The organism is Pedococcus sp. P2_A3 (assembly GCF_056405035.1).
Map to the genome: position 1 here is coordinate 55474 of NZ_JBFUCW010000005.1, position 115343 is coordinate 170816.

Annotated in this window: 102 protein-coding genes, 1 pseudogene and 2 riboswitches (2 of these 105 only partly in view); of the genes and pseudogenes, 63 read left to right on the top strand and 40 right to left on the bottom strand. The window is 70.2% G+C overall.

Going from position 1 to position 115343, the window contains the following annotated elements; genetic code table 11:
* Positions 1-371, top strand: partial view of an N-acetyltransferase family protein gene (locus AC1DX8_RS05625; protein ID WP_477628934.1) — the 3' portion only. Its footprint begins 163 nt before the window's first position; only the last 371 of its 534 coding nucleotides appear in the window; the start codon falls outside the window, past its left edge; the stop codon is at positions 369-371.
* A gap of 71 nt (positions 372-442) precedes the next feature.
* On the top strand, positions 443-856 hold the full coding sequence (locus AC1DX8_RS05630; protein WP_477628935.1) for a DUF4259 domain-containing protein: 414 nt from the start codon (positions 443-445) through the stop codon (positions 854-856).
* A gap of 114 nt (positions 857-970) precedes the next feature.
* On the opposite strand, the gene lexA is transcribed toward AC1DX8_RS05630, so the two are convergent.
* Complete coding sequence (gene lexA / locus AC1DX8_RS05635) at positions 971-1696, bottom strand: transcriptional repressor LexA (protein ID WP_057377792.1); 726 nt, start codon at positions 1694-1696, stop codon at positions 971-973.
* 317 nt (positions 1697-2013) lie between these two features.
* On the opposite strand from lexA, the gene AC1DX8_RS05640 reads away from it, so the two are divergent.
* The gene (locus AC1DX8_RS05640) at positions 2014-2412 is read left to right on the top strand and encodes a LysM peptidoglycan-binding domain-containing protein (RefSeq protein ID WP_477628936.1); all 399 of its coding nucleotides are present in this window, start codon (positions 2014-2016) and stop codon (positions 2410-2412) included.
* 46 nt (positions 2413-2458) lie between these two features.
* On the opposite strand, the gene AC1DX8_RS05645 is transcribed toward AC1DX8_RS05640, so the two are convergent.
* Positions 2459-4648 (bottom strand): acyltransferase family protein, encoded by a 2190-nt coding sequence (locus tag AC1DX8_RS05645; protein ID WP_477628937.1) that lies wholly within the window; start codon positions 4646-4648, stop codon positions 2459-2461.
* A gap of 24 nt (positions 4649-4672) precedes the next feature.
* A complete protein-coding gene (locus tag AC1DX8_RS05650) occupies positions 4673-5824 on the bottom strand; it encodes a winged helix DNA-binding domain-containing protein (protein ID WP_477628938.1) in 1152 nt (383 codons plus the stop codon).
* Between the two features lie 47 nt (positions 5825-5871).
* On the opposite strand from AC1DX8_RS05650, the gene AC1DX8_RS05655 reads away from it, so the two are divergent.
* Both AC1DX8_RS05655 and AC1DX8_RS05660 read left to right on the top strand, forming a co-directional pair.
* The gene (locus AC1DX8_RS05655) at positions 5872-6297 is read left to right on the top strand and encodes an SRPBCC family protein (protein ID WP_477628939.1); all 426 of its coding nucleotides are present in this window, start codon (positions 5872-5874) and stop codon (positions 6295-6297) included.
* 24 nt (positions 6298-6321) lie between these two features.
* Positions 6322-6984 (top strand): dihydrofolate reductase family protein, encoded by a 663-nt coding sequence (locus tag AC1DX8_RS05660; protein WP_477628940.1) that lies wholly within the window; start codon positions 6322-6324, stop codon positions 6982-6984.
* A gap of 103 nt (positions 6985-7087) precedes the next feature.
* Here AC1DX8_RS05660 and AC1DX8_RS05665 read toward each other — a convergent pair whose 3' ends face one another.
* The 3 genes from AC1DX8_RS05665 to AC1DX8_RS05675 form a co-directional block, all read right to left on the bottom strand.
* Positions 7088-7690, bottom strand: coding sequence for a GNAT family N-acetyltransferase (locus tag AC1DX8_RS05665; protein WP_477628941.1), 603 nt, complete (start codon positions 7688-7690; stop codon positions 7088-7090).
* A 98-nt stretch (positions 7691-7788) separates the two neighbouring features.
* Positions 7789-9942, bottom strand: a complete 2154-nt coding sequence (locus tag AC1DX8_RS05670) for a hypothetical protein (protein WP_477628942.1) — start codon at positions 9940-9942, stop codon at positions 7789-7791.
* Between the two features lie 164 nt (positions 9943-10106).
* Positions 10107-10868 carry an SDR family NAD(P)-dependent oxidoreductase gene (locus tag AC1DX8_RS05675; protein ID WP_477628943.1) on the bottom strand — a complete coding sequence of 254 codons (762 nt, stop codon included), beginning with the start codon at positions 10866-10868 and terminating at the stop codon, positions 10107-10109.
* A gap of 127 nt (positions 10869-10995) precedes the next feature.
* On the opposite strand from AC1DX8_RS05675, the gene AC1DX8_RS05680 reads away from it, so the two are divergent.
* The 4 genes from AC1DX8_RS05680 to AC1DX8_RS05695 all read left to right on the top strand — a co-directional run bounded on the left by AC1DX8_RS05680 (position 10996) and on the right by AC1DX8_RS05695 (position 18308).
* Complete coding sequence (locus AC1DX8_RS05680) at positions 10996-11721, top strand: ZIP family metal transporter (RefSeq protein WP_477628944.1); 726 nt, start codon at positions 10996-10998, stop codon at positions 11719-11721.
* 103 nt (positions 11722-11824) lie between these two features.
* Positions 11825-13402, top strand: a complete 1578-nt coding sequence (locus AC1DX8_RS05685) for a glycosyltransferase family 2 protein (RefSeq protein ID WP_477628945.1) — start codon at positions 11825-11827, stop codon at positions 13400-13402.
* Positions 13403-13437: 35 nt separating this feature from the next.
* Positions 13438-16434 carry a hypothetical protein gene (locus AC1DX8_RS05690; protein ID WP_477628946.1) on the top strand — a complete coding sequence of 999 codons (2997 nt, stop codon included), beginning with the start codon at positions 13438-13440 and terminating at the stop codon, positions 16432-16434.
* Between the two features lie 8 nt (positions 16435-16442).
* Positions 16443-18308, top strand: coding sequence for a hypothetical protein (locus tag AC1DX8_RS05695; RefSeq protein WP_477628947.1), 1866 nt, complete (start codon positions 16443-16445; stop codon positions 18306-18308).
* Positions 18309-18368: 60 nt separating this feature from the next.
* On the opposite strand, the gene AC1DX8_RS05700 is transcribed toward AC1DX8_RS05695, so the two are convergent.
* Positions 18369-19478, bottom strand: a complete 1110-nt coding sequence (locus AC1DX8_RS05700; RefSeq protein WP_477628948.1) for a hypothetical protein — start codon at positions 19476-19478, stop codon at positions 18369-18371.
* Between the two features lie 659 nt (positions 19479-20137).
* On the opposite strand from AC1DX8_RS05700, the gene nrdR reads away from it, so the two are divergent.
* Both nrdR and AC1DX8_RS05710 read left to right on the top strand, forming a co-directional pair.
* Positions 20138-20662 (top strand): transcriptional regulator NrdR, encoded by a 525-nt coding sequence (nrdR, locus tag AC1DX8_RS05705; protein ID WP_477628949.1) that lies wholly within the window; start codon positions 20138-20140, stop codon positions 20660-20662.
* A gap of 117 nt (positions 20663-20779) precedes the next feature.
* A complete protein-coding gene (locus AC1DX8_RS05710; RefSeq protein WP_477628950.1) occupies positions 20780-23719 on the top strand; it encodes a vitamin B12-dependent ribonucleotide reductase in 2940 nt (979 codons plus the stop codon).
* A 226-nt stretch (positions 23720-23945) separates the two neighbouring features.
* On the opposite strand, the gene AC1DX8_RS05715 is transcribed toward AC1DX8_RS05710, so the two are convergent.
* Positions 23946-24206, bottom strand: coding sequence for a carboxypeptidase-like regulatory domain-containing protein (locus AC1DX8_RS05715; RefSeq protein WP_477628951.1), 261 nt, complete (start codon positions 24204-24206; stop codon positions 23946-23948).
* A 514-nt stretch (positions 24207-24720) separates the two neighbouring features.
* On the opposite strand from AC1DX8_RS05715, the gene AC1DX8_RS05720 reads away from it, so the two are divergent.
* On the top strand, positions 24721-25602 hold the full coding sequence (locus tag AC1DX8_RS05720) for a nuclease-related domain-containing protein (RefSeq protein ID WP_477628952.1): 882 nt from the start codon (positions 24721-24723) through the stop codon (positions 25600-25602).
* 260 nt (positions 25603-25862) lie between these two features.
* Here the strand turns inward: AC1DX8_RS05720 and AC1DX8_RS05725 are convergent, their stop codons facing one another.
* From AC1DX8_RS05725 to AC1DX8_RS05745, 5 genes and pseudogenes are all read right to left on the bottom strand, one after another.
* A complete protein-coding gene (locus tag AC1DX8_RS05725) occupies positions 25863-26816 on the bottom strand; it encodes a hypothetical protein (RefSeq protein WP_477628953.1) in 954 nt (317 codons plus the stop codon).
* 159 nt (positions 26817-26975) lie between these two features.
* Entirely contained in the window at positions 26976-27623 is a 648-nt protein-coding gene (locus AC1DX8_RS05730) for a hypothetical protein (protein WP_477628954.1), read from the bottom strand.
* Positions 27624-28106: 483 nt separating this feature from the next.
* A pseudogene (locus tag AC1DX8_RS05735) lies at positions 28107-31199 on the bottom strand (DEAD/DEAH box helicase).
* 193 nt (positions 31200-31392) lie between these two features.
* Positions 31393-31941: a hypothetical protein gene (locus tag AC1DX8_RS05740; protein WP_477628955.1), complete on the bottom strand. Its 549-nt coding sequence runs from the start codon at positions 31939-31941 to the stop codon at positions 31393-31395.
* Positions 31942-32046: 105 nt separating this feature from the next.
* Positions 32047-34314, bottom strand: coding sequence for an FG-GAP-like repeat-containing protein (locus AC1DX8_RS05745; RefSeq protein WP_477628956.1), 2268 nt, complete (start codon positions 34312-34314; stop codon positions 32047-32049).
* A 416-nt stretch (positions 34315-34730) separates the two neighbouring features.
* Between AC1DX8_RS05745 and AC1DX8_RS05750 the strand changes: the two genes are divergently transcribed.
* Entirely contained in the window at positions 34731-35411 is a 681-nt protein-coding gene (locus AC1DX8_RS05750; RefSeq protein WP_477628957.1) for an Ltp family lipoprotein, read from the top strand.
* Between the two features lie 138 nt (positions 35412-35549).
* Here the strand turns inward: AC1DX8_RS05750 and AC1DX8_RS05755 are convergent, their stop codons facing one another.
* Positions 35550-36290 carry a DUF5995 family protein gene (locus AC1DX8_RS05755; RefSeq protein WP_477628958.1) on the bottom strand — a complete coding sequence of 247 codons (741 nt, stop codon included), beginning with the start codon at positions 36288-36290 and terminating at the stop codon, positions 35550-35552.
* Positions 36291-36394: 104 nt separating this feature from the next.
* Between AC1DX8_RS05755 and AC1DX8_RS05760 the strand changes: the two genes are divergently transcribed.
* From AC1DX8_RS05760 to AC1DX8_RS05770, 3 genes are all read left to right on the top strand, one after another.
* Positions 36395-37006 carry a hypothetical protein gene (locus AC1DX8_RS05760; protein ID WP_477628959.1) on the top strand — a complete coding sequence of 204 codons (612 nt, stop codon included), beginning with the start codon at positions 36395-36397 and terminating at the stop codon, positions 37004-37006.
* Positions 37003-37839: a hypothetical protein gene (locus tag AC1DX8_RS05765; RefSeq protein WP_477628960.1), complete on the top strand. Its 837-nt coding sequence runs from the start codon at positions 37003-37005 to the stop codon at positions 37837-37839. The genes AC1DX8_RS05760 and AC1DX8_RS05765 overlap by 4 nt, the downstream gene beginning before the upstream one ends.
* A 156-nt stretch (positions 37840-37995) precedes the next feature.
* Entirely contained in the window at positions 37996-40140 is a 2145-nt protein-coding gene (locus AC1DX8_RS05770; RefSeq protein ID WP_477628961.1) for an MMPL family transporter, read from the top strand.
* 25 nt (positions 40141-40165) lie between these two features.
* On the opposite strand, the gene AC1DX8_RS05775 is transcribed toward AC1DX8_RS05770, so the two are convergent.
* Positions 40166-41056, bottom strand: coding sequence for a S1C family serine protease (locus tag AC1DX8_RS05775; RefSeq protein ID WP_477628962.1), 891 nt, complete (start codon positions 41054-41056; stop codon positions 40166-40168).
* An 80-nt stretch (positions 41057-41136) separates the two neighbouring features.
* Entirely contained in the window at positions 41137-41721 is a 585-nt protein-coding gene (locus AC1DX8_RS05780) for a hypothetical protein (protein WP_477628963.1), read from the bottom strand.
* Between the two features lie 240 nt (positions 41722-41961).
* On the opposite strand from AC1DX8_RS05780, the gene AC1DX8_RS05785 reads away from it, so the two are divergent.
* Positions 41962-42972: an aldo/keto reductase family protein gene (locus AC1DX8_RS05785; RefSeq protein ID WP_477628964.1), complete on the top strand. Its 1011-nt coding sequence runs from the start codon at positions 41962-41964 to the stop codon at positions 42970-42972.
* 126 nt (positions 42973-43098) lie between these two features.
* On the opposite strand, the gene AC1DX8_RS05790 is transcribed toward AC1DX8_RS05785, so the two are convergent.
* Together AC1DX8_RS05790 and AC1DX8_RS05795 are read right to left on the bottom strand one after the other, a co-directional pair.
* Positions 43099-43827 (bottom strand): response regulator, encoded by a 729-nt coding sequence (locus AC1DX8_RS05790; protein ID WP_477628965.1) that lies wholly within the window; start codon positions 43825-43827, stop codon positions 43099-43101.
* Entirely contained in the window at positions 43824-44972 is a 1149-nt protein-coding gene (locus AC1DX8_RS05795) for a sensor histidine kinase (RefSeq protein WP_477628966.1), read from the bottom strand. Before AC1DX8_RS05795 ends, AC1DX8_RS05790 begins: the two co-directional genes overlap by 4 nt.
* A 175-nt stretch (positions 44973-45147) precedes the next feature.
* On the opposite strand from AC1DX8_RS05795, the gene AC1DX8_RS05800 reads away from it, so the two are divergent.
* From AC1DX8_RS05800 to AC1DX8_RS05810, 3 genes are all read left to right on the top strand, one after another.
* Entirely contained in the window at positions 45148-45789 is a 642-nt protein-coding gene (locus AC1DX8_RS05800; protein WP_477628967.1) for a hypothetical protein, read from the top strand.
* A gap of 304 nt (positions 45790-46093) precedes the next feature.
* Positions 46094-47464, top strand: a complete 1371-nt coding sequence (locus AC1DX8_RS05805; protein WP_477628968.1) for an HNH endonuclease signature motif containing protein — start codon at positions 46094-46096, stop codon at positions 47462-47464.
* A 303-nt stretch (positions 47465-47767) separates the two neighbouring features.
* On the top strand, positions 47768-48268 hold the full coding sequence (locus tag AC1DX8_RS05810) for an excalibur calcium-binding domain-containing protein (RefSeq protein ID WP_477628969.1): 501 nt from the start codon (positions 47768-47770) through the stop codon (positions 48266-48268).
* On the opposite strand, the gene sigJ is transcribed toward AC1DX8_RS05810, so the two are convergent.
* The 3 genes from sigJ to AC1DX8_RS05825 all read right to left on the bottom strand — a co-directional run bounded on the left by sigJ (position 48217) and on the right by AC1DX8_RS05825 (position 50594).
* Positions 48217-49206, bottom strand: a complete 990-nt coding sequence (gene sigJ / locus AC1DX8_RS05815; protein ID WP_477628970.1) for an RNA polymerase sigma factor SigJ — start codon at positions 49204-49206, stop codon at positions 48217-48219. The genes AC1DX8_RS05810 and sigJ overlap by 52 nt on opposite strands.
* The gene (locus AC1DX8_RS05820) at positions 49203-50156 is read right to left on the bottom strand and encodes an NAD-dependent epimerase/dehydratase family protein (protein WP_477628971.1); all 954 of its coding nucleotides are present in this window, start codon (positions 50154-50156) and stop codon (positions 49203-49205) included. Before AC1DX8_RS05820 ends, sigJ begins: the two co-directional genes overlap by 4 nt.
* A gap of 90 nt (positions 50157-50246) precedes the next feature.
* Positions 50247-50594, bottom strand: coding sequence for a MerR family transcriptional regulator (locus AC1DX8_RS05825; protein WP_477628972.1), 348 nt, complete (start codon positions 50592-50594; stop codon positions 50247-50249).
* Between the two features lie 162 nt (positions 50595-50756).
* On the opposite strand from AC1DX8_RS05825, the gene AC1DX8_RS05830 reads away from it, so the two are divergent.
* On the top strand, positions 50757-51179 hold the full coding sequence (locus tag AC1DX8_RS05830) for an Hsp20/alpha crystallin family protein (protein ID WP_477628973.1): 423 nt from the start codon (positions 50757-50759) through the stop codon (positions 51177-51179).
* 340 nt (positions 51180-51519) lie between these two features.
* Here the strand turns inward: AC1DX8_RS05830 and AC1DX8_RS05835 are convergent, their stop codons facing one another.
* Positions 51520-52872 (bottom strand): MFS transporter, encoded by a 1353-nt coding sequence (locus AC1DX8_RS05835; protein ID WP_477628974.1) that lies wholly within the window; start codon positions 52870-52872, stop codon positions 51520-51522.
* A 178-nt stretch (positions 52873-53050) separates the two neighbouring features.
* On the opposite strand from AC1DX8_RS05835, the gene AC1DX8_RS05840 reads away from it, so the two are divergent.
* The 3 genes from AC1DX8_RS05840 to AC1DX8_RS05850 all read left to right on the top strand — a co-directional run bounded on the left by AC1DX8_RS05840 (position 53051) and on the right by AC1DX8_RS05850 (position 54939).
* Complete coding sequence (locus AC1DX8_RS05840) at positions 53051-53926, top strand: LysR substrate-binding domain-containing protein (protein WP_477629056.1); 876 nt, start codon at positions 53051-53053, stop codon at positions 53924-53926.
* Between the two features lie 188 nt (positions 53927-54114).
* Positions 54115-54552 (top strand): SRPBCC family protein, encoded by a 438-nt coding sequence (locus AC1DX8_RS05845; RefSeq protein WP_477628975.1) that lies wholly within the window; start codon positions 54115-54117, stop codon positions 54550-54552.
* A gap of 108 nt (positions 54553-54660) precedes the next feature.
* Positions 54661-54939 (top strand): hypothetical protein, encoded by a 279-nt coding sequence (locus AC1DX8_RS05850; RefSeq protein ID WP_477628976.1) that lies wholly within the window; start codon positions 54661-54663, stop codon positions 54937-54939.
* A gap of 42 nt (positions 54940-54981) precedes the next feature.
* Here the strand turns inward: AC1DX8_RS05850 and AC1DX8_RS05855 are convergent, their stop codons facing one another.
* The 3 genes from AC1DX8_RS05855 to AC1DX8_RS05865 form a co-directional block, all read right to left on the bottom strand.
* Positions 54982-56049 (bottom strand): hypothetical protein, encoded by a 1068-nt coding sequence (locus AC1DX8_RS05855; protein WP_477628977.1) that lies wholly within the window; start codon positions 56047-56049, stop codon positions 54982-54984.
* 118 nt (positions 56050-56167) lie between these two features.
* Positions 56168-56500, bottom strand: a complete 333-nt coding sequence (locus AC1DX8_RS05860) for a TfoX/Sxy family protein (protein WP_477628978.1) — start codon at positions 56498-56500, stop codon at positions 56168-56170.
* A 68-nt stretch (positions 56501-56568) separates the two neighbouring features.
* Positions 56569-56889 carry a hypothetical protein gene (locus AC1DX8_RS05865; protein ID WP_477629060.1) on the bottom strand — a complete coding sequence of 107 codons (321 nt, stop codon included), beginning with the start codon at positions 56887-56889 and terminating at the stop codon, positions 56569-56571.
* Between AC1DX8_RS05865 and AC1DX8_RS05870 the strand changes: the two genes are divergently transcribed.
* The 3 genes from AC1DX8_RS05870 to AC1DX8_RS05880 all read left to right on the top strand — a co-directional run bounded on the left by AC1DX8_RS05870 (position 56828) and on the right by AC1DX8_RS05880 (position 58741).
* A complete protein-coding gene (locus AC1DX8_RS05870) occupies positions 56828-57232 on the top strand; it encodes a DUF6318 family protein (protein ID WP_477629057.1) in 405 nt (134 codons plus the stop codon). The genes AC1DX8_RS05865 and AC1DX8_RS05870 overlap by 62 nt on opposite strands.
* Positions 57233-57642: 410 nt before the next feature.
* On the top strand, positions 57643-58110 hold the full coding sequence (locus AC1DX8_RS05875; RefSeq protein ID WP_477628979.1) for a hypothetical protein: 468 nt from the start codon (positions 57643-57645) through the stop codon (positions 58108-58110).
* A gap of 61 nt (positions 58111-58171) precedes the next feature.
* Positions 58172-58741 carry a DUF6318 family protein gene (locus AC1DX8_RS05880; protein ID WP_477628980.1) on the top strand — a complete coding sequence of 190 codons (570 nt, stop codon included), beginning with the start codon at positions 58172-58174 and terminating at the stop codon, positions 58739-58741.
* Between the two features lie 48 nt (positions 58742-58789).
* Here AC1DX8_RS05880 and AC1DX8_RS05885 read toward each other — a convergent pair whose 3' ends face one another.
* Positions 58790-59020, bottom strand: a complete 231-nt coding sequence (locus AC1DX8_RS05885) for a hypothetical protein (RefSeq protein ID WP_477628981.1) — start codon at positions 59018-59020, stop codon at positions 58790-58792.
* A 153-nt stretch (positions 59021-59173) separates the two neighbouring features.
* On the bottom strand, positions 59174-59473 hold the full coding sequence (locus tag AC1DX8_RS05890; protein WP_477628982.1) for a hypothetical protein: 300 nt from the start codon (positions 59471-59473) through the stop codon (positions 59174-59176).
* 80 nt (positions 59474-59553) lie between these two features.
* Between AC1DX8_RS05890 and AC1DX8_RS05895 the strand changes: the two genes are divergently transcribed.
* From AC1DX8_RS05895 to AC1DX8_RS05905, 3 genes are all read left to right on the top strand, one after another.
* Positions 59554-60474 carry a GNAT family N-acetyltransferase gene (locus AC1DX8_RS05895; protein ID WP_477628983.1) on the top strand — a complete coding sequence of 307 codons (921 nt, stop codon included), beginning with the start codon at positions 59554-59556 and terminating at the stop codon, positions 60472-60474.
* 38 nt (positions 60475-60512) lie between these two features.
* A complete protein-coding gene (locus tag AC1DX8_RS05900) occupies positions 60513-60941 on the top strand; it encodes a hypothetical protein (RefSeq protein ID WP_477628984.1) in 429 nt (142 codons plus the stop codon).
* 61 nt (positions 60942-61002) lie between these two features.
* Complete coding sequence (locus tag AC1DX8_RS05905) at positions 61003-61206, top strand: DUF4177 domain-containing protein (protein ID WP_477628985.1); 204 nt, start codon at positions 61003-61005, stop codon at positions 61204-61206.
* Between the two features lie 33 nt (positions 61207-61239).
* Here the strand turns inward: AC1DX8_RS05905 and AC1DX8_RS05910 are convergent, their stop codons facing one another.
* Positions 61240-62055, bottom strand: a complete 816-nt coding sequence (locus AC1DX8_RS05910; RefSeq protein ID WP_477628986.1) for a TetR/AcrR family transcriptional regulator — start codon at positions 62053-62055, stop codon at positions 61240-61242.
* A 168-nt stretch (positions 62056-62223) separates the two neighbouring features.
* On the opposite strand from AC1DX8_RS05910, the gene AC1DX8_RS05915 reads away from it, so the two are divergent.
* From AC1DX8_RS05915 to AC1DX8_RS05935, 5 genes are all read left to right on the top strand, one after another.
* The gene (locus AC1DX8_RS05915; RefSeq protein WP_477628987.1) at positions 62224-64461 is read left to right on the top strand and encodes an MMPL family transporter; all 2238 of its coding nucleotides are present in this window, start codon (positions 62224-62226) and stop codon (positions 64459-64461) included.
* A gap of 222 nt (positions 64462-64683) precedes the next feature.
* Positions 64684-66234 (top strand): RNA polymerase sigma factor, encoded by a 1551-nt coding sequence (locus AC1DX8_RS05920; RefSeq protein WP_477628988.1) that lies wholly within the window; start codon positions 64684-64686, stop codon positions 66232-66234.
* Positions 66235-66585: 351 nt separating this feature from the next.
* Complete coding sequence (locus AC1DX8_RS05925) at positions 66586-66984, top strand: hypothetical protein (protein ID WP_477628989.1); 399 nt, start codon at positions 66586-66588, stop codon at positions 66982-66984.
* A 78-nt stretch (positions 66985-67062) separates the two neighbouring features.
* Positions 67063-67428 carry a hypothetical protein gene (locus AC1DX8_RS05930; protein WP_477628990.1) on the top strand — a complete coding sequence of 122 codons (366 nt, stop codon included), beginning with the start codon at positions 67063-67065 and terminating at the stop codon, positions 67426-67428.
* Positions 67421-67879: a hypothetical protein gene (locus AC1DX8_RS05935; RefSeq protein ID WP_477628991.1), complete on the top strand. Its 459-nt coding sequence runs from the start codon at positions 67421-67423 to the stop codon at positions 67877-67879. Before AC1DX8_RS05930 ends, AC1DX8_RS05935 begins: the two co-directional genes overlap by 8 nt.
* On the opposite strand, the gene AC1DX8_RS05940 is transcribed toward AC1DX8_RS05935, so the two are convergent.
* Positions 67876-68313, bottom strand: coding sequence for a nitroreductase family deazaflavin-dependent oxidoreductase (locus AC1DX8_RS05940; RefSeq protein WP_477628992.1), 438 nt, complete (start codon positions 68311-68313; stop codon positions 67876-67878). The two genes, AC1DX8_RS05935 and AC1DX8_RS05940, sit on opposite strands and share 4 nt — an antisense overlap.
* 111 nt (positions 68314-68424) lie before the next feature.
* On the opposite strand from AC1DX8_RS05940, the gene AC1DX8_RS05945 reads away from it, so the two are divergent.
* From AC1DX8_RS05945 to hrpA, 5 genes are all read left to right on the top strand, one after another.
* The gene (locus AC1DX8_RS05945) at positions 68425-68718 is read left to right on the top strand and encodes a hypothetical protein (RefSeq protein WP_477628993.1); all 294 of its coding nucleotides are present in this window, start codon (positions 68425-68427) and stop codon (positions 68716-68718) included.
* Between the two features lie 40 nt (positions 68719-68758).
* Complete coding sequence (locus AC1DX8_RS05950) at positions 68759-69172, top strand: hypothetical protein (protein WP_477628994.1); 414 nt, start codon at positions 68759-68761, stop codon at positions 69170-69172.
* Between the two features lie 81 nt (positions 69173-69253).
* Positions 69254-70003 carry a hypothetical protein gene (locus tag AC1DX8_RS05955; protein ID WP_477628995.1) on the top strand — a complete coding sequence of 250 codons (750 nt, stop codon included), beginning with the start codon at positions 69254-69256 and terminating at the stop codon, positions 70001-70003.
* A gap of 47 nt (positions 70004-70050) precedes the next feature.
* Positions 70051-70164, top strand: a riboswitch (SAM riboswitch).
* Positions 70165-70316: 152 nt separating this feature from the next.
* Positions 70317-71636 carry a bifunctional o-acetylhomoserine/o-acetylserine sulfhydrylase gene (locus AC1DX8_RS05960; protein ID WP_477628996.1) on the top strand — a complete coding sequence of 440 codons (1320 nt, stop codon included), beginning with the start codon at positions 70317-70319 and terminating at the stop codon, positions 71634-71636.
* 41 nt (positions 71637-71677) lie between these two features.
* Complete coding sequence (hrpA, locus tag AC1DX8_RS05965) at positions 71678-75706, top strand: ATP-dependent RNA helicase HrpA (protein ID WP_477628997.1); 4029 nt, start codon at positions 71678-71680, stop codon at positions 75704-75706.
* Between the two features lie 72 nt (positions 75707-75778).
* Here the strand turns inward: hrpA and AC1DX8_RS05970 are convergent, their stop codons facing one another.
* Complete coding sequence (locus AC1DX8_RS05970; protein ID WP_477628998.1) at positions 75779-77332, bottom strand: MFS transporter; 1554 nt, start codon at positions 77330-77332, stop codon at positions 75779-75781.
* A gap of 54 nt (positions 77333-77386) precedes the next feature.
* Positions 77387-78031, bottom strand: a complete 645-nt coding sequence (locus AC1DX8_RS05975; RefSeq protein ID WP_477628999.1) for a TetR-like C-terminal domain-containing protein — start codon at positions 78029-78031, stop codon at positions 77387-77389.
* A 289-nt stretch (positions 78032-78320) separates the two neighbouring features.
* Here AC1DX8_RS05975 and AC1DX8_RS05980 point away from each other — a divergent pair, with 289 nt between their 5' ends.
* Entirely contained in the window at positions 78321-79256 is a 936-nt protein-coding gene (locus AC1DX8_RS05980) for a PAC2 family protein (protein WP_477629000.1), read from the top strand.
* A gap of 176 nt (positions 79257-79432) precedes the next feature.
* Here AC1DX8_RS05980 and AC1DX8_RS05985 read toward each other — a convergent pair whose 3' ends face one another.
* Together AC1DX8_RS05985 and AC1DX8_RS05990 are read right to left on the bottom strand one after the other, a co-directional pair.
* Positions 79433-80233, bottom strand: coding sequence for a DUF1206 domain-containing protein (locus AC1DX8_RS05985; protein WP_477629001.1), 801 nt, complete (start codon positions 80231-80233; stop codon positions 79433-79435).
* Between the two features lie 46 nt (positions 80234-80279).
* Positions 80280-82067: a DNA polymerase gene (locus AC1DX8_RS05990; RefSeq protein ID WP_477629002.1), complete on the bottom strand. Its 1788-nt coding sequence runs from the start codon at positions 82065-82067 to the stop codon at positions 80280-80282.
* 157 nt (positions 82068-82224) lie between these two features.
* Here AC1DX8_RS05990 and AC1DX8_RS05995 point away from each other — a divergent pair, with 157 nt between their 5' ends.
* Complete coding sequence (locus AC1DX8_RS05995) at positions 82225-83787, top strand: S8 family peptidase (protein WP_477629003.1); 1563 nt, start codon at positions 82225-82227, stop codon at positions 83785-83787.
* 144 nt (positions 83788-83931) lie between these two features.
* Here the strand turns inward: AC1DX8_RS05995 and AC1DX8_RS06000 are convergent, their stop codons facing one another.
* Complete coding sequence (locus AC1DX8_RS06000) at positions 83932-84366, bottom strand: SufE family protein (RefSeq protein ID WP_477629058.1); 435 nt, start codon at positions 84364-84366, stop codon at positions 83932-83934.
* Between the two features lie 46 nt (positions 84367-84412).
* Entirely contained in the window at positions 84413-85309 is an 897-nt protein-coding gene (locus tag AC1DX8_RS06005) for a sulfurtransferase (protein ID WP_477629004.1), read from the bottom strand.
* Positions 85310-85431: 122 nt separating this feature from the next.
* Between AC1DX8_RS06005 and AC1DX8_RS06010 the strand changes: the two genes are divergently transcribed.
* From AC1DX8_RS06010 to AC1DX8_RS06035, 6 genes are all read left to right on the top strand, one after another.
* On the top strand, positions 85432-86148 hold the full coding sequence (locus AC1DX8_RS06010) for an EcsC family protein (RefSeq protein WP_477629005.1): 717 nt from the start codon (positions 85432-85434) through the stop codon (positions 86146-86148).
* Between the two features lie 94 nt (positions 86149-86242).
* The gene (locus tag AC1DX8_RS06015) at positions 86243-86608 is read left to right on the top strand and encodes a YkvA family protein (protein WP_477629006.1); all 366 of its coding nucleotides are present in this window, start codon (positions 86243-86245) and stop codon (positions 86606-86608) included.
* A 209-nt stretch (positions 86609-86817) separates the two neighbouring features.
* Complete coding sequence (locus AC1DX8_RS06020) at positions 86818-87963, top strand: DUF4192 domain-containing protein (RefSeq protein ID WP_477629007.1); 1146 nt, start codon at positions 86818-86820, stop codon at positions 87961-87963.
* A gap of 123 nt (positions 87964-88086) precedes the next feature.
* Positions 88087-88197: riboswitch (SAM riboswitch) on the top strand.
* A 17-nt stretch (positions 88198-88214) separates the two neighbouring features.
* Complete coding sequence (gene metX, locus AC1DX8_RS06025; protein WP_477629008.1) at positions 88215-89351, top strand: homoserine O-acetyltransferase MetX; 1137 nt, start codon at positions 88215-88217, stop codon at positions 89349-89351.
* A gap of 188 nt (positions 89352-89539) precedes the next feature.
* Positions 89540-89941, top strand: coding sequence for a universal stress protein (locus AC1DX8_RS06030; RefSeq protein ID WP_477629009.1), 402 nt, complete (start codon positions 89540-89542; stop codon positions 89939-89941).
* A 238-nt stretch (positions 89942-90179) separates the two neighbouring features.
* Entirely contained in the window at positions 90180-91853 is a 1674-nt protein-coding gene (locus AC1DX8_RS06035) for an RNA polymerase sigma factor (RefSeq protein WP_477629010.1), read from the top strand.
* Between the two features lie 86 nt (positions 91854-91939).
* Here AC1DX8_RS06035 and AC1DX8_RS06040 read toward each other — a convergent pair whose 3' ends face one another.
* The 4 genes from AC1DX8_RS06040 to AC1DX8_RS06055 all read right to left on the bottom strand — a co-directional run bounded on the left by AC1DX8_RS06040 (position 91940) and on the right by AC1DX8_RS06055 (position 97438).
* On the bottom strand, positions 91940-92425 hold the full coding sequence (locus tag AC1DX8_RS06040; RefSeq protein ID WP_477629011.1) for a hypothetical protein: 486 nt from the start codon (positions 92423-92425) through the stop codon (positions 91940-91942).
* 379 nt (positions 92426-92804) lie between these two features.
* Positions 92805-95192: a transglutaminase TgpA family protein gene (locus tag AC1DX8_RS06045; protein WP_477629012.1), complete on the bottom strand. Its 2388-nt coding sequence runs from the start codon at positions 95190-95192 to the stop codon at positions 92805-92807.
* Complete coding sequence (locus AC1DX8_RS06050; protein ID WP_477629013.1) at positions 95189-96451, bottom strand: DUF58 domain-containing protein; 1263 nt, start codon at positions 96449-96451, stop codon at positions 95189-95191. The genes AC1DX8_RS06045 and AC1DX8_RS06050 overlap by 4 nt, the downstream gene beginning before the upstream one ends.
* Before the next feature lie 9 nt (positions 96452-96460).
* The gene (locus AC1DX8_RS06055; RefSeq protein WP_477629059.1) at positions 96461-97438 is read right to left on the bottom strand and encodes an AAA family ATPase; all 978 of its coding nucleotides are present in this window, start codon (positions 97436-97438) and stop codon (positions 96461-96463) included.
* Positions 97439-97915: 477 nt separating this feature from the next.
* On the opposite strand from AC1DX8_RS06055, the gene mraZ reads away from it, so the two are divergent.
* The 3 genes from mraZ to ftsL all read left to right on the top strand — a co-directional run bounded on the left by mraZ (position 97916) and on the right by ftsL (position 100268).
* Positions 97916-98347 carry a division/cell wall cluster transcriptional repressor MraZ gene (gene mraZ, locus AC1DX8_RS06060; RefSeq protein ID WP_066670674.1) on the top strand — a complete coding sequence of 144 codons (432 nt, stop codon included), beginning with the start codon at positions 97916-97918 and terminating at the stop codon, positions 98345-98347.
* Between the two features lie 266 nt (positions 98348-98613).
* Positions 98614-99606, top strand: coding sequence for a 16S rRNA (cytosine(1402)-N(4))-methyltransferase RsmH (gene rsmH, locus AC1DX8_RS06065; protein WP_477629014.1), 993 nt, complete (start codon positions 98614-98616; stop codon positions 99604-99606).
* Positions 99603-100268 (top strand): cell division protein FtsL, encoded by a 666-nt coding sequence (gene ftsL / locus AC1DX8_RS06070; protein WP_477629015.1) that lies wholly within the window; start codon positions 99603-99605, stop codon positions 100266-100268. Before rsmH ends, ftsL begins: the two co-directional genes overlap by 4 nt.
* Positions 100269-100415: 147 nt before the next feature.
* Here ftsL and AC1DX8_RS06075 read toward each other — a convergent pair whose 3' ends face one another.
* On the bottom strand, positions 100416-100664 hold the full coding sequence (locus tag AC1DX8_RS06075; protein ID WP_477629016.1) for a hypothetical protein: 249 nt from the start codon (positions 100662-100664) through the stop codon (positions 100416-100418).
* Here AC1DX8_RS06075 and AC1DX8_RS06080 point away from each other — a divergent pair.
* From AC1DX8_RS06080 to AC1DX8_RS06135, 12 genes are all read left to right on the top strand, one after another.
* Complete coding sequence (locus AC1DX8_RS06080) at positions 100642-102426, top strand: peptidoglycan D,D-transpeptidase FtsI family protein (protein ID WP_477629017.1); 1785 nt, start codon at positions 100642-100644, stop codon at positions 102424-102426. The genes AC1DX8_RS06075 and AC1DX8_RS06080 overlap by 23 nt on opposite strands.
* 17 nt (positions 102427-102443) lie before the next feature.
* Positions 102444-104081 (top strand): UDP-N-acetylmuramoyl-L-alanyl-D-glutamate--2,6-diaminopimelate ligase, encoded by a 1638-nt coding sequence (locus tag AC1DX8_RS06085; protein WP_477629018.1) that lies wholly within the window; start codon positions 102444-102446, stop codon positions 104079-104081.
* Positions 104078-105628: a UDP-N-acetylmuramoyl-tripeptide--D-alanyl-D-alanine ligase gene (locus tag AC1DX8_RS06090; RefSeq protein WP_477629019.1), complete on the top strand. Its 1551-nt coding sequence runs from the start codon at positions 104078-104080 to the stop codon at positions 105626-105628. The genes AC1DX8_RS06085 and AC1DX8_RS06090 overlap by 4 nt, the downstream gene beginning before the upstream one ends.
* Complete coding sequence (gene mraY, locus AC1DX8_RS06095) at positions 105625-106707, top strand: phospho-N-acetylmuramoyl-pentapeptide-transferase (protein ID WP_477629020.1); 1083 nt, start codon at positions 105625-105627, stop codon at positions 106705-106707. The genes AC1DX8_RS06090 and mraY overlap by 4 nt, the downstream gene beginning before the upstream one ends.
* The gene (gene murD, locus AC1DX8_RS06100; RefSeq protein ID WP_477629021.1) at positions 106704-108185 is read left to right on the top strand and encodes a UDP-N-acetylmuramoyl-L-alanine--D-glutamate ligase; all 1482 of its coding nucleotides are present in this window, start codon (positions 106704-106706) and stop codon (positions 108183-108185) included. Before mraY ends, murD begins: the two co-directional genes overlap by 4 nt.
* A 2-nt stretch (positions 108186-108187) precedes the next feature.
* Positions 108188-109468 carry a putative lipid II flippase FtsW gene (gene ftsW, locus AC1DX8_RS06105; protein ID WP_477629022.1) on the top strand — a complete coding sequence of 427 codons (1281 nt, stop codon included), beginning with the start codon at positions 108188-108190 and terminating at the stop codon, positions 109466-109468.
* Entirely contained in the window at positions 109468-110583 is a 1116-nt protein-coding gene (gene murG, locus AC1DX8_RS06110) for an undecaprenyldiphospho-muramoylpentapeptide beta-N-acetylglucosaminyltransferase (RefSeq protein WP_477629023.1), read from the top strand. Before ftsW ends, murG begins: the two co-directional genes overlap by 1 nt.
* The gene (gene murC, locus AC1DX8_RS06115) at positions 110580-112016 is read left to right on the top strand and encodes a UDP-N-acetylmuramate--L-alanine ligase (protein ID WP_477629024.1); all 1437 of its coding nucleotides are present in this window, start codon (positions 110580-110582) and stop codon (positions 112014-112016) included. The genes murG and murC overlap by 4 nt, the downstream gene beginning before the upstream one ends.
* A complete protein-coding gene (locus AC1DX8_RS06120; protein ID WP_477629025.1) occupies positions 112013-112780 on the top strand; it encodes a cell division protein FtsQ/DivIB in 768 nt (255 codons plus the stop codon). Before murC ends, AC1DX8_RS06120 begins: the two co-directional genes overlap by 4 nt.
* A 417-nt stretch (positions 112781-113197) precedes the next feature.
* A complete protein-coding gene (gene ftsZ, locus AC1DX8_RS06125; protein WP_477629026.1) occupies positions 113198-114451 on the top strand; it encodes a cell division protein FtsZ in 1254 nt (417 codons plus the stop codon).
* A gap of 127 nt (positions 114452-114578) precedes the next feature.
* Positions 114579-115304 (top strand): peptidoglycan editing factor PgeF, encoded by a 726-nt coding sequence (gene pgeF / locus AC1DX8_RS06130; RefSeq protein ID WP_477629027.1) that lies wholly within the window; start codon positions 114579-114581, stop codon positions 115302-115304.
* Positions 115301-115343, top strand: the start of a protein-coding gene (locus AC1DX8_RS06135; RefSeq protein ID WP_477629028.1) for a YggS family pyridoxal phosphate-dependent enzyme. Its footprint extends 665 nt past the window's final position; the window shows 43 of its 708 coding nt (coding positions 1-43); it begins with the start codon at positions 115301-115303; its stop codon lies off the right edge, out of view. Before pgeF ends, AC1DX8_RS06135 begins: the two co-directional genes overlap by 4 nt.

The window sequence follows — 115343 nt, forward strand, 5'->3', positions numbered from 1 at the left end:
CGGCCGTCGGCGACGGCAACATCGTGCTGGTCGCCTGCACGGCGGAGGGCGAGCTGCTCGGCTACGCCTTCTCCGGCCCGTTCCGCCCGCGGCCCGCCTACGCGGGCTCCAAGGAGGTGTCGGTCTACCTCGCGGAGTCGGCGCGTGGTCGCGGGCTCGCCCGCCCCCTGTATGCCGCGCTGCTGGCCCGGCTCGACGCCGCACCCGGGGTGCACACCCAGGTGGCGGTGATCGCGTTGCCGAACGACGCGAGCGTGGCCCTGCACGTGGCGTGCGGGTTCGAACGCGTGGGGATCCTGCGAGAGGTGGGGCACAAGTTCGGTCGTTACGTCGATACGGCGTGGTACCAACGGATGAGCCCGCCGCATTAGGGCTGGCGTGTCGCGCCGCCTCTTGGCACCCTCGGAACTGCACCCCTGTCGCAGGCTGTGGAGGTTCGGAGATGGGCGCCATCGGAGCTGGGCCGTTCGAGAACGACGACGCGCTGGACTTCCTCGACGAGCTCGAGGAAGCGGAGCAGGAGGCGCGACGCACCAAGGTCGAGAAGGCGCTCGTGCGGGTGGTGCGCGCGTCGGGGTACATCGAGGCACCGACCATGTCGGAGGCGGTTGCGGCCGCCGCCGTGGTGGCCGCCTGTGACGACTTCGAGTCCGTGGTCGGGGAGCGGAACGTGCCGCGCTGGCTCGACGAGGACCCCATCGAGGTCGACGAGCGCCTCGAGGAGCTGGCGACCCAGGCCTTGCACCGCGCGCTGAAGTCCGACGACAACGAGCTGTGGGAGCTCTGGGCCGACGGGGATGGCGGGGAGCGGTTCGCCACCAAGGTCACCCACCTGCTCGACGCCCTGGGTGACTGAGCCGACCTGATCCGACCCGGCGCCCCATGCCGGACACGCGCCGGACACGCGTGTGCCGCGGCACGCCCGAGGCGCGCCGCGGCACACGGTGCAGCCGGCACCTGAGGGTCGAGGTCAGATGCGGCGCAACACCGCGGTGACCTTGCCGAGGATGGTGGCGTGGTCTCCGTCGATGGGGTCGAACGCGGCGTTGTGCGGCATCAGCCACACCTTGCCGTCCTTGCGCTTGAAGGTCTTCACGGTGGCCTCGTTGTCGAGCATCGCAGCGACGATGTCACCGTTGTCCGCGCTGGGCTGCTGCCGCACGACGACCCAGTCGCCGTCGCAGATCGCGGCCTCGATCATCGAGTCACCGACGACCTGCAGGAGGAAGAGCTGGCCCTCGCCGACGATCTGGCGGGGGAGCGGGAACACGTCCTCGACGGTCTCCTCGGCCAGGATCGGCACGCCCGCCGCGATGCGACCGAGCACTGGCACGTAGGAGGCCTCCGGCCGCTGGTCGTTGACGCCGGTCTCGTCGTAGGTGGCGGTCTCGTCCTCGACGCTCGCGCCGCCGCGGTAGCCCCGCATGTCGGCGGGGGAGTCGGGAGAGACGACCTCGATGGCCCGCGGCCGGTTGGGGTCACGGCGCAGGAAGCCCTTGCGCTCCAGGGTGGACAGCTGGTGGGCGACGGAGCTGGGGGAGGTGAGCCCCACGGCCTCGCCGATCTCCCGCAGGCTCGGGGGGTAGCCGCGCCGGTCCACCGAGTTGCGGATCACCTCGAGCACCCGCCGCTGCCGGACGGTGAGCCCGTCACCGCGATCGCGGTCGGGCAGTTCCTTGACGTTGTCGTCGCTCATGCCGCTTCCTCACTTGAGCAGGTACAGGGACGGGTGCAGGTGCCGGTGGTGCAGGTGTTGGTGCAGGTCAGGTGCCGTGTGGCGCACGGTCCAGAGGGTGTGACGGGTGCGTTGTCAGTGGCCTCTGATGTGCTTGGGGCATGAACACAGCGTATGGCCTTCGAACGTCTGTGCCAAACATGTGTTCGACGCGTGTCTTGATCCGTTCGAACATGCGTGCTAGAAATCACCTAGGCAGTTGTTCGCACACCCGTTCGACCAACTCGACAGACCACGCGGTTCACGCCGCGCCACTGAACGCCACGATGGAGGACCAGATGAGTGCAGCAGTCGCTTGGGACGTCGCCCCCGCTCCGGTGCGGGTTCCCGTTCGCCCGGCTCGACCGCAGCTGGTCTCGGTCCCCACCGGGGCAGCCGTGGCCGCGCTGCCGACCCGCCCGCTGCGCATCACCCGCACCGGCCGGCTGGCCCTCACCCTCACCGTCGTCGTGGCTGCGGTCGCCCTGGCGGTCGCCCTCTTCTCCGGAGGCGCGTCCGCCACCGTGATCGACCACTCGACCACGGTCCGGTCCGGCCAGACCCTCTCCGAGATCGCGACCCAGCAGCTCCCGCAGCTGTCGATGGCCGAGGCCGTCGCCCAGATCCAGATCGCCAACGACCTGACCGGCAGCGACATCCACGCAGGTCAGACCCTGCTGATCCCCGCGGTGGGGTGACGTCCGCCCAGCGAGTGAGGGTCGGTCCCTCCGTGGGATCCGGTAACTACTTGGGCACCGTGCCGAGCTGGCGCTCGACATAGGGCGCGAGCAGGGTGGCGTACTCGATGCTCAGGTGCGACATGTCGCGGTAGACGATGACGTTGCCGATCCGGCCAAAGCAGTTTTTGGCGTCGCAGAACTGTGGCGTCAGGTCGATCACGGTGACCTTCGGGTTGGCCAAGGACCGTGCCGTCGAGAACTCGAGGTCCTCAGGGAGCGCATCTGCCCGGGGTACTTCGCAGTCGCTCGCGCCGTCACGTGACTGCGCGATGCAGGTGGGGATGTTGCGCCCTCCCGTCGACGGGACGTCGCGGATCACGTGGATCCGCTTCCCGGCGTCGATGAACTGCTTCCAGACCGCCTTGTAACCATCAGGGCCGGGGTCACCCAGGTTGCCGCCCGGAGCGTTCGTCCATGCGTAGTCGCTGCTGAACGAGGTCACGAAGACGTCGGTGATCTGGCGGTTGGCCAACACCTCTCGGGTGGCTGCCCGGTTGAATTCCTCGCAGGCCAGCTGACGGTCGTCCGCCGTTTCCTTGGCGAGCACCCGTCGGGCCGTGGTCGCGGGGCAGGACCCCTTCGTCGCCGCGATGACGTCCCACCCCAGTTGCTTGCCCAGCGCGTCCATCAGCGGGGTGAGCGCGCCGGCATGGGAGTCGCCGAGCAGCGCCACCGTGCGCTGCGGATTCTTCTGTTCGCCGAGGTGGCAGGTCTTGAGCGCCGAGGCGGCCAGCGTTTGCTGGCAGCGGGCGAAGATGTCGTTCTTGAGCTGTTGCGCCACCACCTCCGGCGGCACCACGAGGTCGCCGTCACCCGCGACGCTGCGACACCCGTTCGCAGGGTCCAGCGCCGCCGGCCCGAGGCACGTGGCCCCTGCAGCGAGCTGGGCGTCCGCGGCCGCGGCCGCCGTGGCCTCGCGGTGCTGCAGCTCGGCATTGATGCCAACGGTGGACGTGACCAGGACGAGCATGCCGGCAGCGGCGAAGGCGAAGGCCCGCCAGGGTGCCGCGGCGAGCAGGGGCCGCGTGCGCAGCGGGTCCTCGACGAAGGTCTTGCTGAGCCACGCCAGGACGACCGTGACCGCGAGGAGCGCGAGCTTCTCGTGCCAGTTCAGGCGGTGGCCGGTGGCGTAGGGGGTCAGGACGATCAACGGCCAGTGGATCAGGTAGATCGAGTAGGAGATGTCACCGATGAAGCGTGCGGGTCGCAGCGAGAGCCACCAGCCGGCCGTGCTGGCGGCCCCGCGTCCGGCGAGGATGATCGCGACCGTGCCCAGCACCGGCACGAGGGCGATCCACCCCGGGAAGGCGCTGCGTTCGGTGTAGGCGAACCCCGACGCCACGACGGCGACGACTCCGAGCCACCCGAGCACCTGCGCCTTGCGTCCCGTGATGGCCATCGTGACCAGTCCCGTGATCGCGCCCGCGGCGAACTCCCAGGTGCGGGTGAAGGTGCTCATGTAGGCAAATGGCTGGTCCTGCGCAGTGCTGATCGTCGACCACACGAGCGAGCCTGCCGCCAGCACGGCGAGCCCACCCATGAGGATGCGTCGCTGCTGGTCCGAGGTCGCCGGGGCGCCAGCCGCGCTGCGCCGCCGCACCCACCGCTGCAACGCGAGCAGGCCGACGATGAGCAGCGGCCAGACCGCGTAGAACTGCTCCTCGACCGACAGCGACCAGTAGTGCTGGGCCACGGTCGGGACGTTGTCGAGGGCCATGTAGTCGACCGAGTCGAACGCCAGGGCCCAGTTCTGGACGTAGAGGGCGCTGGCCCCCAGCTGCCGCGCGGAGGGCTGCCACACGGTGGCCGGGGCCCACAGCAGCACGCCGACGGCAGACAGGGCGAGCACGAGCAGCGACGCGGGCAGCAGTCGCCGGATGCGTCGGGCCCAGAAGCGGGTGACCCGCAGGGTGCCGGTCTGCGCGATCTCGCGGTAGATGTGGGAGGTGATGAGGTAGCCGGAGATCACGAAGAACACGTCGACGCCGACGTACCCGCCGCTCAGGCGCAGCGGCCACAGGTGGAAGAGCACTACGAGGCCGACGGCGACAGCACGCAGTCCTTGGATCTCGGGCCGGTAGGCGTCACTCCTGCCCGCGCTGGGAGCAGGCGGGGTGGGTGCTGCGGAGGGCTGGGTCCGGGGGAGGTACTGGGTGGCGCTCGACGACGAAGAGGGCGGCTGGCTCGTGCTCATGTGGGCCACGACTTTAGCAGCGGGTCACCGCTCGGCCCGCCTCGCGCGCCGTGCCGGGTGACCCATCTCACCGGCCCACAGATGGGGCGTTCCCTCGTTCTCGACGTAGGACAGGTCGCGTCCCAGGAAGCCGGCGAGCCGTTGCGCGGCGGCCCGCACCTGCGCTCGCCCCTGCGTCGTGACGCCGGGGGCGAGTCGCGTCTCCACCTCGACCACCTCGGATCGCACCGTCCGCTTCCAGAGCCCGACGTTCTCGGCGTCGAGCACGACCCAGGCCCAGAACGGGTCGGTGTGCGCGGCATACGGGTGGTGGGGCGCGGACGGGAACCTCACCTGCGGATAGCTGAGCACCACCTCGTCATAGGTGGGGAAGAGGTATGCCGCCGGGGCGGCTGGGCTGCGCCGACGCACCTGCGCCGGGTCGAACCAGTGCGGGAGGCCGTCGACCTCCACCTCCTCGAGCTCGTCGCCGATCTCGGCCAACGCGGTCTTGGTGTCGGCGATCGTCAGGGTCGCCCAGCGGGTGAAGTCCTTGATGGTGGTCGGCCCGTGGCCGGCCACGAAGCGCCGGACGAGCTCGACCACGGCCTCCTCGCGGGTGCGCGTCGGGGTCGGCGGCACGACCTCGTCGACGAGTGCGTAGGAGTGGTGCACGCCCTTCATCGGCCCCGAGCAGACCAGACCCCTCAGCTCGGCGACCAGGAGCAGGTGACCGAGCTGCTCACCCGGCTTGATGGGGGAGCGGCGAGTGGTGAACTCGTCGTTGAGCTCGGGTCGGGTGCGAAAGCTCTTGTCGCGCAGCAGCTCGGTCAGCAGGCTCAAGCCGCCATCGAGTCGGCGTGGGTCGTCGAGCCCGAGCTGTCGGTGTCGGCCGGCCATGCCCGACAGCACCCGGCGCGAGGTGAGGTCGAGGATCCAGCGCAGGTCCTCGGGCGCGACGAAGTGCCAGGTCGGGCGCAGGATGTGGGTGCGCAGGAAGGCGCCGGAGTCGAACTCCCGATGCACCGCGGCATACGTGTCCTTGCGGGTGCGCAGCCCCAGCGAGAAGAAGGCGTGGTCGCGCTCCTGGCTCTGCACGCAGGTGAGCAGGCGCACCGCGTCGACGGCCCGCGGCAGGGGAGCGGACGACAGCCGCTGCGTCGCGAGGCGCTGGGCGAGGACGCGGGAGGAGTCCATGCCGTCATCCTCTCGAAGACCGCCGACAGGTGCGCGACCATGGGGAGATGGAGCAGACCACGACCGTCGAGATCGCCGCACCGCCCGAGCGCGTGTGGGAGGTGATGGCCGATGTGGAGCGCTGGTCGGAGTGGACCGACACGGTCACCTGGGTGCGTCGGCTCGACGAGGGGCCCCTGCGGGCCGGCTCGCGGGCGAAGATCAACCAGCCGAAGCTGCCGGAGACGGACTACGTCGTGACCGAGCTCGAGCCGGGGCGAGGGTTCACGTGGGTGGCCACCCGACCCGGGATGCTGACCACCGCGCGGCACACCATCGAGCCCGTGGCGGGAGGCGGCTGCCGGGTGCGGCTGACGGTCGAACAGGCGGGCTGGCTCGGCTCGCTGATGGGGCGGTTCTACCGCGGGCTCACCGACCGCTACCTCGCCACCGAGGCGGCCGGCCTGAAGGCGTGGTGCGAAGGGCACCGATGAGTTCGGTCGGGCCCCAGGGTCGGTATGGCTGACAAGCACGTCACGCACGAGCAAGCCAGCGACGAGGAGGCAGCGATGACCAAGGTGTGCGCGAGCATCACGACATCGGTGGACGGCTACATCACCGGACCTGATGACCGCCCCGGCCAAGGGCTCGGCGAGGGCGGCGAGCGGCTGCACTACTGGGTCTTCGGGGGCCCGTGGTCCTACGCCACCGAGGCACGCTCCGAGCCCGGAGCCGGCCTCGGTGCGGTCGAGCAGGAGTGGATGGACGCCGCCCTCGCGAGGCTCGGCGCCTGCGTCGCGGGCCGGAACATGTATGAGGCGGCCGGCCACTGGGGTGACGAGAACCCGTGGGACGTCCCGACCTTCATCGTCACCCACCGGCCGCAGGAGCAGCCGGAGGGCGACGAGTTCATCTTCGTCGACGGCGTGGTCGAGGCCATCGAACAGGCCAGGGCCGTCGCGGGTGACAAGGACGTCAGCCTGGGTGGCGGCGCAGACATCATCCGCCAGGCGCTGGCCGCCGGACTGGTCGACGAGCTGAGCATCATCGTGGCCCCGGTGATCCTCGGCCGCGGCAAGCTGCTGTTCGAGGGGTTCGACCACGACATCGAGCTCACCCCCAAGGGCGTCCGGCAGTCACCGCTGGCGACCTTCATCGACTACGAGGTCGCCAAGCCCTGACCGCCCACCCGCCCCACTCCTGGCCACCGGTGTGGCACGGGGGTGGGGAAAGCGGCTCCTGTGCGACATCGGTGGCCACGAGTGCGCGGTCGGTGGGCGCTGCCTACCTCAGGTCGCGCCGCATCACGAGCCGCGGCAGCTTGCTGGCCACGGCGTGCGTCGTGCCGACGACCGTGAAGCCGTTCCGCTCGAACATCGCCCGCGTCCCGACGAACGCCATGGTGAGGTCCATCCGCGAGTCACCGGGGTCGACCGGGTGGGCCTCGACGGCGGGCGCGCCGTTCGCCGCGGCATACGCCACGGCTCCGTCGATGAGGTGGGCGGTGACGCCGCGCCTGCGGAAGCCGGACCGCACCACGACGCAGACGATGCTCCAGACCGGCAGGTCGTCGACGGGCCGCATCAGCTTCGACTGCGCGAGCCGGGGGATCTCCGAGCGCGGGCCGATGTTGCACCAGCCGACCGGGTGGCCGTCGAGGTAGGTGACGACGCCGGGCGGGTGCTCGCGCTCGCAGAGGGCCCGCATGGCCCTCTCGCGGGCGTGCGGTCCGGTGCCGCCGAGCTCGGTGATCTCCTTGGCCTGGAGGCGGTGCGACAGGCACCAGCAGTGCGTCGGTCGACGGTTCCTGTTGATGACGTCGGCGAAGTCCTCGAACCGGTCGGGCGTCACCGGGTGCGTCTCCCAGCTCGGCTCAGTGGCGCTCATGGCCCCACCTTGGCAGCCCTTCCGGACACCCGCTGTCCGGTATGCCGCGTGGCCACCTCTCGACGCACCTCGCCACCGCGCCGGTCGCGAGCCTGCCGTCAGCCGACCCGGGCCATCGCCGGGTCGTCGTCACCGCCGTGGGGCTCCTCAGCGCTCGCGTCAGGGCGTGCCACCGACTCGGTGGCGACCGTCTCGCCGGCCACCGTCTCGTCGACGACCGTCTCGTCGACGACCGTCTCGCCGGCACCCGCGTCGTCGTCGCCGACTCCGTCCGCACCCCTGTCGTTGGCGTCCACGTCGCCGGCGCCCACGGGGGACTCGGGCACCCGGCTGGCGGCCGCGACCTTGCGCCGCCTCCGGCGCCGGACCAGCAGCGCCACCCCCGCGCCCAGGAGCAGCACCACGACGATGATGCCGCCGCCGATCCGGGTCGACCAGGTGCTGCGCGACGCGGCCGAGTCGAGCGCCCGGTCTGCCGCCTTGGCGTCACCCTTGACGATGGCCGCGCGGGCGTCCGCCAGCGGCTCGGTGGGACTGAGCACCAGTTGTCCCAACCGCGCGAGGGGGTTGGGGGAGGCATGGTCGTCCCGCAGCTGCACGTACCGTCCGGCTCCCGTGGTGAAAGCCGCGAGCTGGGCGGCGACGGCGGGGTACTCGGCCACCTCGTCGGCCCCTTCGTACGCATGGCGGACCGCATCGACGGAGAGTCCCGATCGGCTTGAGGCCTGTTGTGCCGCAACGGCTTTCGCCGCGAGGTCCCCAGTGCGCGCCAGCTCGCGCTGGGCACTGGTGAAGTCCCAGTCGTACATCGCGGCCCGCACCCCGCGCGGCTGCGCCCACGCACCGTCGGCGCTGTCGTGGGCGGCATACGTGGTGCGGGTCGCGGCGCGCTGGGCGATCGCGGCGGCGTCGTCCTTGCCCACGACCCACTGGGTCATCAGCGCCTTGGTCGAGCGGTTGCCGCCCGCGACCTCGAAGGCGTCGTAGGCCTGCTTCCACGTGGTGGGGTGCGTGGCCACGCTCCGGTCGCCGGGGGTGTCGTAGATGGAGTGGCTCGAGGTGAGCATGCGGACGACGTCGGTCCGCTTCGAGGCGGCGCTGCCGGCCATCAGGAAGTGGACGGCGCGCCACGACGCGGGGTAGCCGTACTCCTCGGCGGCGGTCGCCCTGGACGAGTCGTAGAGCCACGCGTTGAGCTTGAAGGCGCCCTTCTGGGTCGGGCGGACGACGGGGTGGGTGGTGTCCTTGGCCTTGAGCGCCGCGGTGGCCTGGGTGGCCAGCTCCTGGGCGAGGCCCTCGACGAGCCAGCGCTCGTCGAGGTGGTCGGTGTCGGCCCAGGCATGGGCTAGCTCGTGGGCGAGCAGCGAGTGGTCGAGGGTCTCGTTCACCGTGATGCCGGTCTTCGTGTACTGGCCGTCCCAGCCGTACACCTGCGCGCTGTAGTCCTCGGTGATGGTCGTGCCCGCGTCGGGCCAGGGCTGGCCGGTGAGCTTCTCGAGCGCGTGGACCGTCGTGGGCAGCCGGTCGCTGACGAACTTCTCCCAGACCTTGTCGCCGGGGAAGGCCTGCACGGTGAACGTCGCCTTGTCGACGGCGACCTTGCGCGTCGTGGCCTGGGAGATGTCGCGCATCGACAGCCCGGCCGCCAGCCCGCCGCTGCCGCCTCCGGAGATGGTGGCGATGCGGGTGTCACCGTGGGTGACCTCGGTGTAGGTCTCGCCGAGGTCGAGGGTCATCCACCGCGGTGACTCGATGTCGATCGTGGCCTTGCCCGCGTCGCCCGGTGAGTAGGCGTCGATGGCGACGTAGCCCGGGCCGACCCGGCCAGTGGTCTTCGACCGGGGAGGAGCCCCCTTGACGATGTAGGTCACCGTGATGGTGCGCGTCTGCCCGTACAGCAGCTGGCTGGGGAAGGAGATCTCTGCGAACGTGAAGCCGGCGCGGGTCGAGACGTGGGTCGACAGGGTGTCACCCCGCGACGTGGCCTTCAGCCCGGTCGCGCCGTTCGGCAGCCACAGCGCATAGCCGCTCCAGTACGTGTAGCGGCCACCGGAGGACGGCACTTTGTTCGTCACCGTCACGGTCGTCGTCACGCGCACGGGGGCGCCGTCGTCCGAGACGACGTAGCGGGTGTGTCCCTTCTCGGCCAGCCCGCTGTCGGCGGCGGCCGGGGTCGCGCAGACCATTGCCGCGGTGCCGCCGACGACCGCCGATGCGAGCACAGCGGCGCCGACTCTGCCCCCGAGATTCATGCGCGAGATTATGACCCGCGGAGGCGGGGGAGTGGGGCGAAATCAGGCGAACTGACCTCGGGCCGTTGGTCGGTCGCGTGGGCAGCCGTGAAACGGGCCGAGTGAGCGCCAACCCCCCTCTTCGACGCCTGCCATGAGTCGGCTGGCGCTCACTCAGGTCTGGGTCAGCGGGCCAGGTAGCCGCCGTCGATGGGGTAGTAGGTGCCGGTCGCGAACGACGCGCCGTCGCTGGCGAGCCAGGCCACCAGCTCGGCGACCTCCTCGGGCTCGCCGATGCGCTGCAGCGCGTGCTGCGTGGCGAGGAAGTCGAGCACCGACTGGTCGAGGTGCTGGTCGAGCAGGGGAGTCCGGATGAACCCGGGGCCGACCGCGTTGATGCGGATGCCGTCTGCGGCGTGCTCCCACGCGGCAGCCTGGGTCATCCCCACGACGCCGTGCTTGGCCGCCGTGTAGGCGCTCGCCGTCGCGAAGCCGACCGCACCGAGGATCGAGGCCATGTTGATGATCGACCCGCCACGGCCGCCGGCCTTCATGGCGCGGATCGCGGCCCGCTGGGTGAAGAACACACCGTCGAGGTTGATGCCGATCACCTTGTGCCAGGCCTCGTCGGTGTAGTCGCCACTGGCCAGGGCCTCGCCGCCGATGCCGGCGTTGCAGACCGCGACGTTGACGTGCCCGAGGTGGGTGACGGCGTCGTCCATGGCGCGGTCGACCGCTGCCGAGTCGCTGACGTCGACGACGGCGCTGTGCACCTTGCACTCGAAGGCGTCGAGCTCCTTGACGACGACGTCCAGCGCACCCTGGTCGAGGTCCCAGATCGAGATGTCGGCTCCCGAGCGCGCGAGGGTGTGGGCGCAGGACCGGCCGATGCCGGAGGCGCCGCCGGTGATGACGGCAACCTTCCCGCCGAGTCCGTAGTTGTTCATGGTGTTCCTTCCTGAGGGTTCCGTGAGGGTGCCTCCACCCTCGGCCGCCCCCAGGCGCGCGAGTAGGGTCCAAGGGCCCGGTATCGCATCGGCGCAGGTCAGCAGTGGTACCGATCAGGAGGCTCACGTGCTCGAGGCAGGGTTCTGGGGGTTCGTCGGTGGGTTCGCGCTGCTCATCGGCGCGGCGGCGGGGATCTGGCTCCCGACGTCGAAGCGCGTCATCGGCTGGGTCATGGCGATCGGCTCCGGCGTGCTGGTCAGCGCGCTCACCTTCGAGCTGGCCGGTGAGGCCTACGACAAGGCCGGGGGAGTCTCGACCGTGCTCGGGCTGCTGGCGGGGTCGGTGGTGTTCTTCCTCGGCGACTGGTGGATCGACAGCCGCGGTGGCCACCGTCGCAAGAGCCCGAGCGGTCCACAGGCGGGGGCGGCTGGGTCCGCGCTCGCGCTCGGCGCGCTGCTCGACGGCATACCGGAGTCTGCGGCGATCGGCGTGAGCACGATCGGCGGTGGAGGTGTGGGCATCGCGGTCGTGGCCGCGGTGTTCCTCTCGAACATCCCCGAGGGTCTGTCGTCGTCGGCAGGGATGCGGTCGGCCGGGCACACCGCCCGCTTCATCATGGGCATGTGGCTGGCGGTCGCGGCAGCCTCGACCGTGGCCGCCGCGCTCGGCCGGGTGCTGCTCGACGGGGCCGACCCGACCGTCGTCGCCACCATCCAGGCGTTCGCCGCCGGCGCCATCCTCACGATGCTCGCCGACACGATGGTGCCCGAGGCCGTGGAGCACGCGGGACGCCTCGTGGGGCTGCTCACCGTGGTCGGGTTCAGCGCCGCGTTCCTGCTCTCCATGGCCTGAGCTCGCCTGCCGGGCCCCGCTGCCCGTCGGTGGGCCGGTTTCCGGCCGTGTGCCTGCGGATGAGGTCAGTGAGTGCCATCCTCGGGGGAGACGATGTCCCGTGGTGACGTGTCCCCGATGGGGGTGGCCGATGCTCGTGGTGCTGCAGGTGGCGTACGTCGCCGCGGGGCTGGTGCTCGTCGCCCACGCGATCCTCCAGGTCGACCTGCTGCGGGCGGCCCGGCGGGCGTCGGTCCGGACACCCGGGTCGGCGAGCCTGCGGGACGCGCCGTTCGTGGTCGTGCAGCTGCCGGTCTTCAACGAGCCCGCGGTCGTCGTGCGGCTGCTCGACGCGGTGGCGGCGATCGACTACCCGCCGGGTCGGTGGCGGGTGCAGGTGCTCGACGACTCCACCGACGAGACGCCGAGCCTCGTGCAGGACTGGCTCACGGAGACCGCGGCGTCGCGGACGGTGCCCGTCGAGCACCTGCGTCGTCCCGATCGTCAGGGCTTCAAGGCGGGAGCGCTGGCGGCAGCCTTGGAGAGGTCCGAGGATGCCGACTTCGTGGCGGTCCTCGACGCGGATTTCGTTCCGGGACAAGACTTCCTGCGCGCCGCCCTCGCTGACGTCACGCCAGAGGTTGCCGTCATCCAAGGCCGGTGGGCCCACCTCAACGCCGATGAGTCATGGGTGACCCGAGCCCAGGCAGCCATGCTGGACAACCACTTCCGCGTGGAGCAGGCCGGCCGGCTGGCGCTCGGTGCCTTCGGTGCGTTCAACGGCTCCGGTGGACTGATCCGGGTCGCGGCGCTCACCGAGGTGGGTGGGTGGAGCTCGGCGTCACTCACCGAGGACTTTGACCTCAGCCTGCGTCTCCAGCTGGCCGGGTGGCGAGTGCGGTATGCCGGCTCGCTCGCCCTTCCCGCCGAGCTGCCGAGCAGCCCGAGCGCGCTGCGCATCCAGCAGCACCGCTGGATGCGCGGGGTCGCGCAGAACACCCGTGGCTTCCTGCCGTCGGTGCTGCGCGCCGGCCAGCCCTGGCGGCAACGAGCGCACGCGCTCGGCCAGGTGGCGGAGACGGCCACCTTCGTGGCGCTCGCGACCGAGGTGGTGCTGGCACCGGTCATGGCCGCGGCGGCCGCACCGGGGTGCTCAGCGGTGGTCGCCGCCAACGTCCCGATGGCCCTCACCTTCGCCTTGCTGGTGCCGGTCTACGGCTACTCGGGCCACGAACCGGGAGAGGGCCCCACGGCCCTGGGGCGGTTGCGGAGGTTCGGCGAGTTCGTCCTCCTCTCGGGGGGACTCACGCTCCACAACGCGGTGGCCGTGGTCGCTGGGTGGCTGCAGGTACCGTCCGGTTTCGAGCGGACGCCCAAGGCCGGCTCGCCGCGGCCCTCGGCGGCCACCGGGCCGGAGCCCTCGCGGTCAGAGCCGGCCGACCAGCCGGGGGTGACGCTTCGGCCAGCAGCGGGGCGACTGCGTCCCCGGACCCTGGCCGAGGCCGGTCTGGGCCTCGTCGTCGTGGCCGGCTGCCTCGGGGTGGTGGTCCGCGAGCCCGGCCACGCGGCATACCTGTGGCCGGTGCTGGCGTGGGCCGCGGGCGCCGGCTCGCTTGCGCTCACTTCCCCCCGGAAGGGTGGAGAACCGGCCCGTCTCATCCATTTGCATCATGCGCGCCCGCGTGGGGTCCAGTCACACTAAACGGAGGCAGACGACCCGTACCAAAGGGGAACGACATGTCGACGCTCTTCAACTTCGTCACCGTCCGCAACCCGCGCACCCCGACCAAGGACGAGATCGGGAGCGGCTTCATCCGCTACGACGAGAACGTCGATGCCACGCTCATGAAAGCCGCGGTCACGGCCCGGGCCAAAGGCAACAGCACGGTGCGCCGGGAGCTGCTGAAGGCCCAGAGCCAGCCCGGGGTGTGGGCGGACGAGTCGGCCATGACCGCCGACCTGCCGGCCCTGACCGCCTTCGCCCACTGGCTCTCGCACCACGCCGACACACTCACGTGGAACCAGCTTGCCAAGCAGCGCAAGGCTTTCGAGGTCGCCGTGGGCACGGAGGTGCTCGCCTCGCTGTGGGACAACCTTGCAGTGCTGACGTATGCCGGGGGGTCACCGGACGTGCGCGAACTCGTCGTCTGGGCGCTGCGCGCCAGCCACCTGCTGGCGTGGGACGGCAAGACCGACGACGACGACCTCGCCCGGCGCATGGCCCTGGCCACCCCGCTCTTCCCGACCGCGTTGCACGGCCCGACGCCCTTGGAGAAGGTCGTCGACGAGGCACCGGAGCCGGGGGCAGGAGACGGCGAGGGTGGCGCGCGCGCAGGAGCCGGGGCTGGCCCGCAGGCCACGGTGCGGTTGCGCAACCTCGAGGACGCCCACGCCGAGCTCACCCGACACCTCGCGGACGCCCGCGACGAGGTGAGGTCGCGCAGCGTCACCCCTCCCTACGTGCCGGTGATCGGGCCCGGCGGGTGCGCCGAGGAGCCACCGCCCGAGTCCCGGGAGCCGGTCGCACCCGAGCGGTTTACCTTGTCGAAGGACCACCTCGACTCGCTGTCGGAGGGCGCCCGTGCGGTGTTCGACGAGCTCGGGATCACGGAGGGTCAGGGGCTGACCGCTGCACTGTCCAAGATCGTCGGCGAGGCCGAGGTGGTGGGCGCGCAGGTCGCCCAGGCCGGCGCCGCAGGACAACGCGTGACGCAGGTCGGGGGCGCGTTCCTGGTGCAGGCGATGACCTCGCGCGACGCCGGGGCGGACCGTGAGACGCGCCAGATGATGGACCAGCGGACGATGCACGCCTACGCCACCTTCTGGGGTGACAAGTACGGCACGAGCGACGCCCCGGAGGACAAGCGCTGTCGGGTGCGCCCGTTGGGGATCGGTGACTTCCGCAGGGTCGAGCAACGGATCTGCTGCAACGTGCCCGGCGAGGTGGCCCACATCGAGAACGTCATGGAGGGCGAGACCAAGGAGCGCACGACCGAGCACAAAACCACCGTCGAGACCTTCACGTCGACCATCTCTGAGGAGGAGCGGACGACCGAGCGCGACAGCCAGACGACCGACCGCTTCGAGATGGAGAAGGAGGTCAACCGCGCGATGGAGGCCGACCTGTCCGTCGACATCGGGGTCAACGTCGCCGCGCAGTACGGGCCGGTGAAGATCACCGCCGACACCAAGTTCGCGACGTCGCTGTCCACCAAGGAGTCCGACAAGCAGGCCACGCGCTACGCCAAAGAGGTCACCGACAAGACGCTGGAGCGGGTCGTCACCAAGGTCCGCGAGGAGCGGTCGACCCGCACCATCGAGGAGTTCACCGAGACCAACCTGCACCGCTTGCAGGCCGTCGACCACCACGTCGTGGGGCTGTACCGCTGGGTGGAGAAGAAGTACGAGGCCAAGGTCGTCAACTACGGCAAGCGGCTGATGTTCGAGTTCCTCGTCCCCGAGCCGGCGGCGTTCCACCTCTACGCCATGACCGAGAACGCCACCGACGCTACCGCCGGGCTGGTCAAGCCGATCGACCCGCGCTCTCAGGACACGGTCGCTGCGTTCAGCCGTCCGCCGATCACGTCGCACAACGACATCACCGAGGCCAACTACGCCTTCTGGGCCGCGACCTACGACGCGGTCGTCGAGCCGCCACCGGCGCTGCGGGTGACGACGAGCAAGTCGTACAGCCGGGCCGACATGGACCAGAACGTGCAGTTCGCCGACTCCAAGACCGACCTGGCGATGCCGGCCGGGTTCGAGGCCGACCGCTTCAACGCGTTCTTCGGGCTGCACTCCGAGACGCACGACGGCGGACCCAACTGGGTCACCATCGCCGTGGGTCGCCAGTCGCGGTTCGCCACGACCGGGGCGGGCTTCAGCGGCTTCCTCAACGGCGAGGACGACGTCGTGCCGGTGACCGTGATGGGCCGGACCCGGATGTACGGCATCAACGTCGAGGTCGAGTGCACGCGCACCGCGCGCTCGGTGGTGCAGTGGCAGCAGAAGACCTACCGCGCCATCCTCGACGGGTATGCCGCGAAGCTGGGTGCGTACAACACCGCCCTCGCGGAGGCGAAGTCGCAGGCGGGCGTCCAGATCCGGGGCAGCAACCCGCTGTTCAACCGGCAGACCGAGAGCGAGGAGCTCGAGAAGGGCTGCCTGCGGCTGCTCACCAGCTGCACCCACCTGCCCTCCGACGCGGTGCAGCCGGGGGAGTTCGGCTACCCCGAGTTCGACTGCTGCCAGGCGCTGCGGGACGGCTCGATCGTGCAGTTCTTCGAGCAGCTCTTCGAGTGGCGGCTGATGACCTACGCCTTCTACCCCTACTTCTGGGGTCGGAAGAAGAACTGGGTCGAGATCTACCACGTGGACGACGTCGACCCGTTGTTCATGTCGTTCCTCAAGGCCGGGTTCGCCCGCGTCGTCGTGCCGGTGCGTCCGGGCTACGAGGGTGCGGCGCTGCGCTACCTCGCCGACGGCACGATCTGGGACGGCGGGAGCGCGCCGGGGATCGACGACCCGATGTACGTGGCCATCGAGAACGACCTCAAGGAGCCGGTCAGCACGGTCGACCCCTCGATCGAGCCGTGGGAGATCACCGTGCCGACCAGCCTGACCGTGCTGCAGTGCGAGTCGGGCTGCGTGCCCGGGACGGGTCTGCCGTGCCCCTGCCAGGACGAGGCTGCCGGCCACGACGGGGACCACGACGACCACGTAGACAATGGCTGACCTGACCGATGGGCGACATCTCGACGCACGCGGAGATCACCGAGCACGTCGCGTCGGAGGCCGCCGCCAGCATCCCGCCGACCGCGATCCCGGTTGACGACTACACCTACGTCGAGCTGGGCAACTTCCTCACCGACGTGTCGCAGTTCCGCGACCCGGTCGCGTTCCACGCGGCGCGCGACAAGGCGCACGCCCGGGCGCTCGCGCAGTCGGGACTGACCGACACCTTCGGGGGCAAGGAGTGGGTGAAGGAGGTCTTCGGCCAGCACTCCGGTCCGGTGCACGGTGCCCTCCCGGAGATGTTCCGGATGCTCATGCAGGCGTTCGCGCACGAGCTGTTCGACGACGACGGCCTGCCCCGCCTGGGCGGTGCCCTCGGGCTGCTGCCCGGTGGGGCGAGGCCGGCCCTCATCCCGGCCCACGGCATACCCCCGGCACGGGTGGACGCTGTGCTGGCCGCGCACTACACGCAGTACTTCCCCCACGAGCACCTCGACTTCCCGCCAACCCGCGACCTGGTGCACCACCGCACGGTGCGAATCTTCATGCGGCAGAGCCGTGGCTTGATCGGCTACCTCGAGTGGTTCCTGCAGTACATCTCGGAGGAGCTGAGCAAGCTCGAGTTCGACTGGGTCACCGCACGGGCCGGGCCGTTCCCGGCAGACCGGCGGCAGGACTTCCTGGTGCGGCTCGGGCACCTGCTGCACCCCGTGGAGGACTACTTCTTCCACAGCAACCTGCTCGAGCTGTGGCAGTGGGCGGACGTGCGGGCGGCGCACCCGTCGGCCGTTCCCACCGTGCCCGCCGACCTGCGGACCCTGGTCGACGACAGCCTGCGCGGCACCGCGCTCAGCCCGTCCTCGGTGCGCTACCGACGGCGCTTCCACCGGCGGATCCGCTACCCGGTCTACGACACCCAGACGGCGCTCTCGCCCTCCACGTCCGACGACGGGACCGCCCTGATCTTCACGGGTGGCTTCGGGCCGACCGACGTGTGGCACACCCTCGGCGGGGCGCTGGAGGCCATCGAGGGCAAGCTCGCGCTGCTGCCCCCGCGCCTCGACCCGCGGACCACCCCGCTCGTGCTGATCCGCCTCCTGCTGAGCCAGACCGCGCGCCGCGACATGGTGAGCAAGAACAACTCCGACGCCCTGTGGCACCAGCACCGCACGCAGCTCCAGGCGGGCGACTACCGCACCGCGGTGGCGAGCTGGGTGAGCAGCGGCCTGCTCTGCCCCCACGCCGGCGCCGAGCTCGACCGGGCGTTCGCCCACGACCTCGCGGTCAGCAACCGGCACTCGGGGTGGGTCTTCGACTTCCCCGGGCCGGGGTCGGTGCTGGTCCTCATGCTCGACGAGATGCAGCGTGAGCGCGACGCCGCCCACGGCGCCGAGACCAGGCTCGACACGTCGTCGACGTCGATGTACGACCTGGCCTCGACCAACGGGTGCACCATCGAGGCGGTCGGCACCCACTCGCTGATGTCGAAGGACTCGCGCGACAAGGAGCCGATGCGGCCCGAGGCGGTGGCCTTCGCCAAGCACGCGTCGGCCAGCGTCGCCAAGCTGATGCTCGACCGGGTCTACTCGACGACGCCCATCACTGAGGGGCTCGACTGGGACACGCTGCTGCGGTTCTACGTGAGGGGCGCGCCCACGTCGCCGATCAGCGGGCCGTGGGAGAGCGAGCTGCTCCAGGGCGTGCACGGCGGCGGCACCTACAGCCAGCCCCACGTGACGGCCGTGTCGCAGCAGCCCCTCTACGGCCTGCTCGGGCCGACCCTCGACCCGGCCAAGCTGGCCGCGAGGCGGGCCGGGCACACCAAGGACGACCTCGAGGCGTACTACCGGACCTTCGAGTCCGACCTGCGCTGACCCCATCACGGGCTGCAGCGATGAAGCCGGGCGTCGACCTGTCTGCCCTCGACTGAACGGCTACGGGTGAAGGCTTCGCTTCGGCAGCCCGAGCGCGTCGCGGATGCGTGCGGCATCGCCGCTGCCCGCATCCTCCGCCGCGCTGTCCGCCGTGGAGGTCTGGTTCCACTCCTCGAAGCTCCGGCTCTGGGAGAGCATGTGGTAGGTGTCGGCAATGACGACGCTCTGCTTCGCCAGGTCAGCGACGTCCTGGGCGACCTCGCGCGGCCATCCCTTGTAGGCACGGAAGTCCTTGGACTCCTTGCTCTGGGCTTTGCTGACCATCTCCGCCTGTTGCTTGAGGGCCGAAAGGGAGGCGCCGGCGTCGATCAGGGCATTGAGCTTGTCGATGGTCTTGTTCCCCGGCCCGACGATCTGGAGGTACTTCGCGCCGGCGGCCTTGTAGTCCTCTACCAGGATGGTGACCTCTTTGGCGGTGGCGGTCGTGGCCGTGTCGGTCTGTGCGGCACTGGCACGGAGATGCCACAGCCCGCCAGGGAGGCCGGATACTTTCGCGGTCGCCACACCAGACTTGGTCACGGCGCCTGCTGGCAGCGGGGTCCAGGTCTGGCCGTCGGTGGACTTCTCGAACGTGACGGCCCCACCGACCGGCGTCAGGGTCGCGGCCACCGTCGTCGCGCCAGTGGTGCGGATGGCGGCGGCTGCTGCCTTAAGCGTGAGTGCGGCTGGGGTGCGGACGGTGACGGCGAGCGGGGCGGACAGAGCCTGCTGGTTGCGTCCGAGGGTGACGGCGGTCGCGCGCACCCATGCCGGTCCTGCCTGAGCCGGCGCCCAGGTCATCGTAAAGTGACCCGCAGCGTCGGTGACGGCGGTGCCGGCGGAGGTGAACGGACCACCCTGCGTGGTGGCCGTCGAGATCAGGACAACTCGGCTGGCTTCGGCCGGGGTCACGGTGCCAGACAGGGGCACCGGCTTGCCGGGAGCAGCGCTGGAGGCGTCCGCGACCAGCTTCACCGCTGAGTCGTGCGGGCTCAGGAACCCAAACCAGCCGCCCGCGCCCAATCCGACGAGGGCAAGGCCGGCTGCGGCGAGGGCCACGACCCGGTTAGGTCGGCGGGCAACCAGCCCTGAGCTCGGCGATACGGGTGCGATGTCCTGCGAGGTGCTCACGGGTGTCCCTTGCAACGGTGGTCAGTGCCGCACGGAACGTAGACCCCGAGCGCGCAGTGCGTGGGCGTTTTGCGGTTTTCGGGCTGTTCGGCCCATGCCGCAAATCGCTGTGATGAGTGGCCTAAATGCATACTGAGCGTGCCCTTCGTGGCTGCTTCGCGCTAGACCGCTGTCGTGCTTGTGGCGCGCTTCCCAGGCGTTGAACACCGGCAGCATGAGCGGCCACTGTTGTCGGTCGAGTCAGTTGGTACGTCATGCCAGGCACGCGTGCGATCGCGCGACCCCGAAGCAATAGGACGCGCGCGGTTAAGGCCTTTCGGGACCCCAGCACCACATGTGGGGGAGCCAAGGTTGGACAAACCCCATATCTGGGCGCCTCTGACGTCACACCAGTCACATGAGTCTCAGTTTCGGCGTGTCGCGCCGCGCCCTCGCAAGCCTCTGACCTGCGGAGATGCAGACTCAGGCAGCAGTTTCGGCGAACCGCTTGCGTCGCAGGTCACAGCGAGGCAGACTATCCCTACATCTAGTGGTTACACCTTTGTAGTTCGTCCACATGTAGTGCACAGGGCGAGGGGGGTTACCCACACGTTGTCCCCAGATCGTCCACAGTCTCGTCCCCAGCAGGGGCCGAGCACGCACCAGGGAGGAGCGCCGTCATGCACTGTCCGTTCTGCCGGCACACCGACTCCCGCGTCATGGACTCACGCACCACCGATGACGGCAGCTCGATCCGCCGGCGTCGCCAGTGCCCCGAGTGCGGGCGCCGCTTCACCACCATCGAGACGGCGAGCCTGACGGTCACGAAGCGCTCCGGCGCGAGCGAGCCGTTCAGTCGCAGCAAGGTCCTCGTCGGGGTCCGCAAGGCCTGCCAGGGCCGCCCGGTCACCGAGGACGACCTCGCCCTCCTGGCCCAGCGGGTCGAGGAGTGCATCCGCCAGCAGGGACAGGCCGAGGTCGACGCCCACGAGGTCGGGCTCGCCATCCTCGGACCCCTGCGCGAGCTCGACGAGGTCGCGTACCTGCGCTTCGCGAGCGTCTACCAGGCGTTCGACAGCCTCGAGGACTTCGAGGGTGCGATCACCTTGCTCCGCGCCGAGCGCGAAGCCACCGGCACCGAGCCTGATCGTCGGCCGGACCACAGTGCCCGACCACAAACCCAGGCCGGTATGCCGCCGGGCTGAGCCCCGCGGCATACCCACCGCCCGCTTCGCAGGGCCACCAGAACGACCGCGGCACTGTCAGTGCCGCACGAGACAATCACCAAGTAGAAACACCAGGGGCTAGGGAGGCCACCAGAAATGACTGAAACCGCAGGGGCACGTGCAGGTGCCCGCAGGACATCCGGCAAGGGTGTCAAGGTTGAGCGGATCTACACCACCCCTGGTGTGCACCCGTACGACGAGGTGACGTGGGAGAAGCGCGACGTCGTCCAGCAGAACTGGAAGACCGGCGAGACGATCTTCGAGCAGCGCGGGGTCGAGTTCCCCGACTTCTGGAGCGTCAACGCCTCCACGATCGTCACGACCAAGTACTTCCGCGGCGCGCTCGGCACCGACAAGCGTGAGACCGGGCTCAAGCAGCTCATCGACCGCGTCGTGCTGACCTACGTCAAGGCGGGCAAGGACCACGGCTACTTCGCGAACGCCGAGGACGCCGAGATCTTCGAGCACGAGCTGACCTACGCCCTGCTGCACCAGGTGTTCAGCTTCAACTCGCCCGTGTGGTTCAACGTCGGCACGTCGAGCCCGCAGCAGGTCAGCGCCTGCTTCATCCTGGCCGTCGACGACTCGATGGACTCGATCCTCAACTGGTACAAGGAAGAGGGCAAGATCTTCCAGGGCGGCTCCGGCGCCGGCCTGAACCTCTCCCGCATCCGCTCCTCCAAGGAGCTGCTGTCCTCCGGTGGCACCGCCTCGGGCCCGGTCTCCTTCATGCGTGGCGCCGACGCGTCCGCGGGGACGATCAAGTCCGGTGGCGCGACCCGTCGTGCGGCCAAGATGGTCGTCCTCGACGTCGACCACCCCGACATCCTCGAGTTCGTCGAGACCAAGGCGCGCGAGGAGGACAAGATCCGCGCGCTGCGTGACGCCGGCTTCGACATGGACCTCGGTGGCAAGGACATCACCTCGGTCCAGTACCAGAACGCCAACAACTCGGTCCGCGTCAGCGACGAGTTCATGAAGGCCGTCGAGGCCGGCACCGACTTCGGGCTGCGCTCGCGCACCACCGGTGAGGTCATCGACACCGTCGACGCCCGCGACCTGTTCCGCAAGCTCGCCGAGGCCGCGTGGGAGTGCGCCGACCCGGGCATCCAGTACGACGACGTCATCAACGACTGGCACACCAACCCGGAGACGGGCCGGATCACCGCGTCCAACCCGTGCTCGGAGTACATGTCGCTCGACAACTCGTCCTGCAACCTGGCCTCGCTCAACCTGCTGAAGTTCCTCAAGGACGACGACACGTTCGACGTGAAGACCTTCCAGAAGGTCGCCGAGCTGGTCATCACCGCGATGGACATCTCGATCTGCTTCGCCGACTTCCCGACCGAGGCGATCGGTGACACCACCCGCGACTACCGCCAGCTGGGCATCGGCTACGCCAACCTCGGCGCGCTGCTCATGGCGACCGGTCACGGCTACGACTCCGAGGGTGGCCGGGCGCTCGCTGCCGCGATCACCTCGCTGCTCACCGGTGCCGCCTACAAGCGCTCCGCCGAGATCGCCGGTGTCGTCGGCCCGTATGCCGGGTACGCCCGGAACGCGGACGCCCACAAGCGCGTGATGCGCAAGCACCAGAGCGCCAACGACGCGATCCGTCCGCTCGACACGATGGACACCGCGATCCACCGTGCGGCCACCAAGGCCTGGGACGACGTGGTCAAGGTCGGCGAGAAGAACGGCTACCGCAACGCGCAGGCCTCCGTGCTCGCGCCGACCGGCACCATCGGCTTCATGATGGACTGCGACACCACCGGCATCGAGCCCGACTTCTCGCTGGTGAAGTTCAAGAAGCTCGTCGGTGGCGGGTCGATGCAGATCGTCAACCTCACCATCCCGCGTGCGCTCAAGAAGCTGGGCTACACGGGCGAGACCATCGAGGCGATTGTCGAGTACATCGCCGACAAGGGTCACGTCATCGACGCTCCCGGTCTCAAGACCGAGCACTACGAGATCTTCGACACCGCCATGGGCGCCCGGTCGATCTCGGCCATGGGTCACGTGCGGATGATGGCTGCTGTCCAGCCGTTCCTGTCCGGTGCGATCTCCAAGACGGTCAACCTGCCTGAGAACGCCACGGTCGAGGAGATCGAGGACGTCCACATGCAGGGCTGGAAGCTCGGCCTCAAGGCGATCGCGGTCTACCGCGACAACTGCAAGGTCGGCCAGCCGCTGTCCGACGGTGGCTCGACCGCCAAGGACGCTGCGGCTGACAAGCTCACCGCGGCCGCCGAGGCCAAGGTGGAGAAGGTCATCGAGTACCGCCCGGTGCGCAAGCGCCTGCCGAAGCGCCGGACCTCGCAGACCACGTCGTTCGCGGTCGGTGGCGCCGAGGGTTACCTCACGGCCGGCACGTACGAGTCGGGTGACCTGGGCGAGATCTTCCTCAAGTTCGGCAAGCAGGGCTCGACCCTGGCCGGCGTGATGGACGCCTTCTCGATCGCCGTGTCGATCGGCCTGCAGTACGGCGTGCCGCTGGAGACCTTCGTCGAGAAGTTCACCAACCTGCGGTTCGAGCCTGCTGGCCTGACCGACGACCCCGACGTGCGGATGGCGCAGTCGATCATGGACTACGTGTTCCGTCGCCTGGCGCTGGACCACATGGACTTCGACACCCGCTCGTTCATGGGCATCCACACCGCTGCCGAACGTGCGCGTCAGCTCGAGACCGGGTCGTACCAGGCGCTCGACTCCGACTCCGAGTCGGACGAGGAGCTGGAGGAGGAGCTGGAGAACTTCAGCCAGTCCGCCCCGGTCACCAAGCCGGCCGCCGCCGCCTCGACCTCGACCCCCGCGGTCGAGGGCAAGGCACTCGACGCCGACAAGGTGAAGTCCGGTGCCGGCGCAGCCAGCGCCCGCGAGGTCTCGGTCGAGGTCCACTCGAGCGCCGAGCTCCTGGAGAAGTTCCAGGGCATCTCGGCCGACGCCCCGATGTGCATGACCTGCGGCACCAAGATGCGCCCCGCCGGCTCCTGCTACGTCTGCGAAGGCTGCGGAAGCACCAGCGGCTGCAGCTGACCCAGTAGCCAACAACGGTGGGCCCGGAGCGACTTCGCTCCGGGCCCACCGCTCGTCTGTGCATCTCAACAATGCGCCCATCCGTTTCCCGAATGCGGCGCTTGTGACGCACTCACCAGCGTGCCGATCGACGAACCGACAATGGGCCCCGCGAACATGAACTGCGGATTCGTCGACTCAGTGGCGCCTGCACGAGTCCGGCGCTCAGCCGATAGTCACCCGGTGGTCAGCGAATCCCTGTGTCGCATGAAATGTCGACCTTCGAATACGCGCCGGCCTCGACTATCGCGTCCATCCGCTGGCAGGACATGCCGGCGTAGGCAGTGACGAGGTACTTTCCCGGTGCCACGGCGACGCGGTATCTGCCGTCTGCGTCTGTCGTGGTGCGCGCGACCACCTCTCCACCGGCATACGAGTCGCCGAGCAGCTTCTTGGCAATGGTGACCTTCGAGCCTGCGGCCGGCTTGTCTTCGCATGGCTCACCCACGGTCTCGACTGGACACTCAGGGCCTAGGTGGACCCGGCCAATAACGCCTGAATGGTCGAGAGTCGTCGCAGGGTTCTGGTCGCTGCAACCGGCGAGAAGCAACCCGGCAAGGGCAACGGTGAGTACTCCACCTGCGCGCATGTCGATGAGACGTTCAAGGGGGCACCGACGCTCCACGAACGAGGGCTTCGACGGCGACAAACCACGAGGCGCCTCAACAATGCTGGCGAGCGAGTGCGACGGTTAGGCGCGCCAATAGCCGCATCTTGTCCAGGGCCGATTGAATCTCTTGAGCGATGGCCAGGTTGACGGGCGAGCCGTCCGGCGATGTCGAGTTGGCCACCGCCCCACCCGCCACCTTCGGATCTCAGACCCCGGCGCCGCTCTCGCGGCCAGGCACCCGGGCGGCCACGACGGTAGACCCGCGGGGTGGCAGCGGCACTCAGCGCCGGGCCGAACGGGAAATCCAGCAAAACGCGCCGACATAGGGCGTGGACAACGTACGGTTTCCGGCGTGGAAGGGGGACCCGACGAGAAGGTCATGCGGCTGCGGTACGCCGGCACCTGCCGAGTCTGCGGAGCCGGGATCGCGCAGAAAACTCAAGCGGTGTACGAACGACAGACCAAGACGGTCCGGTGCCTGAGCCACGACGTGACGACTCCACCTGAATCCAGCTCGGCCACGCAGGCAGGACAGGTCACCCCGGATGGCGTACCGGAGGCGGGACCCGTCGCCATTGAGGTGGTTGAGCCTGGCACCGCCGGAGCATCCGCTCGTCGCGAGTTCGAGCGCCGTAGGGCCAAGCGCGAGCAGCGCATCCGGACCCAGCATCCACGGATCGGGGGCTTCCTTCTTGCCATCTCTGAGGAGCGGCAGTCCACCACCGCTTGGGACACCGGTGCAGTCGGCGAAGAGAGACTCGGCAGAGGCCTAGACGGCTTGGCGTGCGACACCATCAAGCTGTTGCACGACCGCCGGATCCCGAGGTCCAAGGCGAACATCGACCACATCGCCGTGACGGCCAACGGCGTCTACGTCGTTGACGCCAAGAAGTACCGCGGCCGCCCTCAGCTCAAGATCGAAGGCGGGATCCTGCGGCCCCGGGCAGAGCGGCTGCTCGTCGGATCCCGCGACTGCACCAAGCTGGTCGATGGTGTGCTGAAGCAGGTCGACGTGGTCCGCGCAGCGCTCGCCCACGACGACGCCCCGGTCCGAGGCGTGCTCTGCTTCGTCGAAGCGGACTGGCCCTTGATAGGAGGAAGCTTCACCACGCGCGACGTACAGGCTCTCTGGCCCAAGAAGCTGTATCCCCAACTCCAGGCGAGAGGGCCAATGTCCTGTGAAACCATCGACGACATCCACCGACGCCTGGCCAAGGCGCTGCCAGCCGCCTGAATAATCCCTAGTCGCGGCGGTGTGACGCAACGTCGTCCTCCGAGCCCGGGAGTGCGGGGCGGCCAGTTGGCTTCGGCTGCCCGTGCCGGCGAGTGGCGTCTTGAAGACAGCAGCAATGTCGCGGGTTGAGCTGACACGAGGCGGCGGCTGAGGAAATTCTCAGCGCGCGCACTGCACCCGGAGAAGCCCCGGTCCTGTCGATGGACGCGGGTTCATGCCGCCACCTCGACCCCTGGGGTCCACATCACGCTGTCAGATGGTCAACTTCCCCGTGCCCCAGGCCGGTATGCCGCGGCCGCACCAGCGGGAGGGTCTCTGTCGGTTGCTCGCGAGGCTCGGCGCATGAGAACGAGCGCGACCGCTATGCCACCCAGCTCGGCGAGCTTGGTGACGGCTGCCGCCAGCTCGATCGGCTCGCCGGAGCCGATGACCAGGCCCCCGCCGTCGGCACCGTGCTCGTTCCCACCGAAGGGGAGACCGTGCAGCACGGCGTACGCCCAGACCACGATGAGCGCCGTATTGACCATGACGAGAAGCGACCAGACCCGCTCCGACGGACGCTCGACGGCGAGTGCGGCCAGGACCAGCTGGACGACCGCCGAGAGGAGGAAGCCTGCACCGAGGATGGCCGACTCGCCGAAGTGCTCGGGAGTCAGCACGAGGTGCATCCACGCGGCGACGAAGGCCAGCGCGGCGAGGGCCAGCGGCAGCCGCGTCGGCGCGGCGAGAGGGCGCGAGGGGAGCCGGACGAGAAACACCGCGACGAGCAGAGCGACCCCGCCGAGAGCCATCACGAGGGGGCCAGGGCCGCCCGTTGGTGCGGTGAGAGCGGCCGCGGGGCCCGGGTCGGCGACGTATGCCGCGATCCCGCGCCAGCTGCGCAGCGCACCCGCGACGACTGCCACGGCCAACAGCGCTGACACGGGACGAATGAGAAGGCCACCGCCGTGCCGGGCGGCGACGACGAGCAGCAGGGCGGCCGCGAGGGCCATCCCGGACAGGTCGCCGCCGTCGAGGCGGAAGCCACGGAGCGGGGTGTAGCCGTGGAACAGGGTGAGCCACGGCATACCCGCGGAGACACCCACAAGCACGAGACCGACAGCGCCGACGGCCACGGCAGCGGCTTGGCGCCCGGAGAGGGTGTCGACATCCTGGCGGTGGAGGGTAACGCGGCGACGGCCCGCGACGGGGGGCYGAGCAGTCTGGACCGACATGGTACGGCTCCTTGGGAGGGGGTTCCGGCTGGTTCACAAGGCGGGAAAGCAGGATGGAGAAGACCGAACGCAGAAGGCAGATCGGCGGGACGAAGCGCGGCACGAGACGGACGGTGACCGGCTGGAGGGGCCGGTTGTTCGACCCCTCCAGCCAGGCGGTCAGTGACCGACCACGTTGAAGAACAGGTACAGGTTGGTCGGGATCGGGCCGAGCACGCCGCTGCTCGGGTCGGCGATGAGCGCGTTCATGGTGGCCTCGGACTTGCCGGTCGCCAGCGTGCTCCATGCGGTCTGGTTCGTCACAGCGACGACCTTGACGTCCCACCAGCCGCCGGCGTCCCCGTCGAGGATGTGGCTGTGCGCCGGGAGCGGCACCGCCTTGACCGCGTCAGGGCTGGCGCCGAGGGCGCCCGCGATGCGCGACAGGTCGATGTCGAGCGGGTGGTTCGGGCAGCTCGCCACGGCACACATCGGCGCCGGGCTCGGGTCCGCGAAGAGCGGGACGAGGACGTAGAGGACGGACCGGTCCGCGTTCGGCACCGGGCCGACATTGGAGTCGGTGCCGACCTCGCAGCCGCTGGGCGAGCTGGACGCGACGCTGGTGTCACAGAAGAAGTTCTGCGCGTACTGCACGCTGACCGTCTTGCCGTTGCTCCACGCGGGCGTGGTGGCACGCGAGACCGGTGTGGTCGACGAGCCAGCCGCGAACGCTGCTCCGGTGACACCGACGACGGCCAGCACGACACCGACCAACAATGAGGTGACCGGACGCCACAGGCGACGCGGCCCCCCTCGGGAATGGGACATGGGTGCTCCTTGCTCGGAGCGGCCGACAGTGGCACAGGACGCACGCAGTCGGCCGCGGCACCGCGTGGGTCGTGTGGCGTTCGTCACCCCTGGCCGGGTCGGATTGGTCGATGCTTTCTGCGGCAACCCTCGAAAGCGGCCTCAGGGCAGGTCAAGTGCCCCAGGACGGGTCGCTGCAGACGACGCCGAGCCGGGCGTAGTCCGGCGCGACCATGCCGGGCGGTGAGAGCACCCGGTGCCACCCGCGGATTGTGAGAGCCCGCGGCGCCGGTAGACGAGTTCACCGTGTGTGACGTCGCGCGACCTACACCCCCATCCGGATTGGGGTAGATGAGTGCGCTTCCAGGCGACTGACCGATCGAGGCCTAAGGCGTTCTTCGCGGCGGTAAGCCGCGCGTCGTACCGGGCTCGATTTGGGCGTTGCCCGACGGGCGACCGCTGTGAAGCACTCCGCCGATCACGGAGACTCGTTCTAGGCCGAACTCACGCGACCACGCTTGCTGTTGCGAAGTCAGAGGCGGGCATGGGTGTGCGCAGATGCCACGTGACAGCCATCGGGCGTTCGCCTCGGTGTTCGACGTAGTCGGCCTCGCCCAGGAAGAGGTATGGAGCGCCGGAGCCGAACTCGCTCACCTTGCTGGGACGCGTGAAGAGGAGGACATGGCTCCCCTCCGAGCGATGGTTCAGATATCGCTGCCCTGTCTTAGACGCAACAGTCGTGCCCGACTGCGACTCCCAGTGAAAGAGCTCGGGGCTGACTGCGTAGTCCTGGTACATCGTGGTGGGGGAGTAGTCCGCCTCGGACTTGTGCAATGTCACCAGGAACGCGTCTGCGTTGGCGGCGGGCGCGAACAGCACGCCCTCACGGAAGCTGTTGGGCTTGCGACCATCGATCGACACGTAATCGAGAGCGGCGACCAGCTCCTCTCGGGTGTAGCGCGCGTGAACCCTCAAGGGGCGGAGGCCGAGTTTGCCGCTCAACCGTGTACTCACACGCTCAGCGCTGTCCAGGCCAAGCGCAATGACCTCGCGCAGGTCTTCTCGAGCTGCACCCTCCGCACGCAGGGCGGCCAAGCCCTCGGAATACGAGTGGAAGCCGCCACCGTCTGGCCACAGAGAGAAGAACAACATCCGGCCGAAGGCTTGGAGCGTGGCGTCCGACTGGTCGTAGGAGGGTGCGTCATCAGCCAGCCACTGCAGGTAGGCCGCGGCTCTATCCGGGTCATCAACATGGGAAAAAGCGCGAACGCGTTTGAGCAAAGCCGACTCCCCCTCGCCGCCCTCAGCGACAGGGAGCCCAGCCTCCCGACGAAGGCTCGCCCATGACCTATCGCTCCGGACCACGTCTGACAGTTCAACGCCGGACTCCGAAAGGAAGGCGCTCAGGCTGCTCGTGGGGTGAGCCCGCAGTTCAGAGATGATCGTCGTCCAGCGCTTCGCCACCTGACTGCGGACGTTTTCCAGGACGAGCTCCTGGCTCTGACGATCTAGGACAATCTCGGTTCCGGCAGGCAGGAAGGGGAAGCCGTTCTCGATGTCGCGGACGAGCTGCGCGCGGGTGCTGCCGGTCATCGCACGGAAGCGCTGGTCGAACCTGAACTCCTTGCGGTGATGGCCCACAAAATCCAGAGCCGTCAACACTGCCTTGTCCTTCGCGCGACGGAGCCCCCGTCCGAGTTGCTGGAGGAAGACCGTGGAGCTCTCAGTGGGCCGGAGGAACAACACCGTGTTGATGGCGGGGATATCAACCCCCTCATTGAAGACATCCACGGTGAAGAGGACCTGAACCGATCCAGAACGCAGGTTGGCGATGGCCCCATCCCGGTCATCTGACGAGGTGTCGCCCAGCACCGTGGCCGCTTGAATACCTGCGTCGTTGAAGACCTGTGTCATGTAATGGGCATGAGCCCGCGAAACGCAGAAGCCAACGGCCTTCATGGATCCCAGATCAGAGACCTTGTCCTGCACGGTCTTAAGGACAACCCGGGCCCGGGCGTCATTGCCGGTGAAGAGATTTGAGAGTTCCGAGGCGTCGTAGGCACCGGCCTTCCAATCGACACGGGTGAGGTCTACGCCGTCTGCGACCGCGAAATAGTGGAATGGAGTGAGGAGGTCAGCCTTCAGGGCGTCCCACAGGCGAAGCTCGGCCGCGACGCGGCCGTCGAAGAGGGTCCGCACATCGAGCCCATCCCCACGCTCAGGGGTAGCGGTCAGTCCCAAGAGCTCGCGCGGGTTGAGGTGATTGAGGATCCGGCGGTACGTCGTCGCCTGTGCGTGGTGGAACTCATCAACGACCACGACTTGGAAAGATCCCGGGGGGATGTTCTGGACGTCATACGACGTCAAAGACTGCACCGACGCGAAGACGTGCTCCCACCTCTCTGGTCGCGCGCCGCCTACATACAGCTCGCCAAAGTCCGGATCGTTGAGCACCTCGCGATAGGTCCGCAAGGACTGCTGCAAAATCTCTCGACGGTGAGCGACGAACAGGAGCCGAGGTAGGGCCGGCGCCGCGTCGGCCAGTCGACGGTAGTCCAGGGCAGCAACAACAGTCTTTCCCGTGCCCGTGGCAGCAACCACCAAGTTGCGATGCCGCCCGTGCACGACACGTTCGACTTCAAGCTGGTCGAGCATCTCCTGTTGGTACGGATAGGGACGTACCTCGAGACCGGATAGCGAGAGGGTGACACGGTCATGGGTCTTGTGGCCGGCTGCCTCCGCGAGGGCGTCGTCGAGCCGGTCACGGTCGACGTCGGGGTCATAGGTCTCGAACGTGCTGTCGTTCTAGTAGCTGTCGAACGTGGCGCCGAACTTCTGCAGAAGGGCAGGCGTGGCGATGGAAGACAGGCGAACGTTCCACTCAACGCCGTCGAGCATGGCCGCGCGCGACAAGTTGCTGCTTCCCACGTAAGCCGTATCGAAGCCCGTATTGCGCCTGAACAGCCACGCTTTGGCGTGGAGTCGGGTCCTCTGCGCGTCGTACTGGACCTTGACCTGCGCGCCAAAATCGCGGACCAAGCGGTCGAGAGCTTGCCTCTCTGTGGCACCCATATAGGTAGTGGTGATAATCCGAAGAGGGGCGCGGCGGTCGTGCAGAGCCTTGAGTCGGTCGTCAAACAACCGCAGCCCATACCATTTGACGAACGCCATGATCACGTCCACTTGATCGGCACTCGCGAGCTCGGCGCGCACCTCATGGCCCATGCCGGGTTCGCCTTGGGCGTTGGTGAGCAAGGCGGCTTCAGACAGGGGAGTGGACGGCCGCTCCGTTATGACCCGGCCCGTCATGCCTGGTAAGGCATGACGGCTGATCGACATGAGGTGCCGAGGGCCGCCCGACAGGAGTTCCTCGGAGTCGCCAAAGCTTTGGATTATCGCGTTGACCAGTGCGAGCCTGCGGTCCGAGTTTCGTTCATTCCGGAACGCACGCACTGCGACCGCGCGCACATGCCGAGCCAGTACCTCGGGCTCGTCTGCCTCGTCGATCGATGCACGGCGGACGTCTTGGTCGTGGCTGCTGCTTAGTCTGGAGTCGAGCCCCCGCGTAATCAGGCTTTCACACAAGCCCTCCAGCAAGCTTTCCTCGTTCCCCGTCACGGTGGCAGCTTGCCAGGCGGGTGGAGCAATGTCCGGTCAATCCCGAAATGCGCTTGTGCCAGGTGCGTGTCGGGGATCAGCCTGCGGCCCAGGCAGCGGTCTTCGACTGCTGGATGCGACGACGCGGGATGCGGTGCATCCGCGCCTGGAGGTCAGTCCCAGCTCGCGTGCGTTACGAGTCGCTGGATTTCGTGAGGGGCGCCTCGGGTAACTGGCCAGCCTCAACCAGTTCCTTGACCTTGGCGACGTGGTCATCCAGGGAAGCCTGTAGTTGTCGACCGATCGTCGACCCCGACCCGATGGGGATGCGTGTGCCCGAGCTGACTGCGTAGCTGCATCCACCTGGGACCTCGGCAATGGTCTGTTCGTCAATCATTGGGACAAGTGAGTTGACGATCTTGTGTCTGACTCGGGTCGGCGGGTCGTATTCGATCACCTCTGCGACGGTCACCTTGATGAGGTCCTTCTCGCCGAGGGTGAACGTGCAGGTTTGGTGGCCGACCCCCGACTCCGGGGTGCCGGGCACGGGGAACGTCTTGAGGTGGTTGCGGTCCAGGAGCACCTCGATGCCAGGTGCGTCGAGGGTGCTCCACACCGCTTCTGATGACCTGAGGATCATGGTGGCTGACCGCGCGGTGAAAGGCTCCCGACCGTCGCGAAGGGAGTCGGCTCGACGATCCCACCGCTCGCCGAGTCGAGACATGAAACCTGGCTGGGTCACGGGCATCCCCCTTTTTGGACGTGAATGATTGGTGGATGGCTGGGCTCGAGGCCGTGCTGGACAGTGGACGTAACGCGCCTTCGCGGCATACGTCGCCTGGCTGGATCAGCGGACTGCGGTGATGCGCGTCGTGGCGCCCCAGGGGGCGATGAACTTCACGGCTTTCGCGAAGGTGCCCTTGCCGGTCCCGGCATACACGTAGTCGACGTTGGCCGGGGTACGGCCGATGAGGTCGGCCTTCCCGTCGCCGGTGAGGTCACCGGTCGAGAGCACCGTGTTGAAGACCTGCCAGCCCACCGACAGGACGGTGCCCGACGAGATACCGCTCGCCGTCGGGGTGGTGACGCCGGTGCCGCGGTAGAGGTAAAGCTTGCCTTCGGGGGTGCGGGCCATGAGGTCGGCGTGACCGTCGCCGGTCACGTCACCGGGGGTGATGACCTGGCTGAACATCTGCCAGCCGACGCCAATGCGGCGCCAGGCTCCGGGGAACCAGCCCTTGCCGTCGCCGGCGACCATCCAGAGCTCGCCGTTGGCCTTGCGCGCCATCAGGTCTGCCTTGCCGTCGCCGGTCCAGTCGCCAGGGGCGAGGAGCTCGGTGTAGCCCGACCAGTACTTGGACAAAAGGGTGCTGCCGGCTTGAAGGCCGCCCTTGCCGTTGCCCTTGAAGAGGTAGGTGACGCCCGTGGGGGTGATGGCGATGAGGTCGGAGATCCGGTCGCCGGTGACGTCGCCGGGGGAGATGACCTGGCTGTAGATGTTCCAGCCGCCGCTGATCCGCACTGGGGTGCCGATGCCACCGACCTTGGCGGGGTAGAAGTAGAGGTCGCCGGCGGTGGTGCGGCCGAGCACGTCACCGATGCCGTCGGCGTTGAAGCCCACGATCGGCCGGGTCGACACGGGCGTCACCACCGGGGGCGGCGGCGGGGGAGCGGTCTGCACGTAGCTGAGCCGCGACAAGGCGCGCCAGTCGTTGGCCGTGACCTTGCCGGTGATCGTGAGGTAGGCGGCCTTCTGGAAGGCCTTCACCGCCGTGACCGTGCTCGCCCCGAACGCGCCGTCAGGCGTCCCGGCAGCGAGTCCACGTCGGTTGAGCTCGATCTGGAGGTCTCGCACGGGATAGCCGGTCGAACCGGAGGCCAGGGTGAGGGTGCCGTAGGCGGCGAAGAGGTTCGCCGTCGTGATCGGCGCCGGGCCGCTGGTCGAGGAGTACCTCGCGTAGAGGGCGGCCTTGCTGCGGATCGTCGCCATCATCGGGAAGAGGTACTGGCCGGGGCACAGCGTGTAGGACGTGTTCTGGTGCGCGTTGATGGTCGTGAGGGTGGCGACCACGCCTGCCGCGAACTTCGTGCCCGTCCCGCCGGCCGAGGTCAGCTGGGTCGTGGCGGTGGGGTCGACGCCGTACTGCGAGAGCTTCCAGCCCGCCACCTTGGCGAGCGAGTCGACCATGACGGCCGGGGGAGTGGCGGTCTGGTAGTTGCCCAGCGCCGCGACGCCCATGGTGTTGGTATTGAAGCCCATGGCGTGGGCCCCTCGGACCGGCAAGGTGATCGAGCCGGCCCGGCCCTCGTAGATCCGGCCGAACTTGTCGACGAGGAAGTTGTAGGCGATGTCAGACCAGCCGAGGCCCTTGGTGTCGTAGGCGTAGATGCCGCGGATCTGGGCTGCGGCCGTGGCCTCGGTGTAGTCGTTCGAGCTGGCGGTGTGGTGGATCGTGATCGCCTTGACCGTGGTGTTGTAGGTCGTGGGACCGCGCAGCGACTCGTCGGCGCCCCACTGCTGGCGCGTGATGATCGTCGGCGTCAGCGCCGCGGCAGAGGCTGAGGCGGCGGGCGTGTGGGCGACCAGGTCGTCGTCCGCGGAGGACGTGCCCGGGTTGATCGTCGTGACCTGCACGTCGGGGAGGGGCTGGCCGTTGGTCGTGTCGACCCGCACCTGGATCGCGGTGGCGCCGTCGGTGACGAGCGGGTTCGTGCCGAGGCGGGCCGTGGTGGACTCGTTGGTCCCGCCCTGAGGACCCTCGTCGGTCACGCCGGGCGTCTCCCAGTCGCTCCAGCCGGAGTCCTCACGCACCCGCAGCTGCACGATGACGTCGCTCGATGGAATCGACGCGGTGCGCGCCCACGAGACGCCGGCGACGGTGAAGCGGGCCCGCTCCTGCACCGGCGTGAGGGTGCTGACGGAGTGACCGGCGCGCAGGACGAGCCGGTTGCGCAGCTGGCCCTTGGCCACGGCGTCCACGCCGCGGATCGCGGTGGACTGCACCCTCGGGACGACCGGATGCGGAGCGTGGGTGGACGCGAAGGAGACAGTCGGGAGGGCCACGAAGACGGGGGTGATGGCCAGGGCAGCGAGGGAGGCAGACAGAAGGCGCACGGTTACGTCCGGGGGGATCGTGGGAGGCAGGGGGCTGGTGTGACGACAGTGAAGAGTGGCATCCGCAACCATGTCGTGTCGCTTTCCTCCCGGAAAGATGTCCGTTCGGACGATCCGGCCCCGGCGTGTCGCCGCGACGCGCCGTGTCCGCGCGCCACCAGCAAGGGCTCTTGCCGTCGTGCACCCCCGCCTCTCACGTCAGGGCGTCCGAGGCCTGAGTCGGGAGCCGCAGGTTTGTGGCCTTGCGAGGGGGTCCGTTCGGCCGAGTCGTCAATGTCCGAACGATGGCAATGACAGACAAATGGCCACTATCGCAGGGACTCCATCTAGGTGATTCTTCACGAGCCCCCACAATTCGGGCATTCAGGTGGCCGCATCCGCAAACTGCCGGCCCACAACCATGGAGGAATGACGACGTGAGCACGCCCGCGGGTTGGTACCCGCAGAAGGATGGCCAGCAGCGGTACTGGGACGGACAGCAGTGGACGGAGCACTTTGCTCCGGGATCACAGGCTGCGGACACCCCCGTAGCGACAGCGCCCAAGGCGAAGCGCGCCTGGTACGTCAAGAAGCGCTTCCTCATCCCCGCGGGCCTGGTGGCGCTCTTTATCGCCATCGCGGCGGGTAATAGTGGTGGCGATGGCACGGAGCCGGTGTCGGCCACCAGCCCGACCACTTCTGCCAGCTCCAGCTCGAGTGCCGCAGCGCCGGCTGCCAAGGTCGCAGCACCGGCCACGACTGCGGCGCCGAAGCCGGTGGCACCCAAGCCGGCGGCGCCCAAGCCGCCAGCCCTGACCTCTGGCCAGAGGAACGCGCTGAGGGCGGCAGAGAACTACATTTCGCTGATGGGGATGTCCAAGGCTGGCCTGATCCAGCAGCTGTCATCCCCCGCTGGTGACGGCTACTCGAAGGCCGATGCGACCTACGCCGCAAACCACGTCAAGGTGGACTGGAACGCCGAAGCAGTCGAAGCCGCCAAGAACTACATGGAGATCATGCCCATGTCGCGCTCTGCACTAATCCAGCAGCTTTCATCGACGGCTGGGGACAAGTTCACCAAGGCCCAGGCGACTCAGGCGGYCGACGCCGTTCTCTGACGTCGGGGCCTCAAAGGGCCTCTGCCGCCAGGGGCGCCGGCTCTTTGGCAGCCGAGCGGGCGGTGTTTCACCCTCAAGGGGAGAGACATCGCCCGCTCGTTGGTGAATCAGACAGCTCCGGCTTCCCAGTCCAGGTCGTCAGGCCGGGGGCGGGAGCGTGACGCYGAACCCGGCCACGGCCAGCCGCAGGAGCAYCTGACCCGGCGCCAGCAGGTCGGCGATCCGAGCGGCGCTGAGCACTTCGAGCTCGGCCAGCCGCGCGGCATACGCCTCGGGGCCGGCGACGCGCGCCTGCTGGAGCTCGATGGTGTTGTGCCACACCCTCTGTCGCGCTTCGCGCAGGAAGCGCTTGCTGCTCAGCCGGTTCAGCGGTTGGAGCACCCGGTCGAGCAGCGAGCGTGCCCCGCCCAGCTCGTCGTCCTCGGCGGCGACGCGGGCGGATAGGACGCCGTCGATGCGTTCGTGGTCACGTTGCCGCCGCGCCAGGACCACGGGATCCGCGAACTCCGCGTCGCTGATGACCGCGAGCAGCGCCTGGGGCAGGTCGTAGTTGATGTGCGCGTTGATGCCCAGCAGCACGTGGCGCAACGCCGGCAACGACTCGGGCGCGTCGAACGCGAGCCGCCACGGTCGGGGCACCTCGTGGCTGCCGACGAGGTCGAGCTCCAGCGCCGCCAGGTAGAGGTCGGCGAACACCACGTCCCACTGCTCGACCCACCCGGGATCCTCGAACGCCGCGTCGTCGATCGCCTTGCCCACGGCCAGCGTCGTGCGTCGGTAGGTGTCGAGGAAGACGCGCTGCGCGGTGCGTTCGGGAGGCATCCGCCCAAGCCGGGCATCCATGGCAGCAACCACCGTCGCGATGTCGCGTGTGGGCATCTGAACCCCCTGACCGGCCGGGCCTGCGCGCTCTAGTATCAGGCCCAGGACCGGCGGTTGTCAGCCGCTGCGACGGGCGCCACCGGCCGGGAAGCGGGTGCGCAGTGGTGCGTCGACACGGCTTGGGCCGCCACAGCCCGCGCGACTTCGACCCCGTCGCGCTCGGACGCCTCGAGACAACTGCGTGGGCGAGCTACTACCGCCGCGAGTGGTGGCCGGCGCTGCGTTCGTTCGTCGGGATGATCGACCAGGGCTTCGGGCTGGGACCAATTCGAACGTTCGTCGGCGCGTGGCACGTGCTGCGCGCCAACCAGGCGTGGGCGCCGTTGCCCACCAACGATCCTGACGCCGCACGCGCCTCGATGCGCCGGTTCTACCAGCTCGTCGTGGCGCACACCGACCTCGAGTTCGACCCGGTGCGCGCCTCGGTGCTGGAGGTCGAGTGGTGGCGCCTGCACCGGGCGCACCAGCGCGACGACGCCGCCACCAGGGCAGAGCTCGAGCGCGCCCTCGTCGACCTCTACTCCTACGTCTACTCCGCACCCCGCGAGTCGATGCACGACGCGGCTCGGTGGCGCGCCGAAGCCATGGACCTCTCCGACGCGTGGGTCGACGGCGGGTGCGACCTCGCCGACCCTCGGCTCGCTGCCGAGCGACGCGCCCTCGTGGCCTCCTACTCGGCCCTCCTCGACGCCGTCTCGCGGGTCCCGGCATGAACCGCGACGACCGGGTGCTCACCTCCACCCGCGCCCTCTCGGCCTTCATCGCGCCGTTCCTGCTCGTGGCCTTCGTGATCCTCTACGGCTTCCCCGGCGAGACCGCTCGCCTGTGGTCGTGGACGATCCAGGCCCACATGACCTCCATGCTGCTGGCGTCCGCCTACCTCGGCGGCTGCTACTTCTTCCTCCGCGTGCTCCTCGTCGAGCAGCGCTGGGCCGCAGTGCGGATGGGCTTCGTGTCGGTCGCGTTGTTCGCCACCCTCCTCGGCGTCGCCACCGTCATCCACTGGGACAAGTTCGCCCACGGCAAGCTCGCCTTCTGGTTGTGGGCCGGGCTCTACTTCACCGCGCCCCTCCTCGTCGTGGCTGCCTGGCTCGCCAACCAGCGGTATGCCGCGCCGCAGTCACCCGACGCGCCTCGCCTGGCGCGTGGGGCGCGGGCTGCCGTGGCCGGGATGGGGGCGCTGGCGGTGGTCACGGGACTGGCGCTGTTCCTGGCGCCGACCCGGGCCGTCACCGTCTGGCCGTGGCCACTCACCCCACTGACCGCGCGGGTCGTGGGTGCGACGTTCTGCCTCGGCGCAGCCGGGCTCGGGGTGCTGGCCGACGACCGGTGGGAGACGGTGCGGCTGATGCGCCGCGTGCAGCTCGTCATGTTCACCCTCATCGCGATCGCCGTCGTGCGGGCGAGGCACGAGTTCTTCACCGACCGTCCGCTGACGTGGGTGATGGGCGTGGGGTTCATCGGGCTGTTCGCCGTCTCCGCCGTCTCGACGCTCGCGTCGCCACGGGACGTGCGGCCGCGGGTGACCCCGCGGCATACCTCCTGATTTGCCCGAACCCTCCTCAGGGTCACCCCTGACCGACCCCTGAACCGCCACCGAACTCACGCGAAAATCGTTGTCCGTCAACGCAAACGCGGCTTACGGTTGAGGGGAATGGCGCCCGGGCAGGAGGTGCTGAACTGCGACGGAGGGACGACTGCCATGGCTGAAACACGGATCGGGGACGTGGGGCCACTCGCGTGGTTCCCCTCAAGCAAGGCGACCAAGTGGTTCGTGGTCGTCTTCTGGCTGGCGGTCCTCGCCGCGGCATTCGGCCCGGCGGGCAAGCTGCAGGGCGTCCTCAACAACGAGGCCGTCGCCTGGCTCCCCGCCGATGCGCAGTCCACCCAGGTGGTCAAGCAGATCGAGGCGTTCCAGAGCAAGAACGAGTTCCCGGCCGTGATCGTCTACGAACGGCCCGCCGGCATCACGCCGCAGGACCAGCAGGCCGTCGCCGCCCAGGTCGCGAAGTTCAACGCCCTCGACCCCGTGAAGAGCGAGACGGTCGGGCCGATCCCCTCGCAGGACGGCAAGGCCCTGCAGGTCATCGTGCCTGTCGACGCAGGGGAGGGCGGCTGGGACACCCTGGGCGCCACGGTCACGGACCTCCGCGCGGTCGCCGACCAGCGGCCCGCCGGTCTGTCGATGCACGTCACGGGTCCGGTGGGCTACGCCGCAGACTCGTCCGAGGCCTTCTCCGGCATCGACGGCAAGCTCCTCTACTCGGCGATGGCCGTCGTCATCGTCATCCTGCTGCTGACCTACCGGAGCCCGGTGCTGTGGCTGATCCCGGTGATCTCGGCCGGCACCGCGCTCTTCGTCGCCCAGGCGGTGATCTACTTCCTGGCGAAGGGCGACACGCTCACCGTCAACGCGCAGAGCTCGGGCATCCTCACCGTCATCGTCTTCGGCGCGGGGACCGACTACGCCCTACTGCTGGTCGCGAGATACCGCGAGGAGCTGAGGCGCCATGAGGACCGGCACGAGGCGATGGCGTTCGCGCTGCACCGTGCCGGTCCCGCCATCCTCGCCTCCGGTGCCACGGTCATCGCCGGCATGCTGTGCCTGCTCTTCGCGACGATGAACTCGACCAAGGGGCTCGGCCCGGTCGCTGCCATCGGCGTCGCCGTCGGGCTGCTCGTGATGCTGACCCTGCTGCCCGCGCTCCTCGTGGTCTGCGGCCGCTGGATCTTCTGGCCGGTGCGGCCCTCCTACGGCTCGGTCGACCACACCCGCGACGGGTTCTGGGCGCGGATCGGACGCCGGATCGCTGCCGCTCCCAGGCGCACCTGGGTCGTCACGTCGCTGCTGCTCGCCATCGCGTCACTGGGCATCCTGCAGCTCAACGCGACCGGCCTCCAGAACAAGGACGTCTACTACGGCACCCCTGACTCGATCGTGGGGGAGCAGGTCGTGGCCCGGCACTTCCCGGCCGGCACCGGCTCACCGGTCATGGTGCTCGCCAACGCCGACCAGGCCGCCGCGGTCATGACCAAGCTCCAGACCGTCGAAGGCGTGTCCACGGTCGCCGACCCGGTGACCAAGGGCGGGCGGTCGCTGATCATGACCACCCTCGCCGACGCACCCGACTCCGACGCGGCCACCGCGACCGTCGACCGCATCCGCGCCGACATCGCCACGGTGCCTGGGGCCGACGCCATCGCGGGTGGCGACACCGCGACGCGGGCCGACACTCTGCGGGCCTCCGCCGACGACAACGTGCGGATCATCCCGCTGATCCTCGGCGTCGTGCTGCTCATCCTGATCCTGCTGCTGCGGGCGCTCACCGCTCCGCTGATCCTCGTGGCGACCGTCGTGTTGTCCTACGGAGCGGCGATGGGCCTGTCGGCGCTGATCTTCAGGCAGGTGCTGGGCTTCGCCGGTGCGGACTCGTCGTTGCCGCTGTTCGTCTTCGTGTTCCTCGTCGCGCTCGGGATCGACTACAACATCTTCCTGATGACGCGTGTCCACGAGGAGGCCAAGGAGATCGGCACCCGTCGCGGTGCGCTCGTGGGCCTGGCGGCGACCGGTGGCGTGATCACCTCGGCCGGCCTCGTCCTCGCCGGCACCTTCGCGGTGCTCGGGACGCTGCCCGTGGTCACCTTCGCCGAGATCGGGATCGCTGTCGCCCTGGGCGTCCTCCTCGACACGTTGATCGTGCGCTCGGTGCTGGTGACCGCGCTCAACCTCGACGTCCGCGGCCGCATGTGGTGGCCGAGCGCGCTCTCCAAGCGTGACCGCGACCTCGACACGGCGGCACCCACCCCCGAGTCGACCCAGGACGCGCAGCTCGAGCCCGCCCACTAATCTGCCAGCGGCGTGCATAGCTGCCTCAGCGAAGCGATATCACGACCGTGGCGCTATCTCCGCCGTAGCAAGTCGCCAGATGAGTGCCCGCTTGACACCTCATCTCGTACATCTTCCTAGTGACAGGGCTACGCGCAACTACCACCCCGTCCTGCCGGCCGTTTGCTATCCACGCACTCTCGACCGCCAGCGCAAAGGGACAACTGGTATGCGACCCGACACTGACCGTGGCGCTGCAGGGGGTGTATTGGCCGTCGTCCGGCAGCGTTGCGCCGCATGCGGGGTTGTAGTTTGCGCGGTTCGGATTTGCAAGGATCCTGTTCAAGAGTGAAACCGGGACGGCATACCGCTTGGTCGCCGACCCCGCGTAGGCAATCCCCACGACTTCGCCCCGATCGTTGATCACAGCTGAACCAGAACTTCCTGGCTGGATGGGTGCGTCGTTCTCCATCATCAGCTCATTAGAGGAATTCATCGGGTCTGCGATGTATGAGAGCACATGACCTTCGGTGCTCTTGAGTTCCCCTCCTTCCGGGTATCCGACGACTGTGATGTGAGCACCCACTGGCGGATCCTGGGCGCTCAGACTCAACGTGTGGGGCAGATCCTGCTCTGTCTCGACGACAGCTAGGTCGGCGATGAGCGTCGCCCCCACTGCCTTTACATCGAGGTCCCGCCCGTCATACCCACTAACTTGGATAGCCAACGAGTCCTGAACGACGTGCCTGTTGGTGACGAAGAAGCGAGGCGCAATTGCGAAGCCGCTGCCACTCGACACCCCGATGCACTCGACGTTCCGGACTCGGAGGGCTGCACGCTCCCACTCGCTAAAGCCGGATGACCCCACAGTGGCCGCATCATTCCCTGTCGCTCGAGACGAGGGGGYCATTCCTTCCGGTGCGACGGTGACAGTCATTGGTTCCGTTGGTGGGGCGGTCAATCCGCAGGCCGTGAGGGCCAGAGATGCCGCGACCAGAGCCAGGAGGGGCCGTTGCATCACAGTTGGCTAATGACGTCGGACAAGGTGGCATTCAAACTTTGCGCCTCGTCGCATGAGCGGTTTACCGCGGTCGCGTACGCGATTACTTCGTTGATGTCGTAGGAGTCCAATCGCACGACGTAGCCTTGCAGGGTCCGCAGGTTGTTGATACACGTGTCGAGTTTCGAGGAAACTTGCTGAGATAGAGCGGTGATCTGTTGCACTTGGGCAAGGGTGTCGCCGACTTGAGCCTTCTCATTTGCCAGCGCGCGGATCCGGGCCGTGGCGTCGTTGTAATCCTTCGTGACCGCTGTCAGCGAACCCTGAGTCTTGGTCAGATCTGTTTGGAGCTTCTCCGCTTGGGCCCGACTGTCGTCCAATTCATCCTGAGTTCTGGCTCGTGCCGCTTCATTCTGGGACGCTCGGGCGTGCCACTGGTCTGCTGAATTATTCGCGTAGGCCAGGCCGCTACCCAAGCCCGCACAGCTGAGAATGGCAACAACCGCGACGATCGGCCAGATCGGGATCCGGCGGCGTTTAGGCCCCTGCGATCGCGGCTCCGGTCGCGTCTCGTAGAACGGCTCAAGGGGCGAAGACTCCACGCTGCATGATGCAACGGATGCCGTGGACAATGTGGGCGATTTGGTCACCTTCAGCCGAAGGTCGGAGCCTGGCGCGGCAGCGAGGGAGAGATTGCTTCTCCACAGGGATGCTGCATCATTGCGCGAGGGAAAGTTCCCGAGCTACTCGACGTGATGCGCACGCTCCACCCGTGAGACCTATGTGGTCGCCCATCAGGCCCCCGCGCGGCGAGTGTCAGGCGGGCGACATACGGTTGAAGCATGGAATACCGATACCTGGGCAACAGCGGACTCAAGATCTCCGAGATCACCTACGGCAACTGGCTCACCCACGGCTCGCAGGTGGAGAACGACGTCGCCGCGCAGTGCGTGGCAGCGGCGCTCGACGCGGGCATCAGCACCTTCGACACCGCCGACGTCTACGCCAACACCAAGGCGGAGACCGTGCTCGGCGAGGCCCTCAAGGGGGAGCGGCGCGAGAGCCTCGAGATCTTCACCAAGGTGTACTGGCCGACCGGGCCCGGCGGGAAGAACGACACCGGCCTGTCGCGCAAGCACATCATGGAGTCGATCAACGGCTCGCTGAAGCGGCTCCAGACCGACTACGTCGACCTCTACCAGGCGCACCGCTACGACACCGAGACGCCGCTCGAGGAGACGATGACGGCCTTCGCCGACATCGTCCGCCAGGGCAAGGCGCTCTACATCGGCGTCAGCGAGTGGACGGCCGAGCAGATCCGCGATGGCGTGGCGCTGGCCAAGGAGCTCAACATCCAGCTCATCTCGAGCCAGCCGCAGTACTCCATGCTGTGGCGCGTCATCGAGGACGAGGTCGTGCCCACGTCGCGCGAGCTCGGCGTCAGCCAGATCGTCTGGAGCCCGATCGCGCAGGGTGTGCTGACGGGCAAGTACCAGCCCGGCCAGAAGCCGCCGGAGGGTTCGCGCGCCGCCGACGAGAAGGGCGGCGCCGACATGATCAGCCGCTTCATGAACGACGACGTGCTCACCCGGGTGCAGGGCCTCAAGCCGGTCGCTGACGAGGTTGGCCTGTCCATGGCGCAGCTCGCCGTCGCGTGGGTGCTCCAGAACGACAACGTCGCTGCTGCGCTCGTCGGCGCCTCGCGCCCCGAGCAGGTGCACGAGAACGTCAAGGCCGCCGGCGTGAAGCTCGAGCCCGCGCTGATGGCGAAGATCGACGACGTCCTCGGCGACATCGTCGAGCGCGACCCGGGCAAGACCAAGGAGACGTCGCCGCAGAAGCGCGTCGCCTGAGCGGAGACGGTCCGCCCCACCGCCTGGAGGTATGCCGCGTGGTCACCACGCGGCATACCTCCAGTGAGGCGCCCGGCGGGGTGCCCGGCAGGGGCTGCTGATGGGCGAGGCTGGTGATCGGCAGGGCTACTGCGGTTCCGGCGGGCCGGCGCTGGTCACCAACCCGGTCTCGTAGGCGTAGATGACGGCCTGCACCCGGTCGCGGAGGCCGAGCTTCATGAGGACCCGGCCGACGTGGGTCTTGACCGTGGTCTCGGAGACGAACAGCCGCTCGGCCAGCTCGGCGTTGGTGAGCCCGCGGGCGAGCAGCGCGAGCGTCTCGAGCTCTCGAGGGGTGAGGGTGGCCACCCGGTCGCGCGCTGCTGCGTCCACCACGCGGGGTTGTGCGAGGTAGGACTCGATCATGCGCCGGGTGACCGTCGGCGCCAGCAGGGACTCGCCCGCGTGCACCGCCCTGATCCCGGCGACCAGCAGCTCCGGCTGCACGTCCTTGAGCAGGAACCCGCTGGCGCCCACCCGCAGGGCCTCGTACACGTAGGCGTCCATGTCGAACGTCGTGAGCATGACCACGCGCGCCCTGGTCCCCGCTGCCAGGAGTCGCTTGGTTGCGGCGATGCCGTCGAGTCCGGGCATCCGCACGTCCATGAGCACCACGTCCGGCTGGAGGGCTGCCACCTGGGCCACCGCCTGCTCGCCATCGGAGGCCTCGCCGACGACGCGGAGGTCGGGCTCGATCTCGAGGATCATCCGGAACCCGGCTCGCACCAGGGCCTGGTCGTCGACGATGAGCACGCCGATGGTGTCAGTCTCCTGCCGGCCGGCCGATGCCTCCGCCTCGGCCGCCTCCGAGCTCATGCCGACACCAGCGGCAGCGTGGCGACGAGCTCGAAGCCGCCCTCCGGCCTGACCTGGGCGACCAGCGAACCGCCATACACCGCAACGCGTTCCCGCATCCCGAGCAGTCCGCTTCCCGGCTCGGGGGAGTGGGTGGCGCCTACGGGAGGCTGCCCGTCATCACGAACCGCGAGCTGGATCCGCTCGGCGCCGTAGTCGATGACCACCGCCGCGCTGCGCGGGTTCCGGGCGTGTCGGAGCGTGTTCGTCAGGCCCTCCTGCACCAGGCGATAAGCAGTCAGATCCAGCCCTGGCGCGAGCGCTTGCACCGCGCCGTTGACCTGGAGCTCCACCGGCAGCCCGGCGGTGCGGAACTTGTCGGCGAGGCGGTCCAGCTGGTCGAGGCCGGGCGGTGGCTCCAGCTGGGTCTCGTCACCTGACTGGCGCAGCACCCCCACCATGCGACGCATCTCGGCCAGGGCCTCGCGACCGACCGCCTCGACGGTCTCCAGCGCCTGCCGCTCGGCTGCCTGGTCGGGTGTGAGCCGCCGCCGCACCGCCGAGGCCTGCACCGTCATGACGCTGACGCTGTGGCCGATGACGTCGTGCAGCTCCCGCGCGATGCGGTTGCGCTCCTCGGCCACCGCCTGTGAGGCCAGCGCCCGACGGTTCACCCGCCGCTGCTCGGCGTTCTGGACGGTGAGCCGGACCACGAGGCCGAGCAGCCAGGCGATCACTGAAGGGGCCAGCCAGATGAGGGTGAGCAGGCGCTCGATCGTGGTGCCGTGCTGGCCGGTGGGGTCCAAGCTCGACCACGAGAGCCAGAACCCTGCCGCGAGCACGAGTCCCCACCAGGCTCGGCGCGGCGGCAGCCGTCGGCCCACGGTGTACGTGGCGACCAGCATGGGCAGCATCACGCCGTTTCCCTCGGGCGCACCGACCGCCGCGAACTCGACGGTGGAGGCCACGAGGATCGCTGCCTGACAGGCCAGGGGGTTCACGCGGCGACCCACGAGCAGGACTGCCGTGACGGCATACAACACGGCTTGCGCCCACAACGGTCCCTGGCGGTGGGTCGAAGTGAATCCCCACCACGCCTCGAGCTGCCCCAGGACGCCGACCACCACCCCGACCGTGATGTCGAACGCCACGTTCCTGCGCGTCACGCACCGAAGGTACGCCCGCGCGATCGGTCGCACGTCCTCCTTGCGGAGGATGCGCAGATCATCCTGCGGGACCTCGCGATTTCGTGCCCGGGCAGGACGACCTCGGGTGGGTCCGGTTCCTACCGTCGTGGAGGTCGACACCACCACGGTGCGACACCATCACCGGGGAGGAAGCATGAACACCATTCCACGCAGCGCCGGCATCGGGCTCCTGGTCTATGCGGTTGGCACCACTGTCGGGTTCGCAGGGGCGGGGGGTCCGGGGGGCGACTTCGAGCCGGACATCGTTGCGGGCTATGTCGACCCGAGCCACTACGCCAGGTCGCTTGCCTTCTGGTACCTCGGCGCGCTCGCAGCTCTCGGGCTGCTCGCGTTCGGCCACGGGCTCCGTCGGCTGGGAGGCGCCGTGGGGGAAACGGCGTGGGGCCTTTCCGTGGCCGGCGCCGCGATCAGCGTGGTCGGCGCCTTCGTCGGAGGAGGTCTCGTCGTGGCCCTGGCCGAAGGAGGCGAAGGCGTCCGACAGGGAGTGCCGCACCCGGTCGTCTACACGATCAGCGAGATCGGCAACCTGCTGGCGTTGTGCGGGCCGGGGTTCTTCGTCGGGGTGCTGGCGATCGTCCTGGCAGCTCGCGCCGCACTCCCGCGATGGTTGTCCGTCTTCTCGGTCATCGCCGGGCTCTGCGGGATCCTGCTGCCGTTCTACTTCACGATCCCGGTGTACCTGGTCTGGGCGCTGGTCTTCGGGGGTCGGCTGGTGGCGCGGGGCGGCCGTCGCACCGAGGGGGCCGACGTCGTCCTGAGCACGTCCGCCGCCTGACCCGCCCGGGGGGAGGGGTATGCCGCGTGGTCACCACGCGGCATACCCCTCACGTTCGTGGGTCGTCGGCTGGGGGTCGTCGGCTGGGGGTCGCGGTCCCGGGTCGGGGGGCGGGTCGGGGGCGGGTTAGGGGGCGGTGCCTGTGGATGACGGTGCAGATACGGCGCCGTATCTGCACCGTGTCGCACCATTGGTTCACTGGTGTCACACGAATTGGGCATTGTGCCAAAGTGCTTGCAGGGCAACGCGATTCGGCGTGGATGGAGAGCGAACCGCTGTCAGTGGTCTCCCCTAGGTTGGTTCCATGGCATTCGCTCTCGACGGCACGACACCCGGCCCGGTCGGCTCCGACCGACCGGTGCTCGGCGCCGCGCGGGCGGCCCGCGGAGCGTTGGCCGACGCGATGCCCGAGCGGCTGTGGGCCTTGTCCGATGCCGAGGTCGAGGAGGCTCTGACGACCCTGGGCCAGCTCCACGCAAGCGTGGAGGCGCAGCTGGCTGCCGTGGTGGGTGAAGGCAGGTCGCGAGGACTTGGCGTGGGAGAGGGCTGGGGCCCGCAGGACTGGGCTCGGATGCAGGCGCCCGGCTTGAGCGCCCGCCTGCTGGTCGACCTCGACACCGTGGCCCAGACAGCTGAAGAGCCTCGCCTCGCGGAGGTGCGGGAAGCCGTTGCCTCAGGAGCAGATCCGACCGCCACGGAGGCCCTGAGCGTGGCCAAGGGGGCGATGCTGGCCCGGTTCCACCGAGGGGTCCGGGCCATGGCCGAGCCGGAGCAGCTGGCTGATGTGACGGCCGAGCTCCTCTGGGGCGCGCGCGGTCACAACGGCATGCCCGAGAAGACGCTGGCGATCGCGATCCGGCGCACGGCCGACCTGCTGCGACCCGACCGACTCGTGGAGCACGAGGCGGAGGTTCGTCGCGCGCACCGGTCGTTGGTCAAGGGGAAGGGTCCGGTGGGGATGTGGCGCTACACGCTCCTGCTCGACGACGAGGGCGCCGCGATCGTGGACAGTGCTGTCGACGCGCTGGCGAAGCCTCAGCGTGATCCGGAGACCGGCGACTACGACCCCCGCACTCCCGCGGCCCGTCGGGCGGACGCGCTGATCGACTTGGTGCGCAGGGCCGTGAGTGCTCCGGATGGTGTGCCCCGTCAGGCGAAGACCAGCCTTGTGGTCACCATCAAGCTCGACGAGCTCCAGCGGCTGTCCCGGGGCGCGGGGCTGACCCTGGGTGGCGAGCCGCTGCCGATCGAGACCGTGCGCCGGATGGCCTGTGATGCGCAGGTGATCCCCGCTGTGCTCGGCACCCACGGGGAGGTCCTCGAGCAGGGCAGGGCCGAGCGCCTGTTCAACCGTGCCCAGATCCGCCACCTGTGGCTACGAGATGGGCACTGCACGTTCCCCGGCTGCACCAAACCCGCGACCTGGTGCGACGCGCACCACCTCCTTCACTGGGCCGATGGTGGCCCCACCGACACCGACCACGGCGCGCTCTTGTGTCAGCGCCACCACACCGTCGTGCACTCCAACCGCTACGCCGGCGAAGTGGTCGACGGCCCCGGAGGCCCCTTCGTGAAGTGGGACCTCACCCCGGGGTCCTACGACCTCCAGCTGGAGCGGTGGCGCACCAGCCCGCCGCCTGCTGCCGATCCGGCTGTCCCACCGCCGCGACCATGACCCCGCTCCACACCCCGCCCGAGCCGGCGGGGTGCGAAGCATGTGCAGGGGGAGGGAGACGCCGGACGGAGGTATGCCGGGCGGTGACCACCCGGCATACCTGGGCTGAGTTGGGCGCCTGTCGCGCGAGGTGAGCTTCCTCGTCCGAGGCGGGGCGAGCCTCCGGGACCCCAGCGGTTGACCCCCGCCGGCGCGCCACGGAGGGGGTCTCTTCGTCCGTTCGGTCACGAATTGTCGGTCTTGCTTCGACGGGGCACAGGCGCCGGTAGCGTCCGGCGGACCAACCGACGGAGGACAGGGACCATGACTCGACGCATCGTGACGGCGCTCGTCGTCGCGCTCGGCATCTCCATGCTGGGCGCCTGTGGGGGCGACCCCTCGAACGGCGACAACCGCCCCATTGCGTTGGTGGACGCGAAGTCGTCGGCCTCCCCGACGACGTCGGCCGACGCTGCCAAGGCGGCAGCCGCTGCGGCAGCGAAGGCTGCGGCAGATGCCAAGGCCAAAGCCGCAGCAGATGCCAAGGCGAAAGCGGCCGCGGACGCGGCTGCGAAGGCCAAGGCGGCTGCCGCAGCCAAGGCGAAGGCTGCGGCTGCAGCGAAGGCCAAGGCGGCCGCCGCGGCGGCAGCAGCGGCCGCAGAGGCAGAGGCGGAGGCTGCGGCGGCGGCGGCGGTGCCGGAGGACGTGTACTACGAGAACTGCACCGCCGCGCGTGCCGCGGGTGCTGCGCCGGTCTACCGGGGCGACCCCGGCTACTCCAAGAAGCTCGACCGCGACGGCGACGGGGTCGGCTGCGAGTCCTGACGGGCCGACTGGATGATCGCAATCACGTCACCGACCTCACCGAGGTGGGCGAGCTTGTCGGGGTTGACGATCGAGCGGATGCCGGTGATCTCCCCGTCGGTGATGTCGAGCGACCACACGCCGAGTACGCGGTCCCGGTCGTCGACGTAGATGGCACCCGGCCCGCCGTTGATCTCGACCGGCCGCATCGACACCTGCGGGAACCGCGACAGGGCGCGCAACCAGTTGCCCAGGGTGCGCGCGACGCGGCTGCGTCCACGCAACGACCGAGCCAGGGCGGGCACCTTGCCACCGCCGTCGCCCGTGAGCTCGACGTCGTGGGCGAGCAGTGACTCGAGCGCGGCGAGATCACCGTCGTGAGCCGCGGCAAAGAAGCGCGTGGCCAGCTCCCGCTGCTGCTCGCGCGTCGTGGTGAACCGCGGCCGGCGTGCCTTGACGTGCTGGCGGGCCCGGCTGGCGAGCTGGCGCACGTTGTCCTCCGTCTTGCCGACGATCTCGGTGATCTCCGGGTAGGCGTAGCCGAACACGTCGTGCAGCAGCAGCACGGCCCGCTGCTCCGGGGAGAGGCTCTCGAGCAGCACGAGCATCGCGAGTGAGAGCGAGTCGGCGGTCTCCGCGTGCCGTGCCGGGTCGTCCGGTGCGCCCGAACCATCGGTGATGATCGGCTCGGGCAGCCACTCACCCACGTAGCGCTCGCGGCGTGCGCGGGCTGACTTCAGCTCGTTGATCGCCAGCCTCGTGGTGATGGTGGCGACGAACGCGCGGGGCGACGCGATGTCCTCCCCGGCATCGAGGGACTGGTGCACCCGGAGCAGCGCCTCCTGCACGACGTCCTCGGCCTCCGACACGCTGCCGAGCATCCGGTACGCGATGGCGAAYGACGTCGGCCTCAGCGCGTCGAGCAGCTCCTCACGGTCAGTCAGGTGGCCGTCGGTCACGTCCGCACTCGCTCCGGCGCGGACAGCTCGGCGAAACCCTGCCGCCAGCTGGGGTGTCCGAGCTGCCAGTCGAGCTCGCGCCTGGCCTTGGCGTTCGACGCCCCACGCAGCTCGGTCATCATCGCCACTCCGATCTCCCCGGTCAGCAACCGTCCGACGAACCGCGGCACGTGCATCGGCTCCTTCACCCCCAAGCTACGCGCCAGCACCGGCAGCCAGTCGGCGACCTTCGCGGGTTCGTCGTCGACCACGTTGTACACGCCGCGGTGACCGCGCTCGATCGCGGCGACGGTCGCCGCCGCGGCGTCGGCGATGTGGATGAACGACCAGACCCCGCCACCGTTGCCCACGACAGGGAACTTGCGCTGCCGCACCGCCGCCGTCTGCTCACCATCGGGTCCGAGCGACGTGCCGGGGCCGTAGAAACCGCCATAGCGCAGAACGATCCCCTCGGTCCACGTGGCCGCGAGCACAGCGTCCTCGACGTGCTTGATAGCGGCGACCGTCTGCCGCATCTCCTTTGCCGCCCCCGTGCCGAACGAGTCCTCCTCGGTCTTCACCGCACCTCCGACGCGTTCGTATGCCGCGAAGAAGCTCTGCGCGACGAACCGCTTCACCCCGACGGCCTGACCGGCTGACAGCAGGTGGTCGGTGCCCTCGCGTCGCAGCCGGTTGGTCATGGCGAAGGCCTGGTCGAAGTGACGCAGGTCCATCGGCCCGATGGACGTCAGCTGGTGGACGATCACGTCGGGCTGGGCCCGTCCGACGGCCTCGGCGACCTGGTCGGCGTCGAGGGCATCAGCAACAGTCGGCTCGGCACCGAGGGCGCGCAGCAGCTGCTGCTTCGACGCGCTCCGGGTCATCCCGGTGACTTCGTGGCCCGCTCGCACCAGCTGCGGCACGAGCTGCTGGCCGATGGCTCCGGTCGCTCCTGCGACAAACACCTTCATCGTTGTCTCCCTCGTCCTTCGACCACGGCCTGGTCCGGGGTCGGTTCACCTCTACCCACCCAGACAAGGCAGCTCGCAGCGGTGTGACAGTCAGCGGGCGTCGTCCTGTCGTCGCAGCCGCAGGTTGTCCTTCTGGAGGGCGCTGTTGCGACGACGGAGCCCGAGGTTCTGGCTGCTCAGGTCGGCGTTGTCGTCCTGCAGGTCGAGCACCATGGCCACTGCTGCGAGGGTGACGCCGGAGTCGACCAGCTCGCTGATCCGCGCGATCCGCGCCAGGTCTGCGTCGCTGTAGCGGCGGGTACCTCCTTCCGTCCGCTCGGGGGTCACGAGTCCCTTCTCCTCGTACAACCGCAGTGTCGGAGCGGGCAGGCCGACGAGCTCGGCTGCGACCGAGATGGAGTAGAGCGGCCGGTCGGACCGGCCCGGTGCGGCGCTCACGAGCACCCCTCGGGGGTCGTGAGCTGGGTGCGGGACGGTTTGCTGGCCCCGGCACTTGACAAACCGATGTTGAGAGATCTAGAAAATCTATAGCCCATGGCTGAGATTGTAGGGATCGAGGTCAGGGAAGGAAATAGGCCCTCATCCTTGGAGGTGGTTGTGATGCTGATGCGGACTGACCAGTTCCGCGAGCTGGACCAGCTSGCCCAGCAGGTCTTCGGGACGATGGCGCGTCCCACCGTGATGCCCATGGACGCCTGGCGACAGGGCGACACCTTCGTCGTCGAGTTCGACCTCCCGGGGGTCGACCCGGGGTCCATCGACCTGGATGTCGAGCGCAACGTGCTGACCGTCAAGGCCGAGCGCGCTCGGCTCGACGACGGCGTCGACACGATCGCCACCGAACGCCAGCGCGGGGTCTTCAGCCGCCAGCTGTTCCTCGGCGACACCCTCGACGTCGACCGCGTCGAGGCTTCCTACGTGGACGGCGTGCTCAGGCTGAGCATTCCCGTGGCCGAGCACGCCAAGCCCCGGAAGATCGAGATCAGGTCGGGCGACCGGCGCCAGCACGCGATCTCGGCCTGACGAAGCGGCCCCGCGGGCTTTTCCCGACAGCACAGGCTGTCCCGACAGCACAGGCCGTCCAAGTCGACACAGGCTGTTCCGACAACACAGGCTGTCCAGACAACACAGGCCGTCCAAGTCGACACAGGCTGTTCCGACAACACAGGCTGTCCAGACAACACAGGCCGTCCAAGTCGACACAGGCTGTTCCGACAACACAGGCTGTCCCCGCCGACCCCGCCGCTCCGGGACGAGGGTACCCCGGAGGCGCTGTCGGTGTGGTGGGCTCCGTCGTGCGCCTGCCGGGTCGGCGGGGACTGGTCCAGCCACTCGCCGCCTCTCCGCTGGTCGCGCTCCTGGGCTAGGGGCGCGGCAGCAGGGACGGGCGGGGGAGCCTGACCGACATCGACGTGAGGCCGAGCCTCAACGAGGCAGCCCGGGCGAGGTGTCGGCACACCAGGAGGGTGACGACCGCCGGGACCGCGCCGGAGGCGAGCAACGCCGTGCGGGCGCCGTACGTCTCGGCCAGCCACCCGACCACCGGGCCGCCCACCGCCCCGCTGCCGATGAAGACGAGCAGGTAGAGCCCGACGACGCGCCCCCGCAGGTGGTCGACGGCAGCGAGCTGGACCAGTGACTGTGCCGAGGTGAGGAACCCCAGGTTGGCGGCGCCGACCGCGACCAGGAGCAGCGTGAACGCCTCCTGGCCCGGTGCAGCTGCCGTGACCAGGAGCGCGGCTGCCAGCGCGGATCCGGCGACCCCGACCGTGCGCAGCCGGGGCTGGTGCCGGCGACGAGCCGTGGTCAGCGCGCCTGCGAGGGCGCCGAGCGCCACAACGCCGTTGAGCAGGCCGAGCCCTGAGGCGCCGGAATGGAAGACGTCCTTGGCGTATGCCGCGAGCGTCACCGGCAGGCTGATCGTGAAGAACCCGAAGGCGCCCACCATCACCACCGGCCACAGGACGTTCGGCGTGCGCACGGCATACGAGAGGCCGGCCCGGACCCCCGGCGCTCGACCACTCGCGCCGAGCCGCGCGGCGGCGGCAAGGCGGGAGGCGCGGACCTCCGCGCGGGTGGGGGTGCCGCGCATGCACAGCATCGCCACGACGGGGCCCACGAACGACAGCGCGTTGACGACGAAGGCCCACCCGGCGCCCACCGTGCTCATCAGCAGGCCGCCGAGGACGGGGCCCGCCATCGCACCGATCTGGAAGGTGCAGGAGACGAGGCTGATCGCATTCGCGAGCTGGGGGCCCTCGACCACCTCGGACACGAACGACTGGCGCACCGGGTTGTCGAGCGCCGCGACCGTGCCCAGGACGGCTGCCAACAGGAAGACGTGCCAGACCTCGACCCGGCCACTGAGGGTCAGCACGGCCAGGACCGTCGCCGTCAGCATCATCGAGACCTGGGTGCCGAGGAGCAGGTGACGCTTCGGCAGCCGGTCGGCCAGCAGCCCGGCGTGCAGCCCGAACAGCAGGGTGGGTGCGAACTGGAAGGCCGTGACCACACCGACCGCCGTGGGGCTGTCGGTCATGGTGAGGACGAGCCAGTCCTGGGCGATGCGCTGCACCCACCCGCCGGTGCCGGAGAGCAGCAAACCGGAGAGCAGCAACCGGAAGTTGCGGTTGGCGAGGGAGGGGAAGGTGCGCGAGAAGTGTTGGGGGAGTAGCGGTGTGGAGATGCGGACTGAGGCGGCGTCGGTGGAGCTCAAGGGTCGTCCCGGGAAGGTAGCGTCGTGGTCGGGTGGAGTTGGAGCGGTGCAGTCGAGCAGCGTGGACGATGTCCAGTGTCGCCCGTGCAGCGGTGTGGCGCAGTATTCTCATCCAGAATCAGTCCTATAAGTGTCATGCAGGAACGCAATGACCAGCCTCGTGGAGGGAATGCCTGCCGTGTATGACCCCGAGCTGTTGCGGACCTTCGTCGCCGTCGCCCAGTCGTTGAGCTTCACCCGCGCCGGCGAGACCCTCGGGCTGCGCCAGCCGACCGTCAGCCAGCACGTCCGCCGGCTCGAGGACGCGGTGGGCCGGCCGTTGTTCGTCCGGGACACGCGCAGCGTCGCCCTCACCTCCGACGGCGAGGCGATGGCGGCGTTCGCCCGTGACATCCTCGCGGCGCAGGAGCGGGCGGTCGGCTACTTCACCGGCTCCCACCTGCAAGGGCGGTTGCGGTTCGGGGTCACCGACGACCTCGCGCTGACACCGTTGCCGCGCATCCTGCGCGACTTCCGCCAGCTCTACCCGCGGATCGACCTCGAGCTGGCCGTCCTGCAGAACGACGCCCTGGTGCGCCGCATCGAGTCGGGCCACCTCGACGTCGCGTTCGTCAAGCGAGGCGCCGACGCGCCCCGCGCCACCCGGGGCCAGCTCGTCCGACGCGACCAGCTCGTCTGGTGCGGCATCGGCTCCACCCGCATCGACCCCGAGCAACCAGTCCCGTTGGTCGTCTACCAAGCGCCCAGCCTGAGCCGCGCGGTCAGCGTCCAGACCCTCGAGAAGGTCGGCCGGCGCAGCCGGATCACCTGCACGGTCAGGGGGGTCAACGGCGTCCTTGCGGCAGTCCGCGCGGGGCTCGGGGTCGCCGTGATGGCGCGCACCCTCATGCCCGGCGACCTCGTCGAGCTGCCGGCCAGCGTCGGGCTCCCGAAGCTGCCGCACCTCGACCTCGTCCTGCTCACCAACCGCAGTGCACCCGCTGAGCCCGCCAAGGCCCTGACGTCCGCCATCCTCGCGAGCGGCGCGCCCCTCACCCCGGTCACGGCCGGCTGACGCCAGGCGAGGTATGCCGCCAGGCGAGGTGTGCCGCCAGGCGTGGTGTGCCGCGTGGCGCCCGCGACCACGCGGCATACCTCAAACTCGTGGGCGGCGAGGGGTTGCCGAGGAGCGCCGCACGCGGTCGACTGTCGGAGTGGGTCACGCCCACCCGGGGCGCGGCCAGCTCGGACGGAGGTCTGCACATGAGCAGTGAGGTCGACACACGCTCGGATGACGACGTCGACGACAACGTCGACGACCTGGAGGCTGGGGTGCACGCCAGCCACGCGGTCGCGGCGTCGCCCACGCAGGTCTGGCAGCACCTGGTCAGTCCCGCCGGCACCGAGGCCCTCCTCGGCGATGGTGCCCGCATCGGCAACAAGGGCGAACCCTGGCGCGCGTCGGACGGTTCGTACGGCGTCGTGCGCAGCATCCATCCGGTCGAACAGGTGCGCGTGACCTGGCACCCGCACGACGACGGCCCGCTCAGCATGCTCGACGTCCAGCTGCACCCCGACGGTGACTCGACGCGGGTCGAGGTCTACCACGAGGGCCGTGGCATCGCCGGTGACCCGCGCGGCGACAAGGCGCACTGGGACGAGGCGCTGGGCCGCTTTGTGGGAGGCCTGCGGGGCAACTGAGCCCGCCTGAACGGGTCATGGTGAGGTGCCCGACCCGGGCATCGGCGCGAGTGCGTTCTCCATCGATCGACGGAGGCGCGCCTCGTCCGTTGAGAGCACGATCAGGCCATGGGTGAGGTAGACAGGATCGATTCAGGCTCGACCTGGGTGATCTACGAGGGACCGCCCTTCGTCGACCCGACGATCGGACGCTACGGGTCCTTCGTGGACATCTGCATGTCGCTCAACGAGGCCGAGCTCGTCCAGCTGTGTGGTTACTGGGAATGGCGGGCCGACCTCGCTGCACGCGACATCGACCGGTGGTGGTGCTGGACGGTGGTCCGGTTCGGTCGGCGACTCCTCGCCAACCAGGGCGGGGCGCGTCCGCGTCGTCACCAGCCGACCTGACCGACGAGCTCCGCAGGTCAAGCACGGCCGTCGGCGTTGCGGCTAGGGCGAGTCCGGCGTGAGGTCGTAGGGGCAGCCGCCAGAGCCCAGCTTGGCCAGACCCGCGAGGTCACCCTTCCCGAACTCGGTCGCCACGCCGTTCTCGGCCACCATGACCTGCGCCGGGTTGGCGACGTGGTCCAGGCCGACGAGGTGACCCAGCTCGTGCATCACCACGGCGCGCGCGTGCTCGTGGCCGTGGGGCCCTCGCAGGATCTGCGCCAGCTGCGGCCCGTCGAGCGAGACCGACCCGCCGACGTACCGTTCTTGGTCGAGGCTGTTCGCGAAGCGGTGCACGGGGCCGCCCAGGCCCACGACCGAGCCCTTGAGACCCGGCACCACCTCCGGCGTCGTCCAGGCGACGAGCACGGGTGCGCGGGCGCTGCCGGGCAGGCCGTTGGCCAGGTCGCGGGCGCTCTTGACCGGCCGCGGTGCCTGGGTGGTCGGGCCGGCGATGTTCAGGTGCAGACCGCTCGCCGCGTCGACCCGGTCGACGGCCTCGGCCAGGAGGGCGTCGGCCCCCTCGGGCGCTGACGCGCTGTTCACGACGAGCTGGATGGTGAGGCACGGGTCCCACGTGACGGGCTCGCCACGGGAGTTGGTGTTCATGAAGGCGTAGGCGGTCGGGTCGTCGAACGCCTTGCTGGCACGGCTGGGAGCCAGCCCCACCGCACGGACCACCACAGCGCCGCCCACCAGGGCCACGACGACTGCGGCGATGAGCAGGGTGGTGAGGGTGCCCGGTGTGCTCGACCGGCCGGGTGTCCTCGACCGGCCCGGTGGGCTCGACGGGCCGGCGGTGCCTGGCGCGCCGAACTGCTGCGGGGCGTAGGCCGTCTGCGCGGGCGACCACGGGTTCGGCGCTGGGACGGCCTGCGCCGGTGGGCGCACGGGGCGGCGGTGGAGCACCTGCGGTCGACCCGCTCGTCGGTCGGCGAGGCAGTGCAGGCAGATGACCTCGTCGCGCGACGGGTCGAACCCGGCGCGCTCTCCGGCGACCATCACCTCGCCGCACCGGCACACCGAGCCGTCCGGCACCGAGACCACCACGATCCCGTCGTCCACCTGCACCTGCCCCCAGCTCCTCGACCTCGCTGCCGCCCCACCCGACCCGAGGATTCTGCGTCATGAGCAGCGGTCGGTATGCCGGTTCCGCGCACTTTCGCCCGAACGGCTTACGTCGACCGCCTCACTTGTGCGGCAGGGTGCGTGCGTACTCCACGCTGCGCTCGACCCACTCGCGCAGCTGGTCGTCGCTCTCGAACGCGGCCTCGTCGACGCGGAGCCAGCCCTTCATCGCCTTCCCGCGCATCTCGAACGGCCGGACCCCGTCACGCTCGAGCAGCGCCTCGGCCTCGTCCTCGTCGAGGCGCACCATCAGTCCGCCCTTGCTGCTCGCGGCGACCGACATGTTGCCGTTCACCAGGAAGGCGAGCCCGCCGAACATCCGCTTCTCGGTCACGTCGAGGTCGCCCACCACGAGGTCCCGAATCCGCTGCGCCACGCGCTCGTCATACGCCATGGCGTCATTCTGTCGCTGCCTGGGCGTCCAAGGCTGTGGATGGACAAAGTGCGGATGCACGAGTTTGCCTAGACTCGCGTCCGTTCAGGGGCGTTTGAATGACGGGGGAGGGGTCCACGAGTGAGCTCCAAGCACAGGTATGCCGCGACGCTCAGCCTGATCGGCGTGTGCGGCCTGGTCGCGGTGTCGGGCTGTACCGGGGGAGGCGGCAGCCCGCCGGCGTCGAGCTCCACAGCCGCCAGCAGGACCACGAGCAGTGGGACGACCACGTCTGCGCCAAGGGCGTCCACCACCACGACCGCGTCGTCCACCACGACCCCGGTAGAGATCCCCGAGGCGGCAAGAGCCCACACCGAAGCCGGCGCCGAAGCCTTCGTGAAGTTCTTCATGGACCAGGCCAACAGGGCGTGGAAAGAGCCGAATGCGGAGCTGCTTCCGCCGTTGAGCGACTCTGGCTGCCTCTCCTGCAAGGAAATTCAGAAGACTGCAGCCGCATTGGTAAGGGACGGGCAGCACTACGTGAGCGACCCGGTCACCGTCACGCGCGTCGTGGCATTCGGAGGTGCTCCGAAGGGACAGCAGTACGTGCGTCTGTTCATGACCCAGCACAAGGTCGATGTCGTCGATGCAAGCGGAAAGGTGGTTCTGACAGATCCGCAGAAGTTTTTGGCTCGCACCGCGGGCGTGATCTGGGAGGGGGAGTCGTGGCGTTTGTACGACATCGGCCAGTAGTCAGCCTGGGCCTCTGTCTGGCCTTCATCTTCGTTGGTGCGTTGCCAGCGTCGGCTGAAATGGATGGTTCGACACTGCCGGGAGGAACGCGTCTCACGTTCAAGGAACGCCTTGAGCTGCAGCAGATTCGGGCTGATGCCGCCGCTGCGAGGGCGGCAAGCGCTGCGCCTAAGTTCGAATATGCCTCGGTCGCGGACTGTGGCAGCAACAGCCCTGACTCGGCCAACCCGGACGACCTGTGCAAGGACGCGGCAGTGGCTTGTGCGGGGAACACGCCCGAGCAGGGGTTGGGGCCCAGTGTTCGCTTGTTCCGGCGGACGGTGAATTCCGCAGGAGCGCCGTCCGGGCCTTGGGTTCAGTACGGGTCAACGTGTTTCCCCGAGGATGCGCCGGGTCCGGCGCGCCCGCGGGTGACGATGGCGATGGTGCTCGCGGCGTTCCATGACACCGATTTCGCCAAGCCGGTCCTCGTGGTCGAGCCTCGCGGCAACGTCACCCTGGTGACCTTGCCGACCTACTTCCAGATCAGCTGGCCCGAGAGCGGCTTCCAGCCGGGTGAGGTCGACCTGGTCGATCCTGCGCGGATGGCGGGGTTCCGGGTCGAGATCCGTCCTGCGGTCAAGAGCATCACCTACGACTACGGCGACGGCTCCACGAGCGGCCCGACGACTTCTCTCGGCGGTCCCTTTCCGGACGGGGACATCACCAAGACCTACCTCCGAGCTGGAGACTTCGCGGTCCGGGCCGATGTCACGTACTCCGGCCAGTTCCGCGTCAACGGTGGCCAGTGGATCGACATCCCGGGCGACGTCACCATCCGGGGCACGGCGCAGACGCTCACCGTCAAGACCGCGCACGCGCGCCTGGTGGCGCATTGAGCACAGCGAGCCTGACCGAGGGAGTCGACGAGTGAGCCAAACGCGCTGGTACGTAGGGGCATTGAGCGTGTTCGCCGTGTGCGGCGTGGTCGGGGTGTCGGGCTGTACCGGGGGAGGCGGCAGCCCACCCACCCCGAGCTCGACCGCCGTCAGCAGGACCGCGGTCAGCAGGACCACGAGCAGTGGGACCACCCCGCCGGCCACCGTCACCGGTCCTGCCGTACAGATACCAGCGGCGGCCAGGGCCCACACGGCCGCCGGCGCGGAGGCCTTCGTGCGGTTCTTCCTAGATCAGGTGAACACGGCTTGGACCAAGCCCGAGACCGGACTGGTGGCCCCGTTGGGAGATTCGGGATGCCTCAGCTGCAAGGCGTTCGAGGAGGAGGCGGCCGAGCTCGTCGCCAAACACCACCGATATGCCCAACCCCCGGGTCTGTACACCAAGGTCGAGGCAGTTGGCGAGCCCACGAAGCAGGGGCGTCGGTATGTCAAGGTCACCGCGATTCAGCAGCGCGTCAACATTGTCGACAGGTCGGGCAAAGTCGTGAGCACGGACCCGAGAAAGCCCTTGACCCTCACGGCCTTGACGATGTGGCAGGGGGACAGGTGGTTGCTCTACGACATCGGTTGAAGGCCCAACCTCAACCGCGTGCCGGGCCGGGGCGCAGAGAGAACTGGATCAGTGGCCGACGGACAGCGGCTTGAGCTCGCCGTCGAGGGTGCCCATGAGCACGACGGCGCGCAGGCGGTTGAGGAGCTGGTTGGCGTTCTCCTCGACTCGGACACTGTGGTGGGCCGCTGCCTCACCGGTGCACGTGCGGTGCACACCGCGGGCAAGGGTGGTGCCGCAGACACACGTCGCGAGGTTCGCGCCATGGGTGAGCTCGGGGGTGACGAGGGGGAGGTCCACGTCGTGCACGCTATGAGCGGCGCCTGCGGATCGCGTTCGCAATGCCGAGCACCCCCTCCGTTCGTCCGATGCGAAGCTGACCGAACAGGGTGACCCGGAGCGATGTTCGTCGACGGAGGAGCCGAGCCGCCCCCGGGCGCAGGACGGGTCGGCTCAGCCTTTCTGCATCGCCCACGCGAGGCGGATCGCCGTGCGGATCGCGTCCGCGTCGCCGTCGAGGTCCGCTTGCACCTTCAGGTGCTTCTCCCAGCGAGGTGGCACCCCGAATGTGTCCGGGTGGTCGTCGAGGAGCTTCTCACGGTCCTCGAAACCCACCCTCACGAGCACGGTCCCGGGCTCGTCCTGCCGCACCACGAGGCGGTCGTCGACGTACCACGCGACGCGCCCCGGGTGCCCCTTGCGCTTGCACCCAGCCAGCGACGTGGCGTACTCGTCGATCTCGTCGTGGGTCACGCTCAGCACGCTAGCGGACCCGTCTGACGAGTTCCGTGTCTCGGCTTGCCCGCTCTCCCGGGCCGGTTCACGATGGGTTCGTGGCGGGGACCGGTGGGCTGGAGGTGCGGGACGCGACCCAGGAGGACGTGCCGGCGCTCGTGGAGCTCACGACCAGCCGAACCCCCAAGTACGAGAAGTGGTGGGTCTCGACGATCTTCGAGGACAACGTCGAGATCCATGCGGCGCCGATGCTGTACGACTCCGACAGGCTGGTGGGTTATGGCACTGCCACCCACCGGGTAGGTGCGCCGGAGCACCAGCGCACCGTGCAGATCTTCGTCGCCCGGGAGGAGTCCGGTCGAGGCATCGGATCCGCCATCCTCGCTCGCTGCCTGGCTGCGCTTCCCGACACCACCACCGAGGTCTGGACGAAGGTGCACGACGACGACCCCGAGTCGTTGGCGGTGGCCAATCACTGGGCCTTCGAGGTGATGCAGCGCTCGATCAGCTCGCGCGTCGATCTCGCGGGCGCCACCAATCCTCAGCCCCCACCCGGGGTGACCCTCGAGGACTGCGATGGGCTCGAGTTCGACGGTGACGACGCCGCGGCGTTCGACGCCATGCTGGCCGCCAGCCAGACCAACCCCGAGGCCGAGAACATCCACGTGTTGACCCGTCAAGAGATGCAGCACTGGACCGACCCCGGCGAGACCCCGGTCGCCTGCCTCGCCCGGGTGGACGGGCGCCCGGCGGCGCTCGCGTTGGCCATCGTCCTCAAGGAGACGGGCGAGGGCGGCGTCGCCTACACGGGCGTCGACCCGGCATACCGGGGCAGGGGGCTGGGGCGACTCGTGAAGGAGCAGCTGCACGCCCGAGCCGCCGAGTTGGGGATCGGCTGGTTGGGGACCGAGAACGAGGAGCACAACGCGGGGATCCGCCACGTGAACGAGCAGCTCGGCTACGTCAAGACGCACGGCGTCTATCGCCTCCGACGGGTCCTCGAGCCGGGCTGGGGATAACTTCCGGACGAGGGCCTCGCTTGCGGCAGCATCGGACCATGAGCTACCACGACCTACCGCCGGACGCCCGCTCGATTCCGTTGACGGACAACGTCATCCAGAGCGACGTCATCGACCTGATCCTCGACCTCGACGCCCGCCGAGGCGGCGCGCTCGCCCTGATGCTGTGCGACGAGTCCGATCGCGGGGTGCAGCCGATCGTGCTCTCCGACCTTCCGCCGGACGCCCCCGCCGCTGACCTGCGCACCCTCCTCGACCTGCTGCTCCCGATGATCGGTGAGGACCACGGCTCGGTGCTGGTCGGGCGGGGCCGACGTCGTGGGGTGACGCCGACCGACAACGACCGGGAGTGGCACCAGGAGGCGCTCGAGGCGTGCCAGCGACACGGGGTGCGGCTGCTCGGCTTCCACCTCGCCTCGCCCGACGGCATCGAGGCCCTCCCCGCGCCGCTCACCAAGGCCAGCTGACCCCAGGGAGCCGGCATGCGAAACCCGGTCCGACAGGGGAGCGGGGCCCTAGGCTGCCGTCATGTACGAGTACAAGGTGGTCCAGGTCCGCGAAGGGCTGATCGGCGGCAAGATGTCGGCCGACAAGCTCGAGAAGGTCCTCAACGAGTGGGCCCAGAAGGGCTGGCAGGCGAAGTCCGTGACGGCCGTCGAGGTGAAGGGCCGGATCGGCCCGGGTGGCACCGAGGGCGTGCTCGTGACGTTCGAGCGTCAGCGCCCAGCCTGAGTGGATCCCCGTCGCCAGGTCCGCCGCGGCGTCTCAGCCTGACGCGGGCACGCGTTCTGCCTCGGCGCGCGCGACAACCTGCAGGCGGGGCCACTCGTCGCTGATGTTGAGGTCGGCGCCGATGTCGAGCATGGTCGCGGTGAACAGGGCTCCGGTGGCGATCATGCCGGGATGCACGTGCCCGAACACCTCGAGCGTCACGGTGCCGTAGAGCCGCGCCCAGGCGCGTTCGAACATCCAGACCATCCCGGGGGTGGGTGACCCCAGTCCTTCGGTCACCTCGTCGGGCTTGATCTCGCTGCGCAGGATCTCCAACAGCTCCGGGTCCAGCTCGTCGTCCGACGGGACCGAGAACTGGTACTTCGCCCAGAGCCGACCGAAGATCTCACTGAAGAACGCAGCGAACAGGTGCACACCCGAGTCCTCGGGCAGGCAGTCGGCGAGCGACGTGATCACCGCGGTCTTCTTGGGGCTGACCGCCTCCTCCGACTGCATCGACGCGCCTGAGGCAAAGACCATCTGGAACTCGGTGCGGTTGCGCAGGGCCCACGCGCGGAACGCCGCCGAGGCCGCCACGACCTGCGCGGACGGGTCGTCTGCCGCCTGGTCGTCGCGGGCCACCCTCATCGCGGCGACCACGTCCTCGAAGATCGACCGCGCCACGAGGGTGAGCAGCTCGGCGTGGCTGTCGACGTAGCGGTAGAGCGCCGGGGGAGTGAGCCCCATCTCCTGGGCGACCGCGCGGATGGAGACGTCCTCGCCGGTGCGCAGCAGCCGTCGCGACACGTCGACGATCTCGTCGTACGTCGCCTGCCGCTGACGCTCTCGCCGCGTCGGAACCGCCGTCATCCGCCGTCTGCTCCCGCTCGTTGGTACCTCGGATCGATGTCACGCAGAGTTAACCACGAACCCTTCGCTGAACCCTTGACAACTTAGTTTACACCCATCACTGTTACTGACGTAAACATTCGTGATGCAGGGTAGCAAGGACGGGGTTCTCATGAAGGTGTGGTTCGCATGAAGACGTGGGGTCAGTTCGTCGCTCGACGGTCCTGGGCCGTCCTGCTCGGTGCCCTAGCCGTGGTGCTCGTCGCCGCGGCATACGGCATCGGGGTGTTCGGCAGCCTCTCCAACGGTGGGTTCGACGACCCGGCCACCGACTCGGCCAAGGAGCTCGCGCTCGAGCAGGCGACCTTCCCCGGTCGCGAGACCGACCTCGTGGTCGTCTACTCCAGCCCGACCCTGAAGGTGCAGGACCCCGCCTTCCAGAGGGCGGTGACCGACACCCTCAGCGCCCTCCCAGCGAGCGAGGTCGCGGGCACGGTGACGTGGTATGCGACGCCATCGCCGGGGCTGGTCAGCACCGATGGCCACGCCACGCGGGTCGTGCTCACGCTCGCGGGCACCACCCAGGACGCCAAGAGCGCCAACTGGGACGCCGTCAAGGACGACCTGTCCGCTCCCGGCCTCAGCACGAGCGTGGGCGGTCGCTGGGCGGTCTTCGGTGACGTCAACGAGCAGGTGTCCAAGGACATCGCCCGCGCCGAGTCCATCTCGCTGCCGATCGTGTTCCTGCTCAGCCTGCTCATCTTCGGCAGCCTCGTCTCGGCCCTGATGCCCACCTTGGTCGGCGGCATCGCCGTGATGGGTGCCTTCGCCGTCGTGCGCCTCATCACCGGCGTCACCGACGTGTCCATCTTCTCGATCAACGTCATCACCCTCCTCGGCATGGGGCTGGCGATCGACTACGCGCTGTTCGTGGTGAGCAGGTTCCGTGAGGAGCTGGCCCGGCAGCCTGACGACTCCAGGTCGAGCGTCCGGGAGGCCGTCGTCCGCACGATGACCACCGCCGGCCGCACGGTGCTCTTCTCGGGACTGATCGTCGCCGCCTCGCTCGCGTCCCTGCTGCTCTTCCCGCAGAACTTCCTGCGCTCCATGGGTTACGGCGGCATGGCGGCGGTCCTCGTGGCGATGGTCGCCGCCCTGACCGTGCTGCCGGCGCTGCTGGGCGTGCTCGGTCCGCGCCTCGAGTTCGGCCGTATGCCGTGGCGTCGCGGAGCGCGCGCCCGGCTGGCCGACGCGCGCACGCCCGACGAGCTGCACGGGGCCGACCACGAGGTGGTCCACGGCGCGTGGGCGCGGGTCGCGCACAGCGTCATGCGCCGGCCGGTGGCCTACCTCGTGGTCATCGTCCTCGGCCTCCTCGCCCTGGGCAGCCCCTTCCTGACGGCGAAGTGGGGAAGCGTGGACGAGCGCGTCCTGCCAGTGAGCTCGCCGAGCCGACAGGCGGCCGAGCTGCAGGCGGAGCTCTTCGGCGGAGAGACCTCCACCGCGTCGATCATGCTGCGTGGCGCGGACCAGGCGGCCACCGCCGCCTACGTCACCCGGCTGCAGGCCGTCGACGGCGTCACGCAGGTGCAGGCCGTGGCCAGCAAGGCGGTCGACGGCGCCCAGCTCACCCTCGTGCAGGCCACCTGGAAGGGGAACTCGCAGACCTCGGCCAGCCAGGACGTCGTCGTCGGCATCCGGGCTGTCCAGCCCCCGGCCGGGAGCACCGCGTTGGTGGGTGGGCCGACAGCTGACGCCGTCGACCTGATCGCCTCCATCGGCGACCGGCTGCCGTGGATGGCCCTGACCGTGGCACTGGTCATGCTCGTGCTGCTCTTCGTCGCCTTCGGGTCGATCGTGTTGCCGCTCAAGGCGATCGTGATGAACGCGGTGTCGATTGCGGCGTCGTTCGGGGTCGTCACCTGGATCTTCCAGGAGGGGCACCTGTCCGGCCTGCTCGGCTTCACCTCGCCCGGCTACCTCGACGTGACGCAGCCCATCCTGATGTTGGCGATCCTGTTCGGGCTGTCGATGGACTATGAGGTGTTCCTGCTGAGTCGCGTGCGCGAGGAGTGGGACCGCACCGGCGACAACACCCGGGCCGTCGCGGCAGGCGTGCAGCGGTCGGGTCGGATCATCACGAGCGCGGCCCTGCTGCTCGCCGTCGTGATCGGCGGGTTCGCCACCAGCGGGATCATCTTCATCAAGATGATCGGGGTCGGCATGCTCGTCGCCGTCCTGCTCGACGCGACCGTGGTGCGGGCCCTCCTCGTCCCGGCGACGATGCGCCTGCTCGGCCGCGCCAACTGGTACGCCCCCGGTCCGCTCGCCCGCTGGTGGGACCGCTACGGACACCGGGAACACTCGGCTCCGAGGCCGTCCCCCGTCCTCCCGGTCCCGGCGCCCGAGCTGGCACCGGCACCCTGACAACGCGGCGGACACCAGCAGGGACCACCTGCGATCACCACCAGCCGCGCGACCGACGTCTTCGTCGGCCGCGCGGCTGCGTGGTTGAACCCCAGATGCGGCTGCGTGGTGGAAACCCAGATGCGGCTGCGTGGTGGAGCCCCAGATCCAGCATCTGACGGAGCGGCGAGTCGGGCCGAAAGTATGAGGGAGTTGGGTGCCGTCGCCCTCGATACTGGGAACGTGCTGGGATCCGACTTCGCGCGAACCATGCGCGCCGCCCAAGCCGGCGAGGAAGCTGCCTTCGTCCGGCTGTGGCGTGATGCCAACCCGGCGGTGGTCCGCTACCTGAGGGTGGTCGGCCACGACGACCCCTACGACGAGGCCTGCGAAGGCTGGGTCACGATCGTTCGCGGGCTCCCGGGCTTCACCGGCGACGAGACCGAGTGGCGCGTCTGGGTGTTGGCCTGCGCCCGCCAGCGCGCTGAGGAGAGCACCATGCGTCGTGCCTGGGGCTCGGCAACCGGCGGCCTGGTCCTGGTCGACGGCGACGACGACATCGCCCTCGACGACGTCCTGGAGCCCGAGGCGGTGGCCGATCCCACCTTCCGCGGCATCACCGACACCCTCACCGCCCTGCGTGCACTGCCGCTCGGACAGGGAGAGGTCGTGGTGCTGAGGCTCGGCGCCCAGCTGCCGGCCAGCGCGGTGGCAAGTGTCGTCGGCGTCGAGGAGGAGTTCGTCGAGCGCGCCGAGGTGCGGGCCCTCGAACGGCTCGACACCGAGGCCGAGCTGGTGTCCTGGTCGCTGGCCGCGCCGCCGTCCCGCGCCGAGCTCGCGGACGAGAACGTCGCCATCGGTGCGTTCCGCAAGGTGGTCGCGCGCGCCGGCGGCGAGAAGGCCAAGATCATCGCCGTGAGCGGTGGCGGAGCCCGCTCGACCGGCCGGAAGGCGTCCCTCACCCTGGCGGGGAGCCCGTCAAAGACCAACGCACCGAAGGCGTCACGTCGCGACCCCTCGGGCGCCGACGACTCGTCGCCGAAGGTCGTCAGGGTGCTCACGGTCGTCAACGGCCGGACCACGTCCGGGACCCGGGGGACCAAGATCGCCGGCCGATCGCGCACCGCGGCACTGGCGCTCACCGCACTGTCGGTGTCCGTCGTGTCCCTGGGTGGTATCGGGGCAGCTGCCTATGTCGGCGTGCTGCCGGCCCCCATGCAGCAGGCCATGCACGATGCGGTCGGCGCACCGGCGCCCGGCGCCCGCGATGCAGGGTCGACCTCGCGCGCACCCACGACGCCTCCCACGGCCGCCGTCGGGCCGACCGCGAACGCCGCGGCCGCCGGTCAGTGCCGTGCGTGGGCGACCGACAAGGCCATGGGCACCTCGCGCGAGCACTCGGTCGCGTTCCGGAACCTCTCGACGGCAGCGGGCGGACCCGAGAAGGTCCAGTCCTACTGCGCCACCGTGCTGGCCGGCAAGCCCGCGAACGGTGCGCCGACTGCCTCCGTGGGCGGCACCTCACCAGCGACGCCGCCCAAGGGCAGGGGCACCGGGACCGGCGCCACGCACGGCACGGGCAAGCCGCCCACGCCGCCCGGGGCCACCCGCGGAGCCACGAGCCGCCCGGGCCAGGGCAAGTCCACGTCGAAGTCCACCGCCACGAACCCCGCGCCCACGAAGTCAGCGCCGGCCGCCCAGACCAAGACGGCCCAGGCGACCGGGACGTCGCCGTCAGCTCCCGACGCCACGCAGCCCACCCGACGTCCCCCGACCAGCCCGGGCAAGAAGTAGCGGGCAAGAAGTAGCGGGCAAGAAGTAGCGGGCAAGAAGTAGCGGGCAAGAAGTAGCGGGCAAGAAGCAGCGGGCAAGAAGCAGCGGGCAAGAAGCAGCGGGCAAGAAGCAGCGGGCAAGAAGCAGGCAGCGCCCGGCCCCGCCGCGCGGCGGCGTGAGGCCGACGGGTTTGCGTGCGCGCCGGGCGGTTTGCGTGCGCGCGCCGGGCGGTTTGCGTGCGCCGGGCGGTTTGCGTGCGCCGGGCGGTAGGCAGAAACACTGATGCGCCGCCCTGCACTGAGGGCCCACACTTGCGAGCAGGATGGCTACACGGGTCGTCCGGGGGTGCAGGGGGATACGTGGGGTAGCACCATGAGCAGCTTCGACCTGGTGCCGATGCTGAGAGCGCCCGAGGGCTGGCCGGGGGCCGTGGTCGCCACCGTGGCGATGGTGGCCCTGGCCGCCCTCGACCTCATCGGGGCCGTCGCAGCCAAGGAGTGGGCAGAACACCGGTCGCCGGTGCCGATGCTGCTCGGGCTGGTCGCGTTCGGGGTGCTGTTCTGGGTGTACGCCTCGTCGCTGCAGTACGCCGAGCTCGCCCTGGTCACCATGGGGTGGATCGTGATGCTGCAGGTCGGTCTCGTCGTGCTGGATCGGCTCCGCTACGGCGTCGAGCTGCCGCCCGGCAAGTGGGTCGCGATCGTCGTCCTGTTGGGCGCCCAGGCCTACCTGCTGCTGGCGCCGGCGACCTCCGCGACGACCTCCGCCTGAGCCGCCACACCGGTCGGGCGCACCGTCGGCGAGGTGCCCGCGCGGGCGCGCGGCCGCCCCTCGCGTAGGCTTCCCGCCGTGCTCTACCCGTTGACCGTCGCGCTGCTCGTGGCCTCGGTCGCCCTCCTGGGCGTCGCTGCCTGGTATGCCGCGCGCCGACGCCCGGTCGACGACCGCCTGCTCCTCGTGGCAGCCGTGGTCGAGCTGGGCCTCCTCGTCCAGCTCGTGGTGGCCCTCGCGCACCTGGGCAGGGTCCCCGGTGACAGCGCCGAGCACGCGACGTTCGCGGCATACGCGATCACGCTGCCCTTCGTGCCCCCGGCGGCGGTGTTCTTCGCACTCAAGGAGAAGACGCGCTGGTCCATGGGGGTGGTGGCCGTCGGGGCGTTCGCCGTCGCGGTGATGACCGCCCGGCTGCAGCAGATCTGGAACCTCGGTGGCTGAGACCCAGCCCCGGGCACCCCGGTCCACACGCTCCGGCCCTGGGGCGGTGCTGGTCGCCGTCTACGGCCTGCTGGCGCTCGCGGCCACGGGTCGCTCGGTGCTCCAGATCAGTGAGTACTTCTCGCGGGCGCCCCTCGCGTACGTGCTGTCGGCGCTCGCGGCGGTCATCTACATCGTGGCGACCGTGGCGCTGGCGCGCGGCGACCGCACCTCGCGTCGGGTCGCGCTGGTCGCGATCAGCGTCGAGCTCGTGGGGGTCCTGGTCGTGGGTCTGGCGTCCTACCTCGCGAAGGACGCCTTCCCCGACAAGACCGTGTGGTCGCACTTCGGCGAGGGGTACGGGTTCGTGCCCCTCGTGCTGCCGGTGCTCGGGCTGCTGTGGCTCCGGCGCACCGCCCGGCCGGCCGAGCTCACCGGCAGCGGGGACGACGCGGCGTCGCCGAACGCCTAGTCCTCGACGGGCTCGAGGACGAACACCGGGATGAGCCGGTCGGTCTTGACCTGGTAGTCGGCGTAGGGCGGGAAGGCCGCCACGCACCGGGGCCACCACTCGTCGCGCTCGGCACCCTCGAGCTCACGAGCGCGCACGGTCCAGGTGCGGTCGTCGTCCTGCAGGTCGAGGACCGGGTTCTTGCGGATGTTGCCGTACCACTTGGGGTGCTCGGGCGCGCCGCCCTTGCTGGCCACCGCGGCATACACGCCGTCGTGCTCGACCCTCATCAGCGGCACCTTGCGCACCTTGCCGGAGATGCCGCGCATGGTGAGCAGCACCACGGGGCGGCCCTGGATGTCGACGGCGCGGGTCGAACCGGCCTCCTCGATCTTCTCCACCTGGGTGCGGACCCACTGGGTCGGGCTTGCTGCGTACTCGCCGGTGATGGTCATGCACCCATCACAACATGCCCGACCGCTGGTCCGTCGACCGCCCCACCGGGCGCGCCCCGTACCTGTGGACAACTCGATCGCGCCCCGGCGGCACCTGCCTAGCCTCGTGCCATGACCAGCATCGAGGTGGACCCCGCCGCAGTCCTCGCCCTGGCGGGCCTGCTCTCCGAGGTCGCGGGCGACGTGCAGTGGCAGGCGACCACCACCTCAGGGCAGGCGTGGGCGCTGGGTCCGGGTGACAGCGCCCGCGCGCTGGCGGCGGTGCTCGGCGACTTCGAGCACCAGCGCCAGCTGCTCGGTCGCGAGCTCGACGACCTCGCCCGCCGACTGGCCCGCGCGGGGCGGCTCTACGCCGACGTGGACCGCGAGGTCGTCAACTGGCTCGCCCCGGGCGCGGGCGGATGACGCAGCTGCGCCCACCCCCCGCCCGCCCCGGAGGCCCATGATGACGGTGTTGCGCCCGCTGCCCGGCGACCCGGGCACGGTGCGCGCCCTCGCCGACCGGCTGCAGGCCCAGGGCGAGCGGCTGCTCACCCTCGCCGAGGTGCTGCGTGGGCTGGCCGGTCCGGACGCCACCTGGGAGAGCGCGTCGGGTCGGGCGTTCGCCGCGCGGTCCCAGGCGGCTGCCGCGCTGCTCGTCGCGGTGGGTCGGCGCCACGCGGTGTCAGCCGCCGCCCTGCGCCCCCTCGCCGCCGCCCTCGAGCACGCCCAGCGCGTGGTGGCGGGAGCGGTGGCCGAGCACGGCATCGCCTACCCGCGGGCCGTGGCCCTGGGCACCGCCCGCACCGAAGCCGAGCAGTCCGCCGACCCCGCCCAGCGAGCTGCGGCCGCCGCCTACCACTGCCGCGAGGTCCCTTAGCTGGAGCGGGCGCAGGACGCCGAGCGCCGCCACCTCGAGGCCTGGCAACAGTTCCACGAAGCCGACCGCCGGTGCGCCGCGGTGCTCCACGGGCTCGTCGAGGACGGCCTCGCCGACTCGCGCACCTACGACGCCCTCACCGGGCTCAGCCGTGCTGCGGGTGGGCTCGAGGAGGTGGCGGGCACGATCGCACTGGTCCCACTGCCCCAGACCAAGGCGGTCCAGTCGGTCGCCACGGCGGCCGGGCTCACGGCGGTGCTGGCCGACACGACCGTCAAGGTGGGCTACGGCGACGGTGACTGGACGGCGATCGGCCTGGCCGCTGCCGCGATGGGCGCCGGCCGTGCCTCCAAGGTGCTGAAGCGTGGCGCGCTCGCGACCAACCCCGCAGCACGGGCGGCGACCACCCGCACGGAGCGACGGCTGCTGCGCTACGGCGTCGGCGAGCGGCTGCGACTCGCAAGCCTCGAGGAGCTCCGTCAGGTCGGCCGCACCGAGGTCAGGCGCACTCCGCGGCCCTACCTGCCGACCCGTCCACCCGGCTCGCCGGCGGCCACCGCGCACTGGGTCAGGGAACAGCTGGCCGAACGCCTCCGCTACGCGGCGCGCGTCAAGTGGCTCGACGACCTCGCCCTGGCGACTCGTGACCCGGCTCGCTCGCGCACCATGCTGCTGACCGGGTTCGGGGCAGAGGCCGCGTCGAGCGGTCTCGACGGGGCGGGGCAGGCCCGCGACGTGCAGCTCGACCGCCAGCGCGGCGAGGCCACCCGACTGCGTGACGAGCGGGCCAAGGCGGGCGACGACCTCGGGGGTCCACGCCGTCCGCAATGAGAGATGGGTATGCCGGGCGGCCAAGGCTGCGGCGTACCCTCGGCACAGGTCATGAGTGTCAGCGACAAGCCCCGGCTCGCTGGCCGGCAACCCTCCTCCGCGGTGGGGTGCCCCGGGTGAAGACCTGGCGGACGGCGCCCAGCCGCCCGCAAGCGCGGGAGACCCACCACGTGTCCCGCACCGTCTCCGGCGGTGTCGCCGGTGTCACCTCCGCGAGGTGGCACCAGCCCCTCGATCAGCCTCCCTCGATCGGGACCCACCGGCATACGGGCCCCGATGCCGCATTGCGGCCACGAGAGTGAAGGAAACCGAGATGAGCTCCACCAACTGGTCGTTCGAGACCCGCCAGGTCCACGTCGGACAGGAGCCGGACGCCGCCACAGGCGCCCGCGCCCTGCCGATCTACCAGACCACCTCCTACGTCTTCAAGGACACCGAGCACGCGGCGAACCTGTTCGCGCTCAAGGAGTTCGGCAACATCTACACCCGCATCATGAACCCGACGCAGGACGCCGTCGAACAGCGCGTGGCCTCCCTCGAGGGCGGGGTCGGGGCACTCCTGGTCGCCTCGGGCCAGGCGGCCGAGACGCTCGCGATCCTCAACATCGCGGAGGCGGGCGACCACGTCGTCGCCAGTCCCAGCCTCTACGGTGGGACGTTCAACCTGCTCAAGCACACGCTGCCCAAGTTCGGCATCGAGGTGACCTTCGTCGAGGACCCCAACGACATCGCCTCGTGGAAGGCAGCGGTCCAGCCCAACACGAAGCTGTTCTTCGGCGAGACGATCGCCAACCCCAAGTCGGAGGTCCTCGACATCGAGGCCGTGGCGGCCGCCGCCCACGAGGCGGGGGTCCCGTTGGTCGTGGACAACACGATCGCCACCCCGTTCCTCATCCGGCCGCTGGAGTGGGGCGCCGACATCGTGCTGCACTCCGCGACGAAGTACCTCGGCGGGCACGGCACCTCGATCGCGGGCGTGATCGTCGACGGCGGCACGTTCGACTTCGGCGCCGACCCGGAGAAGTTCCCCAACTACAACACCCCGGAGGAGAGCTACCACGGCCTCGTCTTCGCGCGTGACCTCGGCGTCGGCAGCCCCCTGGGCGCCAACCTGGCCTTCATCCTCAAGGCCCGCGTGCAACTCCTGCGCGACCTCGGACCGGCCATCTCGCCGTTCAATGCGTTCCTCATCGCGCAGGGGATCGAGACCCTGAGCCTGCGCATCGAGCGCCACCTCGAGAACACCCACAAGGTGGCCGCCTACCTCCAGGCGCACGAGCAGGTGGAGCAGGTCGTCTGGGCCTCGCTGCCTGACCACGAGTCCTACGAGAAGGCGAAGAAGTACACCCCGCGCGGTGCGGGTGCCGTGCTCGCCTTCGAGATCGCTGGCGGGGTCGAGGCGGGTCGCCGGTTCGTCGAGTCGCTCGTCCTGCACAGCCACGTGGCCAACATCGGCGACGTCCGCTCGCTGGCGATCCACCCGGCGTCCACGACCCACTCCCAGGGCCCGGACGGTGACCGGCTCAAGGCCGGGGTGACCCCCGGGCTGGTGCGGCTCGCCGTGGGGATCGAGCACATCGACGACATCATCGCCGACCTCGAGCAGGGCTTCATCGCGGCCAAGGGCGCGTAACCCAGGGGCGGGGCAGACGCCCCGCTCCGTATGCTGCGGGCATGTCCTCCGCCGGTTCCGAGCAGCCCCGCGCTGCCCGGAACCGGGGGAGGCGCCCCCGGTCCGGTACGTCGTCGGCACCGCCGACCGGGGAGCCGACCAGGCCCCGCCGGTCGAGGCCGCCGAGACCGCCTCGCCCGGTCATCCCGGTCCCCGAGCTGAAGTACCCGCCCGACCTGCCCGTCGTCGCGCGCAAGGACGACATCGCGGCCGCGATCCGCGACCACCAGGTCGTCATCGTCGCGGGGGAGACCGGCTCGGGCAAGACGACGCAGCTGCCCAAGATCTGCCTCGAGGTCGGACGCGGGACCGCCGGGCTGATCGGGCACACCCAGCCACGGCGCATCGCCGCGCGGTCGGTCGCCGAGCGGATCGCCGAGGAGCTCGAGGTCGAGCTCGGCGGGGCGATCGGCTACCAGGTGCGCTTCACCGACCAGAGCAGCGACAACACCTTGGTCAAGGTGATGACCGACGGCATCCTGCTCAACGAGCTCCAGCGCGACCGGCTGCTGCGCAAGTACGACACGATCATCATCGACGAGGCCCACGAGCGGTCGCTCAACATCGACTTCATCCTCGGCTACCTCAAGCAGCTGCTTCCCCGGCGTCCCGACCTCAAGGTCGTCATCACCTCGGCGACCATCGACCCCGAGCGGTTCGCCCAGCACTTCGCCGACGTGCGCACGGGGGAGCCGGCCCCGATCATCGAGGTCTCCGGCCGCACCTATCCCGTCGAGGTGCGCTACCGCCCCCTCGTCGACCCGGAGCGACCGGACGCGCGGGGTGCCCGGGCGGCCAGCGCTGGGGAGGAGCGAGACCAGGTCACCGCGGTCTGCGAGGCGGTCGAGGAGCTGTGGACCGAGCGCGCCGCCGACGGCACCGGGCACGACATCCTCGTGTTCCTCTCGGGGGAGCGCGAGATCCGTGACACCGCCGACGCGCTCGAGTCGATGAAGCTGCCCCAGACCGAGGTGCTCCCGCTCTACGCCCGGCTCTCCGCCGCGGAGCAGCACAAGGTCTTCGGCCGGGCGACCGGACGCCGGATCGTGTTGGCCACCAACGTCGCCGAGACGTCGCTGACCGTTCCAGGCATCCGGTATGTCGTGGACGCCGGCACCGCGCGCATCTCGCGCTACTCCCAGCGCACCAAGGTGCAGCGCCTGCCGATCGAGGCGATCTCGCAGGCCAGTGCCAACCAGCGCGCCGGGCGGTGTGGCCGGCTGGCCGACGGCGTCTGCATCAGGCTCTACTCCGAGGACGACTACCTCTCCCGCCCGGAGTTCACCGAGCCGGAGATCCAGCGCACCAGCCTGGCGTCGGTCATCCTCCAGATGACCTCCTTGGGTCTGGGAGACGTGAGTCGGTTCCCCTTCGTCGACGCGCCGGACGCACGACAGGTCGCCGACGGTGTCCGACTGCTCGAGGAGCTCGGTGCCTTCGACCTGCAGGAGCCGACCACGCATGACCCGACGGCGTCGGAGCCGGCCTCCGACGACACCCGGCCACGCGCGCGCGGGGGGCGCCGTCAGGGACGTCGCCTCACGGCATACGGGCGGGCGCTGGCTCGACTGCCGGTGGACCCACGCCTGGGCCGCATGCTGATCGAGGCCGGCAAGCTCGGCTGCGCCCGTGAGGTGCTCATCATCGTGGCCGCGCTGTCGATGCAGGACCCCCGGGAGCGCCCCGCCGACAAGCAGACGCAGGCTGATCAGTCGCACGCACGGTTCCGCGACGAACACTCCGACTTCGTCTCGCTGCTCAACCTCTGGGCCTACCTCAAGGAGCAGCAGAAGGCGTTGTCGCACAGCGCATTCCGCAGGATGTGCCGCACGGAGTTCCTCCACTACCTCCGGGTGCGTGAATGGCAGGACCTGCACAGCCAGCTCCGCAAGGCCTGTCAGGACGTCGACATCGACCCCCGCTCGTCCACCTCCGCGCCCGGGGAGCCACCGAACGCCGACCTGGTCCACCAGGCCCTGCTGGCGGGACTGCTGTCCCACATCGGACTGCGCGACGAGGCGAAGCGCGACTACCTCGGCGCACGCGGCGCGCGGTTCGGCATCTCGCCCGGGTCGACGCTGTTCCGCCGGCAGCCGACCTGGGTGATGTCGGCCGAGCTCGTCGAGACCACAAGGCTGTGGGCCCGCAGCAACGCGCGCATCGACCCGATCTGGGCCGAGCGCCTGGCTGCGCACCTGGTCAAACGCACCTGGTCCGAGCCGCGATGGTCCCGCAAGCAGGGTGCCGTCGTGGCCACCGAACGGGTCACGCTCTACGGCGTGCCGCTCGTGGCCGCACGCACCGTGCAGTACTCCCGGATCAACCCCGAGGAGTCGCGTGACCTGTTCATCCGGCACGCGCTCGTCGAGGGGGACTGGGACACCCACCATGAGTTCTTCAAGGCGAACCAGGCTCTGCTGCACCGTCTCTCGGAGCTGGAGGAGCGGGCCCGCCGCCGCGACATCGTCGTCGACGACGAGGACCTCATCGCCTTCTACGACGCCAGGGTCCCGCGCGAGGTGGTCTCCCAGCGCCACTTCGACCGCTGGTGGAAGGACGCCCGGAGGCAGACGCCCCAGCTGCTCACCTTCACCGAGGAGCTCCTCACGCGCGACAGCGCCGAGGGCGTCTCGGCCCGCGACTACCCGAGGAGCTGGACGCAGGGCGGGATCGAGCTGCCGGTCACCTACCAGTTCGAGCCGGGCGCGGCGGCGGACGGCGTGACGGTCCACATCCCCGTGCAGGTCCTCAACCAGGTCACCGATGACGGGTTCGACTGGCAGGTCCCCGGCCTGCGGGAGGAGCTGGCGACGGCGCTCCTGCGGTCGCTGCCCAAGGCGACCCGGGTGCACTTCGTGCCGGCCCCCGACCATGCGGCCGCCGCGCTGGCGCAGGCGCAGCCCGGGGGTGGGCGACGGTTGGCCGACGAGCTCGCCCGCGTGCTGCACGCCCGCACCGGGATCGCCGTACCGCCCGAACAGTTCGCGCCCGACCGCGTCCCGGACCACCTGCGCATCACGTTCTCCGTCGAGGACGGCAGCGGTCGCGTGCTGGGCAGCGGCAAGGAGTTGGGGCTGCTCCAGGACGAGCTGGCCGGGCAGGTGCAGCAGAGGATGTCCAGGGCCGGAGCTGCTGTGGAGCGAAAGGGCTTGCGGCAGTGGGACTTCGGTGACCTGCCGCGCACGTTCGAGTCGACCTCGGGTGGCCGCACGGTGCAGGGCTTCCCGGCTCTCGTCGACCGTGGCGACAGCGTCGACCTCGTCGTGCTGACCGGTGAGCGGGAGGCCGCGGCCGCGACCGCGTTGGGGGTCCGCAGACTGCTCCTGCTCAACACGACGGCACCGTGGAAGCGCGTCCTCTCCTCCTTGGGCAACGCCCAGAAGCTCGCGTTGGGCAACAACCCCCACGGGTCGGTGCCCACCCTGCTGGAGGACGCCCTCGCCTGCGCCGTCGACGCGATCGTCCTCGAGCGAGCAGTGGGTCAGGACGGTGACGCGGGCGGCGTCCGCGATGCGACCGCGTTCGAGACCGTGTTGGCCGCGGTGCGCACCCACGTCGCGACGCGCGTGCTGATGGTCGTCGCCGAGGTCGAGCCCGTGCTGTCCGCGGCCAACGACGTGAGGGTGCGGCTCGAGGCCCTGAGGACACCCGCCACGTCAGCGCTCGTCGCCGACGTGCGGGCGCAGCTCGACAGCCTCGTCTACGCGGGCTTCGTCGCCGACACCGGGCTGGCCCACCTGCCCCACCTCCGGCGCTACCTCCGCGCCATGCTCCAACGACTCGAGAAGGCGCCGTCCTCGCCGGCGGCGCTCGCTCGCGACGCGGCCAACCAGGAGGTCGTCGACCGTGTGGAGATCGCGTATGCCGACCTGCTCGACTCCCTGGCCCCCGTCGAGCGGCGCTCGACGCCGGTCCGCAACGTGGGATGGATGGTCGAGGAGCTCAGGGTGAGCCTGTTCGCGAACGGGCTCGGCACGGCATACCCGGTGTCGGAGAAGCGGATCCGCGCGGCGATCAGCGCCCTCGGCTGAGGCGCCACGCGGCGACACGACGACTGAGGGCCCCGACCACAGGTGGTCGGGGCCCTCAGCGGTGCTGACAGGTCAGGCGAGGTGCACGTTCTCGTGGCCCTCGGACGACAGCGACTCGTGCTTGACGTTGAGGAAGCCGAACGTGATGAGCGAGCCGACGAGGATCATGACACCGGCCACGAGGTAGGCGTGGCTGGAGCCGAAGGTCTGCGCCTGCAGCGCGATCTGGTGCTGCGCGGCCTGGAGCTGCTCGGGCGAGAGCGCACCAGACGCGGCCTTGGACTGCAGCGCGGCGCCGAGCTCGGCACCGCGGTCCTTGGCGCCGTTGGCGAACACCGTGCTCAGCGTGGCCAGGCCCAGGGCGCCCCCCACCTGCTGCATGGTGTTGAGCACTGCGGAGGCGACCCCGGAGTCCTCCGACGCCACGCCGGCGGTGGCCGTGAGGGTCATCGGCACGAAGGTCAGGCCCATGCCGACCGCCAGGACGGTGATCCAGGGGAGCAGGCCGGTGGCGTAGGAGCTGTCCACGTCGAGCTGGGCGAACCCGAACATGCCCGTGGCGGCCAGCAGGGTGCCGACGCCCGAGATCCAGCGCGGGTCGACCCGGGTCATCAGCGTGGAGGCGATCTGGGCGGCGACCACGATGCCGAACGAGAACGGCAGGAACGCGAAGCCGGACTTCAGCGGCGAGTAGCCCAGCACCTGCTGGATGTAGAGGCCGAGGAAGTAGAACATCGCGAACATCGCGGCCCCGACGATCAGCATCACGCCGAAGGACGTCCCGCGGGTGCGGTCGGCAAGGATGCGGATCGGCATGAGGGCGTGGGTGGAACGCATCTCGACGAGGACGAACGCGACGAGCATCGCGACACCCGCGATGAGGGTGGTGAGGGTGGTGGCCGAGGTCCAGGAGTCGCTGGCCGCGTTGGTGAGGCCGTAGACGAGGGACACCAGGCCGCCGGTGCCGAGGATGGCGCCGGGAACGTCGATCCGGCCCTTGCCACGCGCGGACTCGGGGAGGAAGCGCGGGGCCAGGAAGGCGACGACGAGGCCGATCGGCACGTTGATGAACATCGTCCAGCGCCAGTCGATCTCGGTGAGCGCGCCACCGAGGATGAGGCCCACGGCCGCACCGGCACCCGACATCGCGGCATACACGCCCATGGCGCGGTTGCGCGCCGGGCCGGCCGGGAAGGTCGTGGTGATCAGGGCGAGCGCGGTGGGGGAGGCCAGCGCGGCACCGATGCCCTGGAGGGCCCGGGCGCCGAGCAGCATCCCCTCGCTCTGGGCGAGGCCACCGAGGAGGGAGGCGCCCGCGAAGACGAGGACACCCGTCATGAAGACCTTGCGGCGACCGAACAGGTCACCGAGGCGACCGCCGAGGAGCAGCAGGCCACCGAAGGCGAGGGTGTAGGCCGTGACCACCCAGGAGAGGTTTTCCTGGGTGAAGCCGAGGTCGGTCATGATGTGCGGCATCGCGATGTTCACGATGGTGCCGTCGAGCACGACCATGAGCTGGGCGGCCGTGATGACGGTGAGGGCGATGCCCAGGTGCCGGCCCTTGCCGCTGGCCGCGGCCTCCGGTTCCGGCGTCGAGACAGGCTCGACCACGACAGTTGAAGACATGGGTGTTCCTTGGGGTGTGGGTGGTGCGTGGCTGGTGTGGGTGGTGCGTGGTGGTCAGTCGCGCTGCAACGTCGCGGCGCAGGCGGGGAGGACGACGTTGTCCACCAAGGCGATGAGGCGCTCCTGGGACGGGTGGGTGCCCGTCAGCATCGCCTCGTGGATGGTGATCGCCGGCAGCAGTCGTGCCAGCAGTTCCAGATCGGCGCCCTTGCCGATCTCCCCGCGCAGCTGAGCGGCGCGGAAGGTCTGGAGGGTGACGGCCATCTTGGGGGCCATCAGGCGCGTCATGATCGCGTCGCGCAGCTCTGCGTCGCGGTGCAGCGAGCCGAGCAGTGCGGCGAAGACCTGCAGCGGCAGGTCCTCCCCGATGCCGCCCTTGGCGCACGCCTGGGCGATGAGGTCGCCCCGCAGGGAGCCGGTGTCGGGGTAGCGGTCCGCCTCGACGCCGATCATCAGCTGCAGCGCGTCGATCACGAGGTCGACCTTGCCCGGCCACCGTCGGTAGAGCGTCGCCTTCGACGCCTTGGCGGCGCTGGCCACGGCGTCGAAGTTGAGCCGGTCGTAGCCGACATCCGCCAAGGTGACGAGTGCGGCCTCGAGGATCTCCCGCTCGCGGTCACCCTCGACGCGGGGACGGGTGCGCGCCGGTTCGGGCGACTCCTTCGTCTCCGGGGCGGTGGTGGTGCTGGTGGGGGTCACGTGGGCTTCCTCGGGTCGGCGATCAGATGGATGGAACGAAACTGTTTCGTTTCATCGAACCGTATGCCTCGTCGGGTCATTCCGCCAACTCGTAGAATGTGACCGGCATCACATTTGGCGCGGGGCGAAACTCCCGATGGTGGTGGAGGTGGGGGACGGAATCCCCTGCCATGCTGAAGCGTTGGCACTGTGGACCGGGTCGCACCAACGGGCCCGTTCGAACACCGAGATCTCCCAGGAGATCCACGAAGAGACCTGGCCGAGGCCGGGACCGACCGCTGGAGTAGCCGTGCTGAACCCTTCCGAGCTCTACCACTTCGAGACCGACACCGACCCGCAGGAGCTGCGGGCGTCGGTCATGCTCGTCGCGCTCGGCGGCTTCATGGATGCCGGCCACACGCAGCGGCTGCTGACCGACCACCTGTTGGCCACCGGTGAGTCCACCGTCGTCGCGTCCTTCGACACCGACCAGATGGTCGACTACCGCGGTCGCCGCCCGGCCATGGTGTTCGACTCCAACCGCTGGCTCAGCTACGACGACCCGTGCCTCGCGCTGCACCGGCTGGTCGACCGCGACGGCACCCCCTACCTGCTGCTGACCGGCCCCGAGCCGGACTTCCAGTGGGAGCGCATGACGGAGGCAGTCCGTCAGCTGGTCGTGTTGCTCGGGGTCAACCTCGTTGTCAGCGCCCACGGCATCCCCATGGCCGTCCCGCACACCCGGCCGATCGGGCTGACCTCCCACGCCACTGACCCGCGGCTGATTCCGTTGCAGGACAACCCGTTCGGTCGCGTCGAGGTGCCGGCCAGCCTGTCCTCGCTGCTCGAGCTCCGGCTCGGGGAGTCGGGCCATGACGCCCTGGGCTTCGCGGTCCACGTGCCGCACTACCTCGCCCAGGCCGAGTTCGCCGATGGTGCCGTCACCGCCCTCAATGCCATCACGGCCGCCACCGGCCTCAACCTGCCGATCGACGACCTGGTGGCCCAGGCGGGACTCAACCGTGCCGAGATCGCCCGCGAGATCGAGGGTTCTGACGAGGTGTCACAGGTGATCGCGGCGCTGGAGCGCCAGTACGACACCTTCAGCGAAGGCCGCCAGAAGCCGAGCCTGCTCGCCACCGACGTGAGCGAGCTGCCGTCGGCCGACGAGATCGGGGCCGAGTTCGAGCAGTTCCTGCGCGACGTGGCCGACGACGACGCCGCGGGCGAGGGCAACCCCAGCTGACCCGCATCGGCCACGCGCCGAGACCTGACGAAGCCTGACCCGCACCCGAGGTGCGAGTCAGGCTTCGTCGTGCTGAGACCCTGTCGTACTGAGACCCTGACGTGCTTCGCTGGAGGCAGGGTGTGTGTGGGTGTCAGACCCTGGCGTGCTTCGCTCGAGGCAGGGTGTGGTGTCAGTCAGACCCTGGCGTGCTTCGCTCGAGAGAAGCTGTAGAGGCCGAAGGCGGCGAAGCCCACCGCCATCACCATGAGCAGGACGGTCCCGAACGGCTGGTCGCGCAACGACTTCAGAGCGCCGTCCAGACCGGTCGCCTCCGCCGCCTGCTTGTGGACCCCGGCGGCCGCGAAGAGGATGCCGACGATGACCAGGGCGATGCCCTTGGCGATGTAGCCGATGCGGCCCGCCCGGGTGGCCCAGGTGCCCGGGTGGTCCTTGAGGTCCTGGAGGAACTTCTTCTTCGCGCCCTTGTACACGTGGTAGATGCCGACGCCGATCACCGCGAGCCCGACGATGACGACGAGCACTCGCCCGCCCGGCTTCTCGAGGAGCTTGGCGGTGAAGTCGACGCTCTGGCTGCGGCTGTTGCTGGCCTTTCCGCGGGCGAAGCCGAACGCCGACCACGCCAGCGCGAGGTAGACGACGGCCTTGCCGACGGCCTTGGCTCGCCCGCCCCAGGCTTCCTTGTCGTCGCCCGGGTGCCCCACGATGGCGTCGGCGACCTGCCACAGAGCCAGGCCGAGGAACCCGATGACGCCGACCCAGAGGGCGGCCTTGCCCGGGCCGTTGCCGGCGAGGGACGCCAGTGCCCCGCTCTGGTCGGCGTTCTTTCCGCCTCCGCCGAAGGCGACCTGCAGGGTGATCCACCCGATGAGCAGGTGCAACAGCCCGCTGACGGCGTAGCCCACGCGGGCGGCGGCCTCGAGGGCCGGATGGTCGGCCGCCTTGGAGGCGGCCTGCTTGACGTCCTGGTGATCCATGCCCCCACCTAACCATGCGTCGCCGCAGGTCAGGGGATTGTTCTGGCTACTCCTTGGCCTCGGACCAGCGGTGGATCACCGACGCGTCCGCCACGAACCGGACCTGCGTCGACCCGGTCCAGCGCCGGGCACTGTCGGTGAGCGCGAGCTCGAGGCGCGAGCGGGTCTCCTCGGCGTTCTCCTGCGGCACGTGGACCAGCAGCTCGTCGTGGAGGCAGAGCACGATCTGGGCACCGAGGTCCCGGGTGGTCGCCCGCACCGTCGCAGCCCAGGCCTTGAAGAGCTCGGCTGCCGAGCCCTGGATGACGGCGTTCCGGGCGAACCGTCCCCGCGCGGCGTCGTAGGCCCCCACCGCCTCCGCCGGGACGTCGGCGAGCACCGAGTCGAGCCGGATGAGCCGCCCGCCGTAGGTGCGCAGCGGCTCGCGCCGCAACCCCGCGGCATACGCGGCGTCGAGGTAGCCCATCGCAACGGGGTAGGTGCGTTCGAGGTCCTTGAGGGCCTCACCGGCAGCGCCGCTGCGCTGGCCGTACATGGCGGCGAGCACGGCGATCTTGGCCACCGGGCGGTCGACGCCGAGGGCGGCGGCGACCGGTGCATAGAGGTCGTCGGCGCGGGTGGCCGCCGCGAACGCCTCGTCGCCGGAGACCGCAGCCAGCACCCGCGGCTCGATCTGCCCGAGGTCGGCCCGCACGAAGACATGACCCGGGTGGGCGGCGACGGCCGGTCGGAGCGCGGTCGGGAGGTTGTGCAAGCCGTTCTGGGCGGTCATCCGACCGGCGGCCCCGTCGCACGCGGTCCATCCGCCCCGGAGGCGGTCATCCGCGCCGACGTGGGCATCGAGCCACGGGTAGCCGTAGGTGGTGGCGATGCGTTCGGCCTTGCGCCACTCCAGCAGCGCGTCGACGACGGGGTGGGTGTCGCGGAACGGCGCGAGCACCCACTTGCGCGTGTTGGGGACCACCACCCCCACCGAGGCGAGGAGCTCCTTGACCTGCACGGGGTTGCGCAGGTCGGTGGTCTCGCGGCCGGGTGTGTGGACGAGGACGGCGCGGTCGCGTTCGGCCCGGATGCGGCGTGCGTCGGCCTCGTCGTCAGGTCGCGGGCCAGCGGCCTCGGCGATCATCCGCTCGGCCGTCGCGCGGTCGACGGGCAGGCCGTCGCGGGCGAGCTCCAGGCACAGGAACGCCGCTGCGGACTCCGAGTGGGCGGCAGCGACGGCTCGGGGACCGACCCCGCCGAGGGCCGCCTCCTGGGCGCGGGCACAGTCGAGCACCGCGCGCCCCCAGGCCACGAGCACCTCGTCGTCGGGCTGCCAGCTCGCCGAGCCCGCGTCGGGGTCGAGGTAGCCGTCGGGTCGCACGACCCGTCCGGCCGAGTTCGCGTCCAGCGAGCCGTCGGCGGTGTCACCGGCGCTGAAGTCGAAGAGGTCGCCGCGCGTCCCCTGGGGGAGCCGCGTCGGATCGAGCCGGTATGCCGCGGCCCACGCGCGCTGCGGAGTCGCCTCCCAGCCGCCCACGAGGAGGCGGTGCGCCTCGGCCACGTCCCAGCACCGCGCGAGGGACAGGCGCGCCGACGCCAGGGGCGCGGCGTCGGCGGCCGCCGACCACCAGACCCACCGGGTCAGCCCCTCGGCCTCCAGCTCGGCGGCCCGGCGCACGACCTCGTCGACCGGTCCGACCGCCAGGAGCGTCTCCGGGACCTCGTCCCGAACACCGGCGGCAGCGGCGACCGGAACGCTGACCGCGGGGCTGCCGGGACGGTCGTCGGCCCCTTCGCCGACGAGCGCGGCCCGACCACTCGGTGAGGTGACGAACGCGACGAGGGGAGCCATGGCGGGCTCATCCTCGCACCCAGCGCCGACGGCCACCGACGACGACCGGGCCCAACCCCGCTCCATACCCACTCCTTACCCAAGATCCGGCACAGTGCTGGGAACCGGGCCGCCCTACCGGGTGCCCGGTGAGTCCATCCCAACCAGGAGGAAACCCATGCCCCACCGTTCCCCGCACGGACGTGGCCTCGCCCTCGTGGCGGCCGGCGGCGTCTTCGCCGCGTCGCTGCTCGCCGCAGGCAGTGCCACGGCGTCGAGCACCGACGGCGCGGCCGCGAGCTCCGCGGCCACCACAGCGACCGGCGCCGCGCAGGACGCGTCGACGCCGGTGCCGGTCGTGACGCCCGACGGCTACCTCATGAGCTACGTCGTCAATGCCAAGGTGGCCAACCCCGGTCAGACGCGTCTCGTCGAGCGCGCCGTGGTTGCCGCGGGTGGTGTGGTCGTCCAGTCGTGGCCGCAGATCGGCGTCGTGGTCGCCCATTCCGACCGCGCGGCGTTCCGGGCCGACGTGGTGCGGCTCGGTGGCAACGCGGTCAGCTCGGTGGGCGCGTCGCGCACCGCGGCCGTGAGCGAGGGCACGCCGACCGACCTGTCGCCGTCGTGGGGCAAGGGCGCCTCGAGCTACCAGCAGGGCCATGCCAAGCCCGCCAACGGTGACCTGTCCGGGGCGCTGACCAGCGAGGCGGCGCCCACCCCCGACCCTCGCGAGGCCGAGCAGTGGGACATGGTGCAGATCAAGGCCGACCAGGCCCACAAGATCACCGACGGTGACCGCTCGGTGGTCGTCGGCGTCCTCGACAGCGGCATCGACCCCGACCACCCGGACCTGGCCGCCAACATCGACGTCGCCGACTCGGTGAGCTGTGTCGGTGCGGGGCGTCCTGACCAGAGCGCCGGCGCGTGGTACCCGACGACGTCCGACCACGGCACCCACGTGGCGGGCACGATCGGCGCCGCCCGCAACGGCACCGGCATCGTCGGGGTCGCCCCGAACGTGCGGATGGCAGCGGTCAAGGTCGTCAACGACGACGGGTTCATCTACCCCGAGTACGCGATCTGCGGCTTCGTCTGGGCCGGGATGCACAAGATGGACGTGACCAACAACAGCTACTACATCGACCCGATGGAGTACTGGTGTGGCGACCAGCCCGACCAGTCTGCGGTCCGCACCGCCGTCGAGCGCGCCGTGGCGTGGTCCACGGAGCAGGGCGTCGTGCACGCGGCCGCAGCGGGCAACTCCGCGAAGGACCTCGCCAACAAGACGACCGACAGCGCGAGCCCGAACGACACCAAGCCGATCACCCGGAAGATCAACAACGACTGCCTCGACATCCCCACCGAGCTCCCCGGGGTGGTCACCGTCTCGGCGACCACCCGCACCGGGCAGCTGGCGTCGTTCAGCAACCGAGGTCTGGGCGTCATCGACGTCGCGGCCCCGGGCCGCACGATCCTGTCGACGATCGTCACCAACAACGGCTACGGCACCAAGAGCGGCACCTCGATGGCGTCGCCGCACGTCGCCGGAGTGCTTGCCCTGATGAAGTCGGTGCACCCGGACTGGACCCCGGCGCAGATGGTCGCCAAGCTGCGGGCGCAGGCCGACGACCGGGCCTGCTCCGCTCCCGAGGGTGGCACCAGCATCCCCTGCACCGGTCCGGCCGCGGACAACAGCTACTACGGCGACGGCATCGTCGACGCCCTCGACGCGGTCAGCTAGTCACGACGCTCCACGAGACCCGATGCTCCACGAGCTACGACGCTCCACGAGTTACGGCGCTCCACCTGAGAAAGGGCGGCTGCACCCCGGAAGTTCCGGGGTGGAGCCGCCCTTGATCGGGTCACCCGACAAAGCTGGGAGTGGCTAGGAGCGGGTCTTCAGGGCCACCTGGCGCTTGATCCGGCTCAGCATCCCGACCATGCCCCGCAGCCGCAGCGGTGAGACCGCCTCGCCCAGCGAGAACCGGTAGGGCGCGTCCTCGGGCACCGCGAGCACCTCGTCCACGGTGAGGCCGTCGAGGCCCTCGTGGAGGATCCCGGCGAACCCCCTCGTGGTCGGCGCCTCCTGGGGAGCCGAGAAGAACAGGTGCACGGGCCGGCTCCCCGGCGCGTCCGCAGGATCGTCCCCGACCTCGACCGCGAGGAAGATCGGCGACTGGCACTCGTGGACCTGCTCCATCTCACCCAGCCGGCCGGCATACCGCTCGGGGAGCTCGGGCAGCCCCTCACTGAACTCGAGGAGCAGCTCCAACCGTTGCGGCGCAAGGAGATCGGCGAAGTCGTCGGCAATCGCCTGCATCGCCGCGGGCAGCTCCGCGCGGGTCGTGTCCTGGGTCACCGACGGCTCACTTCTCCACGGGTACGCGGACCGCGTTGCCCCACTCGGTCCACGACCCGTCGTAGTTGCGCACGGCATCGAAGCCGAGCAGGTGGGTCAGCACGAACCACGTGTGCGACGACCGCTCACCGATGCGGCAGTAGGCGATCGTGGGGTCGCTTGGTGACAGTCCCTGCTCGTCGAGGTAGATGGCCTCGAGGTCCGCGCGCGACTTGAACGTGCCGTCCTCGTTGGCCGCGCGGGCCCACGGCACCGACTTGGCACCCGGGATGTGGCCGCCCCGCATCGCCCCCTCCTGTGGGTAGTCAGGCATGTGCAGCAGCTCGCCGGAGTACTCGCCGGGGGAGCGGACGTCGACGAGCGGACCGCCGAGGTGGGCCAGCACGTCGTCCTTGAACGCACGGATGGGTGCGTCGTCCCGCTTCACGACCGGGTATGCCGCGTCGCCGGTGAGGGGTGCGACCTGCGGCACGTCCTTGGTGAGCTCTCGGCCCTCCGCGACCCACTTGGTGCGGCCGCCGTCGAGCAGCCGCACGTCCTCGTGGCCGAACAGGCTCATCACCCAGAGGGCGTAGGCGGCCCACCAGTTGTTCTTGTCGCCGTAGATCACGACGGTCGTGTCGCGCCCCACCCCCCGCGCGGACATCACCGCGGCGAACTGCTCGGCGTCGACGTAGTCACGCACCACCGGGTCGTTGAGGTCCTGGTGCCAGTCGAGCTTGAGGGCGCCCGGGATGTGCCCGGTGTCGTAGAGGAGGACGTCCTCGTCGGACTCCAGCACCACGACGCCGTCGGGACCGCCGATGCGCCCTGCGGCGACCTGCTCGGCGAGCCACTCGGTGCTGACGAGCCGGTCGGGGTGCGCGTAGGAAGAGAAGGGGGACTGGTCAGTGGACTCAGGCATGTCCCAAGGCTAAACCTGCTGGTCATCGGGCCTCGTGGCAGGATGGCGAGGACAGCTGTCAGGGCAGGTCACGACACCGTTGTGGCACCGGCAGGTCGCAGGACGACACCAGGGAGAGTTGCGTGGGGTTCCTCGGGATGGGCAAGGAGGAGACGGAGGTCCGACCGACCTCCGCGCTCGAGCAGGCCAGGGCCGGGCGGGAGGACTCCGGGGTGTTTGCCGGCGCCGTCACCGGTTTGATCGAGAACCTCCTCGATGTGGGCATCGACGGCAAGGGGCCGTTCGACTCTGCCCAGAAGGTCGCCGACGTCAAGCGCGCCGAGAAGCCCGAGGCCGAGGAGGCCGTCGACGCCGTCGTGCGGGGTCACCTCAAGCTCGCCGCGGCGGGCGGCTTCGTCACCGGCCTGGGTGGCTTCATCACCCTGCCCGTGGCCCTGCCGGCCAACGTCGTGGAGTTCTACATCGTGGCGACCCGCATGGTGGCCTCGATCGCCTCCTTGCGTGGCTACGACATCAAGCAGCCGGAGATCCGCTCGGCCGTGCTGCTGACGCTGGTCGGGGCCGACGCCGATGACCTGCTCAGGAAGGCCGGGGTGGCCTCGACCGGACGCCTGGCCAACCTCGCCGCCCAACGGCTGCCCGGCCCCGCGATGATGGTGGTCAACAAGGCGGTCGGGTTCCGGCTGCTGTCGACGGCCGGCAAGAAGACGCTGACGAAGCTCGGCAAGGGCGTGCCGGTCATCGGAGGTGTCCTGGGGGCAGGTCTCGACGGGTTCCTGCTCAAGAAGATCGCCGACCACGCCCGACACGAGTTCCCCCGCAGGGCGACCGGGATCTGACCGTGATCTCGGTGCGGCGAGGGAATGACGACGGCGTGCCGGTCGTTTGCACCGTGTCCGGGCCAGTTGGCGCCCGGGATCAAGGAGAGACTCCATGGCCCTGAACCGATTCGGCGCACTGCGCACCATCGCCACGGCGGTCCGCACCGCCACCCGCCCCGGGTCACCCGGGATCCCGGAACGTCTGATGAGCCTGCCCAGGCTGTTCGCGGCCACCTTCCGCGGCGAGTATGCCGGCACCACCCGCGGGCGGCTGCTGATGGTCCTCGGGGCGGTGGCCTACGTCGTGTCACCGATCGACCTCATCCCCGAGCTGGCCCTCTCGGTGTTCGGCCTGGCCGACGACGCCGTGGTCGTGTCGTGGATCGCGGCGACCGTCGTCAACGAGACCGAGTCCTTCCTCGCGTGGGAGCGGGCCGGCGCGGCGCGCGAGACCGTCCCGGGTGACGTGCTGCGGTAGCCCAGCCCAGGCTCACTCAGCCCACCCAGGCTCACTCAGCCCACCCAGGCTCACTCAGCCCACTCAGGCTCGTCGACAGGGCGGTACGGCGCAGATTCGGCGCCGTACCGCCCTTCTTCGTGCACAGCGGGGCCCGGCGGCCTGCTCCGTCCACAGGGCGACGCCCTGTCGGTGTCCGGGCGGTGCCCTCGAGCGGGACCGTGGACGGCATGAACTCCATCCGGTTGCGCAGCCCCGGCGACGTCGTCGCAGTCCTGCCCTACCAGCTGGGCTACCACCCCCACGAGTCCCTCGTGGTGGTCGCGTTGCGCGACCGTGCCGTGGTGCTGGTCCAGCGCGTCGACCTGCCCACCGCTGCTGAGGCCGACGAGGCGTGCCGGGTGCTCGTCCCGCCCTTGCTGCGCGAGGGGCCCGAGGCGGTCCTGCTGGTCGCCTACGAGACCCGGGCAGGCGACGGGCGGCCGGGGCTGGACGCGGTGCGTCGCGAGCTGGTGGGGGCCGGGGTCCAGGTGCTCGACCGGATCGTGGTGCGCGGGGACCGCTGGTTCGCTGTCGACTGCGCCACGGGGTGCTGCCCGCCCGACGGGTCGCCGGTCCCGTCGCCGGCCCACACCCCTGCGGTGGCGGAGTTCGTCGGGCTCGGGATCTCGCCGTTGCCCGGTCGAGGTGCGCTCGCCGCCGTCGTGGCGGCTGACCCCGAGCGGGCGTCGGCGGTGGGGCTGGCGCTCCGGGAGCGGGCGGCGAGACGGGGTGGTCTGGGGCAGGCGGCCAAGCGGCTGGAGGCCTTGTCGGCCTGGGCGGTCGCCCTCGGCGTCAGGGACGCCACGAGCGATCACGCGTCGTTGGTGGACTCGCTGCGTCCCGACCAGGTTGCGCTGCTCGTCGACAGCCTCCGCGACGTGCAGCTCAGGGACGGGCTGGTCGCGTGGCTCTGTCCCGGGTCCCTGCCCCAGGACTGCCTGCCGCCGGACGTGGTCGATGCGGTGCGCACCTGCCTGCCCGGGCCGCACTGGCCCGAGGGCGCTCGTCGCACTCGGAAGCGGGACCGGCGACCGCGAGGTCGTGACGAGGCCGTCGTCGGAAGGCGACACCTGCTGCGGCTCCAGCACCTGGTCAGGGCGGTGCCCGACGAGCACGCGGCAGCACCCCTCACGGTGTTGGCGAACCTCGCCTGGTGGCTGGGCGACGGTGCGCTCGCCAGGACCTGTCTCGAGCGCGCCCTGGATGCGTCACCCGACTACCGGTTGGCCCTGCTGTTGGAGCAGATGCTCGACCTGGGGATCCGTCCTCGTGGCAGGGCACCGCGCACGGACGACCCGTGGGCAGGCGAGCTGGCCGGTGAGTGGGCCGGGTGAAGGGCACCGGGCCGATGGGGGCGGCTGAGGGGCGACTGACCTGGTGGCCCGGACGCGCGCAGCACCCGTCCACGCAGCGGACGGGCCGGACACCGGGGAGACCGCCTCGTATGATGGGCGCCAGGTTATGAGTCCCAGCGCCAAGCCCCGGCTTGCTGGGCGGCAACCCTCCTCGCGGTGGGGTGCCCCGGGTGAAGACCCGGCCGACCCTCACCTGGGCGGCAAGCGCGAGCGCCACAGGAGCAGTTTCGATGACCACGACCTCCCCACCACGAGCGACCTCCGGGGCCTGGCGGGACGGCGACCCGGTCGGGCGGCGTCAGTTCGTCGACCTCGGGGCGATCGAGCTCGAGCGCGGGGGCGTGGTGCCTGCCGTCCGGGTGGCCTACGAGACCTGGGGGGAGCTGAACGCCGCCGGCGACAACGCCGTCCTGGTCGAGCACGCCCTCACCGGTGACAGCCACGTGGACGGCCCGACGGGCCCGGGCCACCCCACCCCCGGCTGGTGGGGCGGTCTGGTCGGGCCGGGCAAGCCGCTCGACTCCGACCGCTACTTCGTCGTGGCCGCCAACGTCCTCGGGGGGTGCCAGGGCAGCACCGGTCCGTCGAGCCCCGCGCCGGACGGCGCACCGTGGGGGAGCCGGTTCCCGTTCATCACGGTGCGTGACCAGGTGCAGACCGAGGTCCTGCTGGCTGACGCGCTCGGGATCGACCGCTGGCACACCGTGCTCGGCGGTTCGATGGGCGGGATGCGCGCGCTGGAGTGGGCGGTGACGCACCCAGACCGGGTCGGGACGGCGATCGTGCTGGCCAGCACGGCATACGCGACCGCGGAGCAGATCGGCTGGTGCCAGGCGCAGCTGCTGGCGATCCGTGCGGACGCGCACTTCCACGGCGGTGACTACTACGAGCGCGTCACCGGGCCGGACACCGGCCTGGGGATCGCGCGACGCATCGCGCACGTCACCTACCGCAGCGAGCTCGAGCTGCACGAGCGCTTCGGCCGCGAGCCGCAGGAAGCCGAGGACCCGCTGGGCGGGCGAGGTCGGTATGCCGTCGAGTCCTACCTCGACCACCACGCCGGCAAGCTGGCAGGGCGGTTCGACGCCAACTCATACGTCGTCCTCACCGAGGCGATGAACTCGCACGACATCGGTCGGGGCAGAGGGGGAGTGGCGGCCGCTCTCGAGCGGGTGACCGCCGACCTCGTGGTGGTCGCGGTCGACTCCGACCGCCTCTACCCGCCGAGGCTGTCCCAGGAGATCGCCGACGCCGTCCCGGGAACGCAGCTCCACACGGTGCACTCCGAGTACGGTCACGACGGCTTCCTCATCGAGATCGAGCAGGTCGGGGCGATCGTGGCGAAGGTGCTGGCTGCGCCTGCCTGACCGGGGGATTTCCGGTACGGTCGGCCCAGCGGCTGCTGCCGCTACGGGCAACACCGGTCCGGGCAACGACGCCTGGGTCAGCAGTGATCCGGTCAGCAGTGGTCTCCGGTCAACCTGATCCGGTCGGCGCTGGTCGGACCGGCTGCTCCGGTTGACACCGCCCGGTTCACAGAAGGTTGGAGGTCCCCGTGGCCATCGTTGTGGGATATGTCCCTACCAAGGAAGGGCGCGCCGCCCTGCGTCGCGCTGCTGACGAGTCGCTGCTTCGCAAGTCGAAGCTCATCGTCATCAACTCCCAGCGTGGTGGTCGGGACTTCGACAGCGACGAGGCCAACCGGTTCGACACCGAGCTCAAGCGCATCCAGTCCGAGCTCGACGAGGAGGGTCTGGAGCACGAGGTGCGCCAGCTGGTGCGGGGCAACGAGCCCGCCGAGGACCTCATCGCCGTGGCCGAGGAGGAGAACGCCGAGTTCATCGTCATCGGTCTGCGCCGGCGCACCCCGGTCGGCAAGCTGATCCTGGGGTCGAACGCGCAGCGCATCCTGCTCGACGCCTCCTGCCCCGTGCTGGCGGTCAAGGCAGACGCCTGACGCAGTCGCGTCGGGCGAGGGTGCAGGTGTCACGTCGCGTGGATCGAGCGCCCTGCGTGGTGCCGATGCGGGTTCTGGCGGCATCTCGTTTTACAATGTCACCCACGAGGTCTCGACGGGTCCAGCCCGAGCGGTCTCCGCAATACTTCCACTCCCGCCGTTGTTGTCACAGACATCCCCTCAAAGCATGGCTGTGATGACGTGCGCCGTGCCGCGAGTCCGCGACGAAAGGTAGTCCGTGTCGCCTGTGTCCAAGAAGGCTGCGAGCCCCGCACCGTCTCTCCCCCCGGAGTTCTCCCACCCTGCGCTCCAGAAGCTGCTCAAGCAGGGCCGTACCAACGGCTCCGTCGACAGCGCGCAGCTGCGTGATGCCCTCGAGGGTGCCGAGATCGCTCCCAAGCGGATGAAGGCCGTGCTGCGTTCCCTGGACGAGCAGGGCATCCACGTGACCCTCGACTCCGCGACCGCCTCACGGGCCGTCGCCGCGACCAGCACCCGCAAGAAGACGGCCACCGCGCCAGCCAAGAAGGCTGCCGCGAAGACCGCCACCGCGACCACGACGGCCGCGACTCCGGCGAAGGCGACCAAGGCCGCTGCCAACGGTGCCGCTGACCAGGCGGACGAGAAGCCGGCAGCCAAGGCGGCCGCGGCCAAGACCGCTACCAAGGCGGCCAAGGCTGCTCCTGCCAAGGCGACCACGACGAAGAAGGCCGCTGCCGCTGCCGCGGGTGAGCCCGCGCCGGCCGCCAAGAAGACCGCGGCCAAGACCGCCACGAAGGCGACCGCCAAGGGCAAGGCCGATGACGAGGCCGTCGATGCTCCCGAGGACGAGGAGGCCGTGGAGGCCGAGCCGACCGACGTGGTGGAGGCCGAGCTCGAGGACGTCGTCGTCGAGGACGAGACCGAGGACGACAAGAAGGACGACGAGGACGAGGGCTCCGGGTTCGTCCTGCGCGACGACGACGAGGACGACGCCCCGGTCCAGCAGGTCGTCACGGCGGGTGCCACCGCCGACCCGGTCAAGGACTACCTCAAGCAGATCGGCAAGGTCGCCCTCCTCAACGCCGAGCAGGAGGTCGAGCTCGCCAAGCGCATCGAGGCCGGCCTGTTCGCCGAGGAGCGCCTGAACTCCGGCGACAAGATCGAGATGAAGCTCAAGCGCGAGCTCTGGTGGATCGCCCAGGACGGCAAGAAGGCCAAGAACCACCTGCTGGAGGCCAACCTGCGCCTCGTGGTCTCGCTCGCCAAGCGCTACACCGGGCGCGGCATGCTCTTCCTCGACCTGATCCAGGAGGGCAACCTCGGCCTGATCCGTGCGGTTGAGAAGTTCGACTACACCAAGGGCTACAAGTTCTCGACCTACGCGACGTGGTGGATCCGCCAGGCGATCACCCGCGCGATGGCCGACCAGGCGCGCACCATCCGCATCCCGGTGCACATGGTCGAGGTCATCAACAAGCTGGCCCGTGTGCAGCGGCAGATGCTCCAGGACCTCGGGCGCGAGCCCACCCCGGAGGAGCTCGCCAAGGAGCTCGACATGACCCCCGAGAAGGTCGTCGAGGTCCAGAAGTACGGCCGCGAGCCGATCTCGTTGCACACCCCCCTGGGTGAGGACGGCGACAGCGAGTTCGGTGACCTCATCGAGGACTCCGAGGCCGTCGTGCCCGCCGACGCGGTCAGCTTCACGCTGCTGCAGGAGCAGCTTCACTCGGTGCTCGACACGCTCTCCGAGCGCGAGGCCGGGGTCGTCTCGATGCGGTTCGGCCTCACCGACGGCCAGCCGAAGACCCTGGACGAGATCGGGAAGGTCTACGGCGTGACCCGCGAGCGGATCCGCCAGATCGAGTCCAAGACGATGAGCAAGCTGCGCCACCCGAGCCGCAGTCAGGTCCTGCGCGACTACCTGGACTGATCGACGCACTGCGCGAGACGAAGGCCCCGACCCAGGTCGGGGCCTTCGTCTGTTGGGGGAGGTGCGGCCGAGCGGACGCGGGCCACCTAGCCCTTGACCAGCACGGTCCGCGAGCTCTCCGCGACAGACGTCCCGGTGTGCTCGTCGAAGAGGCTGGCGCGGAGGTCGGCACGACCCGCGCGGAACGGCCCTGCGCCCGCGTCCGAGGACGAGAACGTGGCCTGGGTGAGATGGCGTCGGCCGTCACAGACCACCTCGAAGCCGGTCAGGAGGGAGATGTCACCCTGCTCGACGGTCACGAACCCCTCGATCATGTGGTCGGTGGGCGGGCACCGGACGGCCATCGACACCGTCATCGTGCCGCTGCCGTCCGTGAGGAGCGCCACCGGGAGGATGCTGACATCTGCGTGGCGACGACCAGTCGCTGCGACGGCTGAGGAGCCGAGCGCAGCCGTCATCAGCAGCGCCAGCACGGCGGCCATCACGGTGCGAAGCGTCAGCCATCGACCGCGTCGCTGTTTCCGGGGGTGGTGGTCGGTGGCCCGGCGCAGGTCCTCAGATCCATGGAACATCGGTCGGTCTCCGCTCGGTCGGGGTGAAACTCGGGCTTGCCACGATCCACCGGGACGCGACTCGGTGGCAGGGCCCAACGTCCCGTGGTCGGCCGCCACCACACCTTCTCTCCCGGGTGGTGGCCCCGCGCGACGAGCGGTCGGATGACACCGCACGGAGCCGGGAGCTTTGGCAGGGGATGGTGGAGGCCGGACGTGCTGACGTGCACCTCAGTGGTCATCGTGCACCGGGCGAACGGGGAAGCGCAGTGCGACTGGGGATCGACGCCTGCGTCCAGACGTCGAGACCTGTTCCACGTCACCACCGACGAAGGGCCCCCGAGGATGTCGGGGAGCCCTTCGGCGTCTGATCGGTGGCTGGGGTATGCCGCGTGGCTCGCTACCGGCGGAAGTCGCGCCGGGCGTCGCGCCAGTCCTGGAACCGGTCGAGGGGGCGTCGGAGCAGGCGCCCGACGGCCGCCCGGCGTTCCCGCCACTCGAGCAGGCCCTCGGTGGGCCACCACGCCGCGCGCAGCCGGTCCTTGCGGCGACGCACCCCGGACACGGCCCGGACGACCGCCTGGGTGTCCGTGCGGATGTCGGTCACGGTCGTCCCTGGCGGGGCGTAGCGCGAGCGTTCCACTCCTGCGACGACGCGGCGCAGTGCCTCCGTCTGGTCGCCCTCGAGGTAGGCCTCGCGCTGGTAGAACCGTCCGGCCTGGCGTGGGGTGCTGCCGCGGGGTGGGATGACGCCGAGGTCGCCGATGCGCTCCGTCATCGCCTGCCACTCGATCTCGACGCGGGTGGCCTCGTCGGGGGCGTGCCGCAACCTACGGCGGAACCGGCTCCTTGCCGCCAGGKGGACGGCCAGCGAGCCGAACAGGCCGATGGCCAGCCCGAGCAGGACCCACAGCACGAGGGTGCGCGTCCGTGGACCGAACCAGCTGGCGAAGCCCGAGCTGGTGCCGGTGGTCTTCGTCGGGTCGGTGGCGCCGGGGTCGTTGCGACCGTTGGGACGGGTCGCGCTCGCAGTCGAACCACCGGTCGCCGTGCTGGTCGCCGTCGGGTCGCTGCCGGGGGTGGTCGGGGCCAGCGAGTAGGGCGGAGCGACCGTGCCCTGGGTGCCCGACGGGGTGGGTTCGAACCGTAGCCAGCCGATGCCGTCGAAGTAGAGCTCGGGCCAGGCGTGGGCGTCGGACGCCCGCACCGTGTAGGTGCCGCGGTCGGCCGTGCCGGGGAGGAAGCCGATCGCCAGGCGGGCCGGGATGCCTGACTCCCGAGCCATCATCACCATGGCCGTGGCGAACTGCACGCAGTAGCCCACCTTGCTGCGCAGGAAGAGGCTGATCGGGTCGGGCCGCTCGTCCTGCCCGAGGTCGTTCTTCACGGTCTCGGGGAGGTCGAGCGAGTAGCGGAACCCGCCGTCGGTGCGCAGGTACTTCTGGATCGCCCGTGCGGCCTCGATCCGGGTGGCGTCCTGCGGGACCACTTCACTGACGGTGCGGCTGACGAGCTCCTGCGAGTCGGGGTCGACCTGCAGGTCCGCGCGCAGGAACCCACCGGTCGATCCCTCCCGGGACTGCGCCAGGGAGTCCGGGGTGGGGTTCAGTGCGAGGTACGTGAAGCTGTAGGAGCTAGCGGAGCGGGTGACGGCGGCGACCGACGTGTTGCGGTCGACACCCCAGCTGACGCGGCCGAGGTCGGCGGTCACCAGGGGAGTGGGGGCCGCGATCTGCGGTGCCTCGAGGCGCGAGTCCTCCACGGAGATCCGGTAGGTCTCGCGCGGGACGTCGTCGCCGAGCTCGCCGGGCAGGGGAACGGTGCTGTGCCGGCCGTAGTCGACGTCGAGCGGCTCGGGGCGCCACGCGTCGCCGAGGTAGGTGTCCAGCACCCCGACCCGTAGGGGGGTCAGGATCGCGGCGTTCGTGGTGTACGTGAGGACCGGCGCCTTCGACGGGTTCTTGAGGCTCTTGGTCAGGTCGACCGTGGACTTGAGGCCGACCTGACCGTCGCTGAAGCCGGTGGCCCCGGTCGACCGTCCCAGACCGTCGATGAGGTAGCGGGTCGGGAAGTGCGGGATGACCACCGGAACGACGACCGCGGCGACCAGGCCAGCGACCGCGAGACTGCGCCCCACGGCGGCGTAGCCGTAGGCCCCGTCGTGGTCCTCGGTGGTCCGCCGTCCGGTGGTGCTCATCGGCACGGTGGTGCTCCACCGCCGCAGCGACGCGATGCCCTGGCGTCCGAGCATGAGCAGCCAGAGACCTCCCGCAGCCACGAAGAACATGGGGTGCAGCGAGTCGCCCGAGTTGGAGGCCGAGACGAGGAAGGCGGTGAGGAGCGGCAATCCGGCCAGGGCGGGGGACCGCCGCATCACCGCGAGGTGGTCGACGACGACTGCGACGACGCCGATCGCCAGGCCGATGGCCAGCGTGACCCCACGGTTGGTGGGTGCTGGTGCGGCGTAGTTCTGGATCGTCTCCCGCGCGTCGATCAGCAGCCGGTTGAAGGCCAGGACGGTGTCGGGGTAGGGGAGGCCGTACCAGAGGTGACCTCGCCCGTAGATCCAGCCGGCGGCCAGGACGACCCCGACCAGCTGGGCGCCGATGATGGCCAGCCAGGAGCTGGTGAGCATCCGGCCCACGACGCCGACCACGACGACGGCGAGGACCATGGCCAGCATCGGCCGGATCCACGTGCTCGGCGTGAAGAGCGTGGTGAGGGGCCAGGCAACGACCGCAGAGCAGGCGCCGGCGATCGCCGAGTCGGCGAGGCGTCCGCGGGTCATGCCACACCCACCCGATGGCCCGACCCGGAGAGCACTCCCCAGACCGAGGGCAGGTCGTCACCCGCGCCGACCACGGCCACCGTCCAGCCGGCCCCGCGCAGCACCGGGACGCAGGTCAGCTCGTCGCTGCTCCCGGGCCGGTGTCGCCGGGTCGCGGTGAAGCCGTCGGGGTCGAGCACGATGGCCAGCGCGGTCCCGCCCGGCTGGCGCAACGAGGCCACCCGGCGGGCGAGCTCCTCGTCGAGGTCGGTGACGACGGCCAGGACCAACCCGCCCGAGGCGGTGACCGGGTGCGCCGACTGGAGGACGTCGGCGAACTGGTCGTCCGTCCCGGTCTCGGCCATGGCGAGCACGTCGAGCAGCGGGTCGACCTCCATGGCGCTCGCGGCCCGGCTGTCCTCCGCCGTCTCGTCGCTGATCAGGTGCACGGCATACCCCTGGTCGAGCAGGTGCGCGGCGACGGAGGCGCACGCGGTCACGGCCCACTCGAACGAACCGGAGGTGCCCGAACCGTGGTGCCCGCGGGCCCGTGAGTCGAGGACGATCGCCGCACGGCGGCGTGCCGGGCGGTCCTCCTGGCGCACCATCAGCTCGCCGGTCTTGGCCGTTGCCGGCCAGTGGATGCGGCGCAGGTCGTCGCCGTCGCGGTAGGAGCGGATCGAGACGTCGTCCTCGCCGTGCAGGGCGACCATGTGGGGGATCGCGCCCTCGGCACCGACGCCGCTGCCGGGGGGCTGGCCGCCGCCGAGCGGCACCAGCCGCGGCAGCACAAGGATGTCGCTGGACCCGGAGATGGCGGCCACCCGGGTGCTCAAGCCGAACGGGTCGCGCAGCCGCACGCCGAGGGGCCCCAGGCGGTGCCGGCCCCGGACGTGCGAGCGCACCGAGTAGTGGACCTCCTGGCGGTCGCCACGGCGCAGTCGCGGCACGACGAACCGGGGGCGGTCACCGAGCGCGTAGTCGAGCTGTTCCTCGGCCATGAGCAGTGGACTGGCCGCACCGCCGGCATTCTCGATGCCGAGGGTGACCAGCGCCTGCTCGTCGACCTGGATGCGGCCGGGGAGGGCGGTGCGCTCGAGCGCGAACCGCAGGTCGTGCCGGCGCATCAACAACCCACTGAGGAGTGGCAGTGCGACGAGCAGCACGCCGATGCGGGTGAGGTCGGTGAAGCCCAACCCGATCCCGCACAGCACCAACGTGATTCCCGCCGCGACGAACGCCCGACCGCGGGTCGTGAGCAGGTCGCGAAGCCGACGCACGACGGCGCCTCAGCGACCCGACGCGGGGACGGGCACTCGCCGCATGAGGTCTTGCAAGACCTCGCCGGTGCTGCGCCGTGCGAGCTGCGTCTCACCCGTGGGGATGATGCGGTGGGCCAGGACGGGCAGCACGATCGACTGGACGTCGTCCGGCAGGACGTGGTCGCGACCCTCGAGCGCCGCGTGGGCACGGGCCGCGCGCAGCATGTGCAGCGTGGCGCGGGGCGAGGCCCCGAGCCGCAGGGCCGAGCTCGAGCGGGTGGCGGACGACAGGTCCACGACGTACTGCTTGATCGCGTCGCTGGTGAACACCGAGCGGACCGCGCGCACCATCGCCGACACGGTCGCGGCGTCGGTCACCGGCTGGAGGGTCTCCAGGGGCGAGACCTGCCCGTGGCTGTCGAGCATGGCGACCTCGGCGCGCGAGGACGGGTAGCCGAGGGAGATGCGCGCCATGAAGCGGTCGCGCTGGGCCTCGGGGAGGGGGTAGGTGCCCTCCATCTCGATGGGGTTCTGCGTCGCCATCACGATGAACGGCTTCGGGAGGTCGTAGGTCTGCCCGTCGACGGTGACCTGCCCCTCCTCCATCGACTCGAGCAGTGCCGACTGCGTCTTCGGTGAGGCACGGTTGATCTCGTCTCCCACGACGACGTTGGCGAAGATCGCGCCGGGCCGGAACTCGAAGTCGCGGACGTCCTGGTTGAAGACGCTGACACCGGTGATGTCGCTGGGCAGCAGGTCGGGGGTGAACTGGACGCGCCGCACCGAGCAGTCGATCGACCGCGCGAGCGTCTTGGCCAGCATCGTCTTGCCGACGCCGGGCACGTCCTCCAGCAGGAGGTGTCCTTCGGCCAGGAGCACGGTGATCGCGGTGTGCACGACGTCAGGCTTGCCCTCGATCACGGTGTTGATGGCCCGGGCCAGCCGTCCGGCGACCTCGGTCACCTGACCCAGCGAGGCGGGTGACCCCGCGGGGAGGGAGAGCAGGGTCTCCGGCTTGGTCGGACCCACAGGGCTCGTGGGTTCTGCGTGCTTGATGGCGTCGTCCTCGGGCCTGCCTTGCACCGGCTGTCCTTCCGTCGTCCCCGGGTCGCCACGTTGCGCCCCCTCCGGGTGGTCGATCGATCTTCCCCCACAACGCACCACCACAACAGGGGGGTATGCCGTCTCGTGACCTGCGACGCCCGCTCCACCGGCCGCTCGGGCCGGTTTCCCGGCGCGGTGGCTCCTTCGGAGCGCGGTCCGGCCATCGCTGGGCCGCCTCGGGACGGCCGCATGCGGTCGGTACGCTCACTTTGGTGGATTCATACACCACTTTCCACCACCCATCTGACCTGCAGAAATACCGTGATCTGACCGAGAAATCCGGCGAAGTGGCTGCACTCGCGGGTAACGGTGGAGTAAAGTGGGGGAAACCAGAGGGCCGTGGGGTCCTCGACCGGGTCGGCAGGGGAGGTGGGCGTGATGTTTCTCGGGACGCACAGCCCCCGACTCGACGACAAGGGCCGCCTCTTCCTGCCCGCCAAGTTCCGGGAGCGGATGTCCGACGGGCTGGTGGTCACCCGCGGCCAGGAGCGCTGCCTCTACGTCTTCCCGATGGACGAGTTCCTCAAGGTGACCCAGCAGATGCAGGCGGCCCCCACCACGAGCAAGGCCGTGCGTGACTTCACCCGCGTCTTCCTCTCGGGCGCCTCGGACGAGGTGCCCGACAAGCAGGGGCGCGTGACCATCCCGGCCAACCTCCGGGCGTATGCCGGGCTGACCCGCGAGTGCACGGTCATCGGTGCCGGCTCCCGCGTCGAGGTCTGGGACACGACGGCGTGGAACGCCTACCTCGAGTCCACCGAGCAGGGCTTCTCCGACCAGTCCGAGGAGGTCATCCCCGGACTCCTCTGACCGTGAGCCTGCCCCTGACCGCCTCCCTGACCCATCTCACCGCCGTGCCCCTGGAGCCAGGTCTCCAGCCGCTCCGCTTCCCGGGACGACTTCCCCCGTCCCGGGCCGCATCCCTTGGAGCGGATGGAGACCTGACCGCAGGGCCACCACAGCACACCCAGCGCCCCACGCCAGCGCCGCACCAAAGCCCCACCACACCAGCACCAAAGCCCGCACCAAAGCCCCACCACCAGCACCACCACCAGCACCGTCCGCAGGAGATGTCGATGAACGCACGAGGAATGGCCGCCGACCGGCACGTTCCCGTCCTTCGCGACCGCATCGTCGACCTGCTGGCCCCGGCCCTGGCCGCACCGGGCGCCGTCTACCTCGACGGCACCCTCGGCATGGGCGGCCACGCCGAGGCCATCCTCGACCGGTGCCCCGCCGCGCACGTCGTGGGCATCGACCGCGACCAGGAAGCCCTGGCGCTCGCGGCTGAGCGGCTCGAGCCGTATGCCGGACGCGTCACCTTCGTGCACGCCGTGTACGACGACGTGCCGGGTGCGCTGGCAGAGGCAGGGGTCGACCACGTCGACGCCGCCCTCTACGACCTGGGGGTCTCCTCCCTCCAGCTCGACGAGGCCGACCGGGGCTTCTCCTACAGCCAGGACGCGCCGCTGGACATGCGGATGGACCAGTCAGCCGGGCTCACCGCCGCAGAGGTGCTCAACACCTATGCCGCGAGCGAGCTGGAGACCGTGCTCCGCGACTTCGGCGAGGAGCGCTTCGCCCGCAAGATCGTCGCGGCCATCGTCCGCGAACGCGAGCTCGAGCCCTTCACCACGTCGGCTCGGCTGGTCGACCTGCTGAAGAAGGTGGTCCCGGCCGCCTCGCAGAAGAGCGGCGGGCACCCGGGCAAGCGCACCTTCCAGGCCCTGCGCATCGAGGTCAACGCCGAGCTCTCGGTCTGGGCCGCAGCCCTGCCCCGCGCCATCGAGGCGCTGGCCGTCGGTGGGCGCATCGCGGTCCTGTCGTACCACTCGCTGGAGGACCGCATCACCAAGCAGGTGCTCGCAGCCGGCGCCAAGGGCAGCAGCCCGCAGGGGCTGCCGGTCGAGCTGCCCGAGCACGCGGCATACCTGCGACTGCTGACCCGGGGCGCCGAAGAGGCGAGCGCCGAGGAACAAGCCAACAACCCCCGATCCGCCTCGGTGCGCCTGCGCGCAGCCGAGCGCACCCGAGCCACTGACACCACCACGAAGGGAACCCACCGATGAGCCAGCAGACTGCGACGGCGAGGGTCGCATCTCGGGCACCAGCCCGGAGGGTCGCGCCTGCGCAACCGCTGCGCGTCGTCCCGGCAGCGGTCGGGCACCCGGGCAACGGCGTCTTCGCCGCGCTGTGCATGGTCCTGCTCTGTGCTGGGCTCGTCGGCCTGCTCATGCTCAACACCGCGATGGCCGAGGGTTCGTTCACCCTGCACAACCTGCAGTCCACCTCCGGCGAGCTCGCCGACACCCAGGACGCCCTGACCCAGGCCATCGACGCGCAGCGCAGCCCCGCGAACCTCGCCACGCGGGCGACCAAGCTGGGCATGGTGCCCGCCGACTCCGCGGCCTTCCTGCGGCTGTCGGACGGCAAGGTCCTCGGCGTGGCGAAGCCGGCCGAGAAGGAGCACGCCTTTACCGTGGTGACAGCAGCTGCGGCGACGACGGCGAAGGCTGCCACGAGCACGCGCAACCAGCCGTCGACCCGCGTCACGAAGAAGGGGGATGTGACGACGACGACGGTGGTGGTGACCAAGCCGGACGGCACGGTGCAGACCACGGTGACCAGCGTCAACGCCAGGACCAAGACGACAACGAGCACGACCACGACGAAGCCGGCACCGAAGAAGAAGCCGACGACGAAGCCGACCACCACGGTCGCGCCCCGCTAGCCGATCCACCCAGTCGACCCACCCGCCGGAACAGGACGCGAGGTACCCAGTGACGCAGACCCGAGGCAGCCGCCCCGGTGCCCCGCGCTCCACTGCGTCCTCGGCTCCCCGTGGTGCGCACTCCGGCGGCCCGCACCCCCAGGCCGGTCAGCCGCGGGCGGGGCGCAAGCAGCCCGCGGCGGTGAGGTCGGCGAAGACCGCGGCAGCCGGCACACCCGGCACACCGATGAGCAAGCCGACGAGCAAGCCGGGCAAGCCGACCACGCCGGTGAAGGCGGCGCGAGCCGCCAAGCGACCCGTGTCGCCGCCGCGGCCGCCGGTTCGTCGCACGGTCGCCCTCGACGCCTCGAGCCCGCGGCGCCGGATGCGCACCATGACCATCGCGGTCCTGTTCATCTTCAGCATCTTCGGGGCGCAGCTGTTGCGGCTGCAGGGCTTTGACGCCTCGGCGGTCTCCAAGGACGCCCAGTCCTCACGCACCGCGACCATCCCGCTGCCGGCGCTGCGCGGCTCGATCACCGACCGCAACGGCACGATCCTCGCCTCGAGCATCGAGCGCCGCACCGTCACCGTCGACCAGACAGCCGTGAAGGAGTACGTCAAGAGCGTCAACGGGATTCGCGTGAAGGTCGGTGCCGCCGGCGCCGCGGCCGACCTGTCGCCCCTGCTGGGCATCCCGGTGGACACCCTCACCAAGGAGCTGACCGGCGAGGCGAAGTACCGCATCCTGCAGAAGAACGTCACCCCGCTCAACTGGCGCAAGATCTCCCAGCTCGGCGTCAACGGGATCTACTCCGAGGCCACCTCCGACCGCGTCTACCCGACCTCGACGGCGGCGTCGGCCCTGGTCGGCTTCGTCCAGTCCGACGGGTCGGCCGGCGCCGGGCTCGAGGTCCTCATGGACAAGACCCTCAAGGGCACGTCGGGCAAGACCATCTTCGAGCAGTCGCAGGACGGCCGACCGATCCCCAACGCGCGCTCGGAGACGATCAACCCCGTCCCGGGACGCGAGGTGCAGCTGACGATCGACTCCGACCTGCAGTGGTTCGCCCAGAACGCGGTGGCCCAGAAGGTGATCGAGACCCAGGCGCTCTCGGGCACCGTCGTCGTCGAGAACGTCAAGACCGGCGAGCTGCTGGCCGTGGCGTCCTACCCGACCTTCGACCCCAACCAGCCCGGACAGTCGAGCGACAACTGGACCAACAAGGCGTTCAACGACGTCTACGAGCCGGGCTCGACCGGCAAGGTGATCACGGCCGCCGCGGYCCTGGAGCAGGGCGTCGTCACCCCGTCCACCGTCGTCGAGGTGCCCAACCGGATCCGGCGCGCGGCCACGGAGTTCAAGGACAGCCACGACCACCCGACCGAGTACCTCACCTTCGCCGGGGTCCTCGCGCAGTCGAGCAACATCGGCACCATCCTGGCCGGCGAGAAGGTCAAGGCCGCGACGATGTACGACTACTTCAAGAAGTTCGGCCTCGGCCAGACCTCGGGAATGGGCTTCCCCGGCGAGGGTCCTGGCCTGCTGACCAACGTCAAGGACTGGAACGGGTCCCAGCGCTACACGGTGCTGTTCGGGCAGGGGCTCTCGGTCAACGCCCTCCAGGCCGCCGGCGTCTTCCAGACCATCGCCAACAACGGCGTCCGCATCCCGCCGCGGATCGTGGCCGCCACCGGTGACGGCAAGGGTGGCTTCATCCCCGCCGCGAAGCCGACCCCGGTGAAGGTCGTCTCGCCCGAGACCGCCAAGCAGGTGCGCGACATGCTCGAGGGGGTCGTCGGCAAGGAGGGCACCGCCCCCGAGGCCAAGATCGCCGGCTACCGCGTGGCCGGCAAGACGGGCACCGCCGACCGCTACGACGCCCGTGTCGGTGGCTACTCCGGCAAGACGGCCAGCTTCATCGGGTTCGCGCCGGCCGATGACCCCGAGATCGTCGTCGCGGTCACCCTGCAGCGGCCGATCAAGGGCTACTTCGGTGGTGTGGTCGCCGGCCCGGTGTTCCACGACGTGATGACCTACGCGCTCCAGGAGCTGCAGATCCCGCCGACCGGCACGTCCTCCCCGGTGGCGAAGATCCGCGTGGACAAGACTCCTGCCGCCAACGACCCCAGCGTGCTCCGTGACCGCAGGTCGGGCGCATCCGGCGCTTCCCGCTGACGGTAGGCTCGCTGTCCGTGCCATCACCCCGTCCGTCGTCCCCCCATGCCACCACGCTCGAGGCGGTGGCGGCCCTCGTCGGCGGTGAGCGGACCGGGGCGGACCCTGCCGTGACGGGGGTGACGCTCTCGTCGCAGGACGTGGTCGAGGGCGACCTCTACGCCGCCCTCCCGGGCGCCAACGCGCACGGAGCGAGGTATGCCGCGGGCGCCCGCGACGCTGGTGCCGTCGCCGTCCTGACCGATGCGCCTGGCGCCGCCTCCCTCGAGGCCGAAGGGGTCGACCTGCCGCGCGTCGTGGTCGACGACCCGCGCAGCCACGTCGGGGAGGTGGCCTCGCTGGTCTACGGGACGCGGGAGCTCCCGCTGCGGATGTACGGCGTGACGGGGACCAACGGCAAGACCACCACTGCTTACCTGATGAACTCGGCGCTCACCGCGCTCGGCCACACGACCGGCCTGATCGGCACGGTCGAGACCCGGATCGGCGACGAGCGGATCAAGAGCGTCCGCACGACCCCCGAGGCCACCGTCGTGCACGCGCTGCTCGCGGTGATGACCGAGCGCGGCATCGACTCCTGTGTGATGGAGGTCTCCAGCCACGCCCTCAGCCAGCACCGGGTGGACGGGGTGGTCTACGACGTCGCGCTCTTCACCAACCTGTCGCAGGACCACCTCGACTTCCACCCGACGATGCGTGACTACTTCTTGGCGAAGGCCGACCTGTTCACCCCTCGGCGGTCCCGCACGGGCATCGTCTGCGTCGACGACGAGTGGGGGCAGGAGCTGGCCACCCTCTCGACCGTGCCGGTGACCACCCTGACCTCGCTGGCCGAGGTGGACGCGGACTGGCGCCTGGTCGCCGGTGACGACGACCCGGCGACGTTCACGCTGTCCGACGGGTCCACGACGATGCACCTGCGCTCGGCGCTGCCCGGCGACTTCAACCGGGTCAACACCGCGATGGCGGCCCTGGCGCTGCTCGCGGCAGGGATCCCCACCGAGGAGGCGGAGCGAGCCCTCTTGGCCGACCCGCACGTCCCCGGGCGGATGGAGCGGGTCGTGCCCGGCGGTGCGGGTGCTGCTGGGCAGCGCCCCGGCAGCGCCGATCTCCCGCTGGTGGTCGTCGACTACGCGCACACCCCCGATGCGGTCGCCGCGGCGCTCCGGGCGTTGCGGTCGGAGACCGACGGTGCTCTGGTCGTCGTGCTGGGCGCCGGGGGCGACCGCGACCGGGGCAAGCGGGCCGCCATGGGGCGCGCGGCCGCCGAGGGCGCCGACGTCGTCGTCGTCACCGATGACAACCCGCGGTCGGAGCCGCCCCAGGCGATCCGGGCCGCCGTGCTCGAGGGCGCCCGCGCCGCAGGCACCCCCGCCCAGCTGCACGATGTCGAGGGTCGGGCCACCGCGATCGCGCAAGCCGTGCGGGTCGCCCACCAGGCCGGTCCGGGCAGCGTGGTCGCCGTCGTGGGCAAGGGCCACGAGACCGGACAGGAGATCGCGGGCACGGTGCACCCCTTCGACGACCGCGAGGAGGCCCGACGCGCTCTCGAGGCACTGCTCGTCGCGCAGCCCGACCCGACCGACCTGACCGAACCGGCCGACCCGACCGAGGCGGCCGCGGCCGACGTGCGCACGGACGGGGGAGCGCGATGATCCCGTTCTCCCTGGCTGACATCGCCCAGGTGACCGGCGGGCGGCTGCACGGCCTCGACGACCACGCCGCCGCAGCGCTCGTCATCGATGGGCCGGTCGTCACCGACTCCCGCGAAGCCGGCCCCGGTGGTCTCTACATCGCCCGGGTCGGCGAGGAGCTCGACGGCCACCAGTTCGTCGCGTCGGCTGCCGGGCTCGGAGCCGTGGCAGCGATGACCACTCGCGCCGTCGACGACCTCCCGTGCGTGGTCGTCGACGACATCCAGGAGGGGCTGGCGTCGCTGGCCCGCGCCGTCGTCGACCGCCACCCCCACCTCACCGTCATCGGCATCACCGGCTCGTCCGGCAAGACGTCCACGAAGGACCTGCTCGCCAGCGTGCTCTCGAGCGCGGCGCCCACGGTGGCACCGGTCGGCTCGCTCAACTCCGAGGTCGGTGTGCCGCTGACCGTCTTCCGGGTCGACCCACAGACCCGCTTCCTCGTCGTCGAGATGGGGGCCCGAGGCATCGGCCACATCGCATACCTCACGCGAATCGCCCCGCCCTCCATCGGGATCGAGCTCAACGTCGGCACCGCCCACGTGGGGGAGTTCGGCTCTCGCGAGGCCATCGCCGTGGCGAAGGCCGAGCTGGTGCAGGCCCTCCCCGCCACCGGCCTCGCGGTGCTCAACGCGGACGACGCAGCAGTCCGCGGCATGGCGGCCAAGACCGCCGCCCGCGTGCAGCTCGTCGGCTCCGGCCCCGAGGCAGAGATCCGTGCCACGGACATCACCCTCGACACGGCCGGGCGACCGACCTTCCGGGTGACCACGCCGGACGCGAGTGCCGAGGTCTCGCTGCCGCTGCACGGTGAGCACCACGTCGGCAACGCCCTGGCTGTCGTGGCGRCCGCGCTCGAGTGCGGCCTGGAGCTGCCCGCGATCGTCGCTGCGCTGGCCACGGCGACGCCCGCCTCACGGTGGCGGATGGAGGTCACCGAGCGCGCTGACGGCGTGACCGTCGTCAATGACGCCTACAACGCGAACCCCGACTCCATGCGCGCCGCCCTCAAGGCCCTGGTGGCGATGGGCGGGGGACGTGGGGGCGCTGACCGGGCCCCGGCGCGGCGGACCTGGGCCGTGCTCGGCTCCATGCTCGAGCTCGGCGACGACTCCACCGCCGAGCACGACGCCATCGGTCGACTCGCGGTGCGGCTCAACATCGCCAGGCTCGTGGTCGTCGGCGACACTGCCAGGCCGATGGCCTCAGGCGCCCAGCACGAGGGGTCGTGGGGCGACGAGGCAGTCTGGGTGCCCGACGCCGATGCTGCGTACGCCCTGCTCGCCGAAGAACTTCGGCCCGGTGACGTCGTGTTGTTCAAGTCCAGCCGCGATGCCGGACTACGGTGGCTCGGAGACAGGATCGCCGACCAGGGCGCGCCGCCCGGCGGCGCCGGCAGCACCAGCGCAGACGACCGCGCAGATGACAACAGCGCAGATGACAACAGCGCAGACGACAACCGCGCAGATGACAACCGCGCAGACGACGACGAGGAGGGCACGACGTGAAGGCGGTGCTGCTCGCGGCCGTCATCTCCCTCGTGGGCGCGCTCTTCGGCACCCCGATGTTCATCAAGTTCCTCGTCCGCCGAGGCTACGGCCAGTTCATCCGCGACGACGGACCCACCTCGCACCACACGAAGCGCGGCACGCCCACCATGGGTGGCGCGGTCATCATCGGGTCGAGCCTCGCGGCATACGCGTTGGCGCACGCGGTCACCGGCACGCCGCTGACCTGGAGCGGCGTGCTCGTGCTCTTCCTCATGGCCGGTCTCGGGCTGGTGGGGTTCCTCGACGACTACATCAAGATCACCAAGCAGCGCAGCCTCGGGCTGCGGTCCCGCGAGAAGCTGGCCGGCCAGACGCTGGTGGCGGTCGTGTTCGCCGTGCTCGTCCTGCAGTTCCCGAACGCCAAGAACCGCACGCCGGGGTCGATGCGCATCTCCTTCGTGCGTGACACCGGCATCGACCTGGCCTTCGCCGGCACCCTGCTGGGCCTGATCCTCTTCATCATCTGGGCCAACATCATGATCGCGGGCACGTCGAACGGCGTGAACCTCACCGACGGCCTCGACGGCCTGGCCACCGGCGCCTCCGTGATGGTCTTCGCCGCCTACGTGCTCATCGGGATCTGGCAGGGAAACCAGAACTGCCAGACCACCCCCGGGCTCAAGTGCTACGAGGTGCGCGACTCCCGAGACCTCGCCGTGGTGGCCGCCGCCGCGATGGGTGCCTGTTTCGGCTTCCTCTGGTGGAACGCGTCGCCGGCCAAGATCTTCATGGGTGACACCGGGTCCCTCGCGCTCGGCGGCGCGCTGGCGGGCCTGGCCATCACGACGCGCACCGAGCTCCTCGTCGTCATCCTGGGCGGGCTGTTCGTCACGATCACCTTGTCGGTGATCATCCAGGTCGGGTCGTTCAAGATGACCGGCAAACGGGTCTTCCGGATGGCCCCGTTGCAGCACCACTTCGAGCTGCTCGGGTGGAACGAGGTCACGATCGTCATCCGGTTCTGGATCATCGCCGGGCTCTTCGTCGCCCTCGGGCTCGGGCTGTTCTACGCAGAGTGGGTGGTGGGCGCAGCGTGAGCGGGCGGCTCGACGGCCTCACCAGCGGCGCTGCCGACTGGGGTGGCATCCGCGTGGTCGTGGCGGGGCTGGGGGTGAGCGGCTTCGCGGCCGCCGACGCCCTCCACGAGCGCGGGGCCCGTGTGGTCGCCGTCGACGGCGCAGACCCCGCGGCCAACACCGCGCTCGGCGAGCGCGCCCGCATCCTCGACATCCTGGGCGTCGACGTGCGCCTCGGACCCGAGCACGTGACGGGGCTGCCCGACGGCGAGACCGACCTGGTCGTCACGTCGCCCGGGTGGCGCCCCGACCAGCCGCTGCTCCTCGCCGCCGCGCGGGCCGGCATACCCGTCTGGGGCGAGGTCGAGCTGGCCTGGCGGATGCGCGCCGCCGTGGGACCCGCGCCCTGGCTGACCATCACCGGCACCAACGGCAAGACCACGACGGTCGAGATGCTCGCCGCCATGCTGCGGGCCGCCGGCCTGCGTGCCACGGCGGCCGGCAACGTCGGCACCCCGATCCTCGAGGCGGTGCTGCACCCCGAGCCCTACGACGTGATCGCGGTGGAGCTGTCGAGCTTCCAGCTGCACTGGTCCGACTCCATCGCCCCCTACTCGTCCGTCTGCCTCAACGTCGCGCCCGACCACCTCGACTGGCACGGCTCGCTGGAGGAGTACCAGCGCGCCAAGGGCAAGGTGTACGCCCGGACCAAGGTCGCCTGCGTCTACAACGTGCAGGACCCCATCACCGAGCAGCTCGTCGTGGACGCCGAGGTGCAGGACGGCTGCCGCGCGATCGGCTTCACCCTGGGCACCCCCGGACTGTCGATGGTCGGTGTAGTCGACGACATCCTCGCCGACCGGGCCTTCGTCGAGCAGCGCAAGACCTCGGCCGCCGAGCTGGCCACCCTCGACGACGTCCGTGGCAGCGCGGCGACTCTGGCGCCCCACAACCTCGCCAACGCCCTCGCGGCGGCCGCCCTGGCCCGGTCCTACGGTGTGCCGCCCTTGGCCGTGCGCGACGGGCTGCGTGCCTTCACCCCCGACCCGCACCGCATCGCCGACTGCGGCGAGGTCGACGGCGTCCGCTACGTCGACGACTCCAAGGCCACGAACCCCCACGCGGCGGCCGCGTCCCTGCACGCGTTCGAGCACGTGGTGTGGATCGCCGGCGGCCTGCTCAAGGGGGCCGACGTCGACGACCTCGTCCGCGACGCCGTCGGGCAGCTGCGCGGCGTGGTCCTCATCGGCGCCGACCGGGCCCGGCTCGCCGAGGCGTTGGCCCGACACGCGCCGGATGTGCCGGTTGTCGACGTGCCGAGCACGGACACTGGGGTCATGGATACCGTCGTCGCGCGCGCTGCAGAGCTGGCCCAGCCCGGCGACGTCGTGCTGCTCGCGCCCGCGGCGGCCTCGATGGACATGTTCCCCAACTACGGTGCCCGGGGCGACGCGTTCGCCGCGGCGGTGGCACGCCGCGCCGGGTCCGCGGGGGAGTAGCCGTGAGCAGCACCACCGCCGCGCCCCCACGGGCGCGGACCGCCCCGCGCGGCTCGGCGAGCCGCGACGAACCCGGCCGGGTCGGCGGGTGGCTCCAGCGGCTCGACTCGCCGGTCACCAGCTACTACGTGCTGCTCAGCGTGACCGTCGTGCTCGTGGTCATCGGGTTGATCATGGTGCTGTCGGCCTCCTCGGTGAAGTCCTTGGTGCAGACCGACAACGCCACGCCCTACGTCTACTTCCGCAAGCAGCTGCAGTTCGCGGCGATGGGCGCCATCGCCGTCGTGGTGGCCGCCCGGGTGCCCCTGCGCGCCTGGAAGGCGCTCTCGGTGCCCATCCTCGTGGGCGCGCTGTTCCTCCAGCTCCTGGTCTTCACCCCCCTGGGGGTGTCGGTGAACGGCAACCGCAACTGGCTCGCGGTCGGTCCCGTGTCCCTCCAGCCGTCCGAGTTCGCCAAGGTGGGGCTCGTGCTGGTCGGGGCGACCGTCCTGACGGCCAAGCGCAAGCTGCTCGGCCGGATGGGTCACGTGGTGATCCCCTTCCTGTTCCCGGTGGCGGCCGTGACGATCGGCCTCGTGCTGCTCGGTCACGACCTGGGCACGGTCATGGTGATGGGCGGCATCGTCGCGGCCCTGCTCTTCGCGGCCGGGGTACCCCGCAGGATGTTCCTCTTGGGTGGCGCGTTGTTCGGGGCACTCGCCGTCACCATGGTCCTCACCAGCGCCAACCGGCTCCAGCGGTTCGACGTGTGGCTGGGCAAGGACACGAACCCCTACGGCGGCTACCGCCAGACCCTGCACGGCCGCTACGCCCTGGCCGACGGCGGCTGGTGGGGCGTCGGTCTCGGGGCCAGCCGCGAGAAGTGGCAGTGGCTGCCCGAGGCCCACAACGACTTCATCTTCGCCATCCTCGGCGAGGAGCTCGGCCTGCCGGGCACCCTCGTCCTGCTCGGGCTGTTCTGCGCGCTGGCGCTGGTCTGCTACCGGATCGTGCTGCGCAGCAGCGACACCTTCGTCCGCGTCGCGACGGCCGGGGTGATGGCCTGGATCGTCTGCCAGGCCACCATCAACATCGGCGCCGTCATCGGGCTGCTCCCCGTCATCGGCGTGCCGCTCCCGTTGGTGTCCTACGGCGGATCCTCGCTGATGACCACCATGTTCGCGCTCGGCATGCTGCTGTCCTTCGCCCGCCAGGAACCCGGCTGTCGCGAGGCGCTGTCGGCCAAGCCCTCCGTGGTGCGCCGCTCGCTCGCGGTCCTGCCGGGGCGTCGGGGACGTCGCTGATGCCCGCTGACACCCCTTCGTCGGTCCTGCTGGCCGGTGGTGGGACGGCTGGGCACGTCTCCCCGCTGCTGGCCCTGGCCGACTGCCTGCGCCGTCGCGACCCCGACATCGCCATCGCCGCCCTCGGCACCGAAGCGGGTCTCGAGGCTCGCCTCGTGCCAGAGCGCGGCTACCCGCTGATGACGGTCCCGAAGGTGCCCCTGCCACGCAAGCCGTCCGGCGACCTCCTGCGCCTGCCCGGCCACCTCCGCTCGGCGGTGGCTGCCGCTGAGCGGGCCATCGAGCAGTCCGGCGCCCAGGTCGTCGTCGGCTTCGGTGGTTACGTCTCCACCCCTGCCTACCTCGCCGCCCGTCGCCGGCACGTCCCCGTGGTGGTGCACGAGCAGAACGCCCGGGCCGGGCTCGCGAACCGCTTGGGGGCGCGGATGACGCGCTTCGTCGCGACCACCTTCCCCAGCACCCGGCTGGCGCACGCCACCGCGATCGGCATGCCGCTTCGTCGTGAGATCACCCAGCTCGACCGGGTGGCCGCGCGCCCCGAGGCGCTCGCGCACTTCGGCCTCGATCCCACCTGGCCGACGGTCCTCGTGACGGGCGGTTCGCTCGGCGCGCAGCGCCTCAACACGGCCTTCGAGGAGCGCGTGGACGCCCTGCGCGCGTCGGGTGTCCAGGTCCTGCACCTCACCGGCGCGGGCAAGGAGTTCGAGGTGCCCACGGGGGGCCACGGCCCGCCCTACGTCGTCGCGCCCTACGCGGACCGCATGGACCTCGCGTATGCCGCGGCCGACCTCGTGGTCGCGCGCGCAGGGGCGAACACCGTGTGCGAGCTGACCGCGGTGGGTCTCCCGGCGGTCTACGTTCCGCTGCCCATCGGCAACGGCGAACAGCGGTTCAACGCCGCAGACGTCGTCGAGGCCGGTGGCGGCCTGCTCGTCGACGACGCGGCGCTGACCCCCGCCTGGATCGACCAGGTCCTCGTACCGCTGGTCTCCGACCGCGACCGCCTCGACGCCATGGCGGCTGCGGCCGCCGGGGTGGGGGAGCGCGGTGCTGACGAGCTCCTGGCCGACATGGTGGTCGAGGCCTACGCGCAATCCGTTGCGGGGCAACGATGAACGGCTCGAACGAGCGCTTCGACTTCACCGCCCCGATCCCTCCGCTCGACGAGCTCGGGTCGGTCCACTTCATCGCCATCGGGGGAGCGGGCATGTCGGGCGTGGCCCGCGTCATGCTGGCGCGCGGCTGCTCGGTGAGCGGCTCCGACGCGAAGCAGTCGCCGGTGCTCGCGGCCCTCGCCGCAGAGGGCGCGGAGGTCCACGTCGGCCACGACGCGGCATACGTGGAGGGCAAGGACACGGTGGTGATCTCCTCCGCGATCCGCGAGTCGAACGTCGAGCTGGTGGCCGCCCGCGCGGCCGGCCTGCGGGTCCTGCACCGCTCACAGGCGCTGGCCAGCACGATGGCCGACTCCCGGCGGGTCGCCGTCGCCGGAGCGAACGGCAAGACGACGACCACCTCGATGCTCACGGTCGCACTCCAGCACTGCGGCGTCGATCCCTCGTTCGCCGCGGGTGGCGAGCTCGCCAAGCACGGCACCAACGCCCACTGGGGCACCGGTGAGGTGTTCGTGGCCGAGGCCGACGAGAGCGACGGTTCGTTCCTCGTCTACCGTCCCGAGGTCGCGGTCGTGACCAACGTGCAGCCCGACCACCTCGACTTCTACGGCACCTTCGCCAAGGTGAAGGAGGCCTACGCCGAGTTCGCCGCCTCGGTCCTGCCCGGCGGCCTGCTGGTCGCCTGCGAGGACGACGAGGGCTCGCGCGAGCTCGCGCGGGTGGCGCGCGAGTCGGGCACCCGGGTGCTGACGTACGGCTGGTCGAGCGAGGCCGACGTGGTCCTGCGCGGTGAGGTCTTCCGCGGCCTCATGGGCCGGGTCACCGTCACCGGCGCCGACGGCGTCGACCACAACCTGCGGATCAACATCCCGGGCCGGCACAACCTCCTCAACGCCGCGGCCGCCTACACGGTCGCGGTCGACGGCCTGGGCCAGGACCCGACCCGCGTGCTGGACGGGCTGTTCGGGTTCACCGGCACCCGCCGTCGGTTCGAGCCGAAGGGATCGGCGGCCGGGGTCTCGGTCGTCGACGACTACGCCCACAACCCCGGCAAGGTCGCCGCGGTGGTCAGCACGGGGGCGGAGCTCGCCGGCGACGGCCGGCTCGTCGTGGTCTTCCAGCCACACCTCTACTCCCGCACCCGCGACTTCGCCCGGGAGTTCGCCGCGGCCCTGGCCCCCGCCGACGTCGTCGTCCTCATGGAGGTCTACGCCGCGCGCGAGGACCCCATGCCCGGGGTGTCCTCCCGGCTCGTCGCCGACGCCCTCCTCGAGCTGCGCCCTGACGCCGACGTCGAGGTCGTGCCGTCGTGGTCTGCGGTGGCCGGCCACGTGGCGGGGCTGGCTCGCGAGGGTGATCTGGTCCTCACGGTGGGGGCCGGGGACGTGACGATGATCGGGCCCGAGATCCTGCGCGCCCTCGGGCAGGCATGAGCCAGCACCCCGGGTCCTCAGGACACGGGCGCGCGACCCGCACTGGTCTCGCGTCGTCCAGGGCGCGGTTCCAGCGCCGCGCCCACGAGGTGCGCCACCGACCGTTGCGCCTGCTCGGGTATGCCGCGGCAGCACTGGCCGTCGTCGTCCTCCTCGGCTGGGTGGTCGGCTTCAGCCCGGTGCTGTCGGTGCGCACCGTCGAGGTCGTGGGGGTGCCCGAGTCGGAGGTCAGTGCCATCCGCGCCCTGGCCGACGTGCCCCCCGGCCTTCCGCTGGCCCGGGTCGACAGCGCTGCCGTCGCGGCGCGGGTGGCCGAACGGGCCACCGTCGCGGACGTGTCGATCGAACGCTCGTGGCCGAGCACCCTGGTCATCCACGCGAGCCCGCGACAGCCCTTCCTCGTGGTCAAGAACCCTCAAGGTCAACTACAGGTTGTGGATGCGACGGGGGTCGCCTACGCCCATGTCAGCAAGGCTCCCAGGGGTGTGCCGACGGTCAACGCCGCCACCCAGGCAGCGCTGTCGCCCGACGCCCTCGCGGCGGCGGTCAGCGTCGTCAAGGTGCTGCCGGCGAGCACGCAGAAGCGGGTGAGCAACGTGACGGTCAGCAGCGCGAACCTGGTGACCCTGCGGATCGGTCGGACCTCGATCGTGTGGGGCGGGGTGAACGAGCCGGAGCGCAAGCTGGCCATCATGATGGCGTTGCTCAAGGGCAGTCCGGCCCTCATCGACGTCAGTGCCCCGAGCACGCCGGTGACGCGCTGAGGGACCCGTCGGGGAGCGCGTCAGCCGGTCCTGGACGCCCGTGCCAGAATGGTGCCAATGGGGCTGGTGTGACGGGTGTGACAACCCGGTCGCGCCGCGTCGGAAGAAACCGCGAAATCGGGTGAATCCGTGCTGCGACACGCGGCCGACCTCGTTGCCTGCACCCCAAGCGACGCATAGCGTCGGCGGCACCAGAACCGTGGGTGAACTGTAACCCTCAACTACACGTCGAGGCTAGTCGACCCACCCGCGGGAGCACCAGCACCACAGCAATCGACTCACCGCAGACCCCGTCAGCACAGAGCCCAGCAACACAGACCCCATCAGCACGGACCCCGTCAGCACCACCGCACCACCACGGACTCGTCGGCAGCGACGACCACCACCCAGCACCGCATTCAGGAGAGGCCCACCGTCGTGGCAGCACCGCAGAACTACCTGGCCGTCATCAAGGTCGTCGGCATCGGCGGTGGTGGCGTCAACGCCATCAACCGCATGATCGAGGTCGGCCTCAAGGGCGTCGAATTCATCGCCATCAACACCGACGCGCAGGCGCTGCTCATGAGTGACGCGGACGTCAAGCTCGACGTCGGCCGCGAGCTCACTCGCGGACTCGGTGCCGGCGCCGACCCCGAGGTCGGCAAGAAGGCGGCCGAGGACCACGCCGAGGAGATCGAGGAGGTCCTCAAGGGCGCCGACATGGTCTTCGTCACCGCCGGTGAGGGCGGTGGCACGGGCACCGGTGGTGCCCCCGTCGTCGCCAAGATCGCCAAGGGTCTGGGCGCCCTGACGATCGGCGTGGTGACCAGGCCGTTCACCTTCGAGGGGCGTCGCCGCGCCAACCAGGCCGAGACCGGCATCGCGAACCTGCGCGAGGAGGTCGACACCCTCATCGTCATCCCGAACGACCGGCTGCTGTCGATCAGCGACCGCACGGTGAGCATGCTCGACGCCTTCCGCTCGGCCGACCAGGTGCTGCTGTCCGGTGTCCAGGGCATCACCGACCTGATCACGACCCCCGGCCTGATCAACCTCGACTTCGCCGACGTGAAGTCGGTCATGCAGGGCGCCGGGTCGGCCCTCATGGGGATCGGCTCGTCACGCGGTGACGACCGGGCCGTCCAGGCCGCCGAGCTCGCCATCTCCAGCCCGCTCCTCGAGGCCAGCATCGACGGTGCCCACGGGGTGCTCCTCTCGATCCAGGGTGGCAGCGACCTCGGGCTCTTCGAGATCAACGAAGCGGCCCGGCTCGTGCAGGAAGCCGCTCACCCCGAAGCGAACATCATCTTCGGTGCGGTCATCGACGACGCCCTCGGGGACGAGGTGCGCGTGACCGTGATCGCTGCGGGCTTCGACGGCGGGGCTCCCCTCAAGCGCGAGAACGACCGGGCCATCGGCCAGATCCAGGCTTCCCAGCGGGGCGCCCAGGAGACGGCCGGCCAGTCCACCCCGGCTGCGTCGCCGCCGGCCCCCGCCGCGCCCGCGACGCCGGTGCCGCAGGCCGCCCCCCAGCAGACGGCCCCGGCCCGCGTGGTGGAGGACGGCCCGGTGTCCACGTCGCAGCCCACCGGGGTCGAGCCGGTGGCCGCGCGCGAGCCCGCCGGACGTCCGCCGCGGACGGTCACCTTCGACGAGGGTGACGACCTCGACGTGCCCGACTTCCTGAAGTAGGGGAGTGGTCGGACGGCCCGGCCGACTGAGCACTGCGACACCTCGGGTCGGGCCGACCCGCACGCACCACGGCGACACAGGGGCGCCGGACCGTACTGGTCCGGCGCCCCTGTCGTAGGTTGGGCCGGTGTTCTACTGGCGTCAGCAGACGGGTCGTGTGTCGTGGGCCTTCACCGACCGCCACGGCGGCACCAGCGCGGGTGACTTCGACTCGCTCAACCTGGGCGGGCTCGTGGGCGACGACGCCGCGGCGGTGCAGGACAACCGCGCGCGGGTGGCCCGCGCGGTAGGCGTGGAGCCCGACCACCTGCTCTTCATGCAGCAGTGCCACGGTGCCGAGGTGGTGGTCGTCGACCGCCCCTGGGACGCCGGTGGGCCGCCCCCGGCAGACGGACTCGTCACCGCGACGGCCGGACTGGCACTGGCTGCGCTCGTCGCCGACTGCACGCCGGTCCTGTTAGCCGATGTCGAGGCAGGGGTCGTCGGAGCGGTCCACGCGGGGCGCCCGGGGATGATGGGTGGGATCGTCGGCGTCGCGGTCGAGCGGATGCGCGAGCTCGGCGCCCGCGAGCTGAGCGCCGTCGTCGGGCCGTCGATCTGCGCCCGCTGCTACGAGGTGCCCGAGGAGCTGCGAGCAGCGGCCGCCGCGGTGGCACCCGAGGCCTCGGCGCGCTCGTGGTCAGGCACGCCAGCCATCGACGTGGCTGCGGGGGTGGTGGCACAGCTGGTGGCGAACAACGTTGCGGTGCAATGGGTTCCGGGGTGCGCGCGTGAGGATGAGAGCTTGTTCTCCTACCGTCGCGACGGCAGGACCGGACGGTATGCCGGTGTCGTCGTGGCCGGTGCGCCGTGAGCGCCGACGCGGGCCGGCGCGCTGAGCTGGAACGCAACC

What these genes read in the sequence shown, in the direction of transcription:
- AC1DX8_RS05630 (WP_477628935.1), top strand. Translation starts at nt 443, where the DNA reads ATGGGCGCCATCGGAGCTGGGCCGTTCGAGAACGACGACGCGCTGGAC.
- lexA (WP_057377792.1), bottom strand. Translation starts at nt 1,696, where the DNA reads ATGAGCGACGACAACGTCAAGGAACTGCCCGACCGCGATCGCGGTGAC.
- AC1DX8_RS05640 (WP_477628936.1), top strand. Translation starts at nt 2,014, where the DNA reads ATGAGTGCAGCAGTCGCTTGGGACGTCGCCCCCGCTCCGGTGCGGGTT.
- AC1DX8_RS05645 (WP_477628937.1), bottom strand. Translation starts at nt 4,648, where the DNA reads ATGAGCACGAGCCAGCCGCCCTCTTCGTCGTCGAGCGCCACCCAGTAC.
- AC1DX8_RS05650 (WP_477628938.1), bottom strand. Translation starts at nt 5,824, where the DNA reads ATGGACTCCTCCCGCGTCCTCGCCCAGCGCCTCGCGACGCAGCGGCTG.
- AC1DX8_RS05655 (WP_477628939.1), top strand. Translation starts at nt 5,872, where the DNA reads ATGGAGCAGACCACGACCGTCGAGATCGCCGCACCGCCCGAGCGCGTG.
- AC1DX8_RS05660 (WP_477628940.1), top strand. Translation starts at nt 6,322, where the DNA reads ATGGCTGACAAGCACGTCACGCACGAGCAAGCCAGCGACGAGGAGGCA.
- AC1DX8_RS05665 (WP_477628941.1), bottom strand. Translation starts at nt 7,690, where the DNA reads ATGAGCGCCACTGAGCCGAGCTGGGAGACGCACCCGGTGACGCCCGAC.
- AC1DX8_RS05670 (WP_477628942.1), bottom strand. Translation starts at nt 9,942, where the DNA reads ATGAATCTCGGGGGCAGAGTCGGCGCCGCTGTGCTCGCATCGGCGGTC.
- AC1DX8_RS05675 (WP_477628943.1), bottom strand. Translation starts at nt 10,868, where the DNA reads ATGAACAACTACGGACTCGGCGGGAAGGTTGCCGTCATCACCGGCGGC.
- AC1DX8_RS05690 (WP_477628946.1), top strand. Translation starts at nt 13,438, where the DNA reads ATGTCGACGCTCTTCAACTTCGTCACCGTCCGCAACCCGCGCACCCCG.
- AC1DX8_RS05695 (WP_477628947.1), top strand. Translation starts at nt 16,443, where the DNA reads ATGGGCGACATCTCGACGCACGCGGAGATCACCGAGCACGTCGCGTCG.
- nrdR (WP_477628949.1), top strand. Translation starts at nt 20,138, where the DNA reads ATGCACTGTCCGTTCTGCCGGCACACCGACTCCCGCGTCATGGACTCA.
- AC1DX8_RS05710 (WP_477628950.1), top strand. Translation starts at nt 20,780, where the DNA reads ATGACTGAAACCGCAGGGGCACGTGCAGGTGCCCGCAGGACATCCGGC.
- AC1DX8_RS05730 (WP_477628954.1), bottom strand. Translation starts at nt 27,623, where the DNA reads ATGTCCCATTCCCGAGGGGGGCCGCGTCGCCTGTGGCGTCCGGTCACC.
- AC1DX8_RS05765 (WP_477628960.1), top strand. Translation starts at nt 37,003, where the DNA reads ATGAACCGCGACGACCGGGTGCTCACCTCCACCCGCGCCCTCTCGGCC.
- AC1DX8_RS05770 (WP_477628961.1), top strand. Translation starts at nt 37,996, where the DNA reads ATGGCTGAAACACGGATCGGGGACGTGGGGCCACTCGCGTGGTTCCCC.
- AC1DX8_RS05785 (WP_477628964.1), top strand. Translation starts at nt 41,962, where the DNA reads ATGGAATACCGATACCTGGGCAACAGCGGACTCAAGATCTCCGAGATC.
- AC1DX8_RS05790 (WP_477628965.1), bottom strand. Translation starts at nt 43,827, where the DNA reads ATGAGCTCGGAGGCGGCCGAGGCGGAGGCATCGGCCGGCCGGCAGGAG.
- AC1DX8_RS05800 (WP_477628967.1), top strand. Translation starts at nt 45,148, where the DNA reads ATGAACACCATTCCACGCAGCGCCGGCATCGGGCTCCTGGTCTATGCG.
- AC1DX8_RS05805 (WP_477628968.1), top strand. Translation starts at nt 46,094, where the DNA reads ATGGCATTCGCTCTCGACGGCACGACACCCGGCCCGGTCGGCTCCGAC.
- AC1DX8_RS05810 (WP_477628969.1), top strand. Translation starts at nt 47,768, where the DNA reads ATGACTCGACGCATCGTGACGGCGCTCGTCGTCGCGCTCGGCATCTCC.
- AC1DX8_RS05820 (WP_477628971.1), bottom strand. Translation starts at nt 50,156, where the DNA reads ATGAAGGTGTTTGTCGCAGGAGCGACCGGAGCCATCGGCCAGCAGCTC.
- AC1DX8_RS05845 (WP_477628975.1), top strand. Translation starts at nt 54,115, where the DNA reads ATGAGCAGTGAGGTCGACACACGCTCGGATGACGACGTCGACGACAAC.
- AC1DX8_RS05850 (WP_477628976.1), top strand. Translation starts at nt 54,661, where the DNA reads ATGGGTGAGGTAGACAGGATCGATTCAGGCTCGACCTGGGTGATCTAC.
- AC1DX8_RS05860 (WP_477628978.1), bottom strand. Translation starts at nt 56,500, where the DNA reads ATGGCGTATGACGAGCGCGTGGCGCAGCGGATTCGGGACCTCGTGGTG.
- AC1DX8_RS05865 (WP_477629060.1), bottom strand. Translation starts at nt 56,889, where the DNA reads ATGAAGAACTTCACGAAGGCTTCGGCGCCGGCTTCGGTGTGGGCTCTT.
- AC1DX8_RS05900 (WP_477628984.1), top strand. Translation starts at nt 60,513, where the DNA reads ATGAGCTACCACGACCTACCGCCGGACGCCCGCTCGATTCCGTTGACG.
- AC1DX8_RS05905 (WP_477628985.1), top strand. Translation starts at nt 61,003, where the DNA reads ATGTACGAGTACAAGGTGGTCCAGGTCCGCGAAGGGCTGATCGGCGGC.
- AC1DX8_RS05910 (WP_477628986.1), bottom strand. Translation starts at nt 62,055, where the DNA reads ATGACGGCGGTTCCGACGCGGCGAGAGCGTCAGCGGCAGGCGACGTAC.
- AC1DX8_RS05915 (WP_477628987.1), top strand. Translation starts at nt 62,224, where the DNA reads ATGAAGACGTGGGGTCAGTTCGTCGCTCGACGGTCCTGGGCCGTCCTG.
- AC1DX8_RS05925 (WP_477628989.1), top strand. Translation starts at nt 66,586, where the DNA reads ATGAGCAGCTTCGACCTGGTGCCGATGCTGAGAGCGCCCGAGGGCTGG.
- AC1DX8_RS05940 (WP_477628992.1), bottom strand. Translation starts at nt 68,313, where the DNA reads ATGACCATCACCGGCGAGTACGCAGCAAGCCCGACCCAGTGGGTCCGC.
- AC1DX8_RS05945 (WP_477628993.1), top strand. Translation starts at nt 68,425, where the DNA reads ATGACCAGCATCGAGGTGGACCCCGCCGCAGTCCTCGCCCTGGCGGGC.
- AC1DX8_RS05950 (WP_477628994.1), top strand. Translation starts at nt 68,759, where the DNA reads ATGACGGTGTTGCGCCCGCTGCCCGGCGACCCGGGCACGGTGCGCGCC.
- AC1DX8_RS05960 (WP_477628996.1), top strand. Translation starts at nt 70,317, where the DNA reads ATGAGCTCCACCAACTGGTCGTTCGAGACCCGCCAGGTCCACGTCGGA.
- hrpA (WP_477628997.1), top strand. Translation starts at nt 71,678, where the DNA reads ATGTCCTCCGCCGGTTCCGAGCAGCCCCGCGCTGCCCGGAACCGGGGG.
- AC1DX8_RS05970 (WP_477628998.1), bottom strand. Translation starts at nt 77,332, where the DNA reads ATGTCTTCAACTGTCGTGGTCGAGCCTGTCTCGACGCCGGAACCGGAG.
- AC1DX8_RS05985 (WP_477629001.1), bottom strand. Translation starts at nt 80,233, where the DNA reads ATGGATCACCAGGACGTCAAGCAGGCCGCCTCCAAGGCGGCCGACCAT.
- AC1DX8_RS05990 (WP_477629002.1), bottom strand. Translation starts at nt 82,067, where the DNA reads ATGGCTCCCCTCGTCGCGTTCGTCACCTCACCGAGTGGTCGGGCCGCG.
- AC1DX8_RS05995 (WP_477629003.1), top strand. Translation starts at nt 82,225, where the DNA reads ATGCCCCACCGTTCCCCGCACGGACGTGGCCTCGCCCTCGTGGCGGCC.
- AC1DX8_RS06000 (WP_477629058.1), bottom strand. Translation starts at nt 84,366, where the DNA reads ATGCAGGCGATTGCCGACGACTTCGCCGATCTCCTTGCGCCGCAACGG.
- AC1DX8_RS06005 (WP_477629004.1), bottom strand. Translation starts at nt 85,309, where the DNA reads ATGCCTGAGTCCACTGACCAGTCCCCCTTCTCTTCCTACGCGCACCCC.
- AC1DX8_RS06015 (WP_477629006.1), top strand. Translation starts at nt 86,243, where the DNA reads ATGGCCCTGAACCGATTCGGCGCACTGCGCACCATCGCCACGGCGGTC.
- AC1DX8_RS06020 (WP_477629007.1), top strand. Translation starts at nt 86,818, where the DNA reads ATGAACTCCATCCGGTTGCGCAGCCCCGGCGACGTCGTCGCAGTCCTG.
- metX (WP_477629008.1), top strand. Translation starts at nt 88,215, where the DNA reads ATGACCACGACCTCCCCACCACGAGCGACCTCCGGGGCCTGGCGGGAC.
- AC1DX8_RS06040 (WP_477629011.1), bottom strand. Translation starts at nt 92,425, where the DNA reads ATGTTCCATGGATCTGAGGACCTGCGCCGGGCCACCGACCACCACCCC.
- mraZ (WP_066670674.1), top strand. Translation starts at nt 97,916, where the DNA reads ATGTTTCTCGGGACGCACAGCCCCCGACTCGACGACAAGGGCCGCCTC.
- rsmH (WP_477629014.1), top strand. Translation starts at nt 98,614, where the DNA reads ATGAACGCACGAGGAATGGCCGCCGACCGGCACGTTCCCGTCCTTCGC.
- ftsL (WP_477629015.1), top strand. Translation starts at nt 99,603, where the DNA reads ATGAGCCAGCAGACTGCGACGGCGAGGGTCGCATCTCGGGCACCAGCC.
- AC1DX8_RS06075 (WP_477629016.1), bottom strand. Translation starts at nt 100,664, where the DNA reads ATGAACAGGACCGCGATGGTCATGGTGCGCATCCGGCGCCGCGGGCTC.
- murG (WP_477629023.1), top strand. Translation starts at nt 109,468, where the DNA reads ATGCCCGCTGACACCCCTTCGTCGGTCCTGCTGGCCGGTGGTGGGACG.
- murC (WP_477629024.1), top strand. Translation starts at nt 110,580, where the DNA reads ATGAACGGCTCGAACGAGCGCTTCGACTTCACCGCCCCGATCCCTCCG.
- AC1DX8_RS06120 (WP_477629025.1), top strand. Translation starts at nt 112,013, where the DNA reads ATGAGCCAGCACCCCGGGTCCTCAGGACACGGGCGCGCGACCCGCACT.